Annotated in this window: 98 protein-coding genes and 1 other annotated feature (1 of these 99 running past the window's edge); of the genes, 81 read left to right on the plus strand and 17 right to left on the minus strand. The window is 38.1% G+C overall.

The window, feature by feature from the left end:
• The 14 genes from dnaA to IGL17_RS00070 all read left to right on the plus strand — a co-directional run bounded on the left by dnaA (window position 1) and on the right by IGL17_RS00070 (window position 17,271).
• Window positions 1-1,344 (plus strand): chromosomal replication initiator protein DnaA, encoded by a 1,344-nt coding sequence (dnaA, locus tag IGL17_RS00005; RefSeq protein WP_010707915.1) that lies wholly within the window; start codon window positions 1-3, stop codon window positions 1,342-1,344.
• A 201-nt stretch (window positions 1,345-1,545) separates the two neighbouring features.
• A complete protein-coding gene (gene dnaN / locus IGL17_RS00010; RefSeq protein WP_002356014.1) occupies window positions 1,546-2,676 on the plus strand; it encodes a DNA polymerase III subunit beta in 1,131 nt (376 codons plus the stop codon).
• 579 nt (window positions 2,677-3,255) lie between these two features.
• Window positions 3,256-3,501: a S4 domain-containing protein YaaA gene (gene yaaA / locus IGL17_RS00015; RefSeq protein ID WP_002356015.1), complete on the plus strand. Its 246-nt coding sequence runs from the start codon at window positions 3,256-3,258 to the stop codon at window positions 3,499-3,501.
• Window positions 3,488-4,615, plus strand: coding sequence for a DNA replication/repair protein RecF (recF, locus tag IGL17_RS00020; protein ID WP_002356016.1), 1,128 nt, complete (start codon window positions 3,488-3,490; stop codon window positions 4,613-4,615). The genes yaaA and recF overlap by 14 nt, the downstream gene beginning before the upstream one ends.
• Window positions 4,612-6,561, plus strand: coding sequence for a DNA topoisomerase (ATP-hydrolyzing) subunit B (gene gyrB, locus IGL17_RS00025; protein ID WP_002359210.1), 1,950 nt, complete (start codon window positions 4,612-4,614; stop codon window positions 6,559-6,561). Before recF ends, gyrB begins: the two co-directional genes overlap by 4 nt.
• A 55-nt stretch (window positions 6,562-6,616) precedes the next feature.
• Window positions 6,617-9,118 (plus strand): DNA gyrase subunit A, encoded by a 2,502-nt coding sequence (gene gyrA, locus IGL17_RS00030; protein WP_002361457.1) that lies wholly within the window; start codon window positions 6,617-6,619, stop codon window positions 9,116-9,118.
• Window positions 9,119-9,292: 174 nt separating this feature from the next.
• Window positions 9,293-9,595, plus strand: a complete 303-nt coding sequence (rpsF, locus tag IGL17_RS00035) for a 30S ribosomal protein S6 (protein WP_002356019.1) — start codon at window positions 9,293-9,295, stop codon at window positions 9,593-9,595.
• Between the two features lie 44 nt (window positions 9,596-9,639).
• Window positions 9,640-10,203, plus strand: coding sequence for a single-stranded DNA-binding protein (gene ssb / locus IGL17_RS00040; RefSeq protein WP_002363544.1), 564 nt, complete (start codon window positions 9,640-9,642; stop codon window positions 10,201-10,203).
• A 25-nt stretch (window positions 10,204-10,228) separates the two neighbouring features.
• Window positions 10,229-10,468: a 30S ribosomal protein S18 gene (gene rpsR, locus IGL17_RS00045; protein WP_002356021.1), complete on the plus strand. Its 240-nt coding sequence runs from the start codon at window positions 10,229-10,231 to the stop codon at window positions 10,466-10,468.
• Between the two features lie 156 nt (window positions 10,469-10,624).
• On the plus strand, window positions 10,625-12,649 hold the full coding sequence (locus IGL17_RS00050; protein WP_002363542.1) for a DHH family phosphoesterase: 2,025 nt from the start codon (window positions 10,625-10,627) through the stop codon (window positions 12,647-12,649).
• A gap of 5 nt (window positions 12,650-12,654) precedes the next feature.
• A complete protein-coding gene (gene rplI, locus IGL17_RS00055; RefSeq protein WP_002356023.1) occupies window positions 12,655-13,107 on the plus strand; it encodes a 50S ribosomal protein L9 in 453 nt (150 codons plus the stop codon).
• Window positions 13,108-13,380: 273 nt separating this feature from the next.
• Complete coding sequence (gene dnaB / locus IGL17_RS00060; protein WP_002381331.1) at window positions 13,381-14,748, plus strand: replicative DNA helicase; 1,368 nt, start codon at window positions 13,381-13,383, stop codon at window positions 14,746-14,748.
• Window positions 14,749-14,984: 236 nt separating this feature from the next.
• Window positions 14,985-16,277: an adenylosuccinate synthase gene (locus IGL17_RS00065; RefSeq protein ID WP_002359213.1), complete on the plus strand. Its 1,293-nt coding sequence runs from the start codon at window positions 14,985-14,987 to the stop codon at window positions 16,275-16,277.
• Between the two features lie 124 nt (window positions 16,278-16,401).
• Entirely contained in the window at window positions 16,402-17,271 is an 870-nt protein-coding gene (locus IGL17_RS00070) for a DegV family protein (protein ID WP_002376295.1), read from the plus strand.
• Between the two features lie 39 nt (window positions 17,272-17,310).
• On the opposite strand, the gene IGL17_RS00075 is transcribed toward IGL17_RS00070, so the two are convergent.
• Window positions 17,311-18,942, minus strand: a complete 1,632-nt coding sequence (locus IGL17_RS00075; protein WP_002359215.1) for an ABC-F family ATP-binding cassette domain-containing protein — start codon at window positions 18,940-18,942, stop codon at window positions 17,311-17,313.
• A gap of 252 nt (window positions 18,943-19,194) precedes the next feature.
• On the opposite strand from IGL17_RS00075, the gene IGL17_RS00080 reads away from it, so the two are divergent.
• The 7 genes from IGL17_RS00080 to IGL17_RS00110 all read left to right on the plus strand — a co-directional run bounded on the left by IGL17_RS00080 (window position 19,195) and on the right by IGL17_RS00110 (window position 27,107).
• Entirely contained in the window at window positions 19,195-22,080 is a 2,886-nt protein-coding gene (locus IGL17_RS00080; protein WP_002415226.1) for a sigma 54-interacting transcriptional regulator, read from the plus strand.
• Window positions 22,081-22,281: 201 nt separating this feature from the next.
• Complete coding sequence (locus tag IGL17_RS00085; protein WP_002385473.1) at window positions 22,282-22,794, plus strand: mannose/fructose/sorbose PTS transporter subunit IIB; 513 nt, start codon at window positions 22,282-22,284, stop codon at window positions 22,792-22,794.
• Window positions 22,795-23,028: 234 nt separating this feature from the next.
• On the plus strand, window positions 23,029-24,021 hold the full coding sequence (locus IGL17_RS00090) for a mannose/fructose/sorbose PTS transporter subunit IIA (protein WP_010775468.1): 993 nt from the start codon (window positions 23,029-23,031) through the stop codon (window positions 24,019-24,021).
• 34 nt (window positions 24,022-24,055) lie between these two features.
• Window positions 24,056-24,859 (plus strand): PTS mannose/fructose/sorbose transporter subunit IIC, encoded by an 804-nt coding sequence (locus IGL17_RS00095; protein WP_002356031.1) that lies wholly within the window; start codon window positions 24,056-24,058, stop codon window positions 24,857-24,859.
• Between the two features lie 22 nt (window positions 24,860-24,881).
• On the plus strand, window positions 24,882-25,793 hold the full coding sequence (locus IGL17_RS00100) for a PTS system mannose/fructose/sorbose family transporter subunit IID (protein WP_002356032.1): 912 nt from the start codon (window positions 24,882-24,884) through the stop codon (window positions 25,791-25,793).
• A gap of 161 nt (window positions 25,794-25,954) precedes the next feature.
• Window positions 25,955-26,332: a DUF956 family protein gene (locus IGL17_RS00105; protein ID WP_002356033.1), complete on the plus strand. Its 378-nt coding sequence runs from the start codon at window positions 25,955-25,957 to the stop codon at window positions 26,330-26,332.
• 247 nt (window positions 26,333-26,579) lie between these two features.
• A complete protein-coding gene (locus IGL17_RS00110) occupies window positions 26,580-27,107 on the plus strand; it encodes an HdeD family acid-resistance protein (RefSeq protein ID WP_002356034.1) in 528 nt (175 codons plus the stop codon).
• 44 nt (window positions 27,108-27,151) lie between these two features.
• Here IGL17_RS00110 and IGL17_RS00115 read toward each other — a convergent pair whose 3' ends face one another.
• On the minus strand, window positions 27,152-27,355 hold the full coding sequence (locus tag IGL17_RS00115) for a hypothetical protein (RefSeq protein WP_002383512.1): 204 nt from the start codon (window positions 27,353-27,355) through the stop codon (window positions 27,152-27,154).
• 197 nt (window positions 27,356-27,552) lie between these two features.
• On the opposite strand from IGL17_RS00115, the gene IGL17_RS00120 reads away from it, so the two are divergent.
• The 5 genes from IGL17_RS00120 to mprF all read left to right on the plus strand — a co-directional run bounded on the left by IGL17_RS00120 (window position 27,553) and on the right by mprF (window position 34,533).
• A complete protein-coding gene (locus IGL17_RS00120) occupies window positions 27,553-28,323 on the plus strand; it encodes a MurR/RpiR family transcriptional regulator (RefSeq protein WP_033624281.1) in 771 nt (256 codons plus the stop codon).
• Between the two features lie 148 nt (window positions 28,324-28,471).
• Window positions 28,472-30,040: a maltose/glucose-specific PTS transporter subunit IIBC gene (malX, locus tag IGL17_RS00125; RefSeq protein ID WP_002378674.1), complete on the plus strand. Its 1,569-nt coding sequence runs from the start codon at window positions 28,472-28,474 to the stop codon at window positions 30,038-30,040.
• Window positions 30,041-30,054: 14 nt separating this feature from the next.
• Complete coding sequence (locus tag IGL17_RS00130) at window positions 30,055-31,269, plus strand: MalY/PatB family protein (RefSeq protein ID WP_016618494.1); 1,215 nt, start codon at window positions 30,055-30,057, stop codon at window positions 31,267-31,269.
• Window positions 31,270-31,368: 99 nt separating this feature from the next.
• Entirely contained in the window at window positions 31,369-31,749 is a 381-nt protein-coding gene (locus IGL17_RS00135; RefSeq protein WP_002356039.1) for a RidA family protein, read from the plus strand.
• A gap of 192 nt (window positions 31,750-31,941) precedes the next feature.
• On the plus strand, window positions 31,942-34,533 hold the full coding sequence (mprF, locus tag IGL17_RS00140) for a bifunctional lysylphosphatidylglycerol flippase/synthetase MprF (RefSeq protein ID WP_002407592.1): 2,592 nt from the start codon (window positions 31,942-31,944) through the stop codon (window positions 34,531-34,533).
• Window positions 34,534-34,570: 37 nt separating this feature from the next.
• Here the strand turns inward: mprF and IGL17_RS00145 are convergent, their stop codons facing one another.
• The 3 genes from IGL17_RS00145 to IGL17_RS00155 form a co-directional block, all read right to left on the minus strand.
• Window positions 34,571-37,186, minus strand: coding sequence for a YfhO family protein (locus IGL17_RS00145; RefSeq protein ID WP_016618497.1), 2,616 nt, complete (start codon window positions 37,184-37,186; stop codon window positions 34,571-34,573).
• A 544-nt stretch (window positions 37,187-37,730) separates the two neighbouring features.
• Window positions 37,731-38,240 carry a ClbS/DfsB family four-helix bundle protein gene (locus IGL17_RS00150; protein ID WP_002356044.1) on the minus strand — a complete coding sequence of 170 codons (510 nt, stop codon included), beginning with the start codon at window positions 38,238-38,240 and terminating at the stop codon, window positions 37,731-37,733.
• Between the two features lie 7 nt (window positions 38,241-38,247).
• A complete protein-coding gene (locus tag IGL17_RS00155) occupies window positions 38,248-38,715 on the minus strand; it encodes a VOC family protein (RefSeq protein ID WP_002408153.1) in 468 nt (155 codons plus the stop codon).
• 64 nt (window positions 38,716-38,779) lie between these two features.
• Here IGL17_RS00155 and IGL17_RS00160 point away from each other — a divergent pair, with 64 nt between their 5' ends.
• Window positions 38,780-39,727 carry a helix-turn-helix transcriptional regulator gene (locus tag IGL17_RS00160; RefSeq protein WP_002389777.1) on the plus strand — a complete coding sequence of 316 codons (948 nt, stop codon included), beginning with the start codon at window positions 38,780-38,782 and terminating at the stop codon, window positions 39,725-39,727.
• A 91-nt stretch (window positions 39,728-39,818) separates the two neighbouring features.
• Here IGL17_RS00160 and IGL17_RS00165 read toward each other — a convergent pair whose 3' ends face one another.
• Both IGL17_RS00165 and proB read right to left on the minus strand, forming a co-directional pair.
• Window positions 39,819-41,072, minus strand: a complete 1,254-nt coding sequence (locus tag IGL17_RS00165; RefSeq protein WP_025186428.1) for a glutamate-5-semialdehyde dehydrogenase — start codon at window positions 41,070-41,072, stop codon at window positions 39,819-39,821.
• Window positions 41,059-41,874: a glutamate 5-kinase gene (proB, locus tag IGL17_RS00170; protein ID WP_002389550.1), complete on the minus strand. Its 816-nt coding sequence runs from the start codon at window positions 41,872-41,874 to the stop codon at window positions 41,059-41,061. The genes IGL17_RS00165 and proB overlap by 14 nt, the downstream gene beginning before the upstream one ends.
• A 319-nt stretch (window positions 41,875-42,193) precedes the next feature.
• Between proB and IGL17_RS00175 the strand changes: the two genes are divergently transcribed.
• The 20 genes from IGL17_RS00175 (at window position 42,194) to IGL17_RS00270 (ending at window position 65,165) form a co-directional block, all read left to right on the plus strand.
• Window positions 42,194-42,679 (plus strand): dUTP diphosphatase, encoded by a 486-nt coding sequence (locus tag IGL17_RS00175; RefSeq protein ID WP_002361472.1) that lies wholly within the window; start codon window positions 42,194-42,196, stop codon window positions 42,677-42,679.
• A gap of 78 nt (window positions 42,680-42,757) precedes the next feature.
• A complete protein-coding gene (gene radA, locus IGL17_RS00180; RefSeq protein WP_002356050.1) occupies window positions 42,758-44,128 on the plus strand; it encodes a DNA repair protein RadA in 1,371 nt (456 codons plus the stop codon).
• Window positions 44,129-44,228: 100 nt separating this feature from the next.
• Window positions 44,229-45,374, plus strand: a complete 1,146-nt coding sequence (locus IGL17_RS00185) for a PIN/TRAM domain-containing protein (RefSeq protein WP_002368622.1) — start codon at window positions 44,229-44,231, stop codon at window positions 45,372-45,374.
• Between the two features lie 18 nt (window positions 45,375-45,392).
• Complete coding sequence (gene ispF / locus IGL17_RS00190) at window positions 45,393-45,866, plus strand: 2-C-methyl-D-erythritol 2,4-cyclodiphosphate synthase (protein ID WP_002356052.1); 474 nt, start codon at window positions 45,393-45,395, stop codon at window positions 45,864-45,866.
• Between the two features lie 52 nt (window positions 45,867-45,918).
• Window positions 45,919-47,376: a glutamate--tRNA ligase gene (gene gltX / locus IGL17_RS00195; protein WP_010709111.1), complete on the plus strand. Its 1,458-nt coding sequence runs from the start codon at window positions 45,919-45,921 to the stop codon at window positions 47,374-47,376.
• Window positions 47,375-47,581 (plus strand) — a binding site (T-box leader). (Overlaps the previous gene by 2 nt.)
• A gap of 64 nt (window positions 47,582-47,645) precedes the next feature.
• Complete coding sequence (gene epsC / locus IGL17_RS00200) at window positions 47,646-48,185, plus strand: serine O-acetyltransferase EpsC (RefSeq protein ID WP_002356054.1); 540 nt, start codon at window positions 47,646-47,648, stop codon at window positions 48,183-48,185.
• The gene (gene cysS / locus IGL17_RS00205; RefSeq protein WP_025193379.1) at window positions 48,178-49,590 is read left to right on the plus strand and encodes a cysteine--tRNA ligase; all 1,413 of its coding nucleotides are present in this window, start codon (window positions 48,178-48,180) and stop codon (window positions 49,588-49,590) included. The genes epsC and cysS overlap by 8 nt, the downstream gene beginning before the upstream one ends.
• Window positions 49,587-49,985, plus strand: a complete 399-nt coding sequence (locus IGL17_RS00210) for a Mini-ribonuclease 3 (protein ID WP_002356056.1) — start codon at window positions 49,587-49,589, stop codon at window positions 49,983-49,985. Before cysS ends, IGL17_RS00210 begins: the two co-directional genes overlap by 4 nt.
• Window positions 49,975-50,832, plus strand: coding sequence for a 23S rRNA (guanosine(2251)-2'-O)-methyltransferase RlmB (gene rlmB, locus IGL17_RS00215; RefSeq protein WP_002378685.1), 858 nt, complete (start codon window positions 49,975-49,977; stop codon window positions 50,830-50,832). Before IGL17_RS00210 ends, rlmB begins: the two co-directional genes overlap by 11 nt.
• Window positions 50,833-50,846: 14 nt before the next feature.
• Complete coding sequence (locus tag IGL17_RS00220; RefSeq protein WP_002356058.1) at window positions 50,847-51,377, plus strand: NYN domain-containing protein; 531 nt, start codon at window positions 50,847-50,849, stop codon at window positions 51,375-51,377.
• A gap of 85 nt (window positions 51,378-51,462) precedes the next feature.
• Window positions 51,463-52,029, plus strand: coding sequence for a sigma-70 family RNA polymerase sigma factor (locus tag IGL17_RS00225; RefSeq protein WP_002356059.1), 567 nt, complete (start codon window positions 51,463-51,465; stop codon window positions 52,027-52,029).
• A gap of 57 nt (window positions 52,030-52,086) precedes the next feature.
• Window positions 52,087-52,389: a Veg family protein gene (locus tag IGL17_RS00230; protein WP_016618501.1), complete on the plus strand. Its 303-nt coding sequence runs from the start codon at window positions 52,087-52,089 to the stop codon at window positions 52,387-52,389.
• A gap of 180 nt (window positions 52,390-52,569) precedes the next feature.
• On the plus strand, window positions 52,570-53,421 hold the full coding sequence (gene ispE, locus IGL17_RS00235; protein ID WP_002356061.1) for a 4-(cytidine 5'-diphospho)-2-C-methyl-D-erythritol kinase: 852 nt from the start codon (window positions 52,570-52,572) through the stop codon (window positions 53,419-53,421).
• Between the two features lie 163 nt (window positions 53,422-53,584).
• The gene (locus tag IGL17_RS00240; RefSeq protein ID WP_002367576.1) at window positions 53,585-54,538 is read left to right on the plus strand and encodes a metal ABC transporter substrate-binding protein; all 954 of its coding nucleotides are present in this window, start codon (window positions 53,585-53,587) and stop codon (window positions 54,536-54,538) included.
• Between the two features lie 25 nt (window positions 54,539-54,563).
• Entirely contained in the window at window positions 54,564-55,256 is a 693-nt protein-coding gene (locus IGL17_RS00245) for a metal ABC transporter ATP-binding protein (protein WP_002356064.1), read from the plus strand.
• Window positions 55,257-55,417: 161 nt separating this feature from the next.
• A complete protein-coding gene (locus IGL17_RS00250; RefSeq protein ID WP_002383493.1) occupies window positions 55,418-56,257 on the plus strand; it encodes a metal ABC transporter permease in 840 nt (279 codons plus the stop codon).
• Between the two features lie 143 nt (window positions 56,258-56,400).
• Window positions 56,401-57,222, plus strand: coding sequence for a pur operon repressor (purR, locus tag IGL17_RS00255; RefSeq protein WP_002381336.1), 822 nt, complete (start codon window positions 56,401-56,403; stop codon window positions 57,220-57,222).
• Window positions 57,223-57,423: 201 nt separating this feature from the next.
• Window positions 57,424-58,809 carry a bifunctional UDP-N-acetylglucosamine diphosphorylase/glucosamine-1-phosphate N-acetyltransferase GlmU gene (gene glmU, locus IGL17_RS00260; RefSeq protein ID WP_016618502.1) on the plus strand — a complete coding sequence of 462 codons (1,386 nt, stop codon included), beginning with the start codon at window positions 57,424-57,426 and terminating at the stop codon, window positions 58,807-58,809.
• Window positions 58,810-59,249: 440 nt separating this feature from the next.
• Window positions 59,250-63,350: a 5'-nucleotidase C-terminal domain-containing protein gene (locus tag IGL17_RS00265; protein ID WP_438839728.1), complete on the plus strand. Its 4,101-nt coding sequence runs from the start codon at window positions 59,250-59,252 to the stop codon at window positions 63,348-63,350.
• Between the two features lie 135 nt (window positions 63,351-63,485).
• Window positions 63,486-65,165: a peptide ABC transporter substrate-binding protein gene (locus IGL17_RS00270; RefSeq protein ID WP_002361487.1), complete on the plus strand. Its 1,680-nt coding sequence runs from the start codon at window positions 63,486-63,488 to the stop codon at window positions 65,163-65,165.
• Window positions 65,166-65,211: 46 nt separating this feature from the next.
• Here IGL17_RS00270 and IGL17_RS00275 read toward each other — a convergent pair whose 3' ends face one another.
• The gene (locus IGL17_RS00275) at window positions 65,212-65,436 is read right to left on the minus strand and encodes a DUF896 domain-containing protein (protein ID WP_002373729.1); all 225 of its coding nucleotides are present in this window, start codon (window positions 65,434-65,436) and stop codon (window positions 65,212-65,214) included.
• 14 nt (window positions 65,437-65,450) lie between these two features.
• Window positions 65,451-66,437: an LLM class flavin-dependent oxidoreductase gene (locus tag IGL17_RS00280; RefSeq protein ID WP_002356071.1), complete on the minus strand. Its 987-nt coding sequence runs from the start codon at window positions 66,435-66,437 to the stop codon at window positions 65,451-65,453.
• A gap of 399 nt (window positions 66,438-66,836) precedes the next feature.
• Here IGL17_RS00280 and IGL17_RS00285 point away from each other — a divergent pair, with 399 nt between their 5' ends.
• From IGL17_RS00285 to IGL17_RS00310, 6 genes are all read left to right on the plus strand, one after another.
• A complete protein-coding gene (locus IGL17_RS00285) occupies window positions 66,837-67,811 on the plus strand; it encodes an Abi family protein (RefSeq protein WP_002407578.1) in 975 nt (324 codons plus the stop codon).
• 244 nt (window positions 67,812-68,055) lie between these two features.
• Window positions 68,056-68,670 carry a Holliday junction branch migration protein RuvA gene (ruvA, locus tag IGL17_RS00290; protein ID WP_002359241.1) on the plus strand — a complete coding sequence of 205 codons (615 nt, stop codon included), beginning with the start codon at window positions 68,056-68,058 and terminating at the stop codon, window positions 68,668-68,670.
• 12 nt (window positions 68,671-68,682) lie between these two features.
• The gene (ruvB, locus tag IGL17_RS00295) at window positions 68,683-69,699 is read left to right on the plus strand and encodes a Holliday junction branch migration DNA helicase RuvB (protein WP_002383488.1); all 1,017 of its coding nucleotides are present in this window, start codon (window positions 68,683-68,685) and stop codon (window positions 69,697-69,699) included.
• 141 nt (window positions 69,700-69,840) lie between these two features.
• On the plus strand, window positions 69,841-70,539 hold the full coding sequence (locus IGL17_RS00300) for an N-acetylmannosamine-6-phosphate 2-epimerase (protein WP_002370615.1): 699 nt from the start codon (window positions 69,841-69,843) through the stop codon (window positions 70,537-70,539).
• Window positions 70,540-70,717: 178 nt separating this feature from the next.
• Entirely contained in the window at window positions 70,718-73,057 is a 2,340-nt protein-coding gene (gene ygjK / locus IGL17_RS00305; protein ID WP_016618538.1) for an alpha-glucosidase, read from the plus strand.
• 547 nt (window positions 73,058-73,604) lie between these two features.
• Entirely contained in the window at window positions 73,605-74,522 is a 918-nt protein-coding gene (locus IGL17_RS00310) for a helix-turn-helix domain-containing protein (RefSeq protein ID WP_016618539.1), read from the plus strand.
• Window positions 74,523-74,563: 41 nt separating this feature from the next.
• Here IGL17_RS00310 and IGL17_RS00315 read toward each other — a convergent pair whose 3' ends face one another.
• Window positions 74,564-75,217 (minus strand): Crp/Fnr family transcriptional regulator, encoded by a 654-nt coding sequence (locus IGL17_RS00315; RefSeq protein ID WP_002356081.1) that lies wholly within the window; start codon window positions 75,215-75,217, stop codon window positions 74,564-74,566.
• Window positions 75,218-75,490: 273 nt separating this feature from the next.
• Between IGL17_RS00315 and IGL17_RS00320 the strand changes: the two genes are divergently transcribed.
• From IGL17_RS00320 to IGL17_RS00355, 8 genes are all read left to right on the plus strand, one after another.
• Entirely contained in the window at window positions 75,491-76,384 is an 894-nt protein-coding gene (locus tag IGL17_RS00320) for an SDR family oxidoreductase (RefSeq protein ID WP_010775474.1), read from the plus strand.
• A gap of 12 nt (window positions 76,385-76,396) precedes the next feature.
• Window positions 76,397-76,969 carry an alkaline shock response membrane anchor protein AmaP gene (gene amaP / locus IGL17_RS00325; RefSeq protein ID WP_002381343.1) on the plus strand — a complete coding sequence of 191 codons (573 nt, stop codon included), beginning with the start codon at window positions 76,397-76,399 and terminating at the stop codon, window positions 76,967-76,969.
• A gap of 12 nt (window positions 76,970-76,981) precedes the next feature.
• Window positions 76,982-77,173, plus strand: a complete 192-nt coding sequence (locus IGL17_RS00330) for a DUF2273 domain-containing protein (RefSeq protein WP_002356087.1) — start codon at window positions 76,982-76,984, stop codon at window positions 77,171-77,173.
• 12 nt (window positions 77,174-77,185) lie between these two features.
• Complete coding sequence (locus IGL17_RS00335) at window positions 77,186-77,698, plus strand: Asp23/Gls24 family envelope stress response protein (protein ID WP_016618541.1); 513 nt, start codon at window positions 77,186-77,188, stop codon at window positions 77,696-77,698.
• Window positions 77,699-77,756: 58 nt separating this feature from the next.
• Entirely contained in the window at window positions 77,757-78,317 is a 561-nt protein-coding gene (locus tag IGL17_RS00340) for an Asp23/Gls24 family envelope stress response protein (RefSeq protein ID WP_002356090.1), read from the plus strand.
• 23 nt (window positions 78,318-78,340) lie between these two features.
• Entirely contained in the window at window positions 78,341-78,583 is a 243-nt protein-coding gene (locus IGL17_RS00345; protein ID WP_002356092.1) for a GlsB/YeaQ/YmgE family stress response membrane protein, read from the plus strand.
• A gap of 366 nt (window positions 78,584-78,949) precedes the next feature.
• A complete protein-coding gene (locus IGL17_RS00350) occupies window positions 78,950-80,185 on the plus strand; it encodes an MFS transporter (RefSeq protein WP_002356101.1) in 1,236 nt (411 codons plus the stop codon).
• A 20-nt stretch (window positions 80,186-80,205) separates the two neighbouring features.
• Window positions 80,206-80,385, plus strand: a complete 180-nt coding sequence (locus IGL17_RS00355; RefSeq protein ID WP_002381345.1) for a hypothetical protein — start codon at window positions 80,206-80,208, stop codon at window positions 80,383-80,385.
• 353 nt (window positions 80,386-80,738) lie between these two features.
• On the opposite strand, the gene IGL17_RS00360 is transcribed toward IGL17_RS00355, so the two are convergent.
• Both IGL17_RS00360 and IGL17_RS00365 read right to left on the minus strand, forming a co-directional pair.
• Window positions 80,739-82,223, minus strand: coding sequence for a helix-turn-helix domain-containing protein (locus tag IGL17_RS00360; protein WP_016618543.1), 1,485 nt, complete (start codon window positions 82,221-82,223; stop codon window positions 80,739-80,741).
• A complete protein-coding gene (locus tag IGL17_RS00365; RefSeq protein ID WP_010775476.1) occupies window positions 82,217-83,704 on the minus strand; it encodes a helix-turn-helix domain-containing protein in 1,488 nt (495 codons plus the stop codon). The genes IGL17_RS00360 and IGL17_RS00365 overlap by 7 nt, the downstream gene beginning before the upstream one ends.
• Before the next feature lie 710 nt (window positions 83,705-84,414).
• Here IGL17_RS00365 and fss1 point away from each other — a divergent pair.
• The 7 genes from fss1 (at window position 84,415) to IGL17_RS00400 (ending at window position 98,744) form a co-directional block, all read left to right on the plus strand.
• Window positions 84,415-90,513 carry a fibrinogen-binding MSCRAMM adhesin Fss1 gene (gene fss1, locus IGL17_RS00370; RefSeq protein WP_154212441.1) on the plus strand — a complete coding sequence of 2,033 codons (6,099 nt, stop codon included), beginning with the start codon at window positions 84,415-84,417 and terminating at the stop codon, window positions 90,511-90,513.
• 273 nt (window positions 90,514-90,786) lie between these two features.
• Window positions 90,787-91,701, plus strand: a complete 915-nt coding sequence (locus tag IGL17_RS00375; protein ID WP_016618545.1) for a diacylglycerol/lipid kinase family protein — start codon at window positions 90,787-90,789, stop codon at window positions 91,699-91,701.
• Between the two features lie 82 nt (window positions 91,702-91,783).
• Window positions 91,784-93,289 carry a helix-turn-helix domain-containing protein gene (locus tag IGL17_RS00380; RefSeq protein WP_010707948.1) on the plus strand — a complete coding sequence of 502 codons (1,506 nt, stop codon included), beginning with the start codon at window positions 91,784-91,786 and terminating at the stop codon, window positions 93,287-93,289.
• 343 nt (window positions 93,290-93,632) lie between these two features.
• Window positions 93,633-93,872, plus strand: coding sequence for a hypothetical protein (locus tag IGL17_RS00385; protein ID WP_002356115.1), 240 nt, complete (start codon window positions 93,633-93,635; stop codon window positions 93,870-93,872).
• Window positions 93,869-96,865 (plus strand): LPXTG cell wall anchor domain-containing protein, encoded by a 2,997-nt coding sequence (locus tag IGL17_RS00390; RefSeq protein WP_438760272.1) that lies wholly within the window; start codon window positions 93,869-93,871, stop codon window positions 96,863-96,865. The genes IGL17_RS00385 and IGL17_RS00390 overlap by 4 nt, the downstream gene beginning before the upstream one ends.
• A 176-nt stretch (window positions 96,866-97,041) precedes the next feature.
• Complete coding sequence (locus IGL17_RS00395; RefSeq protein WP_033624284.1) at window positions 97,042-97,803, plus strand: formate/nitrite transporter family protein; 762 nt, start codon at window positions 97,042-97,044, stop codon at window positions 97,801-97,803.
• A 155-nt stretch (window positions 97,804-97,958) separates the two neighbouring features.
• Entirely contained in the window at window positions 97,959-98,744 is a 786-nt protein-coding gene (locus IGL17_RS00400; RefSeq protein ID WP_010713639.1) for a lipoprotein, read from the plus strand.
• Between the two features lie 58 nt (window positions 98,745-98,802).
• Here IGL17_RS00400 and IGL17_RS00405 read toward each other — a convergent pair whose 3' ends face one another.
• A complete protein-coding gene (locus IGL17_RS00405) occupies window positions 98,803-99,423 on the minus strand; it encodes a helix-turn-helix transcriptional regulator (protein WP_002383467.1) in 621 nt (206 codons plus the stop codon).
• Window positions 99,424-99,739: 316 nt separating this feature from the next.
• Here IGL17_RS00405 and IGL17_RS00410 point away from each other — a divergent pair, with 316 nt between their 5' ends.
• Genes IGL17_RS00410 through serS form a run of 4 tightly spaced genes read left to right on the plus strand, consistent with a single transcriptional unit; the run spans window position 99,740 to window position 103,734 of the window.
• Window positions 99,740-100,846, plus strand: a complete 1,107-nt coding sequence (locus IGL17_RS00410) for a PTS sugar transporter subunit IIC (RefSeq protein WP_438839729.1) — start codon at window positions 99,740-99,742, stop codon at window positions 100,844-100,846.
• A complete protein-coding gene (sdaAB, locus tag IGL17_RS00415; RefSeq protein ID WP_002387470.1) occupies window positions 100,833-101,528 on the plus strand; it encodes an L-serine ammonia-lyase, iron-sulfur-dependent subunit beta in 696 nt (231 codons plus the stop codon). The genes IGL17_RS00410 and sdaAB overlap by 14 nt, the downstream gene beginning before the upstream one ends.
• Window positions 101,529-101,542: 14 nt before the next feature.
• Window positions 101,543-102,436: an L-serine ammonia-lyase, iron-sulfur-dependent, subunit alpha gene (sdaAA, locus tag IGL17_RS00420; RefSeq protein WP_002356122.1), complete on the plus strand. Its 894-nt coding sequence runs from the start codon at window positions 101,543-101,545 to the stop codon at window positions 102,434-102,436.
• A 26-nt stretch (window positions 102,437-102,462) separates the two neighbouring features.
• A complete protein-coding gene (gene serS / locus IGL17_RS00425; RefSeq protein ID WP_010775481.1) occupies window positions 102,463-103,734 on the plus strand; it encodes a serine--tRNA ligase in 1,272 nt (423 codons plus the stop codon).
• 36 nt (window positions 103,735-103,770) lie between these two features.
• Here serS and IGL17_RS00430 read toward each other — a convergent pair whose 3' ends face one another.
• Complete coding sequence (locus tag IGL17_RS00430) at window positions 103,771-104,721, minus strand: alpha/beta hydrolase (RefSeq protein ID WP_016618549.1); 951 nt, start codon at window positions 104,719-104,721, stop codon at window positions 103,771-103,773.
• Window positions 104,722-104,850: 129 nt separating this feature from the next.
• Window positions 104,851-105,330: an arginine repressor gene (locus IGL17_RS00435; RefSeq protein ID WP_002356125.1), complete on the minus strand. Its 480-nt coding sequence runs from the start codon at window positions 105,328-105,330 to the stop codon at window positions 104,851-104,853.
• Window positions 105,331-105,548: 218 nt separating this feature from the next.
• Here IGL17_RS00435 and IGL17_RS00440 point away from each other — a divergent pair, with 218 nt between their 5' ends.
• The 8 genes from IGL17_RS00440 (at window position 105,549) to IGL17_RS00475 (ending at window position 113,984) form a co-directional block, all read left to right on the plus strand.
• Complete coding sequence (locus IGL17_RS00440; RefSeq protein WP_016618550.1) at window positions 105,549-106,061, plus strand: arginine repressor; 513 nt, start codon at window positions 105,549-105,551, stop codon at window positions 106,059-106,061.
• A 297-nt stretch (window positions 106,062-106,358) separates the two neighbouring features.
• Window positions 106,359-107,585: an arginine deiminase gene (arcA, locus tag IGL17_RS00445; RefSeq protein WP_002356129.1), complete on the plus strand. Its 1,227-nt coding sequence runs from the start codon at window positions 106,359-106,361 to the stop codon at window positions 107,583-107,585.
• 25 nt (window positions 107,586-107,610) lie between these two features.
• On the plus strand, window positions 107,611-108,633 hold the full coding sequence (gene argF / locus IGL17_RS00450; protein ID WP_160747730.1) for an ornithine carbamoyltransferase: 1,023 nt from the start codon (window positions 107,611-107,613) through the stop codon (window positions 108,631-108,633).
• 105 nt (window positions 108,634-108,738) lie between these two features.
• Entirely contained in the window at window positions 108,739-109,671 is a 933-nt protein-coding gene (arcC, locus tag IGL17_RS00455; RefSeq protein ID WP_002356132.1) for a carbamate kinase, read from the plus strand.
• Window positions 109,672-109,695: 24 nt separating this feature from the next.
• Window positions 109,696-110,388 (plus strand): Crp/Fnr family transcriptional regulator, encoded by a 693-nt coding sequence (locus tag IGL17_RS00460; protein WP_002363490.1) that lies wholly within the window; start codon window positions 109,696-109,698, stop codon window positions 110,386-110,388.
• 47 nt (window positions 110,389-110,435) lie between these two features.
• Window positions 110,436-111,887: a YfcC family protein gene (locus IGL17_RS00465; RefSeq protein WP_002383451.1), complete on the plus strand. Its 1,452-nt coding sequence runs from the start codon at window positions 110,436-110,438 to the stop codon at window positions 111,885-111,887.
• A 497-nt stretch (window positions 111,888-112,384) separates the two neighbouring features.
• Window positions 112,385-113,188: a ParB N-terminal domain-containing protein gene (locus IGL17_RS00470; RefSeq protein WP_016618553.1), complete on the plus strand. Its 804-nt coding sequence runs from the start codon at window positions 112,385-112,387 to the stop codon at window positions 113,186-113,188.
• Window positions 113,181-113,984 carry a hypothetical protein gene (locus IGL17_RS00475; protein WP_016618554.1) on the plus strand — a complete coding sequence of 268 codons (804 nt, stop codon included), beginning with the start codon at window positions 113,181-113,183 and terminating at the stop codon, window positions 113,982-113,984. The genes IGL17_RS00470 and IGL17_RS00475 overlap by 8 nt, the downstream gene beginning before the upstream one ends.
• Before the next feature lie 130 nt (window positions 113,985-114,114).
• On the opposite strand, the gene IGL17_RS00480 is transcribed toward IGL17_RS00475, so the two are convergent.
• Together IGL17_RS00480 and IGL17_RS00485 are read right to left on the minus strand one after the other, a co-directional pair.
• Window positions 114,115-114,795 (minus strand): type 1 glutamine amidotransferase domain-containing protein, encoded by a 681-nt coding sequence (locus tag IGL17_RS00480; protein ID WP_016618555.1) that lies wholly within the window; start codon window positions 114,793-114,795, stop codon window positions 114,115-114,117.
• A complete protein-coding gene (locus IGL17_RS00485) occupies window positions 114,792-115,127 on the minus strand; it encodes an ArsR/SmtB family transcription factor (protein ID WP_002359261.1) in 336 nt (111 codons plus the stop codon). The genes IGL17_RS00480 and IGL17_RS00485 overlap by 4 nt, the downstream gene beginning before the upstream one ends.
• A gap of 179 nt (window positions 115,128-115,306) precedes the next feature.
• Between IGL17_RS00485 and IGL17_RS00490 the strand changes: the two genes are divergently transcribed.
• Window positions 115,307-115,343, plus strand: partial view of an NADP-dependent oxidoreductase gene (locus tag IGL17_RS00490; protein ID WP_016618556.1) — the start only. Its footprint extends 980 nt past the window's final position; the window shows 37 of its 1,017 coding nt (coding positions 1-37); the start codon lies at window positions 115,307-115,309; the stop codon falls past the right edge of the window.

Genomic DNA, 115,343 nt, shown 5'->3' on the forward strand with positions numbered 1-115,343 from the left:
ATGCCCGACGTGGAAAGTTTTTGGCATAGCCTTGAAGAAGCCTATCAAGCGATTTTGTCGGCGCCAAGTTTTGATGCTTGGATTAAAACCACACGCCCTTTGAAATTAGACAACAATCAATTGTGGCTAGAAGTCCCTTCTGCAGTTCATCGTGATTACTGGGAAAAAAATCTTTCGGCAAAAATTGTCGAAACTGGATTTAAATTGACCGGTGCAGAAGTGATGCCCCATTTTGTTGTTGCCGATGAAAAAGACGCAGCACTGGCACAAGAACTCGAAGAACCTGCCGAAGAAGAAATTGTTTTTAGTGAACAAAGTAAAAAAGCAATGCTTAATCCTAAGTACACTTTCGACACCTTCGTTATTGGTAAAGGAAACCAAATGGCGCACGCTGCAGCGCTTGTTGTTGCCGAGGATCCGGGTTCGATTTACAATCCCCTTTTCTTCTATGGTGGTGTAGGGTTAGGGAAAACCCATTTGATGCATGCCATTGGTCATCAAATGTTAGTGAATCAACCAGATGCCAAAGTCAAATATGTTAGTAGCGAAACGTTTACGAATGAATTTATCAACTCAATTCAAACAAAGACATCCGAACAATTTCGGAAAGAATATCGCAATGTTGACTTATTATTAGTCGATGATATTCAATTTTTGGCGGAAAAAGAAGCAACATTGGAAGAATTTTTCCATACCTTCAACGATCTTTACAATGAAAATAAACAAATTGTTTTAACAAGTGATCGCCCGCCGAATGATATTCCAAAATTACCTGAACGATTAGTTTCTCGCTTTGCTTGGGGTTTGTCTGTCGATATCACCCCGCCTGATTTAGAAACACGGATTGCAATTTTGCGCAAAAAAGCAGATGCCGAGCGTTTAGAAATTCCGGATGATACACTAAGTTATATCGCTGGTCAAATTGATTCCAACATCCGTGAATTAGAGGGTGCTTTGGTCCGCGTTCAAGCCTTTGCAACTATTAATGGAGAAGATATTACCACTAGTTTAGCGGCGGACGCCTTGAAATCTCTAAAATCAGTTGGTAGTAAAAATCAATTGTCCATCTTACAAATTCAAGAAGAAGTATCCAAATATTATCATGTGCCTCTTAAAGATTTAAAAGGGAAAAAACGGGTGAAAACAATTGTGGTTCCTCGTCAAATCTCAATGTATCTTGCTAGAGAAATGACCGACAATTCCTTGCCAAAAATTGGTGCCGAATTTGGCGGCAAAGATCATACAACGGTAATTCATGCGCACGAAAAGATTCAGCAATTATTGGAAAAAGATCCAGCGATTCAAAAAGAAGTCAGTGAAATTAAAAATTTATTGAACTCTTAGGATGTGGAAAACTAAACAAAAAAGAACAAAGTTATCCACAACTTATACACAAGTGGATAACTTAGTAAAATCAATGCTCTTTTGACTTTTCCACAGAATCAACATGCCCTATTACTTTTATTATTTATTTATATATAATATACAAAACAGTGGCGTACAAAATTAGAACGTATTGAAAATACTTAAAAAGGAGTTTACATTATGAAATTAACGGTCAAACGAAGTGTCTTTTTACAAGAATTACAAACTGTTCAACGAGCAATTTCTTCTAAAACAACGATTCCAATCTTAACAGGTGTTAAAATTGTGTTATCAGAAGATGGCTTATCACTTACTGGGAGTAACGCGGATATTTCAATTGAAAGTTTTTTAAGTAAAGACGATGAAAAAGCTCAAATGACGATTGAACGCACAGGTAGCATCGTTTTACAATCTCGTTTCTTTGGCGAAATTATTCGTAAATTACCAGAAGATATGTTCACAATGGAAGTTCTAGATAACAATCAAGTTGCAATTACTTCAGGAAAAGCTGATTTTACGGTCAATGGATTAGATGCTGACAATTATCCGCACTTACCAGTAATTGATACTCAAAACCAAATGAAATTACCTGTTCATTTATTGACAAAAATTATTAGTGAAACAGGTTTTGCTGTATCGATGCACGAAAGTCGTCCAATTTTAACTGGGGTTCACTTTATTTTAGAAAATCAAAAATTACTTGCCGTTGCGACAGATTCACATCGTTTAAGTCAACGTGTGATCCCGACAGAACAAGCAGTAGAAGACTTTAACATTGTAATTCCAGGAAAAAGTTTAACTGAACTTTCTCGTTCATTAACCAATGAAGAAGAAATGGTTGAAATCAGCATTATGGAAAATCAAGTGCTATTTAAAACAGAAACAATGTACTTCTATTCTCGTTTGTTAGAAGGAAATTATCCTGATACCAACCGTTTAATTCCAACTAGCCATAACACGCAAATTGAATTTTATGTACCAGAACTGCTTTCAGCAATCGAACGTGCCTCTTTACTTTCTCATGAAGGACGTAACAATATTGTTCGCCTTTCAATTTCACCAGATTCTGTTGTTTTATATGGAAATTCACCTGAAATTGGAAAAGTCGAAGAAGCGTTAAACTATGAAAATGTTTCTGGTGAAGCGTTGGATATTTCTTTCAACCCAGATTATATGAAAGATGCATTGCGAGCGTTTGGCGATATGAATATTACCGTGAAATTCCTTTCTCCAATTCGTCCGTTTACATTGGAGCCAACCGAAACAGAACTAGATTTCATTCAACTAATTACACCGGTTCGTACAAATTAATCATGTTTAAAAAAGACCTTCGGAAAATCACTATGATCGCCGAAGGTTCTTTTTTGTCGTCTGTTTAAAGCCGATAAACGCTGCTAGATAAGCTTTTTAAAACTAGAATAGCTTTTACGCTAATATGATTGTGAATATTTGAACTATCGTTTGACGAATAAATTCTGCCTTTTTTTTCGTGGATAAAGAAAAAAGCCCTTTAATTTTTCGTTTAAGGGCTGTTCATTTTTTTATGAATATTTCCTAGTGAAAGAAGTTTACGTTGCTTAAAACGACGCTCAGACCTCTACAAGCTACTTTTCTTCATTGCGCGCCCTCTTCGTTTGTCTTTGAGTTACCCCTAATTGTTTTTTAGTTAAACGCTACTCGTCATTTCTGCCAAATCAGGCCCCTTTTTTCTCAAGAAAATATCAATTTCCGTTTTAAAATGCTTTTTAAGAGTTTTTTTATCCTAATAATATTTTCGGTCATTTAGAATTAAAATTGCTTAGAATGAAAATTAGACAGATAAATTTGTTTTCTCTTATGAAAAAGGGTATAATATATATGAGAACGTATTAGAAAAAAGAGGGATGCACATTGAAAAAAACGTTTGTTTTAGCAACTGAGTATATAACGCTTGGTCAGTTTCTTAAAGAAATCAACGTCATTGGTAGTGGCGGCCAAGCCAAATGGTATTTGGCAGACAATAGCGTGTTTGTTGATGGCGAGTTGGAAAATCGTCGCGGACGGAAACTTTATGCGGGCATGATGATTGAGATACCTGAAGAAGGTACTTTTTTTATGGTGAAAAACGGAAACGAGTCCGACGATGCGGCTGAATGAGCTGACACTTCAGCATTATCGTAATTATGAAACAGTCAGTTTAGATTTTCCAAAAACGTTAAATCTTTTTTTAGGCGAAAACGCCCAAGGAAAAACCAACTTGTTAGAAAGCATTTATGTTCTAGCAATGACACGAAGTCATCGAACCAGCAATGAAAAAGAATTAATTGGCTGGGAACAAGCAGCAGCTAAAATTAGCGGTGTGGTTGAAAAAAAGACAGGCACCGTGCCGTTGGAAATTTTAATTTCCAACAAAGGACGTAAAACCAAGGTTAATCACATTGAGCAAAAAAGGCTCAGTGCGTACATTGGGCAACTGAATGTTATTTTATTTGCCCCAGAAGATTTATCTTTGGTGAAAGGCTCACCTCAAGTCCGCCGGAAATTTATTGACATGGAACTCGGACAAGTGAGTCCTATTTATCTTTATGATCTTGTCCAATATCAGTCTGTTTTAAAGCAACGGAACCAATACCTAAAACAACTAGCTGAAAAGAAACAAACAGATACTGTTTATCTGGATATTTTGACAGAACAGCTAGCTGAATTTGGCGGGAAAGTTCTATACGCTCGGTTAGGTTTTCTTAAAAAATTAGAACACTGGGCAAACTTACTCCATCAAAAAATTAGTCATGGACGCGAAACGCTCACCATAGACTACGCATCAAGCATCCCAATTGACAACACGGATCTTTCCTTAGAAGCACTTCAAAATCAATTGCTCCAACAATTAATGAACAATCGTAAGCGTGAATTGTTTAAAGCGAATACTTTTTTAGGCCCTCATCGTGACGATTTGCTATTTATTGTCAATGGTCAAAATGTTCAAACGTATGGCTCACAAGGCCAACAGCGGACGACAGCTTTAAGTATTAAATTGGCAGAGATTGATTTGATGCATTCAGAAACAGGAGAATATCCTGTGTTATTACTAGATGATGTCATGAGTGAATTAGATAATGAACGTCAAATTCACTTGTTAGAAACGATTGAAGGCAAAGTTCAAACGTTCTTAACGACAACTAGTTTAGATCACATAAAAGACAAGCTAACAGTTGAACCAGATATTTTTTATGTTCAACAAGGCAAGATAGAAAGGAATTCAGCGACATGACAGAAGAAGAAAAAAACATGAGAGAACGTGCGCAAGAATATGACGCTAGTCAGATTCAAGTTTTGGAGGGCTTAGAAGCTGTCCGGAAACGTCCTGGTATGTACATAGGTTCTACTAGTGGCGAAGGGTTACACCACTTAGTATGGGAAATCGTTGACAACTCTATCGACGAAGCCTTAGCAGGATTTGCTAAATCAATTCAAGTAATTATCGAACCAGACGATAGTATTACTGTTATCGATGATGGTCGTGGAATTCCAGTCGGGATTCAAGCCAAAACAGGTCGCCCAGCTGTGGAAACAGTGTTTACAGTGCTACATGCCGGCGGGAAATTTGGCGGTGGCGGCTATAAAGTATCAGGTGGCTTGCACGGTGTTGGTTCCTCTGTTGTTAATGCTTTATCGACCAGTTTAGATGTTCGTGTTTATAAAGATGGCAAAGTGTATTACCAAGAATATCGTCGTGGTGCGGTTGTTGATGACCTAAAAGTTATCGAAGAAACGGATCGTCACGGAACTACTGTTCACTTTATTCCAGATCCTGAAATTTTTACAGAAACAACCGTTTATGATTTTGATAAATTAGCAACACGGGTTCGTGAATTAGCCTTTTTAAATCGAGGCTTACACATTTCAATTGAAGACCGTCGTGAAGGACAAGAAGATAAAAAAGAGTATCACTATGAAGGCGGGATTAAGAGTTATGTTGAGCATTTAAATGCCAATAAAGACGTTATTTTCCCAGAGCCAATCTTCATTGAGGGAGAGCAACAAGATATTACAGTGGAAGTGTCAATGCAGTATACAGATGGCTACCACTCAAATATTTTAAGTTTTGCCAACAATATTCATACTTATGAAGGCGGAACGCATGAATCTGGTTTTAAAACTTCTTTAACACGTGTGATTAATGACTATGCACGTAAACAAAAATTGATGAAAGAAAACGATGAAAAATTAACTGGGGAAGATGTTCGTGAAGGTTTAACTGCAGTGGTTTCCATCAAACATCCAGATCCTCAATTTGAAGGACAAACGAAAACGAAATTAGGGAACTCAGAAGTACGGACCGTTACGGATCGTTTGTTCTCAGAATACTTTACAAAATTCTTGATGGAAAATCCAACAGTCGGCAAACAAATTGTCGAAAAAGGTATGTTGGCCTCAAAAGCTCGTTTAGCCGCTAAAAGAGCCCGTGAAGTCACCCGTCGTAAAGGCGCTTTAGAAATTAGCAACTTGCCAGGGAAGCTGGCTGATTGCTCAAGTAAAGATCCGGAAAAATGCGAATTATTTATCGTCGAAGGAGACTCGGCCGGCGGTTCAGCAAAACAAGGCCGTAGCCGTGAATTCCAAGCCATTTTACCAATTCGTGGGAAAATCTTGAATGTCGAGAAAGCTAGCATGGATAAAATTTTAGCCAATGAAGAAATTCGGTCATTATTTACAGCTATGGGAACAGGCTTCGGCGAAGATTTCGATGTTTCTAAAGCACGTTATCACAAACTAGTGATTATGACCGATGCCGATGTCGATGGTGCGCATATTCGAACGTTGTTATTAACCTTGTTCTATCGCTTCATGCGGCCAATTGTTGAAGCTGGTTATGTGTATATTGCCCAACCACCACTATATGGTGTGAAACAAGGGAAAAATATCACCTACGTTCAACCGGGCAAACATGCTGAAGAGGAACTAGCAAAAGTGTTAGAAGAATTACCTGCTTCACCAAAACCAAGTGTTCAACGTTACAAAGGTTTGGGTGAAATGGATGATCACCAACTTTGGGAAACAACAATGGACCCAGAAAAACGATTAATGGCGCGAGTGAGTGTCGATGATGCCATTGAAGCTGACCAAATTTTTGAAATGCTAATGGGCGATCGTGTGGAACCACGTCGTGCGTTTATCGAAGAAAATGCCCATTACGTGAAAAACTTGGATATTTAATGTGTCGCAACGTTGTAAGAGACGCTAGAACATATATTTAGAGGGGAAAAAATTCATGAGTGAAGAAATTAAAGAAAACATTCAAGACGTCAATCTGACCAGCGAAATGAAAGAATCTTTCATTGACTACGCAATGAGTGTTATCGTAGCCCGCGCGTTACCTGACGTTCGTGACGGTTTAAAACCTGTTCATCGCCGAATCTTATATGGAATGAACGAATTAGGGGTAACCCCTGATAAACCACACAAAAAATCAGCCCGGATTGTTGGGGATGTTATGGGTAAATATCACCCCCATGGGGACAGTGCGATTTACGAATCAATGGTGCGGATGGCACAACCTTTTAGTTATCGGGCTATGTTAGTTGACGGCCACGGAAACTTCGGTTCTGTCGATGGTGACGGCGCTGCCGCTATGCGTTATACCGAAGCACGTATGAGTAAAATTGCTTTAGAAATGCTACGAGATATTAACAAAAATACAGTCGATTTCCAAGGAAACTATGATGATTCAGAACAAGAACCAGTAGTTTTACCTGCTCGTTTTCCAAACTTACTAGTTAACGGAACAACGGGGATTGCGGTGGGGATGGCAACAAATATTCCACCACACAATTTAAGTGAAGTGATTGATGCAACAAGTTTATTGATGGACAATCCTGATGTAACGACGAATGAATTGATGGAAGTGTTACCTGGACCAGATTTTCCAACAGGCGGTTTAGTGATGGGGAAATCAGGGATTCGCCGAGCATATGAAACAGGGAAAGGTTCGATTACTGTTCGTGCAAAAGTTGAATTGACTGAAATGCCGAATGGAAAAGAACGTATTTTAGTAACTGAATTGCCTTATATGGTGAATAAAGCCAAATTAATCGAACGAATTTCTGAATTACACAGAGATAAACGAATTGAAGGAATTACCGATTTGCGGGATGAATCTTCTCGTGAAGGCATGCGGATTGTCATCGATGTTCGTCGAGATGTGAGTGCCTCTGTTGTGTTAAACAACTTGTACAAAATGACTGCTTTACAAACATCTTTTGGTTTTAACATGTTAGCCATCGAAAAAGGCGTACCGAAAATTTTAAGCTTGAAACGTATTTTAGAAAACTACGTCGAGCATCAAAAAGAAGTCATTACTCGCCGGACGATTTTTGACAAAAACAAAGCAGAAGCACGGGCGCATATTTTAGAAGGTCTACGAATTGCCTTAGATCATATCGATGAAATTATTGCCATTATCCGTGGATCACAATCAGATGACGAAGCAAAAGCAACGTTAATTGAACGCTTTGAATTTTCAGATCGTCAAGCGCAAGCGATTTTAGATATGCGTTTACGCCGTTTAACAGGCTTAGAACGCGACAAAATTGAAAATGAATATCAAGAGCTATTGAAATTCATTGCGGACTTAGAGGACATTTTAGCCCGCCCAGAACGCGTCATTGAAATCATTAAAACAGAGTTAAATGACGTTCGCACAAAATTTGGTGATGCACGACGCACAGAATTATTAGTAGGTGAAGTCCTAAGTCTTGAAGATGAAGATTTAATCGAAGAAGAAGAAGTCGTGATTACATTAACCAATAACGGCTACATTAAGCGGATGGCAAACTCCGAATTCCGGGCGCAACGCCGCGGCGGACGTGGTGTCCAAGGCATGGGCGTTCATGATGATGATTTCGTGAAAAACCTAGTTTCTTGTTCAACACATGACACGTTATTATTCTTTACGAACACTGGGAAAGTTTACCGAGCAAAAGGTTACGAAATCCCTGAATACGGTAGAACAGCAAAAGGAATTCCAGTGATTAACTTACTGGGAATTGATTCTGCAGAAAAAATTCAAGCGATTATTTCTGTTGAGGGCAAAGCGGAAGCAGGTAAATACTTGTTCTTCACAACCTTAAAAGGAACCGTCAAACGGACAGCTGTAACAGCCTTTTCTAATATCCGTAGTAATGGATTAATCGCCATTAGCTTAAAAGAAGATGATGAGTTAGTTAACGTGGTAACGACTAATGGCAATCAGAAGATGATTATCGGAACACATGCAGGATACTCTGTCACATTTGATGAAAATACTGTACGTGATATGGGCCGGACAGCATCAGGCGTTCGGGGAATCCGTCTCCGCGAAAATGATTATGTGGTCGGTGCAGCGATTCTGGATGAAAACAAAGAAGTCCTAGTCATTACTGAAAATGGTTATGGTAAGCGTACAAAAGCTTCTGAATATCCAGTTAAAGGACGTGGCGGTAAAGGGATTAAGACAGCAAATATCACTGAGAAAAATGGTCCATTAGCTGGTTTAACCACGGTCAATGGGGATGAAGATATCTTATTGATTACGAACAAAGGCGTCATTATCCGCTTTAACGTTGATTCTGTTTCTCAAACAGGACGCGCAACATTAGGGGTTCGTTTAATGAGAATGGAAGATGGTGCCAAAGTGGTAACGATGGCTGTTGTAGAACCAGAAGAAGTGGAAGAAGAAATCGTTGAAGTTGTAGAAACAACAGAAAACGAAACAACATCAGAAACAGAAGAATAACATAAAAAAGTTTCGCCAACTGGCGAAACTTTTTTATTGGGGCTTTTCAAAACTATTTCTTGCTTTTGTCCATCAATTAGCATATAATTAGAGATTGTGAACTACCTTTTTAGGTATGTTCTCCTTGCTCTTAGCCAACTAAGAGCCTTGAAGTCCATAGGGAGGTGAAAATCAATGAGTCAAGATACGAAGTACGAAATCATGTACATTATTCGTCCGAACATTGATGAAGAAGCAAAAACTGCTTTAGTAGAACGTTTCGACACAATCTTAAAAGATAACGGAGCAGAAGTTATCGAATCTAAAGATTGGGAAAAACGCCGCTTAGCATATGAAATGAACGGATTCCGTGAAGGCATCTATCATATCGTTAACGTTACTTCTCCATCAACAGCTGGCGCAATCAACGAGTTTGATCGTTTAGCAAAAATCAATGACGATATTATCCGTCATATGATCGTGAAGGTAGAAGCATAATTTGTTTCACATGAAACATTTATTGACGAAAGGAGATGTTTTGAATGATTAATAACGTTGTATTAGTCGGAAGATTGACAAAAGATCCTGACTTACGTTACACCGCTAGTGGTTCAGCTGTTGCGACCTTTACACTTGCTGTAAACCGTAATTTTACGAATCAAAATGGTGACCGTGAAGCAGACTTTATCAACTGTGTGATTTGGCGTAAACCCGCAGAAACAATGGCTAATTATGCCCGTAAAGGTACATTATTAGGTGTTGTCGGAAGAATTCAAACTCGTAATTACGAGAACCAACAAGGTCAACGTGTCTACGTAACTGAAGTGGTTTGTGAAAACTTCCAATTGTTAGAATCTCGTTCTGCTTCAGAACAAAGAGGAACTGGCGGCGGTAGCTTTAATAACAACGAAAATGGTTATCAATCACAAAATCGTAGCTTTGGTAATAACAATGCCGGTTCTGGATTTAATAACAACAATAGTTTCAATCCATCATCTTCTCAGTCGCAAAACAATAACGGTATGCCTGATTTCGATAAAGATTCTGATCCATTTGGTGGCTCAGGTTCATCTATCGACATTTCAGATGATGATTTACCATTCTAAACGAATTTGATAGGAGGGAACAAGAATGGCACAACAAAGAAGAGGCGGACGTAAACGTCGGAAAGTCGACTACATCGCAGCAAACCACATCGAATACATCGATTATAAAGATACTGAATTGTTAAAACGATTCATTTCAGAACGTGGCAAAATTTTACCACGTCGTGTTACAGGTACTGGCGCTAAAAACCAACGTAAATTAACGATTGCTATTAAACGCGCACGTATCATGGGATTATTACCATTCGTTAGTGACGAACAATAATTTTATGACAATTTCCAGAACCAAAGAGCTTGCTCTTTGGTTCTTTTTTATCTTGACTAGTGTTTCACGTGAAACATAACAAGGTTCGCAGAATGAAGTGTTTTGTGATAAAATAAGGGATGAAATAACTAGTGAATCACCAGAGCAATACGCTCGTTGGAACAAGTCGCCTCAAAGGTCTGCAGAAAGATTGGAGGCAAAAAAATGCAAAAGAAGAGAATTCAAAAAAACGGTTTCTTAATTGTTGTGGGTCTTCTCTTAGTAGAATTTCTCCTCTATTTCTTACTAACAAATAAATGGCTGCTATTGGCGGTAATTATCGCATTAGATATCTTTCTCTTAGTGGTTATTCGGCTGTTGATTAGAGATGTAGAAATTACAAACGTAGAAAAGATTCAAGAAGCAAGTTCCATTGCTGAACAATCGTTGGATTATGTTGTAAATGAAGTACCTGTGGGAATTATTACGTATAACGGGGAAACACGCGCGGTAGAATGGCTTAATCCTTATGCTGCTTCTATTTTTAATAAAGATAATCAGCTAACGTTAACCGCTAGCCAAGTTACGTCTTATTTAGAATTAGCAGAACGAAACCAAGATATTTTTACGATTGACGAAAATACCTATCGCTTTAGCGTCAATAAAGAACAACATACAATTACTTTTGAAGATATCACTAAAGAAAGTAATTTGTATCAAGAAAAAGTCGAAATGCAAACGGCTATTGGCATTGTGTCTGTTGATAATTATGATGATGTCACCGATACAATGGATGAGAAAGAAATTTCTTATTTGAATAGTTTCATTACGACGATGGTTTCTGATTGGATGGACCAATACAAAGTTTTTTATAAGCGAATCAACGCAGAACGTTATTTTTTCATTGCCCAATGGGAAGATATTCAAAAAATGATGGACGAAAAATTTTCTATTTTGGATACGATCCGTAAGGAATCAGCTAACCATGAAGTAGCCATTACGTTAAGTATGGGGATTGCTTATGGGGGGCCAACCTTAGATCAAACCGGGACCACGGCTCAAACAAACCTAGATACAGCTTTAGTACGTGGCGGCGATCAAGTGGTTGTAAAAGAAGCCAAAGATGAAGCGAAGCCGTTATTTTTTGGTGGAAAAACGGCAGTAACGACGAAACGTTCCCAAGTACGTTCTCGTGCAATGAGCATGGCAATTAAGGGAATTATTGCGGAATCTGCTGACATCTATATTATGGGCCATCGTTATCCAGATATGGATGCGTTAGGTTCAGCATTTGGTGTTGCTCGTTTAGCTTCGTTTAATAATCGAAAAGCGTGGATTGTTTTAGATGAAAATGAAATCATTCCCGATGTCAAAAGAGTGTTAGAGGCGATTAAAGAGTACCCAGAATTAGAAGAGCGCATTATTAGTCCTAAAGAGGCCATGAAGCGCAAGAAAGAAAGTAGCTTATTAGTTATGGTAGATTACCATAAACCGTCTCTATCGATCTCACAAGAGCTCTATGAGCGTTTTGATAAAGTGGTAATCATTGATCACCATCGACGAGGAGACGAATTTCCAGCAAAACCCTTGCTTTCTTATATTGAATCTTCTGCCTCTTCTGCTTCAGAATTAGTCACAGAATTGATCGAATACCAAAGTAATAGCGCAAATAAACTGCAGGCCTTTGAAGCAACCATGATGTTGGCGGGAATTGTGGTTGATACGAAAAGTTTCAATACACGAACGACGGCGCGAACATTTGATGTGGCTAGTTATTTACGAACTTGTGGAGCAGACTCATCTTTAGTACAATATCTATTAAGTTCTGATCTTACAAGCTATCTGGAAATGAACAATTTAATCTCTAAAAGCGAATATGTCACAAAAGATACCGTCGTTGTTGCCGGGAGTGAAGACAAAGAATATGATAGTGTCACAGCTGCCAAAACAGCGGACACATTACTTTCTATGGCAGGGATTAATGCAGCATTTGTCATTACCAAGCGGACGGATCAACAGATTGGCATTAGTGCTCGGAGTAATGGTTCAATTAATGTCCAAATTATTATGGAAAATTTAGGTGGTGGCGGTCACTTTACTAATGCGGCAGTACAATTATCAAACGTAACAGTAGCAGAAGTAAAAGAGCAACTACTTGATGTAATTCGTCAAAATATTAATGAAATGTATGAACAGGAGTGAAGGAAATGAAAGTCATTTTTTTACAAGACGTTAAAGGAAAAGGAAAAAAAGGGGACGTAAAAGAAGTGCCAACTGGTTACGCCCAAAACTTTTTAATTAAAAATGGTTATGCGAAAGAAGCCAATAAAGGGAGCATGAGTGCGTTAGCGGGTCAAAAGAAAGCCCAAGAAAAACATGAAGCAGAAGTTTTAGCACAAGCAAAAGAAATGCAAGCCTTTTTAGAAGATGAAAAGACTGTTGTAGAGATTAAGGCAAAAGCTGGAGAAGACAGCCGTTTATTTGGCTCAATTCCTTCAAAACAAATTGCAGAAGCCTTAAACAAACAATACAATGTAAAATTGGATAAACGCAAAATCGAATTAGCCAACCCAATTCGTTCTCTAGGTTACACTAACGTACCAGTCAAACTACATCATGAAGTTACAGCGAAAATTAAGGTTCATGTCGTAGCGGAATAATACAATTGATAAAAAAAGAAGCCGATTTCTCCGGCTTCTTTTTTATGCCAAATAAATTACAGTAATTATTTTTATGACGTTTAGAAATCAAATGCACAACATTTTAAATTAATAAAAATATTATATTTTTATTAATTATATATTTTTAAAAATTGGAAAGTGAACTAAAAATAGAGAAATCAGCAGAGAAAAAATGTACTTTTTTTAATGAAATTGTGTTAAAATGGATAGACTAAATGAACCAGAAAGTAAGACATCGTGGGAGAGAACAAAATGAATGAATTATTGCAAGATAGGGTACCGCCACAAAATATTGAAGCGGAACAAGCCGTTTTAGGTTCTATTTTCTTAGATGCAGATGTGCTAATAGAAGCGATGGAATATGTGGAACCTAAAGATTTCTATCGTCGTAGTCATCAGTTGATTTTCCAAACGATGATGACCTTAAGCGACCGAAATGAAGCGATTGATGTGGTAACAATCAAAGATCGCCTAGAACAAGAGAATTTGTTAGAAGATGTTGGCGGACTAAGTTATCTGTCAGATTTAGCTTTAGCTGTACCGACAGCTGCCAATGTCATTTATTATGCAAAAATTGTTGAACAAAAATCGTTGCTGCGCAACTTAATCCAAACCGCTACAGAGATTGTAACTAAAGGCTTTGAGCAAGGTGAAGATGTTGAATCTATTTTGGATGATGCAGAACGAAGCATTTTAGAAGTCTCTGAAAAGCGGAATCGCAGTGGCTTTTTATCAATTTCAGATGTTCTAAATACAACTATTGCGAATATTGACCAATTATACCAAAATGATGAAGAGATTACTGGTTTACCTACAGGCTATCAAGCATTGGATAAAATGACTGCTGGCTTGCAAGCGGAAGAGCTAATCATTCTAGCGGCCCGTCCAGCGGTAGGGAAAACCGCTTTTGCATTAAATATTGCCCAAAATGTCGGCACCAAAACAGATAAAGCTGTCGCTATTTTTAGTTTAGAAATGGGGGCAGAGTCATTAGTGAACCGGATGCTTTGTGCAGAAGGATCCATTGAGGCCAGCCATTTAAGAACAGGGCAATTATCTGAAGAAGAATGGCAAAACTTAATTATTGCGATGGGTAGTTTGTCCCGTGCGAATATCTATATTGATGACACACCAGGGATTAAAATTACCGAAATTCGTGCGAAATGTCGTAAATTAGCACAAGAAAAAGGCAACCTAGGTCTAATTTTGATCGACTACCTACAATTGATTGAAGGAACTGGAAAAGAGAACCGCCAACAGGAGGTTTCTGATATTTCACGTCAATTAAAAAAATTAGCGAAAGAATTAAAAGTCCCGGTTATCGCTTTGTCACAGCTTTCTCGTGGCGTGGAACAACGTCAAGATAAACGTCCTGTGTTAAGTGATATTCGTGAATCAGGTTCCATTGAGCAAGATGCCGATATCGTTGCCTTTCTTTATCGTGATGATTACTATGATCGTGGTGAAGGAGAAGACGGCGATCATGAGCCACCAGAAGTTGACAATGTTGTAGAAGTCATCATTGAGAAAAACCGTAGTGGTGCGCGTGGAACGGTCGAATTACTTTTCATTAAAGAATATAATAAATTTTCTTCGCTTTCGCCGAGGACAGAATTTTAAAAAACGAACTCATTTTTTGAGTTCGTTTTTTTGCTTATTAAGGGATTAAAATCAGAGAGTAAAACACGAACAATATTCGTATATTTTATTATTTTACAAAAACATAACTAAAAATGTTCGTATTTTTGACAGAAACGCTTTTGATTGTGAAAGAATATTCGATTTTTACCCTTGAAAGGGACTGGTTTTACTGGTACAATGATTCAGGACAAAAAAATTATGAACGAGGTGTTCGAATGTCATCAGTAGTAGTTGTTGGAACGCAATGGGGCGACGAAGGTAAAGGAAAAATTACAGACTTTCTAAGTGAAAACGCAGAAGTGATCGCTCGTTACCAAGGCGGAGATAACGCCGGACATACCATTAAATTCGACGGCGTAACGTATAAATTACATTTAATTCCTTCAGGGATTTTCTATAAAGAAAAAATTAGTGTAATTGGTAACGGCGTAGTTGTGAATCCAAAATCTTTAGTAAAAGAATTAGCTTATTTAAAAGAAAATAATGTTGCCACTGATAATTTACGTATTTCAGATCGTGCCCATGTCATCTTGCCGTATCATATTAAATTGGATCAATTGCAAGAAGATGCGAAAGGTGAAAACAAGATTGGGACAACGATTAAAGGAATTGGCCCAGCCTACATGGATAAAGCAGCACGGGTGGGAATCCGTATCGCTGATTTATTGGATAAAGAAATTTTTGCGGAACGTTTGCAAATTAACTTAGAAGAAAAAAATCGTCAATTCGTTAAAATGTTTGATAGCGAAGCCATTGAATTTGATGATATTTTTGAAGAATACTATGAATACGGACAACAAATTAAACAATATGTTACAGATACTTCGGTTATTTTAAATGATGCATTAGATGCTGGAAAACGGGTTTTATTTGAAGGGGCACAAGGTGTCATGTTGGATATCGATCAAGGAACCTATCCATTTGTTACTTCCTCTAATCCAGTAGCTGGTGGCGTAACTATCGGTAGTGGCGTTGGTCCATCAAAAATTAATAAAGTGGTTGGTGTCTGCAAAGCGTACACTTCACGTGTCGGTGACGGCCCATTCCCAACAGAATTATTTGATGAAACAGGAGAAACCATTCGTCGTGTCGGTAAAGAATACGGAACAACAACAGGACGTCCGCGTCGTGTCGGTTGGTTTGATTCAGTAGTTATGCGTCATTCAAAACGTGTATCAGGGATTACAAACTTGTCATTAAACTCGATTGACGTGTTAAGTGGTTTAGAAACGGTGAAAATTTGTACAGCTTATGAACTTGATGGTGAATTAATTTATCATTATCCAGCAAGCTTGAAAGAATTAAGCCGCTGTAAACCAGTTTATGAAGAATTACCAGGTTGGTCTGAAGATATCACTGGTTGCAAAACTTTAGCCGATTTACCAGCTAATGCTCGTAACTACGTGCATCGGATTTCAGAATTAGTTGGTGTGCGCATTTCAACATTCTCTGTAGGTCCAGACCGTAACCAAACGAACGTTTTAGAAAGCGTTTGGGCACAAATTTAAGCAGATTTTTAAGGGAACGTAAAGGATGGCTTATGCCAGTTCAGCCTTTACGTTCTTTTTTAATTTTATATAAAAATGAAAAACTATGGTAAAATAAAAGAAAACATGAAGGGGGCAATTGTCCGTGAATTATCAATTAGTGACAGATTCTTGTTGTGACTTGCCGTATACATACTTAAAAGAAAACCAAGTATCTTTTATTAGCATGAATATTCAAATTGACGGGAAAGAATATCGCGATGATTTAGGTGAAACGTTTGATTATCAGAACTTCTTAACGGCTATTAAAAATGGAAGTATGCCCACTACCTCTCAAGTTAATGTAGGACGCTACAATGAATTTTTCCGTCCTTTTGTGGAGCAAGGGTTACCGGTGATTTATTTAGCTTTTTCATCTGGGTTAAGTGGCTCTTATCAAAGTGCGTTGCAATCAGTAGAGATGTTAAAAGAAGAATATGATAATGTAGAAATTCATATTATTGACACAAAAGCAGCTAGCTTAGGTCAAGGGATGTTAGTCCGAGAAGCCATTCGATTACAAACAGATGGTCATTCATTAGGAGAAGTTGTTGCCTATCTTGAAGAGCAAAAAATGAAACTTCACTCGTGGGTAACGGTAGATGATTTAAAACATTTAGAACGTGGCGGACGGATTTCTAAAACAGCGGCTGCACTTGGTGGCTTAATGAACATTAAACCAATTATTCGCGTGGATGCGGCAGGCAAACTAGCATCCGTTGGTAAAACTCGTGGACGAAACAAGTCCTTGCAAAAGATTGCGCAAGAAACGATTCAAGGCATTGTAGAGCCAATGAAACAAACACTATTGATTGCATATGCAGGAACGAAAGATGACGCGGAAAAAGTCAAAGAATTAATTGAAAAAGAAATAGAAGTTAATGAGATACTGATTTATCCTCTAGGACCCACCATTACTAGTCATACCGGAATAGGTTGTATTGCTGTGTTTTCTTTTGGTGAAAAAAGAAAATAAAAAATAGAGAAGTCATTTTTTAATGACTTCTCTATTTTTTTAATAATCTGAACTGAATAAAACGTCCATTTGTTTTTGAATTTCTGGGTTTTCCAAGAATTCATCATAGGTTGTTTCTGCCCGATCAATAACCCCTTTATCAGAAACAGCAATAATTCGGTTCGCTAATGTTTGGATAAATTGGTGGTCATGTGAAGCAAAAAGAATTGAACCAGTGAAAGCCATCAACCCATCATTTAACGCAGTAATTGATTCTAAGTCTAAGTGGTTCGTTGGATCATCTAAAACTAAGACATTGGCTTTGGAAAGCATTAATTTTGAAAGCATGACACGCACTTTTTCGCCTCCGGAAAGAACATTGACTGGTTTTAGTACCTCTTCACCAGAGAATAACATCCGACCTAAGAAACTACGTAAGAACGTATTGTCATCTTCTTCTTTACCAGCAAATTGACGTAACCAATCTAAAATGGTTAATGGCTCTTCAAAGTCTTTGCTGTTGTCTTTTGGTAAATAAGCTTGGCTAGTTGTAACGCCCCAACGAACAGAACCTGTATCGGGAGTAATTTCGCCCATAATCACTTTGAATAACGTAGTCGTTGTAATATCTGAGTCAGCGATGAATGCCACTTTATCATCTTTTGTTAAGTTGAACGAGATATTATCTAAGATTTTTTTGCCATCAATCGTTACAGAGACATTTTCAACTTGTAATAAGTCATTGCCGATTTCACGTTCTGGTGTAAAACCAACGAATGGATAACGACGAGAGGAAGGTTGAATGTCATCTAAGGTAATTTTATCTAACATTTTTTTACGAGACGTTGCTTGTTTTGATTTTGAGGCATTGGCGCTAAAACGAGCGATAAAGTCTTGTAATTCTTTGATTTGTTCTTCTTTTTTGGCATTAGATTGTGCTTGCAATTTTGTCGCTAGTTGGCTTGATTCCAACCAGAAATCATAGTTACCCACGTAAAGTTTGATTTTACTAAAGTCTAAATCTGCCATGTGGGTGCAGACTTTGTTTAGGAAATGACGGTCATGGGAAACCACGATAACAGTATTTTCAAAGTTGATTAAAAATTCTTCTAACCAATTGATTGAGCGGGTGTCTAAACCATTTGTCGGCTCGTCTAATAGTAAGACATCTGGTTTACCAAAAAGAGATTGAGCTAATAATACTTTGACTTTTTGACCAGCTGTTAATTCGCTCATTTTTTGATCATGTAATTCTTCTGGAATGTTTAGCCCTTGGAGTAAAACAGCTGCTTCAGGTTCTGCTTCCCAACCGTCAAGTTCAGCAAATTCGCCTTCTAGTTCTGCGGCACGAATCCCATCTTCATCTGAAAAATCTTCTTTCATATAGATAGCATCTTTTTCTTTCATTACTTCGTAAAGACGTTTATGTCCCATAATTACAGTTTCTAAAACAGTGTAGTCTTCGTAGTCAAAGTGATTTTGTTTCAGCGTTGCTAGTCGCTCATTAGGACCCATTGAAACCACGCCAGTTGTCGGTTGAATCTCACCTGATAAAATTTTAAGAAACGTTGATTTTCCTGCACCGTTTGCGCCGATTAAGCCGTAACAGTTGCCAGGAGTAAATTTAATATTCACTTCTTCAAAAAGTTTACGATCTGGAAATTGTAAACTTACATCATTAACAGTAATCAATTGTTTTCCTCGCTTTTAATATATTCTTGAACCTCTCTGCATTATATCGGCTACAGAACCTTTTTTCAAGGAGTTTCAATCTTTTTACAGAAACGAATAAAAAGGTGGGTTTTTTATAGAAAAAAGGCGCTTTTTTAAAATGTTTCATGTGAAACAGAATTTTTTTTCATGAAAGGGTTTTTAGTGTATTTTTTTAATGATACACTGTATCATGTAAATTAATTAGTGTATCGATTAAAGGAGCCATCAAAAATGAAGCGGATTGAAAAAATCTATCAATATGTTAAAGAGCAAACGAAGAATTTAACGCCAATGACCTTAACAAGTGATGCGGGAGTCACGACACAAGAAATTTCAGAACGTTTAAACATTCAGCGGACCAATGCTAGTAAAGATTTGAATCAACTGGTTCGTGAAGGGCGCTTGAAAAAATTATCTGGTCGACCAGTAAAATATGTCGCGCAGGTGGCGTTTCAGCATCGACCATTAACCAAGCCAGTTAAAAGTTATCGGGAAAAATCAATGGATCACTCCACAAAAACTTTTATCGAACCATTGGTTGAACCAGTAGTCACGACAAGTAAAACCCCAGAAGTTGAAGATATTTTCAAAAAAATTATCGGTTCAGCTGGAAGCATGAAAACGCCGGTGGAACAAGCCAAAGCAGCGATTTTATATCCGCCAAAAGGCTTGAATTGTTTAATTACTGGACCAACAGGTTCTGGGAAAACTTATTTTGCTCATGCCATGTTTCAATTTGCGAAGCTGAACCAAATTGTGGCCAAAGAAAAAGAGTTTGTGGTGTTTAACTGTGCAGACTATGCGCATAATCCAGAACTTTTGATGTCGCATTTATTTGGGTATGTAGAAGGGGCCTTCACAGGCGCTACGAAAGCAAAAGAAGGGATTATTGATGAAGCAGATGGCAGCATTCTGTTTTTAGATGAAGTACATCGGTTACCACCCGAAGGACAAGAAATGATTTTTTATTTTATGGATCACGGCGTGTACGCGCGTTTAGGTGAAACAGTGAAATCACATCATGCGGATGTTCGGATTATTTGTGCTACGACGGAGAATCCTACTTCTTCTTTATTGAATACTTTTGTGCGACGCATTCCGATTATCATTCAATTACCGAACTTTAGTGACCGTCCTGCGAAAGAAAAAATTGACCTCCTAAAAGTGATGGTTTCAATGGAAGCAGCGCGGATTCAACGGCGAATCTCTTTGTCAGAAGATGTGGTCAAAGCGTTAATTGGAAGTGTTTCTTATGGAAATGTCGGTCAGCTAAAATCGAATGTGCAACTTGTGACTGCGCGAGGGTTCCTTAATCAGATGGAACAAGAGGAATTAATGATTACGATGGACGAATTAACGGACAATATTAAAGAAGGCATTATGCAACTTGCCAGTAATCGAGAAGTATTGTCGGAGTTATCGAAATATCTGGAACCGCAATTAGTGGTATCACCAAATGAATCTTTAGTAGCTATTCAGTCAGATGCCTATGAATTGCCTTACAATCTATATGAGATTATTGGAGATAAAGCGGCTCTCTTAAAAGCAGACGGCTTGGACCAAGAACTAATTAATAATTTTATTACAACGGATATCAATGTTCATTTAAAATCTTTCTACAAAGATTATGGATTCACCTTTGATACAGAAAATAAATTGGCTGAAATTGTTGACCAACGAATTATTGATGTCACTAAGAAAATTTATAATTTTGCAGCGAAGCGGTTATCGTATTCGTTTCAACCCAATTTTATTTATGCAATGAGTTTACACATTAGTTCTTTCTTGAAACGCATCCAATTAGGCAAAGATCCTAAGCATCCTTTAAATGAAAGTATTCGAAATATGGTTTTAGATTATCCAACAGAGTTTGAAACAGCGAAAGAAATTAAAAATATTATTGAAAGTAGTTATCAGATGGAGATTCCTGAATCTGAAAGTTACTATTTAGCTGTTTTGCTCATTTCTTTAAGAGAAAATCCTGAGGCTGGCCGGATTGGCATTGTCGTGGCTGCGCACGGAAATAGTACCGCTAGCAGTATGGTACAAGTGGTTTCTCAATTGTTAAATGTTGATAATTTGAAGGCTGTGGATATGCCGTTAGATATGCCACCGAAAGAAGCTTTGCGTAAAATCGTTGAAGCAGTTGGTGAAGTGAATGAAGAAAATGGCGTACTATTATTAGTGGACATGGGTTCATTAAGTACGTTTTCAGAAGAAATTGTACGCCAGACAGGCATTGATGTGCGGACAGTAGACATGGTGACCACGCCAATTGTGCTTGAAGCGGCCCGCAAAACCGCATTAATTGATACGCAATTGGAAACACTTCACGAGTCTTTAAAAAACTTTCATGGCTATGCCGATATTCGCCAAAGTGAAACGAAACAAATCATTGAAAATTGGAAAACAAGAGCAATTATTGCTATCTGCGCTTCTGGAGAAGGAACTGCGCGCCGAATGAAAGAGCTTATTGAGGAAGCTGTCTTGCCACAAATAGACTGGCATTTAGAAGTGATTCCTTTGTCCATTGTAAATATGAAAGAAGTCTTGCCTAAAATTCAAGAAGACTATGAAATTATTGCGACAACTGGGATTACCAATCCCAAAATTGGTGTTCCTTATATTTCCATGGAAAATTTCTTTTCCGGTGAAGCAGAAAAAATTATTCAGCAATTACTAGCAGAGCGGAAAGAAGAAGTAATGAATAAGCCGTTGGACGAAGCGGCAGCAAAAGAAATTTGTCTAAAATATATGGAGCAAAGTTTCACTTTCATTAATGGAAAAAAAATCATTGAGCTGTTGTGGTCATTCGCTAAAAATATCCAAACCCAATTAACGATGCCAGAAGAGTACACATTTTACATCAATTTGATTATGCACACATCGGGCATGTTGGAGCGTATTTTACGGAATGATACACTGACGGTTTCAGAAAAGGAACTTGGTCGATTGGTTCAAGAACCAATTTATCCAGTGATTGTGGCCTCAATTGAGACTATGGAAGAAGCTCTTAATATGGATGTTCCAGCAGAAGAAGTTTATTTTATCGCACAGTTAGTCAAAAATGCCCAGTGTATCGAAGATAAAATCACCGAAATTGATACACTAGATTAATACAGAAAAATCGATACACTATTTATTAGTGTATCGATTTTTTGATTTTCTTAAAAAAACCTATAATTTTCTAGGTTTCGAACCGATACACTAAAGTTGGCACGAAACTTGCTTATAATAAGGTGTCCCTTTTTACCTAAATTTTTAAGTAAAAAGACAAAGGTCCTAACCTTTAAAAATGAATTTAAAGGAGCATTCCCGATGGTAATGGATATTCGTTTAGCTCGAATTGATGATCGATTAATTCATGGCCAAGTAGCAACTGTTTGGGCAAAATTGACGAACATTAATCGCATTTTAGTGGTTAGTGATTCCGTTGCTCATGACAATTTGAGAAAAGCCTTGTTGGTCCAAGCTGCTCCACCTGGTGTCAAAGTAAATGTCATCACTGTTCAAAAAATGATTGATGTTTACCCTGATCCTCGTTTTGATTCGTTTCGAGCCATGTTGTTATTCACTAATCCTTTGGACGTGAAACGAGTGGTCGAAGGCGGTGTACAACTAACTTCTGTGAATATTGGCGGAATGAGTTTCAGCACAGGCAAGCGAATGATTACGAATGCAGTCGCAGTGGATGCCAACGATTTAAAAGCATTTCTGTTTTTAAATGAACAAGGTATTGAATTGGAAATTCGAAAAGTCGCAGCAGACAGCCAAGTGAATTTGATGGATTTACTGAAAAAAGAGCGTAGCAAAGAAAATAACGCCAGCTGACGTTTATTTTTACAGACGAAAGACATTGAAAGGATGTGGTGGCCTAGGACCAACATCATTGCTTCATGAACTGTATTGATAAAGGCAAGTGCTGATGTTGAAAAAAATCAAGAACTATTGAAATTTTTTCATTTATTTTTGTCAGAATCTGATTTATCTGATTTTTTTCAAAAAGTGAAAGCGTTTAGCAGTACAACCATGAAAAAAAACATCAATTATACAGGAGGTATAAAAATGGTAGGAATTATCCTAGCAAGTCACGGTGAATTTGCTGAAGGGATCTTGCAATCTGGTGCAATGATCTTTGGCGAACAAGAAAATGTAAAAGCAGTTACGTTAATGCCTAGCGAAGGTCCCGATGATGTAAAAGCAAAAATGCAAGAAGCCATTGCATCGTTTGACAATCAAGACGAAGTACTATTTTTAGTTGACCTATGGGGAGGAACACCATTTAACCAAGCGAACTCATTGTTAGAAGATCATAAAGACAAATGGGCAATCGTTGCAGGTATGAACTTACCAATGGTTATTGAAGCATATGCTTCTCGTTTCTCTATGGAATCAGCACAAGAAATTGCGACACACATTCTTGAAACAGCAAAAGATGGTGTCAAAGTTAAACCAGAAGAGTTACAACCAGCAGAAGCACCAAAAGCTGCTACGACAGAAGATGCACAGCCAAAAGGTTCGTTACCACCAGGTACAGTTGTTGGCGATGGCAAAATTAAATTTGTGCTAGCACGTATTGATTCACGTTTATTACATGGTCAAGTAGCAACAGCTTGGACAAAAGCAACACAACCAAACAGAATTATTGTTGTTTCTGATGCCGTTGCAAAAGATGACTTACGTAAGAAATTAATCGAACAAGCAGCTCCTCCAGGAGTAAAAGCCAATGTTATTCCAATCAGTAAAATGATTGAAGTAGCGAAAGATCCACGTTTTGGCAATACAAAAGCATTATTATTATTTGAAAATCCTGAAGACGTCTTAAAAGTGGTTGAAGGCGGCGTAGAAATCCCAGAAGTAAACGTTGGTTCAATGGCTCACTCTGTTGGAAAAGTCGTTGTAAGCAAAGTATTATCAATGGGTCAAGAAGACGTTGATACGTTTGATGAATTAAAAGCCAAAGGCATCAAATTTGATGTGCGTAAAGTGCCAAATGATTCAAAAGCGAATATGGACGAAATTTTGAAAAAAGCAAAAAATGAGTTAGCAAACGCGTAACTCGCCAAATACAAATCAAAATAGGAGGCTTATCATGTCTGTTATATCAATTATTTTAGTTTTACTCGTTGCCTTTCTAGCTGGTATGGAAGGGATTTTGGATGAGTTCCAATTCCACCAACCGTTAGTAGCATGTACATTAATCGGATTAGTTACTGGTAATTTAGAAGCCGGAATTGTTTTAGGTGGTACTTTACAAATGATCGCGTTAGGTTGGGCGAACATCGGGGCTGCCGTTGCACCGGATGCCGCTTTAGCATCTGTTGCCTCAGCAATTATTTTAGTTTTAGGTGGCCAAGGTGTTAAAGGTGTTCCTTCAGCGATTGCCATCGCAGTTCCTTTAGCGGTTGCAGGTTTGTTCTTAACAATGATCGTTCGGACAGTTGCGGTTCCAATCGTTCACATGATGGATGCGGCTGCTGAAAAAGGCAACATTAAACAAGTTGAAATGTTACACATTTTCGCTGTATGTTTACAAGGTATTCGTATTGCGATTCCAGCAGGTGCTTTACTATTCATTCCTGCTGACACTGTTCGTAATTTCTTAGAATCAATGCCAGCTTGGTTAACTGATGGTATGGCTATCGGTGGTGGTATGGTCGTTGCCGTAGGTTATGCATTAGTAATCAACATGATGGCAACAAAAGAAGTATGGCCATTCTTCATTATCGGTTTCGTAGTCGCAGCGATTTCTCAATTAACATTAATCGCATTAGGTGCTTTAGGTGTCGCTTTAGCTCTTATTTACTTGAACTTATCTAAAATGGGCGGTTCTTCTAACTCAAATGGCGGAGGCAACTCTGGCGACCCATTAGGCGATATTTTAAACGACTACTAATTCTGAAGGAGGAGCAAAGAAAATGGCAGAAAAAATTCAATTAACTAAAAAAGATCGTTTAGCTGTAGCTTGGCGTTCAACATTTATCCAAGGTTCTTGGAACTATGAACGTATGCAAAACGGCGGCTGGGCATTCTCAATGATTCCAGCAATCAAAAAATTATATAAAACGAAAGAAGAACGTTCAGCGGCGTTAAAACGTCACTTAGAATTCTTTAATACACACCCATACATTGCCTCACCAATCCTTGGTGTAACATTAGCTTTGGAAGAAGAACGTGCCAATGGCGCACCAGTTGATGACGTAGCGATTCAAGGGGTTAAAGTTGGGATGATGGGTCCTTTAGCCGGTGTCGGTGACCCAGTTTTCTGGTTTACTGTTCGTCCAATGTTAGGAGCTTTAGGTGCTTCCTTAGCAATGGGTGGTAATATCTTAGGCCCAATCTTATTCTTCGTTGCTTGGAACTTAATTCGTTGGTCATTCATGTGGTATACACAAGAGTTTGGTTACAAAGCAGGTTCTAAAATTACTGATGACCTTTCAGGTGGTTTACTACAAGATATTACAAAAGGTGCTTCTATTTTAGGGATGTTCGTACTGGCCGCATTAGTTCAACGTTGGGTATCGATTAAGTTCTTACCAATTGTCTCACAAGTTAAGTTAGACAAAGGTGCTTATATCGAGTGGGATAAACTTCCTGCTGGCGGTGAAGGAATGCATAAAGCCTTTGAACAAGTGAACCAAGGCTTGGCGCTTTCACCAACGAAAGTTACTACTTTACAAGATAACTTAGATCAATTGATTCCAGGTCTAGCACCATTACTACTTACATTCTTATGTATGTGGTTATTGAAGAAAAAAGTTAGCCCAATCGTTATCATTCTTGGTTTATTCGTAGTCGGCGTAGTCGGCCACTTAATCGGCTTATTATAAGAATGACGAGGTAAGTTTATTACTTCTAATCAAAAAAAGCGGAAGAGAAGTCGAGAAACTTTTCTTCCGCTTTTTTAAACAAAGATGTAATTTTGTTTGTTTCGATCAGGAAAGAAACGTATAATAAAGAGGAATTAGTCGAATGAAATGGAGCAGATAACATGGTACAATCATTAAACACAAAAGTTGATTTAGTTATAGATGCGACGGCATTTACAGGATTAACAGATTATGGACAAATTATGATAGGTGACCGCGGGTTTGAATTTTACCATGCCAAAGATCCACGTAAGTTTATCCAAATTCCGTGGGAAGAAGTCGATTACGTGTTGGCTTCAGTAATGTTCAAAGGAAAATGGATTCCTCGTTATGCGATTCAAACCAAGAAAAATGGGACGTATACGTTTGCTTCAAAAGAGCCGAAGCGAGTGTTACGAGCTATTCGTGAATATGTTGACCCAGATCATATGGTCCAATCTTTGAGTTTCTTTGATGTCATAAAAAGAGGGATTCTCTCGATTGGGAAAAAGAAAAAATAATTTATAACTGTTACTTTTTTATAAACTAGATGAAAAAGTAGCGGTTTTTTTGTGGGAAAACGAGGGACTTATTTATACAAAAAAGGCACAATTGTGCACCAAAAAAGAGACAATCAAGTGATACGTTGTTTTTAATGGAGTTATCATTGAAATGGTTTTCAGAAAGCACGATGAAAATATTTGACACCTTGTAAAATAGTAGTAACATAATAAGTGTAATAAATTATTTTATAGAGGAGTGAGTGTCATGGAACAACGACAACATCATGGAATGGACTGGGGTTCATTAGTATTAGGAATTCTATTTGTTCTGACTGCATTAATTTCTTTCCAAAATCCTGCCGGTAATTTAATTGCCATTGTGATGGTTTTTGCGATTTTTGCTATTATTAAAGGGATTTTCGAAATTTTTGTACGTAATCGTATGAAAGAATTACTAGGCTACAAAGCTTATGCACCAATCATCTTAGGGATTATTGATATCCTAATTGGTGTTTACTTATTGTTTAACTTAAATATTGGTGTCGCTGTGTTACCATTTGTTTTTGCAATTTGGTTTTTATTCGACTCAATTTTCGGCTTATTTACTTTAGATTTTGCTAAACGAGTAAGCACAGGTTACTTCTGGTTCACATTAATTGTTGATGTTTTAGGGATTATCTTAGGTGTAATGTTATTATTTAATCCATTGTCTTCAGCATTAACTCTAAGCTTCTTAGTTGGCTTCTACTTTATGATGTTTGGTATTAGTAATATTGTATATGCTTTTAGATAAAAGAAGTAAAAAAACAGGTTTTCCGAAAAGGAAAACCTGTTTTTTTAATAACGACGGTGGCAGTTGCCATTATTTCCCGAAATTGTTCGAACAAGCCACACGATAATCGCTACGGGAACTAAAATTTTTACTGCTAGCCACAATAAGCTTCCCACGATACCGACAACGGCACTAAAGAGTGAACCGACAACTAAAAATAAAAGGACCACTAAAAGAATATTTATAAACATTGGTCGTTGATTATTCATACGTACTACCTCCAAATTTTTCCTGTTTTCTATATACAGAGTATAGCAAGAACGCGCAATAAGTACCTCCATCGGAAGGCTGATTTTTTTCTCTGGCGAATGATGGAGCCGCTGTTGGTTATTTTGGACTTTCTTATTGAAATAATCAGAATATTCTGGTGTATAATTATAAAAAAGGATTTAAAGTGAGGGATTGGATGTCGACTGAGGGATTAATCGCTTTGTTAGAAAAGAAACGAAATGATTTAAGTAAAATTGAAAATCAAGTACTGGATTATATTTTGACGCATATGACGGAAATTAGTTCACAAACCATTTATGAGGTGGCGCAGGCGTTGTTTGTCTCAACAGCCACTATTTCTCGAACAGCAAAACACTTAGGTTATCGAGGCTTCCAAGAATTAAAATACGCGATCGTCCAATCGGTGCAGAGCGAGAGCACAGAAAGCGATAGTCTTAGTTTTCAAGCCATTACACAACAGTTGATCGCCAATGTGCAAGACAGTTTTCAACAAATGGATGAAGCCAAAGTCGCGGAAATGCTTAAAATGATTGAGCGTGCGAATACGATTGAAGTGTTCGGTGTTGGTGGCAGTTTTCCTATTTGTACTGATTTTGCACGAAAGCTAACATTTTTAGGAAAAAAAGCCTATGCACGATCTGATTGGGATGAACAAGCGGCAGCAGTTAAGAATCTGGATGGACAGGATTTAGCCATTTTTGTCAGTTATACAGGAGAAACTAAGGGGATTTTAGCGTATGCACGTGTAGCGCAGGAACAGCAAGTGCCGATGATTAGTTTGATTTCGACTAAAGGAAGCACCTTGGAAAAATTGTCGACGACGACGTTATTTGCCAAAGGGACGACACGTTATCATCAGCGCGTGGATTTAAGTTCAAGAATTGCTGTCATTTGTTTGTTCGATACGGTTTTATTAATGTACGCAGAGGCAAAGCAACCGCGGTAATTTTATGCAACACCATACTAAATGATGTAAGGGGATACAGAAAAAGTGTAGCCTCTTTTTTCTTTGTTTTGGGCTAGTTATAATGAGGGCAATGAATGTAAACGCAATCATTTTTAGTTTTGTAAAGAATGAATGGAGGAGTTAAGAAATGGCAGTAAAGAAAAAGAAAGCGACTTTCTGGGAGTTTTTCCAAGGATTAGGTAAAACGTTTATGTTGCCAGTGGCTTTATTAGCTTTTATGGGGATTTTGTTGGGATTAGGAAGTTCTTTTTCCAGTGAATCCATGATTGAAACGATCCCGTTTTTAGGAAAGCCCGCAGTGAAAATTATTTTCCAATTTATGTCGACAATTGGTGGTTTTGCGTTTGCCTATTTACCTGTCATGTTTGCAATGGCCATTCCGTTGGGGTTAGTTCGGAAAGAAAAAGGAATTGCTGCGTTTTCAGGTTTCGTAGGCTATACGGTGATGAATTTAGCGATTAATTTCTACTTAGTGCAGACGAATCGCCTCGTGGATCCTGAGCAGTTGCGGGAAGCCGGCCAAGGAATGGTTTTTGGGATTCAAACGATTGAAATGGGCGTTCTTGGTGGAATTATCGCTGGGCTTATTGTCTATAAGTTGCATAATCGATTTTACACGGTGCAACTACCAGATAGTTTTGCCTTCTTTTCTGGCGCACGGTTTGTACCAATTATTACTTCATTAGTGATGGCCTTCGTGGGCTTAGTAATTCCGTTAGTTTGGCCACTTTTCGCGCTAATGATTATGGCGATTGGCCAACTTATCCAACGTTCTGGTATTTTTGGGCCTTTTCTGTTTGGGTCAGGGGAACGTCTACTGTTGCCGTTTGGGTTGCATCATATTTTGGTTTCCATGATTCGTTTTACTGAAGCAGGGGGTTCAGCGGTGGTGGCTGGCAAAGAAGTGTTTGGTGCGTTAAATATTTTCTATGCAGAATTGCAAAATAATTTACCGATTTCACCAAGCGCAACAGCTTTCTTGTCACAAGGGAAAATGCCGACCTTTATTTTTGGCTTACCAGCGGCGGCACTTGCGATGTATCATACTGCAGCTCCGGCGAATCGACATAAGATTAAAGGCTTACTCCTTTCGGGTGTAATTGCTACGGCTATCACTGGCATTACAGAACCAATTGAATTTTTATTCTTATTTATTAGTCCATTATTATGGCTGTTTCATGTCATTATGACTGGTCTAGGTTTCATGGTAATGGCTTTATTAGGTGTTGTGATTGGAAACACTGATGGCGGGCTACTAGACTTTGTTATTTTTGGCTTGTTACAAGGAACTTATACAAAATGGTGGTGGGTTCTCATTGTCGGCGCTATCTGGTTTGTTGTTTATTATTTCGTCTTTAAAACAGTCATTGTAACCTTTGATTTAAAAACACCTGGACGAGACAAGGTCTTAGATGAGACTGAATATACCGATCAAGAAGTTCAATATAAGAAAACGGGTGGCTATGATGCGCCTGGGATTTTAGCGGCTTTGGGTGGGCAAGAGAATATTCAAGCTATTGATAATTGCATTACGCGTTTACGTTTAGTGTTAGCAGATGCTAATAAAGTAGATGATGACAAATTAAAGCAATTAGGGGCTTTAGGCGTCGTGCATTTAGATGCGCAGAATGTGCAAGTGATTATCGGAACCAAAGTGACAACGGTCCGTAATCAATTAGAGATGATTTTAGGTTAGAAAAAAGACAGAAGGTGAAGAGTGTGTCGTTTGATAAAGCAATTGATCGACGAGGAACGTATTGTACACAGTGGGATTTTGTAGAAGATCGATTTGGGGAAGCGGACTTGCTTCCCTTCACTATTTCCGATACGGATTTTGCTGTGCCAGAGGCAGTTCTGGCAACATTACAGGAGCGTTTGAAACATCCCGTATTTGGCTATACGAGGTGGAACCATCCACAATTAAAAGAAGCAATTCAAACGTGGTACCAGACAAGATTCCAGACGAAGATTGAAGAACACTGGATTATGTATACCCCGACCGTTATCTATGGGATTTCTGCGTTGATCCAATTATTAACTAATGAAGGGGAGGGCATTATTTTACAAACACCTGCGTATGATGCATTTTTTAAAGTTATTCAGGAAAATAAGCGGCAAGTAGTGGCAAATGAACTGCTTTATCAAGAGAAGCGCTACAGCATTGATTTTATTGATTTAGAAAAAAAACTAGCGCAACCAGAAAATCGCTGTTTGCTTTTATGTTCCCCGCATAATCCAACAGGACGTGTTTGGGAGCAATGGGAATTAGAGAGAATGGTTTCATTGTGCCAACAGTATGATGTGTTTTTACTTTCTGATGAAATTCATATGGATATCGTTAATAAAGGCCAAGTTCATCGACCAATTACGCAATTTGGTTATAAAAAATCTGCCATTATTACCAGTGGCACGAAAACCTTTAATTTTCCAGGGCTGATTTTTGCTTACGCCCTAATTCCAGATAACGAATTACGTGACGCTTTTCAGCTCAAATTAAAAAATGCCGATGGTTTATCATCAACAAGTATTTTGGGAATGCTAGCAACCATGACGGCCTATCAAAAATGTGGTACTTGGGTTGACGAGTTGAATGATTATTTAGCGGAGAACCAACGTTACGTGAAAGATTTTTTACAGACATATTTGCCAAAAATTAAAGTGACGGAGCTGGAAGCCACTTACTTAATGTGGTTGGACGTATCAGCGGCAGTTCCAGATGTGGCCCGCTTACAAGAGGCTTTAGTTTCTGTGGGGAAAGTCGCCATTATGGACGGCTCGATTTATGGCGGTAATGGACAACGATTTTTACGGTTAAATATTGGCTGTTCGCAAGCAAAACTACACGAGGGACTTGAAAGGATGCGCCAAGGTTTTGAAGCTGTTTTACAAAAGGATGGCACAGCATCAGCGCTTGGGAATAATTGAGAAAAGATAGCATTCCGAAAATGGTTGCAGTACAATGGAAAAATAGAAACAAATAAAATAACAAAAAGTAACAACTTGTCATTTACTGGGGGAAAAGAAATGAAAACAATTAAAACAAAGCAAGCACCACAAGCAATTGGACCATATTCACAAGCAAAAATTGTGAATGGTTTATTGATTACTTCTGGTCAGATTCCACTGGATCCTGAAACAGGCAAGGTGGTTGGGACAACGATTAAAGAACAAACCAATCAAGTACTGAAAAATATTCAAGGGATTTTAACAGAAGCTGGTAGTGATTTTGCTCATGTAGTCAAAACGACATGCTATTTACAAAATATGGCGGATTTCACGGCATTCAATGAAGTCTATGCTGAGTATTTTAGTGCGGAATATCCTGCACGCACAACGATTGAAATCTCTAAATTACCGATGGATGTGTTGGTGGAGATTGAGATTATCGCAGAAGTAGTGGCGTAAAAAATACAGTTAAAAGAGTGAGAAAAAAATCGTCTTAGATTTTTTTCTCACTCTTTTTTTTCAATAAAACAATACGATTCAGCCAAAATGTCTAGCCGTGCTGGAAAATTTTCAGCAAATAGGCTACCATGGAAGAAAATCGATAAAACGAAAGTTAAATGAATAGAAAAGAGATATGAAAGAGGCTATAAGATGAAAAAAAATATTAGCCAACTAACGCAGTGGTTGAAAGAACACAGTTTATTATTGAAACTAATTTTTCTTGGTTCTGTATTAGTTTTCGTGGCTAACCAAGTGACACATATCGCTCAAGGCATGACCTGGGCGGATATTTTTTCCACGATGGAACAACAAAGTACGGGGCGTTTAATTGGTATGGTCTTGGCAGGACTATTAGGGGTTATTCCGATGCTCCTTTATGACTATGTAGTCGTTAAATTATTGGAAAAAGAAGGTAAGCCACCAATGAAACGAATGGATTGGTTAACTTCGGCTTGGGTCACCAATACCATTAATAACTTAGCGGGTTTTGGCGGCGTGGTTGGTGCAACGCTACGGATTAATTTTTACGGAAAAGATGTACCGCGGGGCAAGGTTGTAGCAACGGTCTCAAAAGTTGCTCTGTTCTTGATTTCAGGGTTATCTATTTTATCTTTTGTGGCGTTTGTTGATTTATTTTTTATTCGAACCCAAAATGTTTTTCGTGAATATTGGGTTTGGTTATTATTGGGCAGTCTGATTGCGCCAGCGCTCTGGTTTTTCACGTATTTAAAACGGCGAACATTGTTTAAAACATTTTTTCCAAAAGCGGTACTCCTATTATTCGGCGCTTCATTAGGTCAATGGCTAGGGGGGATGTTTGCTTTCTTAATGATAGGTCGCTTGATGCAGGTGCCAGTTTCGATGGTTTCTGTTTACCCAATGTTTGTTATCGCTACGTTAATCGGGATGTTAACTATGGTTCCTGGTGGTATGGGAACGTTTGATGTCTTAATGATTTTGGGCTTATCACAATTAGGGATTGATCGATCACAAGCGGTCGTCTGGTTGTTGTATTATCGTTTGTTTTATTATGTGACGCCTTTTATGACAGGAGTTATTTTGTTCTTGCAACAAGCAGGCATGAAAGTTAATCAATTTTTTGATAATTTACCTCGGTTATTTTCACAAAAAGTGGCGCATTTTATTTTGGTGGCGGCGTTATATTTTGCAGGAATTATGATGGTTCTATTGTCGACTGTGACGAATTTGTCGAATGTCAGTCGTTTATTCCAAGTGTTACTTCCCTTTTCTTTTAATTTTTTAGATCAGACATTGAATTTATTTGTAGGATTCTTGTTATTAGGTTTAGCTCGAGGCATTTCTATGAAAGTGAAAAAAGCTTATTGGCCTACAATTATTTTACTAGGATTTTGTATTGTAAATACGGTGGCACGAACGACTTCGTGGCAGTTGATTACTGTTTATGCTGTTATTTTATTGGCGGTTATTTTGGCTCGTAAAGAATTTTATCGTGAAAAGTTTGTTTATTCATGGGGCGCTTTAACGGTAGATAGTATTTTGTTTGGCTGCTTGTTTATCGGTTATGCGGTTGCTGGCTATTACGCCGCACGACCAGCTGGTGGCAATCAAGTTATCAATCACTTTTTGTTGTTCCCGTCAGATGATGTTTGGTTTAACGGATTGATTGGATTAAGTATTTCCTTGATTGGTTTATTCTTTTTGTATCAATATTTAGCCGAAACAACTGTTACTTTAGGTGAGGGGTTTGAGGAAGCGCGGTTGACACGCTTTTTGGAAAAATTTGGTGGCAACGAAGGCAGTCAATTTTTGTATTTAAAGGATTATGGTCATTTTTATTACCAAGAAGAAGGCGAAGATCAAGTACTTTTTGGGTTTCAAATGAAGTTTAATAAATGCTTTGTCTTGGCGGATCCAATTGGGCAACGAGAGAAATGGACAGCGGCGACACTGGCGTTTATGGATCAAGCTGATTTGTTAGGCTATCAATTAGTTTTTTATCGTATTTCGGAAGAATATGTTATGAATCTTCACGATTGCGGCTTTGAATTTATGAAAGTTGGGGAAGAAGGCTTGATTCAATTTGATGAGCCGTCAACAGTGAATCAAACAGCCTGGACGGAAACAGTGACTGAAAAAATAGCAGCAGAAGCAGCGGATTTTCAGTTTGAATTTTATCCCGAAACGATTAGTGATGCCTTATATCAAGAGTTAGAACGAGTTTCTGCGGACTGGTCACGGAATCAAAAAGAGCGCTACTTTATTGGTGGACGGTTGGATCCCGAGTACTTGAAATGCAGTAGCGTGGGCTTGGTGAGACAGAAACAAACGGTCATTGGTTTTATTACGGGAAAAGAAATGGAAAAAGGCAAAAGTATTTCGTATGATTTGTTACGTATTCGTTCAGAAGCACCTGCTTTTACTAGAGAATATTTGTTCACTCATTTTATTGAAACCTATCAACAGCAGGGCTATCAATTAATTGATATTGGGATGGCGCCGTTGGCTAACGTAGGGGAGAGCAAGTACTCTTTCTTAAAAGAACGCTTTGTTAATATTTTTTACAAGTATAGTTATCAAATTTATGCGTTTCAAGATACACGCAAGCGCAAAGAACAATATGTCACTAGTTGGCAACCACGTTATTTTGCTTATCCTAAGCGGACCAGTGTACTCTTTGCTTTTGTGCAACTTTCCTTGTTGATTACGAAAGGAAGACATCAAAGTGTTTCGCTTGTGGAAGAAGCAATGACTGAAATTTAAAAAAATCACGCGATGACTTAGCCATCGCGTGATTTTTTTATTTGTCTTCTTTTTTACGGTTTCGTCTAGCAGGAATCAAGGTTACGTAGACAACGAAACCACCAGTACATAGAACGAATAACACGATGCCAGGAATCAATCCTTCTGGTAAATAAGAGAACTGAATAGTATGGGTTCCAGCGCTGACAGGAACGCTTAGAAAGGCATCTTTAAAGGCTTTTGGGGTAACTTTTTTGCCATCAATTTTGACACGCCAACCTTTGTCATAAGGAATTGTAGTGACGAGTACTTGATCTTTGTCGGCGGTAAAGGTACCTGAAGCAGAGCGTTTGCCAGTGGTTAAATCAACGCCTTTTTCTTGCACGGCGGAAATGGCTTTTTCAAATGCATTGGTATTTAAGCCAACTACTTGCGGCTGAACAAAACTTACTGCTTTGGTTCCATAAAAACTTACTTTGAAGTTAACGGTTGTATCTTTTGGATAGTAGCCTAAATTATAATATTGGCCAGTAATGCCAATTTGTGATTGCTGACTCGAGCCGTTCACGGTGACCGTCGCAGTGGAACTTTCCAATTGAGCAAAATCCGTTGGGAATAAACTCAAATAAGCTTGCGTATTGGCGGGCACATTGACTGTATAAGAAATCTCTTTGGCTACGTTATGTTGTTTCTCCGTAAAAGTTACGCCAGCTGTATTTTGCGTAATTGTCACGTTATTTTGAAGAGTCATCGTTGGTTGATAAAAGGTAAAATACCGTTCATTAGTATTGGCTAAAGCATTTAGTAAATTTGTTTGACTACCTAAATTATCATTGAGAGGTTGCCGGACATTGTAAATCTCTTTGTTTGCTAAAAATCCTAACGGCAAAGCATTTTCGTTACGATAAAGCTGATATTTACCAGCAGCAGCTTGTCGTTCAAAGCCGAATTTCATTGGATTATTTTCAGCAATATTGTATTTAATGCCCATCAAAGCATCCATTAACAAGGTATTATTTTGGTAACGAATATTTAAATTCGTGCCTCGCGAGCGGAAACCTAAGGCGTTTAGGTATGTTGAAGAATGTCGGTTCCGTACGGAAGAAAACATGCTAATGCCACTGTAGCCATAGTTAATGCCGTCATTGGCCGAAACACCATTTAAATTTTCCAAGCGATAAAAAGTATCATTTTCTTTTTTTGTTTGATCGACTAGATTTTTTAAGTCAGGATAAGGTTCAGAATACAAACTACGTGATGCGTAGTTCCAATCATCTAAAATACCAGTGACCATCGCCCGTGTGTTAATGATTGCTTCACCAGAAACGAGTAGCAATAACAAAATCACTAAGTATTGCATAGGCGCTTTTTTCAATTGATAAAAAGCAATCCCGAAAAAGTATAATAGCAAAAAAGTTGCCGTTAATACGAAAGAGGTTAAAGTCACAAACGTATAACTAGTAGCACCTTTTGTGCCCATTGCAAGAGCAAAAATTGCTAAAAGAATCAAAATCAAGCCGCTTAAGACGCCGAGATCATCCTTTTCAAATTTCTCCCAACCATAACCAGCAAGCAAAATAACTAGGAATGAAAAGAGGAAACTATAGCGGAAAAGAAACATGTTCGGCGCATGCATACCGTGCCAGAATAAATTTAAGGGCGTGATGTAAAAGCTAGCAATCAATAGGACAAACAAACTGCCAAAAAGTAGTTTGTTTTTCAATGGAACTTCTTTCGTAACGAAATAGAAGAGACAAAAAATCAAAGGCAACAACCCAATGTAAATAAAAGGAATGGACCCATATTTGGTTGTATCGTAAACGCCAATCATATTTTTCATAATAATATCTAAAAAGGCAGTCGCTTCTGTTTTAAAGGTTGTAATTTCAGAAAGAGTTTCACCATTGGTTCGTAAATCTAAGACAGCAGGTAAGACCATAATCATAGATGCTCCACCAGCTAAAAGAGAAGTAGTAAAATACGCAACGATTCGAGATTTATATCGTTGCCAGTCTGTAAACGTTCGTGCAAAATAGTACAGGAAGGAAAACAACCCAATCATAAAGCCAAAATAATAATTTGTAATGAAAAGCAAGAAATAACTGACAAACAATAATGTCGGTTTTCGTTGGTCCATTAAACGATGAATTCCTAAAATTACGAGTGGCAGATAAATAAAGGCATCCAGCCACATAATTAATTCTGAATGGGCCACAATGAAGGACATTAGCGCATAAGACACACTTAAAGTCACATGGGACCATTTAGGAATCTTAAAGGTTTGTTTTGCCAAGAACCAAAAACTCAAGCCAGCACTCCCAATTTTCAATAACGTTAGGAAATAGAGCGCATCAGGCATGTTTTGATTGTTAAAGAAAAAGACGAGCGGCGTAAATAAGCCACCAAGATAATAGGAAATTAAGGACAAGTAGTTTAGTCCCAAAGAAGCATTCCACGTATAGAAAAGACTTTGTTTTCCATGAAGAACATTGTTAAAGCTTGCGTGAAAATTTGAAAATTGAGAAAAGGCATCGCTGGCTAAAACACTGCGACTACTTCCTGGATAAATCCCAATACTCAAATAGATAATTGCCATAATTAAAAATGGAATGAAGAAACTGGCTAACATATAAGGCCAGTTGTTTTTTAAAAACTGCCTACTTTTATTTTTCATAAATAACCTCACCTGATTTTTCGAAAGTACCTATAGTTTATCATACTCTTTATTTGATGTACCAATAGAAGAAAAACTTTAAAATTTTATTAGGATCCTAAGGGTGGAGTGAAGAAGAATTAGTAGTAAGAGATTGACATTCAAATGCTAAATCACCAGATTAAAACAACGAATATTCTCCGAAAAATTGCTGAAAACACCCTGTGGATAACTTTGTGCATAACTCTGTTGAAAACCACAAAAAAGCTTTTTATCTCGGTTTATCCACAAGGATAAGTTTTCGAGTTGCTAAAAAAAATAGACGCAAGTTCAGAAGGCCTGCTTGCTAAAAGTAAAGGAATCCCTAAAGTTGAAAGAAGATGAAAACGTTATTAAAACAACGTTTTCATCTTCTTTTTTCTAGAATTTACAAAGATTTAATGTCAAACAAATAAGCATTGTGGAAAAGTTTTTTGGAAAAAACAAGAAATTTCATCCACAAAGTTTTCTGTGGAGAATTTAAAAATGCTTGTCAAGCTTTTTTTGAAAAAATGTGGATAACTTTTTAAAGACAAGCTTTTTTCCATTTGCGAATTTGCGTTCGGAAACTAGTAAAAGGGGCAACGCTATTAATGTGAATCCATTTCCAAAGAGGCCATTGTGCTTTGGTGGTCGCCCAAGCCCGTTGTTGAGGTAAAAATAATTCGTCTTCGGAAAGCGAGTCAATCCAATGAAGTAATTTTTCTAAGGTGTCTTGCAACGCAATCAGCTGACTTTCTAAACTCATTTGTCCATAGGTTTGATAAAATGATTGATAGAGAGCACCCAGTTGATTCCATTTATAACCTTCAGCTGGCGTTTGAACGGTCAGACCACGTTGTTCTTGTTCTTCCCAAGAAAGCAGCAAGTTGAGCCAGCCTAATTGATAGGCTAAGTTCTCTGAAGGTGTTTTAGCTACTGTTTCAATTCGGTGATCTTTAAGTGTTTCAGGAATTTCTGCAAATTCAGCTAAATATTTTTGTGAAGCTATTTGAATGGCCTCAATCAAGGCTTCTTTTGATTCATAGGTTCGCATTCTTCGGCTAACGTCCTTTCTTGGTAGGATCTGCTTGTTTTTCATGAGTAATTTGAGTGACTAAACCAAAAGGATCTTTCACAATCGCATAAAATGTTGCAAATTCATTTTCAATTGGTTCTTGGATAATACAGGATTCGGGATGGCACGTGAGTTTTTCAAAAATTGTTTTGGCAGAGTGACGGCTCTCGACGGTTAAGCTGAGGGTCAATTGTTCTGTGGGCGTGGTATTCATTCCTGCAAACAAAGGATTATCAGCTAGTTGTAATTGAAAAGTGTCCATTTGTAAAATCGAGTGAGAAAGCCAGTGTTCTTCGCCAGCGGGAATGGTCAAAGAAGGATTTAAGCGCTCTTTAAATTCTTGATTAGTAATTTTAAAAAGAATATCACCAGCAAAGGCTTCTTGGTAAAACGTCAAGGCTTCCGTTGCTCGTCCATTTAAGACCATAAAAAGGGCAAATTGTGTGTTTTTCATTGTTTGAACCTCCTAAGATTGATAAGATAAGCATAACAATAAAAGGTGTCAAAAAGTGACACCGATGGAGGGAAAAATGAAAAAATCAGAACGTTTAAATCAGGAACTTTTTTTCTTGAGAACCCATCCTCAGTTTAATTTAAATCAGTTAATGAAAACTTTTGGGATTTCTAAAAGCACAGCTTTGCGGGATATTGAAGCTTTGGAAAATTTAGGCGTGCCGCTATATGTGGAGAATGGTCGTTATGGTGGCTATCGAGTTTTAAACAAACCGTTGTTGCCGCCGATTTATTTTAACGAAAATGAAGTGTTAGCGATCTTTTTTTCGTTACAATTACTGAAATTAGTCGCAGAGTCACCGTTTGGTCATTCCTATCAGCAAATTAAGCAAAAATTATTGCATTCTTTAGATGAACCAACCCAATTTAAAATCAGTCAAATGAGTAAGGTCGTCTATTACGAAGGAATTGAACAAGTAGAAGCACCAGGCAATTTAGAGCAGCTGTTTCATTGTATTTTGGCGCAACAAGTAATTCAGTTTAACTATACCAGATATGAAGCAACAACGAAAAAAATCTTACCAACCCGGTTAACTATTTTAGAAGGGTATTGGTATTGTTCAGGCTATGATGTGACTAAAAAGGCTTGGCGTACTTACCGCTGTGATTTTATGGAGGCTATTCAGCAGTTAAACCAAACACTGGATTTTACGACTGAAGAACTGAAAGAATCGTATCGCCATCAACAAACGACGGCACGTACGATTCCATTTAAAGCAATCATTACAGAAAAAGGCAAAGAATTTTTTTATAAACATCGCTTTGACAATATTCAGTTGGAAGAAACGCCCACGCAGTGTTTTTTAGTTGGACAGATTCATCCAACAGAAACACAATTTTTAGCCAACTATTTTATGGGCTTTGGTGAAGAAGTGACAATTTTAGAGCCAGTCCAAGTGAAACAAGCATATGTAGAAAGTATAATGAGGATTCAAAAAAAATATCAAGAATAGATTGTAGAACTGTGAACAATCTCATGTGTAAAAATGCACATTGGAGAAGAGAAAGAAAAACCCTTGATCTTTAAATCAAGGGTTTTTCTTTCTAAGAACGTGCTTGCCCATTTCCATAAATAACATATTTTGTCGAAGTAAGCTCTGCTAAGCCCATAGGTCCACGGGCATGTAATTTTTGCGTACTAATGCCGATTTCGGCGCCAAATCCAAATTCAAAACCGTCCGTGAAACGAGTTGAAGCATTCGCATAAACAGCGGCTGCATCCACTTGTTGTAAAAATTGTTGTGTGGCAAAGTAATTATCACTAATAATACTTTCAGAATGTTTTGTATTGTAGCGATTAATATGCTGGATGGCTTCGTCTAAAGAATCAACGACTTTCACTGCTAAGATAAAGTCGAGAAATTCCGTTTCCCAATCTTGTTCAGTCGCTGGAATGGCTTCTTCAAAAATTGCTAGCGCACGTTCATCTGCCCGAAGTTCCACGTGAAACTCCTTCAAGGCTTTTTCAATTGTTGGTAAAAAGGCTTCAGCCACCTCTTGATGAATTAATAACGTTTCGGCGGCGTTACAGACAGAAGGACGTTGACATTTAGCATTGACAATAATTTCAGTTGCCATTGTTAACTGGGCGTCTTTGTCCACATAAATATGACAATTGCCCGTGCCCGTTTCAATAACAGGAACAGTGGCTGTTGTCAAAACAGTTTTGATTAAGTTGGCGCCGCCACGCGGAATGAGGACATCCAAGTAGTCATTTAAGCGCATAAGTTGTTGGGCTGTTTCTCTAGAAGTATCATCAACAAATTGAATGAGATGGGGAGAAACGGCTTGTTGTATTAGCGCTTCTTGTAAAATTGTCACCAATATCTGATTGGAGTGAAACGCTTCTTTTCCGCCTCGAAGAATAACAGCATTTCCTGATTTGAAACAAAGGCTAGCGGCATCTGTTGTCACGTTCGGCCGCGATTCATAAATGATTCCAATAACACCTAAAGGCACGCGTTGTTGCCCAATTAACAGCCCCGCTTCATTGCGCCACATTTTATCTACTTCCCCAATTGGATCGGGTAAAGTAGCGACTTGGCGTATGCCCTCGGCCATCGCTGTGATCCGTTCTTCTGTTAAACGTAAGCGGTCTTGCATTGTTTCAGAAATTCCGTGGGTAGCGGCTTGCTCTAAATCTAATGCGTTTGCTTGTAAAATGCGGGGCGCATTGGCTTCAATGGCTGCGGCCATTTTGTTTAACAAAGTATTTTTTTGACGAGTATCCATCAAGCCTAGCGTATAAGAGGCTTCTTTAGCTTGTTGCCCTAGTTGCTTTAAATCAGTCACTTTCATGCCCTCCTTTAATAAATAACGTACCGATATCTTTTCCTTCTAAAATTTCAAAAATGATTTTTGGCTGCTTTCCGTTTGCTAAAATCATCGCCTGTTGATTAGCTAACACACGTTCAGCAGCTTTTAATTTACTAGACATCCCACCAGTGCCAAAGCGGCTCCCCTTACCACCGGCTAATTGGAACAAGTCTTCATTAATTTCATTGATTTCAGAAAATAACGTGGCTTCTTTGTTGACAGTAGGGTTATCTGAAAAGAAACCATCAATATCTGATAACATAACTAACAAGTCAGCTTGAACAATTTGGCAGACAATGGCTGACAATTGATCGTTATCCCCGAACTTGGTTAAGTGATCCAATTCTTCAATTGCGACAGTATCATTTTCATTGACGATAGGAATAATATTCATTTTTAACAGTTGTTCAAAAGTATTGGTAACATTATTGCGACTTTCAGGGTATTCAATAACATCACGTGTTAATAAAACTTGTGCCATTTGTTGGCTATAGGTTGAAAACCGCTGATTATAAATGTTCATTAATTCTGCTTGGCCGACTGCAGCGACTGCCTGTTGTTCGGGAATTGTCGTTGGGCGTACAGATAGATTTAATTTATTCAGTCCGACACCAATTGCGCCAGAAGAAACTAAAATAATTTCTTTGCCTTGGTTGCTTAAATCACTCAAAGTAAAGGCTAATTGATCAATTGCTTTTAAGTTAATATTGCCATTGGGATAAATCAGAGAACTGGTTCCGACTTTGATCACAATTCGTTTGGCCTGTTGGAGTTTGTTTCTCATAAGTGCCTCGTTTCTTTTTACAGTAAAATTTGACACTCATTATAACAAAATCAGCGGCTACTAGAAAGTGCTAAATAATGAATAGTAAAGAAAGTTTAATGAAAGTGTGAACTTTTTGAGGGAATCTTGGGACTTTTTGGGATTTGGTCTGTTTATTTTAAGAGAAGATGATAGACTAAAAGAAGGAAAATAAACAAAAATTCTCCTCTTTTTTGCGTAGTCTAGATTAACTGGGCTTTTAGAAATGAGAAACTTACTAAAAACAACCAGAGTATCAGAGATTATGGTAAAATAGGAGTAGTTTAGACAGTAGGGGAGAATGAATATGAAACAACGTGGTTTTGAGATTATTTCTAAGTATCAAGAAGAGGGCTTGAGTGTCCCACAACGAGCAACAAAAGGTGCCGCGGGGTATGATTTTCAAGCAGCCGAAACGGTCGTTGTACCAAGTCTTTGGAAGTTACAACAAGCTGGAGAAAATCCCAAACCAATTTTAGTTAAAACAGGGATTAAGGCGTATATGCCTGATTCTGAATATTTAGAATTGGTGAGTCGTTCTTCGAACCCGCTAAAACGGTTCCTACTTTTAGCGAATGGTGTCGGAGTCATTGACAGTGATTATTATAATAACGAGAATAACGAAGGACATATCATGTTCCAATTTTTAAACTTTGGATATGAAGATGTTGTCATTGAGAAAGGTGAACGAATTGGCCAAGGGATTTTTAAACCGTTTTTATTAGCGGATGATGACCAAGTCGAGGCAGAAAGAACGGGCGGTTTTGGTTCGTCTGGACAAAAATAAAGCCTATTTTTTCAGTAGGCAACGTTATTCAAACCATTTAATAAATGTTAAAATAAACAACAGATAAGGAGATTCTACATGGCAAAAAAAGCAAAAGTTCAATTTGAATGTCAAAGCTGTGGGTATGTGTCTCCAAAATATCTCGGCCGCTGTCCTAATTGTGGACAATGGAATTCGATGGTGGAAGAGGTTATTCAAGATACTTCTGATCGTCGTGCTAGAGTAAGTTTGACTGGTAAAAAGACACAACCACAACGGCTATCTGAAGTCGTACCTAAAAAAGAGCCTCGTGTAAAAACTGAATTAGTGGAGCTGAATCGGGTTTTAGGTGGTGGCGTTGTTCCAGGTTCGTTAGTTTTAATCGGTGGCGATCCCGGAATAGGTAAGTCAACATTGCTCTTACAAGTATCGCAACAATTAGCAGCCACAGGTGGCACGGTTTTATATGTTTCTGGTGAAGAAAGTGCTGAGCAAATTAAATTGCGAGCGGAGCGTTTAGGCACCGTCAACGAGACATTTTACTTATACGCAGAAACAGATATGCACGAAATATCACGAGCCATTGAAAAATTAGAACCAGACTATGTCATTATTGACTCGATTCAAACAATGACGCAGCCAGATGTTACCAGCGTTGCTGGTAGTGTCAGTCAAGTCCGAGAAACAACTGCCGAATTATTGAAACTGGCAAAAACGAATGGGATTGCCATTTTTATTGTCGGACACGTAACGAAGGAAGGGTCTATCGCAGGGCCACGGATGTTGGAACATATGGTAGATACGGTTCTTTATTTTGAAGGAGATAAGCATCACACCTTTAGAATTTTACGGGCTGTCAAAAATCGGTTTGGCTCAACGAATGAGATTGGTATTTTTGAAATGCAGACACATGGATTGGTTGAAGTTATGAATCCTTCTCAGGTCTTTTTAGAAGAACGTTTAGAAGGAGCCACCGGATCTTCAATTGTGGTAGCAATGGAAGGTTCACGCCCTATTTTGGTGGAAATCCAAGCGTTAGTTACCCCAACGATGTTTGGCAATGCCAAGCGAACGACCACCGGGTTGGACTTTAATCGCGTTTCTTTAATCATGGCGGTTTTAGAAAAACGGGCAGGCCTTTTGTTACAAAACCAGGATGCGTATCTAAAAGCGGCTGGTGGAGTCAAAATTAATGAACCAGCTATTGATTTAGCGTTAGCAATCAGTATTGCTTCTAGCTATAAAGAAAAAGGAACCTCATCTTCGGAATGTTTCATTGGTGAGATTGGTTTAACTGGTGAAATCCGCCGCGTGAATAGTATTGAACAACGAGTGCGTGAAGCGCAAAAACTAGGCTTTACAAAAGTCTATGTCCCTAAAAATAACCTTGGTGGCTGGGAAGCGCCTGAAGGGATTGAAATTATTGGCGTTTCAACAATTGGTGAAACGTTAAGAAAAGTTTTTAAATGATGAAAGTAGAAATAATCCGTTTAGGTTGTTGGTGGCGTATGATTTTTGTACGCCCCACAACGCTAGACGTCTTTATTAAATAAACGAGGAGGATGGCTATATGCAAAAACGAATCATCACGTTGCTGATGATCATTGCTGGTGCAAGTTTAGGAATTTCTCTTTTCCCAATGGCTTGGGAAATGGCTAAGCAAGGCAATAACAGTTGGTTAAACAATAACTTTACGAACGGATTAATCGGTGCAATTATTTTCTTTATTTTATCTTTAGGGTTAGCAAAGTATATTGTTTCCGCTGTCAAAAAAATCGAAGCAGCTTTAAATGAAATGAGTTTAACCTATTTATTATTTGGAAGTATTGGTGCCATCATTGGTTTAACAATTGGCGTCATTATCTCCATTCCAATGTACAACTTACAAATTCCTGTCGTGAATAGTTTACTACCAATTCTAGTTATGATTATTCTGGGTTACTTAGGTTTCCGAATGGGAACAACACGGATTGAGGAGTGGAAAAAAGTTTTCACACCTCGCCAAAAGAAAGCAAATACGGAAGACACCGAAGGACAAATGTTGGAACGTAAAGTGGAAGACAACTTCCATAAATACAAAATTTTAGACACCAGTGTCATCATTGATGGCAGAATCTACGATATCGCTAAAACAGGCTTTTTAGAAGGTGTTTTGCTCATCCCTAACTTTGTTTTATATGAATTACAATACATTGCTGATTCTGGAGACAGTTTAAAACGGGTGAGAGGTCGTCGTGGCTTAGATATTTTAAATGCTTTACAAAAAGAAGAAGGTATCTCTGTTGAGATGTATGACGGAGATTTCGAGGATATCTCTGAAGTAGACAGTAAATTAATCAAATTAGCAAAATTATTAGATGGCGTGGTTGTGACCAATGACTACAACTTAAATAAAGTCTCTGAATTTCAAAATGTGCCTGTTTTAAACATTAATGCTTTAGCTAATGCTGTGAAACCAGTGGTGATTCCAGGTGAAACGATGAATGTGATGGTTGTAAAAGCCGGAACAGAGCGTCAACAAGGGGTCGCTTACTTAGATGATGGCACAATGGTTGTGGTAGAAGATGGCCAGCATTACATGAATGAGCAAATCGAAGTGGTCGTCACAAGTGCTTTACAAACCGCAGCTGGGCGTATGATTTTTGCCAAACCGGCGCATGCGGGTCGCGGAATTAATGATCGCAAGGATAACCATCCTAAAAACGATAAAAATTAAGCAAAGTGAGGACTTAGTATGATTCGAATCGGTCAAGGTTTTGATGTTCATCAATTAGTTCCGCAACGACCTTTAATTATTGGTGGGGTTACTCTTCCTTATGAAAAAGGTCTGTTAGGTCACTCAGATGCTGATGTTTTAACACATGCAATTATTGATGCAATCCTTGGTGCCGCTGGTCTGGGTGATATTGGACAACTGTTCCCCGAAACCGATCCGCAGTTCAAAAATGCGAATTCTGTAAACTTATTAAAAAAAGTAAATGAAAAAGTTGGGCGGTCGGGCTTTACTATTGGCAATATTGATTGTACAATTTTAGCGGAAGAGCCAAAGATGAGCCCATACTTGGCAGAGATGAAAAAGAATCTAGCCGCGAGTTGCCACTTAGCGGTCACACAAGTGAACATTAAGGCAACGACCATGGAAGCGATGGGCTTTGTTGGTAAAAAAGAAGGAATCGGCGCAATTGCCGTTGCTTTATTGGAAAAATAACTGAAAACGACGTTAAACCGTCTGTTTTTAAAAAATGGAAAGAGGAATGAACATGACGAAAGTTCGTGTGCGTTATGCACCAAGTCCAACTGGACACTTGCACATTGGGAATGCAAGAACAGCATTATTTAACTACTTATTTGCCCGCCACAATGACGGAGAATTTATCATTCGTATCGAGGATACCGACCAAAAACGGAACATCGAAGACGGCGAGAAAAGTCAGTTGGAAAACTTAGCATGGTTAGGGATGGAATGGGATGAATCACCTGCTCATCCGGGAGAATATGGTCCATATCGTCAATCAGAACGTAAAGAAATTTACCAACCATTGATTGATCAATTATTAAGTAGCAATCGTGCGTATAAGTGTTATTGTACGCCAGAAGAATTAGAAGCAGAACGTGAAGCACAACAAGCTCGTGGGGAAATGCCTCACTACGCAGGCACTTGTGCGAATTTAACACCTTCTGAACAAGCAGCCAAAGAAGCGGCTGGTCTAGAACCAGTGATTCGCTTCCGTGTGCCACGTAACACAGAATACAAATTTGATGACATCGTGAAAGGTGAAATTACTTTTGAGTCAGATAACATTGGTGGCGATTTTGTCATCCAAAAACGCGATGGGATGCCAACGTATAACTTTGCCGTTGCAGTAGATGATCACTTAATGAAAATTTCTCACGTTTTACGTGGCGATGATCATATTGCTAACACACCAAAACAATTAATGATTTACGAAGCGTTTGAATGGACACCACCTGTCTTTGGCCATATGACCTTAATCATTAATTCAGAAACTGGCAAAAAATTGAGCAAACGTGATGAAACAATTTTACAATTTATTGAACAATACCGTGAATTAGGTTACTTACCAGAAGCCATGTTCAACTTTATTGCTTTACTAGGATGGTCTCCTGTTGGCGAAGAAGAAATCTTCTCACAAGAAGACTTGATTAAATTGTTTGATGAACAACGCTTAAGCAAGTCACCAGCGGCCTTTGATGCGAAAAAATTAGAATGGATTAACAATCAATACATGAAACAAATGGACTTAGGTGAACTAACAGATATGTGTATTCCTTATTTAGTCGCTGACGGTCGTGTTGAAGAAAATCCATCTCCTGAAAAAATCGAATGGTTAAAACAATTAGTTAGCTTGTATCAACCACAAATGAGTTATGCAGCTGAAATTGTGGAACTATCAAACTTGTTCTTTAATGAACATCCAGTTTTAGATGATGCTGCGAAAGAATTCTTGCAAGGAGAAACAGTGCCAACTGTGTTACAGGCGTTTAAAGAACAATTAGAAGCCTTGGACGTTTTCGATGTGCCAAGTATTAAAGCAGCGATTAAAGCCGTCCAAAAAGAAACCGGCGTTAAAGGCAAAAACTTGTTTATGCCAATTCGAATTGCTGTTTCTGGACAAATGCATGGTCCTGAATTAGGCGAAACCATCGAATTATTAGGCAAAGAAAAAGCATTAGATCATTTAAATAAAGTGTTATAAAAACACAAAGAATAGAAGAAGTAGACAAGCAGATGGATTTCAGAGACGCTGTGGGTGGTGAGAACAGCGAGCATCTTTTGTCGAAATGCATCTATGAGTGGCTTTGGTGAAAAAAGTAACCGAAGACGTCGGCAGGCGTTAACTGTATCGAGGCAAGAGCTAGTTCTTGTGAAGAAAAGTGGAACCACGCATGGGCGTCTTTTAAGCAACGTTTTTTTGTTGCTTAAAAGACGTTTTTTATTTTTGTATAGTAGAAAGGAGTTCACCCTATGAGTTGGTTGAAACGTAGCGTCGCAGCTGTTAAAAGAAACGATCCTGCAGCGCGGACCACACTAGAAGTTCTTTTAACGTATCCTGGCTTGCACGCCCTGTTTTGGCATCGCTTGTCTCATTTCTTATATAGGCATCAGTTGTTTTTGTTGGCGAAGATTCATGCACAATTTTGGCGTTTCATAACGGGCGTAGAAATTCATCCCGGAGCCACAATTGGAGCGGGGGTTTTTATCGATCACGGCATGGGCATTGTGATTGGGGAAACCGCGGAAATAGAAGAAGATGTTGTTTTGTTTCACGGAGTGACGTTAGGTGGGACCGGTCGTGATACGGGTAAACGCCATCCAACAGTGAAAAAAGGAGCGATGATTTCGGCACGAGCTCAAATTTTAGGGCCAGTTGTGATTGGTGAACGTTCAAAAATTGGGGCGGGTGCTGTTGTTATTTCAGACATCCCAGCAGATGCTACAGCTGTGGGTGTTCCTGCGAAAGTCGTTCGTCTAAATGGAAGAAAGGTGGAAAAAGGGCATGATTAAAATTTATAATACATTGACCAGAGAAAAAGAAGTATTTACGCCAATTGAGGCGCATAAAGTTCGGATGTATGTCTGCGGACCAACCGTGTATAACTATATCCATATCGGTAATGCGCGCAGTGCGATCGCCTTTGATACAATTCGTCGTTATTTTGAATATCGTGGGTATGAAGTGAATTATGTCTCGAATTTTACAGATGTCGATGATAAAATTATCAAGGCAGCTAAAGAATTGAAAATTACTGCGCCGGAAGTGGCGGAGCGTTTTATCAAAGCCTTTGAAGAAGACACGCAAGCGTTGAATGTCCAGCCAGCAACGCTACATCCCCGGGTGATGGACCACATGCCTGATATCTTAACTTTTATCGACGTTTTAATTGAAAAAGGTTTTGCTTATGAGGTCGCAGGTGATGTGTATTATCGCACCCGTAAATTCCCTAATTATGGTAAATTAAGCCATCAATCGATTGATGAATTAGAAGTGGGGGCAAGTCAACGAACTGGCGTTGAACAACAATTAAAAGAAGACCCATTGGATTTTGCTCTTTGGAAAAGTGCCAAAGAAGATGAAATTTCTTGGGATTCTCCTTGGGGTAAAGGACGTCCCGGCTGGCATATTGAATGCTCTGTCATGGCGACAAAACACTTGGGAGAGACGATTGATATTCATGGCGGTGGACAAGATTTAGAATTTCCACATCATGAGAATGAAATTGCACAGAGCGAAGCCAAAACAGGTCATACCTTTGCCAATTACTGGATGCATAACGGCTATGTCACAATTGGTGAAGATGATGAAAAAATGAGCAAATCCCTAGGTAACTTCATTACTGTTCATGAAATGATTCAAAAAGTGGATCCGCAAATTTTACGTTTCTTTATGTCCACCACCCAGTATCGTCGCCCGATTCGTTATAGCGAAAGCACTCTAAAAGAGGCAGCAGCCAATTATCAAAAATTGAAAAATGCGTTTGAAAATTTACGTTTTAGACAAGCAGATGCGGTCGCAAGTTTGCCAGAGGATGAACACTATTTGGCTCAATTAAACGAATTAGAACAACGTTTTATTACGGAAATGGACGATGATTTCAATGCAGCTAACGGGATTACGGTCGTTTATGAATTAGCGAAGATGATGAATCAGTACAGTGAACAAGCGACAGTTTCGGAACCAGTTCTAGTGGCGATGGATAAGCTTTTCAATGGCTGGTTAGCTATTTTTGGTTTATTCTTTAAAAACGAAGAATTAGTGGATGCACAAGTCGATGCGTTAATTGAAGAACGGAACCAAGCACGGAAAGACCGTGATTTTGCCCGAAGTGATGAAATCCGCGATTTATTAAAAGAACAAGGCATTGTTTTAGAAGATACTCCGCAAGGAACGAGATGGAGAAGAAGTGAATGAGAGATTACAAACAATTAAACGGTTTAGCTTTGGCCTATGTTGGCGATGCGATTTATGAAATTTACATTCGTGATTATTTAGTTTCCTTGGGACAAACGAAACCGAATGTTTTGCATCGCATGGCGACACACTACGTGTCAGCAAAAGCCCAAGCAAGCTTAATGCAAGCGATGTTAGCGGGAGAAATGCTAACGGAGGAAGAAGAAGTGATGTACAAACGCGGTCGGAATGCTAAAAGTCACACCTTTGCCAAAAATGCTGATGTGACGACCTATCGGGTAGCGACCGGTTTCGAATCCTTGATGGGTTATTTACATTTGACACAACAAAAAGAACGTTTAGAAGAATTAATTAACTGGTGTATCAAGAAAGTAGGTGAAACCAATGAAAAATGAAAAATCTCGTCCTTTTAAAAAAGGTAAGAAACGTCCAGAACGTTCAGATAAGCGTTCAAAAGAACGGAACCCACGACCAGCGACAGCAGGTGCTGATGGAACCTCAGAAGAGCTAGCAGATAACTTTGTCTTTGGTTTCCATGCCACTGTTGAGGCGTTGCAGCAAGGACGCGGGAATAAATTGTTTTTACAAGAAGATGCTCGTGGCGAGAAAATTGAGCAATTAAAACAAGCAGCGAAAGAGCAGGCTGTTCCAGTCAAATGGGTGCCTAAAGCAAAATTAGATACGATGAGTGATCACGGCGTGCATCAAGGCATGGTTTTAGCAATCACGGCGTATCAATATTTAACTTTAGAAGAATTATTGGAACAAACAAAAGAAAAGACAGCAACACCATTTTTCCTAATTTTAGACAGTCTAGAGGACCCACATAACTTTGGCTCAATTTTGCGAACAGCTGATGCGACAGGCGTGGACGGTATTATCATTCCGAAACATCGCGCAGTGGGAATTACACCAACCGTAACCAAAGCGTCAACAGGGGCCGTGGAACATATTCCAGTGGCTCGTGTAACGAATCTAGCGCAAAGTATTGCAACGCTAAAAGAGAATCAATTTTGGATTTTTGGTACAGATATGTCTGGGACGGATTATCGTCGCTGGAATACACAAGGCGCAATTGCCTTAATCATCGGAAATGAAGGTCGTGGCATGAGTCAAGGTCTTCATAAAGAAGTGGATGAATTATTAACGATTCCAATGACTGGACACGTTCAAAGCTTAAACGCTGGTGTGGCTGCAGGCTTGCTAATGTATGAAGTCTATCGTGGCCGCAACCCATTATAGAAGCAGGCGATTGTATGAAAAAACAATTGTTAATCGTTGATGGCTATAACATGATTGGTGCTTGGCCAGAATTGGTCCAGTTGAAAAAGCAAGAGCGTTTAGAGGATGCGCGTGAACTGCTTCTTAGTCGTCTGTCCAATTACGCCAAATATGAAGGGTTGGAAATCATTGTGGTCTTTGATGCCCAATTAGTCCCAGGCATTCAGCAAACGTACAAAAAGTACCTTTTGACCGTGGTTTTCACCAAAGAAGATGAAACAGCAGATAGTTATATTGAACGTCTAGCTGGTGAAAAAAATGATCGTTTAACGCAAGTAACAGTCGCAACGAGTGATTTGGCTGAACAATGGGTGGTCTTTTCACAAGGTGCATTGCGGACTTCGGCCAATGAACTTTACAAAGCTGTCCAGAAAACAGAAAAGACGATTGCCATTCATGCAACGGATATCCATTTCCAGCAATTTCGTCGAAATTCTCCATGGAACGTGGAGCAGTTATCAAAACTTTCTGAGAAGCTAGAAGAATTGTCTCAAAAAAAAGATTAAACAAATGTTCGCTTAAGTCATAAATTTCTAACATGCTATGCTCTCCTAAATCATTCGATACGTTTATCGAAAAGGAGGGCTTTTTATGTTAGAACAGATTCAACAAGCATTAGCAGGAGACCAAGAACAATTTCAAGCCTTATATGGGCAATATCAGCCAGTGATTTATAAGTGCATGAAAAAATACTATTTAAAAGATTATGATACTGAAGACTGGCTTCAAGAAGGGCGAATTGTCTTCTTTCGGACGTTAGAACGATTTGATTCAGAAAAACAAGCGTCATTAGGAAAGTTTTTTAAACGAAATTTTGAAAATCACGTACATAGCTTAATTCGCCATCAATGCGCCTATAAGCGGCGAACAGATACCTTGTCTATTTCTCTGGAACAACGATTAGAAAGCGCTGGTGAAGAGTTAGTGGACTATTTAGGGACAGCGGCTACCGACCCATTAGGGCAATTAATGATTCAAGAAAAATTGGCAGCTTTTCCGACACGTCTTTCCTCGTTGGAACAACAAATTTTAAACGCATACTTAAAAGGCTACACGTTAGAAGAAATCGCTAAAGTGCGTGGGGGAACTTTTTCAGCTGTCCGAAGTGCCTATGATCGTGCCAAAGCAAAAATGAAATATACATTAGAAAATGAATAAAAATTCGACAAAACAGCCGGTTTGTCGAGCAAAAGTAGTTGCAAACAGACTTCTAGTATGATAAACTTGAAATTTTTTAAAAAAAGTGGTATAATGTTTCTTGAGGTGAATGCAATGCCAACAACGTTATCGTCAATTAAGAAAGATTTGGAAGGCCGTATCGGCAGTGAAATTATGTTAGTTGCTCAGACTGGAAGAAAGCGCCAAACAGAACGTAAAGGAATCTTAACGGAGACTTATCCATCTGTTTTTGTTGTTGACTTGGATCCAGACGAGAACTCATTTGAACGTGTATCTTATAGCTATTCAGATGTTTTAACACGCACCGTTGAAATCGAATTCATCGGTCAAGCCGTATAATTTAGAAAGTCCGCTTAGGAGTGAAGGAAGAGCCCTTCGTTCCTAAGCTCTTTTTAATTTCAACCATCTGTCGTCAGAGAAAGAGCAATCTTCGGTGTACTTCTTCATGGACATATGATAGAATCTAAAAGATTAAAATGTTGGTAGACAAAAGATTAAGGAAGGTGAATCAGGGAACCGATGGAAATAATCGAACGAGCTCCTGCGAAAATTAATCTTGGGTTAGATGTTCTGCATAAACGTGTGGATGGCTATCATGAAGTTGAATCTATTTTTGCAAGTGTAGATTTAGCCGATCATTTAACTTTTGAAAATCTAGAAGAAGACATCATTCGTATTGAAACGGACAGCTCTTTTTTACCCGTGGATCGACGGAATCATGTCTATCAAGCAGTTGACTTATTAAAGCGTACCTATAATATTCATAAAGGAATTAAAATATATATTGAAAAACGTATCCCCGTGGCAGCTGGTTTAGCAGGGGGGAGCAGTGACTGTGCCGCAGCATTACGAGGCTTGAACAAACTGTGGAATCTGGGGTTGACGATGGACGAACTCTGTGAAATTGGCAGCCAAATTGGTATGGATGTTCCTTATTGTTTAAGGGGCGGAACAGCCTTTGCAAACGGACGTGGGGAGAAAATTGAAGCATTACCGACCATGCCTCAATGTTGGATTGTGTTAGTTAAACCGAGAATTAGTGTATCCACTAGTACCGTTTTTAATGATTTAGCGGTAGATGAATTGCACCATCCAGATATTGCTGGACTAAGAATAGCCATCGAAAATGGTGATTATACTGGGATGACCCAAACGGTTGGCAATGCGTTGGAAAGTGTCACGATTGCCAGACATCCGATCGTGCAACAAATCAAGGATCGCATGCTGAAGTACGGCGCTGATGCAGCGTTGATGAGCGGCAGTGGACCGACAGTCTTTGCTTTATGTGAAAAGAAAACACGAGCACAACGGATTTATAATGGACTTAAAGGCTTTTGCGAAGAAGTTTATTTGGTTCGGACATTGAAATAAAAAACAACAGAGCGTGGAGCAAAAAACCAAAGTGATTTTTGTCCCACGCTCTGTTGTTTTTTTAAATTTATTCCTTGACGTCCCGTGATCCATTTGGTACATTATTCCTGGCAAATCGTAAATATTACGGTTTATAATAGGTAAATCGAAAAGAGGACAGAACATGACGAAAATCTACCGCCGTTTGATAATCGGCGTTACTTTAGCAATCAGTGCTTTTCTTTTAGCTAGCTGTGGGCAAACCACACAATCGCCAAAAGAGAAGAAAGAGCTCACGGTAATGACTACTTTTTATCCGATGTACGACTTCGCAAAACAAGTCGTTGGTGATGAGGGAGAGGTTGAGCTGTTGATTCCAGCTGGAACGGAACCACACGATTATGAACCAAGCGCAAAAGACTTAGCGAAAATTACTGATGCGGATGTCTTTGTTTATAATAGTAAAGAGCTAGAAACTTGGGTTCCGAATGTTATTGAAAACTTGGACACGAAAAAAGTTTCAATCGTGGAAGCCAGTCAATCCATTCAATTGATGCAAGGAACAGAAGAGGAAGAATCTGGCGAAGAAGGTCATGAAGGCCATAACCATTCCCACGAACTGGATCCGCATGTCTGGTTAGATCCCGTGTTAGCGCAAAAAGAAGTGACAGCGATTCGGGATGCGCTTATCAAAAAATATCCTGAGAAAAAAGCCGTATTTGAAAAAAATACCGCTGCTTATTTGGAAAAATTGACTGCGCTAGATAAGGAATACCAAGCTGCGTTTGCAGGCGCTAAAAATCGGACCTTTGTGACGCAACATGCTGCATTTGGCTATTTGGCGAAACAATATGGCTTGACCCAAGAACCGATTGCTGGGATTTCTCCAGACCAAGAACCTTCGCCAAGTCGTTTAGCCGAATTAAAAAAATATATTAAAACAAACAATGTTTCTGTGATCTATTTTGAAGCATCGGCTTCTACAAAAGTAGCCAAAACATTGGCAGACGAGACAGGCGTCGAATTAGCTGTATTGAATCCTTTAGAGAGTTTAACTCAAAAAGAACAAGAAGCAGGCGAGAACTACGTGTCTGTCATGAAAGAAAACCTCGCTGCTTTACAAAAAAGCATTCATTAATCTGGCAACAGAAAGGAGCCAACTTATGCATTATATTGAAGTCGAAAATTTAACCTTCTATTATGATGATGAACCTGTTTTAGAAGATGTTTCTTATTATGTTGATCCAGGGGAATTCGTTATTTTAACAGGAGAAAATGGCGCTGCCAAGTCAACGCTGATCAAAAGTACCTTAGGGTTATTAAAACCAACAAGTGGCAAAATTACGGTCGCTAAAAAAAATAGTGCTGGTGAAAAAATCAGCATTGGCTACATTCCACAACAAGTCGCTTCTTTCAATGCGGGCTTTCCTAGCACCGTCATTGAATTAGTACGTTCAGGTCGCTTTCCCAGAAATCGTTGGTTCAAACCGTTGACGAAAAAAGATCATCTTCATGTGGAAAAAGCTTTGAAATCAGTGGACATGTGGGAAATGCGCCACAAACGAATTGGCGAGCTTTCTGGCGGGCAAAAGCAACGAATTAGTTTAGCACGAGTGTTTGCGACCGATCCAGATTTGTTTATTTTAGATGAGCCAACAACAGGTATGGATGAACAATCGCGAAACGAATTTTATCAATTGTTGCAACACAGTGCGCATGAACATGGAAAAGCTATTTTGATGATTACACATGATCATGAAGATATCAAAACCTATGTGGATCGTCAAATTCGTCTTGTCCGCAAAGAAGATTCGAAATGGCGTTGTTTCCATATGAGTGAAGAATCGTATACGTAAAGTTTCCAATAAAACGTTATCTGGCTCGATCATAACGAAAGCCAAGGAACGGCTTAAAGAAATGTTGGAAAAATTTAAAAAATAAGCAGGAATTAAAAAATTAATTCGCTTAAACGTCGCTACAATGGTAGTGTTCATTTTAGCGGTAAGGAGTGAATCGTATGGCAGAAATGCTTTCTTATGCATTTATGCAAAAGGCCTTTTTAGCAGCACTGTTTATCTCAGTGATTGCCCCAATGCTCGGCGTCTTTCTAGTTATTCGCCGACAATCTTTAATGGCAGATACCCTTTCACATGTGTCATTAGCCGGTGTGGCACTAGGCTTCTTTTTTAATTGGAATCCTAATTTAATGACCTTAATTGTCGTGATTGTGGCTGCAATCATTCTAGAATATTTACGAATGATTTATAGCACCTATTCAGAAATTTCGATTGCTATTTTAATGTCAGGCGGTTTGGCTTTGGCGTTAGTTTTGATGAATTTAACAGGAGGCAATTCAGCTGCTAGTATTCAATCGTATTTATTTGGTTCCATCGTCACGATTACGTGGGATCAAGTGGTTATGTTGGCAATTTTATTCGTAGTTTTAGTTCTATTGTTTATGTTATTTAAACGTCCAATGTATGTTTTAACATTTGATGAAGATACTGCTCATGTTGATGGGCTACCTATTCATTGGATGTCGATGCTTTTTAATGTAATTACTGGCGTGGCGATTGCTGTGATGATTCCGATCGCGGGAGCCTTGTTAATTTCAGCAATTATGGTCTTACCAGCTGCAATAGGTATGCGAATTGGTAAAGGCTTCAACACGGTGATTATCATCAGTGTGTTTATGGGCTTGATTGGCATGCTAACAGGGTTGACTAGCTCGTATTATTTGGAAACACCACCGAGTGCAAGTATTACCCTAATTTTTATTGGTTTATTCTTATTAGTCAATATTTATCGCCGAGTGGTTGTCATGGTCCAACGAAAACAAAAAATGCAAAGAAACTAAGGAGAAAAACGAAAGTTTTTCTCCTTTATTTCTTTTTTTTAAAAGAAATGGCGAACTATTTTCAGTTATTTGAAAAAAATCCTCGAATTTTTCGGTTAAACCCCTTATAATAAGGAACGATAGAATGAAAAGGAGTGACGAATTTGAAAATTCGGAGAAGTGAACGATTAATCGATATGACCCAATATCTTTTAGATCATCCCCATACATTGGTTTCTTTGACATATTTTGCTGACCGATACCAATCTGCCAAGTCTTCCATTAGTGAAGATTTAGCAATTGTTAAAAAAACATTTAAAGAACGTGGAACAGGTATTTTAGAAACGATTCCAGGCGCTGCAGGCGGTGTCCGCTTTATCCCTGAAATTCCTTATGAGGAAGCGGAGCAGTTGATTATGGATTTGTGTGATCGTTTGTCAGAACAAGATCGCTTATTACCTGGGGGTTATGTTTATCTTTCAGATTTACTTGGGGAACCGAATTTATTAAGACAAGTGGGCCGGATTATTGCTTCTAAATATTTAGGCAAACAAATTGATGCGGTAATGACCGTTGCGACTAAAGGAGTGCCAATTGCGCAAGCTGTGTCTTATTACTTAAATGTTCCGTTTGTGATTGTTCGTCGCGATTCTAAGATTACTGAAGGTTCAACGGTGAGCGTGAACTATGTATCAGGGTCTTCAGAACGTATCGAAAAAATGGAACTTTCAAAACGCAGCTTAAAACGCGGATCAAAAGTTTTAGTCGTGGATGACTTCATGAAAGGCGGCGGCACCGTCAATGGTATGAAGAGTATGATTGAAGAATTTGAAGCAGAACTTGTGGGCATTACCGTTTTTGCTGAGTCAAAATTCAATGGTCGTCGTGCAATCGATGACTACACTTCGCTATTATATGTGGAAGATGTGGATACACAAACAAAAACGATTAGCGTAGTCCCAGGAAACTATTTCACAGAGAAATAATTTAAAAAAGAACCTGAAAATGGTCCATTCCATTTTCAGGTTCTTTTTTTCTGTTTTATTCCTTTAAAAAAAGATGAGAAAATAAATTGGTCTACCTTTTAAATGCCTTATTTTGTTGAAAAAGACAAAAGAGTAAGATAAACTAGAAAAGGTATAATGAGGACGATTTAGAAGAAAATCAAACAATTTAGTTAATTTGAGGTGGCAAACGTGGAAAATAGATACGCAATTATTTTAGCAGCTGGTAAAGGAACACGCATGAAATCTAAACTTTATAAAGTATTGCATCCAGTTGCTGGTAAACCAATGGTCGAACATATTTTAGATCAAGTAGAACAAACAGAACCAACAGAAATCGTGACGATCGTTGGACACGGGGCGGAAATGATTAAAAGCCATTTAGGCGAACGTAGTCAATATGCCTTACAAGCTGAACAATTGGGAACTGGGCATGCAGTCATGCAAGCACAAGAGTTATTAGGTGGTAAACAAGGAACAACATTAGTTATTACAGGGGATACGCCGTTATTAACTGCGGAAACCTTGAAAAATTTATTCGATTACCATCAAGGTAAGAATGCAAGTGCGACTATTTTAACAGCGCATGCGGAAGACCCAACAGGCTATGGTCGAATTATTCGTGACCATGTGGGCATTGTTGAACGAATCGTGGAACAAAAAGATGCCAGTGAAGAAGAAGCACGTGTTCAAGAAATTAATACAGGAACCTTCTGTTTTGATAATGAATCATTGTTTGAAGCGTTAGCGAAAACAGATACAAACAATACACAAGGGGAATACTATTTAACAGATATCATTGAAATTTTGAAAAAAGAAGGCAAAGCTGTCGCTGCTTACCAAATGGCAGACTTTGACGAAGCAATGGGTGTAAATGATCGTGTCGCTTTATCCACTGCTAATAAAATTATGCATCGTCGTTTAAATGAAATGCATATGCGAAATGGTGTTACATTTATTGATCCAGACACAACGTATATTGATGAAGGCGTGGTAATTGGTTCAGACACAGTCATTGAAGCGGGAGTCACTATCAAAGGAAAAACAGTGATTGGCGAAGATTGCTTGATTGGCGCACATTCAGAAATCGTTGATAGTCACATCGGCAATCAAGTGGTTGTTAAACAGTCTGTGATTGAAGAAAGTGTGGTTCACGAGGGGGCCGATGTAGGTCCGTATGCACATTTACGTCCTAAAGCAGATGTGGGGGCAAACGTACACATTGGTAACTTCGTGGAAGTAAAAAATGCAACAATCGATGAAGGCACAAAAGTGGGCCATTTAACATACGTTGGTGATGCAACATTAGGCAAAGATATTAATGTCGGTTGCGGCGTTGTTTTTGTTAATTATGATGGCAAAAATAAACACCAAACAGTCGTGGGTGATCACGCGTTTATTGGCTCTGCAACGAACATTGTTGCGCCAGTCACGATTGGTGATCATGCGGTGACTGCTGCTGGTTCAACTATCACAGAAGATGTCCCTTCAGAAGATTTGGCGATTGCCCGGGCACGTCAAGTGAATAAAGAAGGCTATGCTAAAAAGTTACCTTATATGAAGGATTAACCTCAAATAAAAAAGAACGCTCTTTTGCTTAAGCAAAAGAGCGTTCTTTTTCCTCCTTAAAGACTAGACCAATTGCTGCTAATATTTGTTTAGAGGTATTCAAGGACTAGACCAATGCTGTTTATTCGGTATTTTTAGTTATTTTTTTCAAAAAAATAGTTTTTGTTCTGCTTTTCCAATATAAAAAGACTTTCTTTTTTATAAAGTTCGTGTTTTGGTCAAAATTACTATTTTTTTCACAAACAAATCCGCTGTATTGTCCAAAAATAAAAACAATTTACAGGAAAAACATCTTATTTTAACGGAATTTACTGTTTTTTATTTAACGGATATATTATGATAGGAAAAGAAGAGCAGCGTGATGGGGGAAGGCTCTTTTTGTTGTTTGTTACTTTGACAATTGTTTGTTGCAAATGGGTTGAAACACAAGGAGGAAATTTGTGAAAAAGTTGAGCTTTAAAAAAGTGAAGTGGGGCATGCATTTTTTAATGGCTGTTGCGTTGATAGCGCCAAGCGTTACTAGTACGGCATATGCAGTAGAAACAACGAGTCAACAAAGTTCAGAAGCAGTAACAAGTACCACCGATTCAAGTAGAAAACAAGAACCAGTCATTACACAGGAAACAACAGACATCAAACAAGAAGCACCAAATCAGGCTACGAGTGACAGTGTCAAGCAGTCACAAGAAACCACAGCACCAACAGAGACGACGAATTTAGAAACGTCAACCGCTGAAAAAGAAGAAACGAGCACGCCGCAAAAAATAACAATTTTAGGTACGTCAGATGTTCATGGTCAATTATGGAATTGGTCTTATGAAGATGATAAAGAATTACCAGTTGGTTTGTCCCAAGTAAGTACAGTCGTCAACCAAGTCCGGGCACAAAACCCAGCAGGCACCGTTTTAATTGATAATGGCGACAATATTCAAGGCACTATTTTAACAGATGACTTGTATAATAAAGCGCCTTTAGTGAATGAAAAGACCCATCCAATGATTACCGCCATGAATGTGATGAAGTATGATGCAATGGTTTTGGGGAATCATGAGTTTAATTTTGGTTTACCGTTAATCCAAAAAATTCAAAAAGAAGCCACTTTTCCAATCTTGTCTGCGAATACCTACAATAAGGATGGTAGTCGTTTTGTTGAAGGGACTACCACGAAGGAACTTGATCTTAATCAAGATGGGCAGCCAGATTTAAAAGTTGGGATTATCGGCTTAACAATCCCGCACATTCCTTTGTGGGATGGCCCTCGTGTTACTTCGCTTAATTTTTTACCTTTGAAAGAAGAAGCAGAAAAAGCAGTTACTGAGTTGAAAGCTAACGATCAGGCTGACATTATTGTTGCCTCGATTCATGCGGGACAACAAAATAGTGATCCGGCTGCCAGCGCCGACCAAGTAATTGAAAATGTCGCGGGGATTGATGCGTATATTCTAGGTCATGACCACCTTTCTTTTACCAAGCAAGGAGCAGCGCCGAATGGAAAAACTGTACCGGTAGGGGGACCGAAAGATACTGGGACAGAAGTTGTCAAAATTGATCTTTCAGTTGCTAAAAATGCCGATAAGTGGGAAGTGCAAGAAGGTACAGCAACGATTGTACCAACAACGAATGTTCCAGCAGATGAAGCAGTTAAGGCAGCGACAAAAGAATACCATGAGCAAACGCGAGCGTTTATTCAGGAGGAGATCGGCACAGCAACAGCTGATTTTTTACCAAAACAAGAAATTAAAGGAATTCCCGAAGCGCAATTACAACCAACAGCGATGATTTCTTTAATTAATAACGTTCAAAAAGAAGTAACAGGCGCACAATTAAGTGCGGCAGCGCTGTTTAAATACGACAGTAAATTACCTGCGGGGAAGATTTCCTATGCCACGATTTTTGATATCTACAAATACCCGAATACCTTAGTGAGTGTTCCCATTAACGGTGAAAACTTACTGAAGTATTTAGAAAAACAAGGGGCGTACTATAACCAAACACAGCCAGATGATTTGACCATTAGTTTTAATCCAAACATTCGTGTATATAACTATGACATGATTTCTGGAGTGGACTACAAGATTGACATTTCAAAACCAGTGGGTGAACGAATTGTAGATGCGAAAATTGACGGCCAACCGTTGGATCCTGCCAAAGAATATACGATTGCCATGAATAATTATCGTTACGGCGGTTTAGCTAGCCAAGGGATTCAAGTAGGGGAACCTATTGAAAATTCTGATCCAGAAACCTTACGAGGAATGATTGTTGATTATATTAAGAAAAAAGGAACGCTTGATCCAGAACAAGAAATCGAACGAAATTGGTCAATTATTGGGACAAATTTTGATGAAAAATGGCGTACCAAAGCAATCGAATTAGTGAATGACGGCACTCTTCAAATTCCGACTTCTCCTGATGGACGTACACCAAACGCCGCCGCTATTACGAAACAAGATGTCCGTAATGCGGGCTTTGATTTAGATAATGCATATACCATTATGCACACAAATGACGTTCATGGCCGACTAGAAGCAGGGAAAGGCGAATTAGGTATGGCGCGTCTAAAAACCTTTAAAGACCAAGAAAACCCAACCTTGATGGTGGATGCAGGGGATGTTTTCCAAGGATTACCAATCTCCAATTTCTCCAAAGGCGCGGATATGGCCAAAGCCATGAATGAAGTTGGTTATGATGCCATGGCGGTGGGAAATCACGAGTTTGATTTTGGTTTAGAGATTGCACTAGGTTATAAAGACCAACTGAATTTTCCGATTTTATCTAGTAATACGTATTACAAAGATGGCAGTGGACGGGTTTTTGATCCGTATACAATCGTAGAAAAAGCCGGGAAAAAGTTTGCCATTGTAGGTGTGACGACCCCAGAAACAGCAACGAAAACACACCCGAAAAACGTAGAGAAGGTGACATTTAAAGACCCGATTCCAGAAGTAGAAGCGGTGATTAATGAAATTAAAGAGAAGTACGCGGATATTCAAGCTTTCGTGGTTACTGGGCATTTAGGCGTAGATGAAACGACGCCGCATATCTGGCGTGGTGATACGCTAGCAGAAACCCTTAGTCAAACATATCCTGAGTTAGATATCACTGTGATTGATGGACATTCGCATACAGCCGTCGAAAGTGGCAAACGTTATGGCAAAGTGATCTATGCTCAAACAGGTAATTATTTAAATAATGTTGGGATCGTCACAGCACCAGAGAGTGAACCAACTAAGAAAACAGCAAAATTGATTTCAGCAGCAGAGTTGCTAGAATTGCCAGAAAACCCGGCAGTTAAAGCCATCGTTGATGAAGCACGTACGAATTTTAACGCTGAAAATGAAAAAGTAATTGTCGATTATATTCCATTCACATTGGATGGACAACGAGAAAATGTGCGCACACGAGAGACCAACTTAGGGAATTTGATTGGTGATGCGATTATGTCATATGGGCAAGACGCGTTTAGTCAACCTGCTGATTTTGCAGTAACCAATGGTGGCGGCATTCGCGCTGATATTAAACAAGGGCCAATTAAAGTTGGGGATGTCATTGCTGTGTTACCTTTTGGCAATAGCATTGCGCAAATTCAAGTAACCGGCGCTCAAGTTAAAGAAATGTTTGAAATGTCTGTTCGTTCGATTCCACAAAAAGATGAGAATGGCACAATTTTACTAGATGATGCTGGCCAACCAAAACTTGGCGCAAATGGTGGTTTCCTACATGTTTCAAGCTCCATTCGTATCCACTATGATTCCACAAAACCAGGTACTCGCTTGGCTAGTGACGAAGGCAATGAAACAGGACAAACGATTGTTGGTAGTCGCGTATTAGGAATAGAAATTAAAAATCGGCAAACGCAAAAGTTTGAACCATTGGATGAGAAGAAACAATACCGGATGGCTACCAATGATTTCTTAGCTGCTGGTGGTGATGGTTACGATATGCTAGGTGGTGAACGAGAAGAAGGGATTTCACTAGATGCTGTCTTAATTGAATACTTGAAAAGTGCAACCAGCTTGCGGTTGTATCGTGCAGCAACGACGATTGATTTAGCACAATATAAAGAACCATTCCCAGGCGAACGAATTGTTTCTATTTCGGAAGAAGCTTACAAAGAGTTAATCGGTGGAGGAGAGACGCCAAAACCAGATCCAAAACCAGATCCAAAACCAGATCCAAAACCAGATCCAAAACCAGATCCAAAACCAGATCCAAAACCAGATCCAAAACCAGATCCAAAACCAGATCCAAAACCAGATCCAAAACCAGATCCAAAACCAGATCCAAAACCAGATCCAAAACCAGATCCAAAACCAGATCCAAAACCAACACCAACACCAGAAACACCAGTAGCAACCAATAAACAAAACCAAGCGGGAGCAAGACAGAGCAATCCATCCGTAACAGAGAAGAAAAAGTATGGCGGCTTTTTACCTAAAACGGGTACAGAAACAGAAACGCTTGCATTATATGGTTTACTGTTCGTTGGACTTTCTTCTTCTGGCTGGTATATTTATAAACGACGTAACAAAGCTAGTTAGTCATTTTTTAAGAACCGTCCTTCGGGATTGGTTCTTTTTTTATTTTAATGCTTGCCATTTGTTTTTAATTTTAGTATTATAAGAATATTCTAAAAATTAAAAAATGAAGAGTTTTTTCTGTGAAGGGAGAAAGGCATGAAAAGTAAACGTATAAAAGGACTTATCGGGTTAAGTTTAACAACGCTGTTAGTTTTAGCTGCTTGTGGTGGTGATGGGGGAGCTGGCGCCGAAAAAGCAAAGGGCGGATCAGAGAAAACTGCCGCTAAACAAGAATTTAAAGTAGTAGTTCAACAAGAAATGCCTTCTGCAGATTTATCTTTAGGAACAGATACAATTAGTTTTACGGCACTGAATAATGCGTATGAAGGAATTTATCGTTTAGATGATAAAAGCAAGCCGCAACCAGCAGGGGCTAAAGAAAAAGTGCAAGTCAGTGATGATGGTCTGACGTACACAGTGAAACTAAGAGAAGAAGCAAAATGGTCCAATGGTGATCCTGTCACAGCTGCCGATTATGTTTTTAGTTGGCAACGTACAGCAGATCCTCAGACTGGCGCTGAGTATGCTTATTTTCTAGAAATGATTGAAAACGGCGCAGATATTGTAGCTGGTAAGAAACCAGTCTCTGAATTAGGCATTAAAGCAAACGGAGATTACGAGCTAGAAATTAAACTGGCAAAACCAACACCATATTTTGATTATTTACTGGCCTTTCCACTATTTTTCCCGCAACATCAAGCAACCGTAGAGAAATATGGCAAAGATTACGCTGCTTCCAGTGAAAAAGCAGTCTATAATGGTCCGTTTGTCTTAGCTAACTTTGAAGGGGCTGGCTCAGATACCAATTGGACTTTGGAAAAAAATGAAAACTATTGGGATAAAGACAATGTCAAATTAGATAAAATCAATTTTGATGTTGTCAAGGAGGCGCCAACTGCCTTGAACTTATTCCAAGATGGCCAGGCAGACGATGTTATTTTAAGTGGCGAATTGGCCCAGCAAATGGCGAAGGATCCAGAATTGGTTATCGAAAAAGAAGCACGAACCAGCTATTTGGAATTTAATCAGCGAGATAAAAATTCACCGTATAATAATGTGAATTTACGCAAAGCAATTTCAGCAGCGATTGATCGCAACGCATTAGTAGATAAAATTTTAGGCGACGGCTCAGTAGTCGCTACCGGCTTAATTCCAGAAGGGATGTCTTATTCGCCGACAGATGACAAAGATTTTGCTGATGAAAATAAAAAAATTGTTGAATATAGCCCAGAAAAAGCAAAAGAATATTGGGCAAAAGCGAAGAAAGAATTGGGCATAACAACACTCAAAATGGATATTGTTGCCGATGATGTCGATTCTACGAAAAAGTTAGCGGAATATATTCAAGGTACGTTAAAGGATACTTTAGAGGGTATTGATGTAACAGTGAGCCCAGTGCCGTTTTCAGTTCGAATTGATCGAGGTAGTCGCGGCGATTTTGAGACAATCTTAGGTGGTTGGGCTGCGGATTACGCAGATCCAAGTAGTTTCTTAGACCTTTTTGTTACTGGTAATAACTATAATCGCGGGCGTTTTTCAAGTAAAGCCTACGATGAGTTGATTGAGGCTTCAGCTACAAGAGATGCTTCAGATCCTGAAAAACGTTGGGAAGACATGGTTAAGGCTGAGAAGTTATTGATTGGTGAAGAGACCGCTTTGGCACCACTTTATCAAAAGGCGACTGCCCATCTACGCAGTAAAGAAGTGAAAGGCGTCGTTGCCCATGGTGCTGGCGCACAATATGATTATAAGTGGACATATGTAACAGAAGAGTAGTTAAAAAGAGACACAGAATAGTCAAATCGACTGTTCTGTGTCTCTTTTAATCAAAATATTTCTGCTGTTCTTCTTTTAATCTTTCTGGGGTCACATCTTCACCAGTAGGATCATAAATAGTGACGCCCATTAATGTTTTATTGAATTGTTCACGAATGGTCCGCAAATATTCTTGTCGCAAATCGACACGAAGAGCTTGTTCTTCAGATGTTAAGCCTTGTTCACGCTCTTTTTGTGCAAGCGTATTAATTCTTTTTAAAACCTCTAACATTTCTCATTTCCTTTCTATAATAATTCTTTTGCTAGGCGTTCAAATGATTGAAAGCGCGTTTGTTTGTCATAACCTGGGGTGATTAGCATCGCTTCTGTCAACCCTAGTTCTTCTTGTTGGTGAAAAAACTCTGCAACTTCTTGGCTACTGCCAATGACAAAGCGTTGTTTATTTTGTTCTAAAACCAGTTTGTCCATTTCACTGTAAGGGAAAGCTAGTGCTTCTTCTGGCGATAAAAATTTATTTGGAAGCCCATGTTCGGTGGCAAAGATATAATGCTCAAAACTAGCCGCATGGTATTCTGCTTCTTCTTTCGTGTCGGCGGCAAAAGTGAAATACGCAGCGCTCACTTGCGGCTCTTGTTGTTCAGTTACTGGTCGGAAATGCTTGTAATATGCGGACAATACTTCTTTGGGCAAATGTCCATGAATAAACTGCGCAAAGGAAAAATTAATGCCATATTCACCAGCTGAACGTGCGCTTTCTTTGCTAGCACCTAGTAACCAAGGTTGTGGTAATAGAACTTCCCGCGGAACAGCTGAAATTTTAGAATATAAATGATCTTCAGGAAATTCCTCTCTTAAAAAGAGTAAAATTTCAGGTAATTTATCAAATTGATCTAGTTGTGGTGGCTGACCATTATTTAACGCCAACGTAGTTAAAGGGCTGCCACCAGGCGAGCGACCCATGCCTAAATCGATTCGATCAGGATATAAAGCTGCTAATGTTTTAAACGTTTCTGCGACTTTAAATGGCGCATAATGCATGGTCATGATGCCACCCGCGCCAACACGAATTTTTTCGGTGGCACTAGCAATATGTGCAACTAAAATTTCTGGCGTTGCACTGGCAAAGGCGTCTGAACCGTGATGTTCGGCATACCAAATTCTTGTGTAACCAAGTTTTTCCGCTAATTGAGCGAGCTCTTTGGCTTCTTGTAATGTGTCGCTTGCTGATTGATTTTTAGGAACCGTTAATTGATCTAAGATACTTAATTTCATGTATGTAGTCTCCTTTTTGGTTATTTTTTTGAAGCTACCGCTATTATTACGCAAGCATGTCAAAAAAAACAGTACGCACTTTTTAATTCCCTAGTGAGCGAAAAGTAACAAATAGATGTAGCCAAGGTCGATGATAAAAAATTCTCCGCTATGGCTGTGTGCATTTTGATTTTTTGGCCAATGTATAGAAATATACTTAATATTTTTTCTGTTTTTATACAACGTATTGTATTTTTTAGTATAAAAAGCATTTTCTTTAGAAAATTGGGCTATTGACTAGCTACAAAACAAATGATAGCATAGAGATAACCTTAAAGAAGAGCTGCTGTGCGGCTAACCAAGAACGTCTATTAGTTTTTCTAATAGACGTTCTTGTGCTAATTAATAGGAGAACAGTATATGAAGCCTTTTAAAACGTTAGATGAACAATTAGCTATTTTGGAAGCTCGAGGATTGGTTTTCTCGGATAAGGAAAATGCAAAAAAGAAATTATCTTTTTATGGCTATTATGAGATTATCAATGGCTATAAAGACTTCCTTTTGGAAAAAAAGCAAAAAATAACTGACCATCAAGAAGAATGTTTTATAGAAAACAGTACATTTGATCATATTTTTTCTTTATTTATGATGGACAAAACAATAACTTCATCTGTAATTGATGCGACATGTGATGTTGAGATGTATGTAAGAGCAGCTATTTCTTACGTTGTCAGTAAAAATATAGGTGAACAACAAATAGACTATTTGAATAGACGTCATTATCAAAGTGGAAAGAAAAACAAAAACGGACAAGGATATAAAGTTGATCAGCTAATTACAAAGTTTAAAAAGATTATCTACGATGATATAGAACCCATGAAACACTATCGTGGTTATCATGGAAACGTTCCACCTTGGATTATGTTAAAAGGAACAACATTTGGAAACCTGGCTAATTTTTATAAATTACAAAAAAGTGAAAATAAAAAAGAAGTTATAGCGATGATTCTAGGAATACCTAAAGAAATCGTGGATGAAGGGATTACCAATATGTTTACTGACATTATCTTTTTATGTCATAGTTATAGGAATAGAGCTGCACATGGTGGACGAATGTATAACTATCGGTCGGCTAAAGCAGTTATTAGATATAGTGAAAATTTTCATCCCCGAGCAAATATTACTCAGGCAGAGTATAGAAAAGGCAAAGGAATATCCTGTTTAGGTACCCTATTTCATGCATTGACATGGATGGATAATAAAGTAGCTTTAGCAAGGTTACAAGCAGGGGTATCTGTTGCGTTAGATCAGCACTTAAAAGTTTACCCAGAAGATTATGATTTAGTTTTGTCTGAAAGTAATATCAATCCTAAATTTTTACAGCTTTCTAGATAGAATTATTAGACTGAGTTGTACATAAAATTATTGTCTACTAGGGAGAGCGTGTTAATCTGTCTTCTGTTAGTTATTAATTATTGTTTGCTTCATCAATAGAAAGCTGTTTTATAAAGAGTGTTTTCAGGCTATTAGTATAGATTGCTCATAGGAATATTTGCAAACGATGAAGATATCGCTTAAAATAAATGAATCAAGTAAAATGGAACATATGTACGCAATCAGCAATTGGAAAGGTGACAACATGTACGAATATATTATTGGAAAAGTAACGTTTGTTAGCCCATACTATATTGTCGTTGAAACAAATGGCATTGGCTATCAGATTTCAGTCGATAACCCGTATCGCTATTCAGGAAAAATGGATACGGATATTAAACTATATCTTCACCAAGTCGTGCGGGAAGATGCACAACTTTTATTTGGTTTTGGCAGTTTAGAAGAAAAACAATTGTTCTTAAAATTAATCAGTGTCTCTGGAATTGGACCTAAAAGTGGCTTAGCTATCATGGCTTCTGTGGCTGATCATGGTGGTTTAATCAATGCAATTGAAGGGGAAGATGTTACATATTTAACGAAGTTCCCAGGTGTTGGCAAGAAAACAGCCCAACAAATGATTTTAGATTTAAAAGGAAAACTAGGCGAATTAGAGTCTTCCGAAGCAGCGGTGGCGGCCATGACCGCAACCGAAGCGGTGACAACAAGCAATCAAGCATTGGCAGAAGCGTTAGAAGCATTAAGTGCCCTAGGCTACAGTGACCGAGAGATTAAGCGTATCACTAAGCAATTGGAAGCGTTAGGTGAGACAACGACAGATGTTTATTTGAGCAATGCGTTAAAATTCATGATGAAACGCTAAGGAGGAATAACGATGACAGAAGAAGAACGGTTGCTTTCAGCTGCAAGTCAAGAAGCAGAAGCTTCAATTGAAAAATCGTTACGTCCACAATTTTTAGCACAATATATTGGTCAAGATAAAGTAAAACAAGAACTAACGATTTATATTGAAGCGGCGAAAAATCGGAATGAAGCGTTGGATCATACCCTTCTTTATGGTCCGCCAGGTTTAGGGAAAACGACAATGGCGATGGTCATCGCCAATGAAATGAATGTGAACATTCGTACCACAAGTGGACCAGCCATCGAACGGGCGGGAGATTTAGTCGCTATTTTGAACGAATTAGAGCCTGGTGATGTGTTATTTATCGATGAAATTCATCGTTTGCCGCGAGTGGTGGAAGAAATGCTGTATTCCGCAATGGAAGATTTTTACATTGATATCATGGTCGGTCAAGGAACCACGGCACATCCCGTTCATTTTCCGTTACCGCCTTTTACTTTAGTGGGCGCTACCACACGGGCAGGGATGCTTTCAGCGCCATTACGAGATCGTTTTGGGATTATTTCTCACATGGAGTATTATCAAGAGCAGGATTTAAAAGAAATCGTTCTCCGTTCCGCGGATATTTTTCAAACGGAGATTTTTGAGGAAGGTGCCTTTGAAATTGCGCGCCGCTCAAGAGGAACCCCCCGAATTGCTAATCGTTTGTTAAAACGTGTCCGTGATTTTGCCCAAGTCCAATCAGATGGCAAAATCGACCGAGCGATTGCAGACAAAGCGTTAACCTTACTGCAAGTGGACCATCAAGGCTTGGATTATGTCGATCAAAAATTGTTGAAAACAATGATTGATTTATACGGTGGCGGTCCGGTTGGTTTAAGTACCTTGTCTGTAAACATCGGTGAAGAAACCGAAACGGTGGAAGATATGTATGAACCCTATCTTATTCAAAAAGGTTTCATTAAACGAACACCACGAGGACGAATTGCAACGCCATTTGCGTATGCACATTTTGGGTATGATTATTTAGAGGGTCATAAAAATTAAAAATAAGTCAAAAGAAAGCAAGCCTTAACCGCTTGCTTTCTTTTGTTTCACGTGAAACGTTTGTTCTTATTTGGGAGAGTGGCATATTTCAGCTGTTGTAGGTATACTGTGTTTGTAATCGCTTTTAAATTGGAGGGATCAATGTTGAATAAAGAAATCAAAGGGGCATTAATTGTTTCTTGCCAAGCGTTGGCAGACGAACCGTTGCATAGCTCTTTTATCATGTCCAAGATGGCTTTGGCCGCTAAACAAGGAGGGGCTAAAGGCATTCGAGCAAATTCTGTGGTAGACATTCGAGCAATCCGGAAAGAGGTAGATTTACCAATCATTGGGATTATTAAACGAGATTATCCTGACGCAGAAGTATATATTACCGCAACTATGCGTGAGGTAGATGAATTAATGGCTGTTCAGCCAGAAATTATCGCTCTCGATGCAACCCATTCGAAACGACCAAATGGCGAAACGTTAGCCACATTTTTCAAAAGAATAAAAGAAAAGTATCCTAACCAAGAATGGATGGCAGATTGTTCCACGCTGGAAGAGATGATTGAAGCGGCGGAGTTAGGCTTTGATTATATTGGCACAACGTTAGTCGGCTATACGCCGCAAAGTGAAAATCAGCGGATTGAACAAAATGATTTTGAACTGTTAAGAGAAGCAAAGAAGCATTTTACTACACCAATCATTGCAGAAGGAATGATTGATACGCCAGCAAAAGTCCAACGTGTTCTGGAGCTAGGTGCTTATAGCGTGGTGGTGGGATCTGTTATTACACGACCGCAAAAAATTACTGAAAAATTTGTGGAAGCTACGAAAATAAAACAGAATCAAGCATAAACTAAATACACTATCGATACACTTGTTATTTTTTGATCAATACACTTCAATACGGTCGCTTTTTTTCTAGAGAAAGTGGAATCTTTCAATAATGAAAAGGGATACACTCCGTTTGGCATAGTCCTTGCTGATAATAAATCAGTGTATAAAGCGCTATCATTTTTATAGGAGGGGTTTTATGAAGGGTTTATCAAAAAAGAAACGGGTGTCTACTTGGTTAGCGTTAGGAATCACCGTAGTCAGCTGTTTTGCGTTAAGCGGGGAAGTGCAAGCAAGTGTTGAAAGAACAAAAGTTGATGAATTTGCGAATGTTTTAGATGTGAGTGCATCACCAACCGAACGGACGAATGGCGTATACGATACCAATTATTTTAATAATTTTTCTGATTTAGGTGCATGGCATGGCTACTATTTACCTGAAAAAAGCAATAAAGAGCTACTGGGTGGTTTTGCGGGGCCATTGATTATTGCGGAAGAATATCCAGTAAACTTGGCGGCAAGTTTAAACAAATTAACGGTCAAAAATAAAAAAACGGGAGAAACCTATGATTTAAGCCAAAGCAACCGCATGGACCTGTCTTATTATCCTGGGCGCCTAGAGCAAACCTATGAATTAGACGATGTAACGATTCATTTAGCTTTAATTTTTGTCAGCAATCGAACGGCGCTTATCCAAACGACACTTGAAAACACTGGTGAAGATCCCTTGTCACTTGAAGCAAGCTGGACAGGTGCGGTCTTTGACAAAATTCAAGAGGGAACGGAAACCTTAGATATTGGTACTCGTTTAACTGCTAAAGACAATGACATTCAAGTGAATTTTGGTGAAGTCAGAGAAACGTGGAATTATTTTGCTACGAAAGACACAAAATATACGATTCATCATGCGGATAAAGTTTCAACAAAAATTGATAATCGGAATTATACAGCGACCGCTGAACCAATTGAATTGAAGCCTAAACAAACGTACAACACCTATACGACAGAAAGCTATACTTTTACAAAAGAGGAAGAGGCAAAGGAACAACAACAAGCACCCGAATATACCAAAAATGCGGCGCGCTATTTCAAAGAGAATAAGCAAAGATGGCAAGGATATCTAGATAAAACGTTTGATCAAAAGAAAACAGCAGAATTTCCTGAATATCAAAATGCGCTAGTCAAATCGATTGAAACGATTAATACCAATTGGCGAAGTGCGGCAGGTGCCTTTAAGCATGACGGGATTGTTCCGTCCATGTCTTATAAATGGTTTATTGGTATGTGGGCTTGGGATTCGTGGAAAGCGGATGTAGCAACGGCTGATTTTAATCCCGAGTTAGCTAAAAATAATATGCGGGCCTTGTTTGATTATCAAATTCAAAAAGATGATACCGTACGTCCACAAGATGCAGGAGCGATCATTGATGCTGTCTTTTACAATCAAGACAGTGCGCGTGGTGGTGAAGGTGGCAACTGGAATGAACGAAATTCTAAACCACCATTGGCTGCATGGGCAGTTTGGCATATTTATCAAGAAACCAAAGATAAGGAATTTTTAAAAGAAATGTATCCCAAACTTGTGGCTTATCATAATTGGTGGTATACCAACAGAGACCACAATAAAAATGGGATAGCAGAATATGGAAGCATGGTCAGTGATGCTCACTGGCAAAAAGACGACAAGGATCAAATCATTAAAGATAAAAATGGCCAACCTAAAGTGGATGATGATGCTGTTATTGAAGCAGCTGCGTGGGAAAGTGGCATGGATAACGCTACACGGTTTGACAAAGAAGGTGTGGGCAAAGGCGACGTTGGAGTTAAAGTTTTTGAAAACAAAAATAAAGGAAAAGTAGTGGGGTATTCGATTAATCAAGAATCAGTGGATTTGAATGCGTATCTCTACGCTGAAAAGGGCTATTTAGCTTCGATAGCAGAAGAACTAGGCAAAAAAGAGGACTATAAGAACTATCAAAAAGAAGCGAAGAAACTAAAAAAATATATTCAAGAAAATATGTTTGATGAAAAAACGGGCTTCTTCTATGACTTACAAATAAATGAAGACGGCTCGAAAACAAAATTGTTAGTCAATCGTGGCAAAGGAACAGAAGGCTGGTTGCCGCTCTGGGCAAAAGTAGCGACCAAAGAACAGGCGGCGGCAGTTAAGAAAAACATGATGAATCAAGAAATGTTCAATACCTTTATGCCATTCCCAACAGCATCCAAAGACAATGAAAAATTTACTGCAACGAAATATTGGCGGGGACCAGTTTGGCTTGATCAAGCTTTGTTTGGTGTAGAAGCTCTTCAAAACTATGACTATACAAAAGAAGCAAAAGAAATGACACAAAAACTCTTCTTACATGCTGAAGGATTGATGGGAGAAGGCCCTATCCATGAAAATTATGATCCACTGACAGGGAAGGGCCTAAGTACGAAAAACTTTAGTTGGTCAGCGGCAGCGTACTATTTACTGTATAAAAACACCTTATTAAGTAATAACCCCACAACGCAAACCGCTTTTGAAATAAAATAGAAAAACAGCTCTTGAGAAAATATCTCTCAAGAGCTATTTTTTTTCTTCACTTGCTACAACCTGTTTCCCTCTGATTTAATTAAATGTAATTTATTTGTTTAAATAAATATATTTCATTTAATTAAATAAAATATCTAAAAATAAACGATATGTACTTTTATTAAAAATGTTATTTAATAAAAATGAAATAGATATTCAATGGAATTGGTTGTACAATGGTTAGTGAAGAGTGGGTTTAACGGAATAGTGTAATAAGGAATAAGCTGATATCAAAACCAAACATATGCAAAACCTCCTTCTATGTTAGCTATGTTGACTTCTATTATAGAACATTTCTTTTGGTTTTTTCAAGGGAAGTTAAGTATATAAGTTTTTATGGTTATCAAAATATTACAATATTATAATCGTAAAAATAATATAAACAAATATTTCAAAAGAATTATTAATGGTTATGCCAGTTTTTTTAAGCTATATAGACATTTTTTGGATTTTTATGTTAATAAAAAAATAATACTTAATATTAATTTTGTTATAGGAGGAGGATATTATGGATGTACTAGGTGCTCTAAAATATTTTAGAAAAAAGAAAAAAATTGCTCAGAAAGATGTTTTGCCAAAAAAGGGGAAACAAACCTATCGAAGAATCGAAATTGGTGAAGCCAAGCTAAGTTACGAGGATTTAATGACGGCGTTACAGTCATTGGGGATTACTTTTAATGAATTTTTTTTTATGGTATCTGATACGAGAATCATGGCTTCTTCAGAAGTCAAACATCAAATTGAATGTTGTCAAATGGGGTTGAACAATACAAGTGAAAAAAAGAATCTGATTCATTATTTTTATCAATTAGAGCGCAATCCTCATAAAAATGCGTTGGAAATGTCTATTTACACGGATATTAAATTAACGTTTAGTAATGATTGGGAGGAAATTCCAGAATTTGATGAAACCGATCGAATGGTAATTCTCGCGCTTATCTCTAGCAAAAGCTACTATACATACTATGATTATCAAATGGTGACTAATCCTGCCGCCTTGTTTTCTGAAAGTGAAGTCCTTCAGATTCTTGAGCAGATGTTTCCTGTCAAAGATGCTGAATTACGTGATACCCAAACACTAAATGTTGCCTATGGTTTTTACCTGAATATCATTACTGGGGAACTTTATAAGAAAAATTATGCGAAAGCTCGGGAATATTTAGCGCTAGTGAGTGTTACCACGATTCCTGCTGAAATTTACTATATTCATTTTAACTTACGTTACTTAAAAAACCTTACGTATTATCTGTACACTGGCAAAATGAGATACTATAAAGAAGTAATCGCCGTTATTGATATGATTGAAAGTTTTGGCGATGTACGTTTGGCGGAAGGCATGAAAAAAGAAATGCTTCAGCTGACGGCTGGCCGGACATTTAATTTAGAAAAAGGTCAGTTTCCATTGAATATTGTTACTGAAAAATAAAAAGCACCCCCCGCAAGGTCAAACTTGCGGGGGTACTGATGTTAAACAATAATGTTATCTCTAATCATATCTAAATCTTTAATCAAAATTTTGCGGTTACGTAGTTCAATTGCCCCTAACTCTTTTAGTTGCTGCATCATCCGGTTAACGCTACTAGCAGAAGTTATCCCGCAAAAATGCGCAATTTCTTCATTGGTCACCACGAAATCAATTAAAATACCTTCCTCTGTTTCTACGCCAAATGAATCGTACATTTCATAGATTTGTGTACAAACGGCCCCAAATTTGCCATTCATCAACATTTGCTGCATCTTTTTCATGGAATGCATTAAACGGTCCCGATAGTATTCTTTGACATACATTTGCAAGTCTTTACTATTATTGATATCCCGCCAAAATTGAACACGGTCGATTTGGTAAAGTTCTGCTTGTGGAGATTCGATGCGAATATTAAAAGGTGCATCAATAAATTCTGAATATTCATCACGTAGCAATGAAACAATTTCCAAATTGTTGATATAACGTAAATTAAATTCACGACCGTCTTTGGAAATAACGCTAGTTTTGATGATGCCACTTTTTAAAATATAGGCATAACGATCTTGCAGTCCTTCATAAGTTAAATAATTTTTCTTCTTTTTTACAACGACTCGAAAGGAATGTTCATCTAAGTAGTCTTGTAAAACATTTCTCATTGGCGGTAACTCCTCAATTATCTCTAAATATTTTTGTTTTTGCCTGTTGGGCTTCTTTCTTATTTAAGCGAATTGGACATCATATGTCAATAACAAATGTTGATAAAAAAGGTCAATTAAACGCTATTTTGAAAAATAAAATCAACTTTTAGATAATTTTGCCAAAAATTTCGCTTAATGAGTATTAAAAATATTTTTTTTATTTTATGTGCTCAAATATTTTTCAAAAAGAAAAAATTGTATTAAGGTAATAGTAGAAAGGGAGGAGATTTAATGACAGAACCAAACTTAAAAGACCCAAGAAAGTTATTTTATAGTGATGGATTTCCGCAACAAGATCAAGAAACTCCCGCATTACAGGACAAAATGGTCCCTAAACCAGATTGTGGGGAAGACAGCTATGTCGGAAATCACAAATTAGAAAATCGTCGGGTATTAATTACAGGCGGTGATTCTGGGATTGGACGAGCTGCGGCGATTGCTTTTGCTCGCGAAGGCGCAGATATCGCCTTACATTTTTTCCCAGGTGAAGAAAAAGACGCCGAAGAAGTGGCGCACTATATACGAGAAGCTGGCCGAAAAGTCATTCTTTTGCCAGCAGATTTAAGAGATAAACAGGCACCTGAAGAATTGGTTGCACAAGCTCGTGAAGCATTAGGCGGCTTGGATACCCTTGTTTTAAATGCTGCCCAACAAATTTCCTGTGCCGCTATTGAAGAATTACCAATGGAACAAGTGATAGACACTTTCCATGTCAATATTATTGCGATGTTTGGCATTGTCAAAGCAGCAGTGCCTCACTTGCCTGCCGGAAGTAGTATTGTGACAACGACTTCCGTCCAAGCCTTTAATCCCAGTGAGCATTTGTTGGATTATGCAGCAACGAAGGCATCAATTGCCAACTTTACCGTTGGTTTAGCAAAACAACTGGCACCAAAAGGCATTCGGGTAAATGGCGTGGCTCCAGGACCAATCTGGACACCGTTACAGTTAGATCATGGACAACCAATTGAAGAGTTGCCAGAATTTGGGCAACATTCTTTACTGGAACGTGCGGGTCAGCCTGCTGAATTAGCCCCTGTTTATGTTTTCTTGGCGTCCAATGATGCAAGTTATGTTACGGCTCAAGTTTATGGCGTAACTGGTGGAGAAGCAATTAATCTTTAGGAGGGATGTTCCGTGAATAAAGTTGTTAAAATACTTTTGCTTCTAGGTTCACTGATTTTAATGGCATTATTTGGCGCGGTGGCCATTACCACTTGGTCAGCCGATACAGCTTGGCAACCACCAGATAATGTCCAATGGTTCTTGCAAGACAACGAGTACGCACGTCAAGCAATTTTTTGGGTAGCGCTGGTTTTACTAGGAATTATGCTCTTTCTATTTTTATTCATTCTTTTATTCCCAAGAAGAAAAGGCACGTTTGAATTAAAAGAAGAGCAAGGAAAGTTAGTGTTACACCGTAAAGCCATCGAAGGATTTGTACGCTCTAGCTTGCAAGACAGTGACTTTCTGGAAGCACCAACCATTCGTGTAAAGGCGACAAAACGGCGCATTAAGGTCAATGTCAAAGGCACACTGAAACGAACGGCAGATTTAATTGGACAAACAGAAGCTTGGTCAAAAACAATGGAAGAACGGCTTGCTCGTTTGGTGGGGACTGGTCACAAGATTACGATTGATGTTCATTTTGAAGATATTCAATCAATGAAACGACCACAACAACAGCAAACACAAGCACGTGTGGAGTAGGAGGGATGTACAATGGTTGAATGGATAAAACAATATGCCGTTCCGTTAATTGGTGGCCTAGTCGGCTTGGTTTTTGCAATCTTGTTTCTGTCAATCGGCTTCTTTAAAACATTGTTAGTAGTACTCCTGACAGGACTAGGTATTTGGCTAGGTTTGTATTTGGAACAGACAGGCATTGTCAAAAATTATTTTCATCATAAATAGGAGGTTTTGGCTATGGAAAATGCAAATGTATCGATTGTTAAAGGTGAGTTGACGTTTGAGGATAAAGTAATCCAAAAAATTATTGGCATTGCTTTGGAAGAAGTCGACGGTTTGTTAACTGTGGACGGTGGTTTTTTCTCGAATTTACGAGATAAAATGATTAACAGTGAAGATGTTACAACAGGCATTCACACCGAGGTCGGCAAAAAACAAGTCGTAGTGGATATGGACATTGTAGCCGAATATGGGAAAGATATCGAGACCATTTATGATCAAATGAAAGAGGTTATTACTCGTGAAGTCCAACAAATGACTCACTTGGAAGTAATCGAAGTCAATGTCAACGTAGTAGATATCAAAACACAAGCAGAGTACCAAGAAGAAAGTGAAACAGTCCAAGATAAACTTGGCAACGCCGCTGAAGCGACAGGTAGTTTTATGTCAAAACAAACCAATAAAGCCAAACATGCGGTAACTAAAGGCAAGACAAAAGTCAAAGAAAACACGGCACCTCGTGTTCAATAATTGGTTATTATTTTATTAAAAATAAAGCAATAATAGAAGAAACTAGGAGGAATGAACCATGAGTAACGAAAAATTCAATAATGTACCAAAACCAGCAGGAAACGGACCACACACACCAGAAGATCATGCAATCAAAGGTGAATTAACATTTGAAGATAAAGTCGTTCAAAAAATTATCGGTTTAGCCTTAGAAAATGTCGATGGTCTATTAACAGTCGATGGCGGCTTTTTCTCAAATATTGCTGAAAAATTAGTAAACACAGATAACGTCACAGCTGGTATTGATACCGAAGTTGGTAAAAAACAAGTCGCTGTTGATATGGATATCGTGGTAGAATACGGCAAAGATATTCAAGACATTTACGAAAAAATGAAAGAATTAATCAGCCGTGAAGTGAAAAAAATGACCCACTTAGATGTGATTGAAGTGAATGTTAACGTAGTTGATATCAAATCAAAAGAAGAATACGAAGAAGATAGCGAAACGGTTCAAGATAAAGTCACAGGCGCTGCCAAAAGTACCGGTGAATTTGCTTCTGAACAAACAGAAAAAGCAAAAAAAGCTGTGAATAAAGGAACAGAACAAGTCAAAGAAAATATGGAACCACGTGTAGAATAAACGGTTAAAGGGAGGAAACAATCATGGGCTTTATTTGGGCATTAATTGTCGGCGGGGTCATTGGGGCAATCGCTGGAGCAATTACTAAAAAAGGATCATCAATGGGCATTATTGCCAATATCATTGCAGGGTTAGTTGGTTCAACAATTGGTCAAGCCATTTTAGGCACATGGGGACCAAGCTTAGCTGGGATGGCTATTGTGCCATCGATTATCGGGGCAGTGATTTTAGTTGCCATCGTTTCATGGATTTTAGGACGAAAATAGAGAAAGTTTAAAAAAATAGGGCATAAGTCGTTTCGGCTTATGTCCTATTTTTCTTTTTCTATGTATGAGGAAGTTTCGTATGAAAAGTAAATTTTGAGCAAGTAGCCAAGAGCTTATTTTAATTAAAATCATTAGTCATTTTGGCTTTTCAACAAAAATCAACAACATTTGTTGAAGTTATTTGTAGATAACGTTTATCATTCACAAATTTACATTTTTTTGTAACGGATATCTCGTATAGTAATAACTGCAAATGAATTTCAGAAAATTTTTTGATAAGTCATCAAAGTGAGGGGATAGCGGTCTTTTATTGAAAAATAGCAACACAAAATAAACAGAACAAAAGAGAGAGGAATCCAAAGAATTATGACAGAACAAACACCAACAAAGCTTTTGAATAAAGGCTTTATCAGTATTACAGTGATTAATTTCATTGTCTATCTTGTTTATTATTTATTAATGGTTATTATTGCGGTGATTGCGCAAGATAGCTTACACGCTACTTTAGGTCAAGCGGGTTTGGCCTCAGGAATTTACATCATCGGGACATTGCTTGCACGACTTTTCATGGGGAAACTCCTTGAACTGATTGGGCGCAAACAAGTCTTACGTTATGGGGCTTTGTTTTATCTTTTAACGACTGTTGCGTATATGTATATGCCAAGTATGGGCATTCTTTATCTGGTCCGTTTTTTAAATGGGTTTGGTTACGGAACCGTTTCGACAGCGACCAACGCAATTGTTACCGCCTATATCCCTAAAAACAAAAAAGGGGAAGGGATCAATTATTATGGTTTGAGTACTAGTTTGGCAGCCGGCATTGGGCCATTTATTGGGATGTTATTGTTAAATGTTTCCAACTTCCATGTCATTATTAACTTTTCAATTATTTTAATTTTGTTAACAACCATTGCTTGCTTCATTTTCCCAGTGAAAAATATTGAGTTAACACCTGAACATCGTGAAGCTTTATCTAAATGGAATTTTGATAGTTTTGTTGAAAAGAAAGTTTTATTTATTACATTTATCGCCTTTTTAATGGGGCTTGCTTATTCAAGTGTCTTATCTTTCTTATCTTCTTATGTCAAAGTAATCGATTTAGTTGACGTCAGCACCTTCTTCTTTATCGTCTATGCGGTCGTGATTACCTTAACACGTCCATCGACAGGTCGGATTTTCGATGTCAAAGGGGAACGCTACGTCATGTATCCGAGCTACATTTTCTTAACACTAGGCTTGTTCTTATTAAGTATGACTACGTCTGGTTGGATGTTATTAGTTTCAGGTGGGTTAATTGGCTTAGGTTATGGGACTTTCATGTCAAATGGCCAAGCGGTTTGTCTTCAAGAAAGCCCAAGTCCTCACCGTATCGGGATTGCTTTATCGACTTATTTCATTGGTTTAGACCTTGGATTAGGGGTTGGTCCGTACGTTTTAGGTGAATTACGTAACTTTATGTCATTCCAACAAATGTACTTCTTAGCAGGCTGTATCCCAATCGTTTGTACCATTTTATATATGGTCTTCCACAAAGCTAAAAATGATGCCAAAGATTTGTCTCTTGAAACGATTGAAGAGATTGAACACGGCTCAGAACTATAAATGGACAAGGAGTGATTTCAATGCCTAACGATGAACGGATTTTAAACGTTTTACAACAAACACTAACGGAAATTCAACGCATGAACACGCGTTTAGCTAAAATTGAAACAGAGTTAGCCGATGTCGATCAACATCACGCGACTTTGGATCATTACTTGCAAGAGCTAGAATTGGTGACAGAAAATAACAACGTCATGTAAAGTGAGTAGTTAGTAAATGAACGTTCCACGCTTTGTTATCACTGGAGTGGAACATTGAAAAATTTTCGTAACGTCAAAAGGTAGCAGTTTTTCTGCTACCTTTTGACGTTTTTTGTAATTTAAGGGAAATAAGCAAGAAGAGCGTGGGACAAAAATCACTTTGGATTTTTGCTCCATGCTCAAAAACTGATAAACGGCGGGAACAGAAGCGACTCCTTCGGAAATAAGCCGAAATTCTCCAAAAATTAAAGAACAATTTTCGGAAATTCCTTCTTATTTCTCGGAGCTAAACACTTCTGTCCCGACCTCCTCTTGCTTATTTTTATCACTTAAAATGTTTCACGTGAAAACTTTTAAAAGTGGCGTGGACTTTGTTTGGTGACAATTTGTGTATTTAAGTTTTCTAAGCTCTGCGCTAGTTCACCAATGCTAGCGGAAAAGTCAACATAATAAGTAGGAATCGTTGATTTGACACTAATTTCTGAAAAGATATTTGTAATAATTACATCGAAAGGCTTTTCTGGTGAAGCGACAAAAATTAATTTTTTATCCACGGCTTTACTTAGCTTTTCATAAAGGGTATCTAAAATTAAGTTACTTTGGTTGGTCCGTACTAAGACACGAATCGGTGGTAAAGATTTCGTTTTCAGTGTACAGAAAAGAATGAACAAGCAGTCAACTAACAATTTTTCATTGCCCATCAATGTTGGAAGCATTTCAATTGTAAGTCGCTTCACATCTTTGTAGAGACTCGGATTTTTTTGAAGTGCTTCTTTTAAAAAGCTTTCTTGCACAAATGGATTGGCAATCGTAACAAAGGTCTTAAAAAAGACACTTAAATTTTGGATAGAAGTATATAGATAAAGGTACTCGTGAAATGTCAATTTAATTTGATAAAAAGACGTCAGTTGATAAATGATCTCTTTAATGGGTGAGCCTAATAGCTGGACCATATGCATCCGTGCTGCTGGAATTTCCAAGACCTCTTGTGTGGCGTAGCTGACACTAATCGTTAATAAGAAAAAGGCAAAAAGCCCTTCTTTTTGTATAAATTTTGTTGGAACTTGGTGTAAAGCTTCTTCTTTAAAAAATAATTCAAATTCACTCAGATTAACAAAGGGATTAACAATCGCTTCTTCCTCTACGAAAGTTTCTTTGATAAAAAAGCCCTCTTTCCAACGCGCTAAAATCACCGCAGAAAAAATCAAGTCTTTTGTAAAATCTTGTGTTGTATTGAAAGAAACAGAGTGTTTTAAACGTCGAAAGAGACTATGGACTTCTTTTTTAGTAATCGTGTGCAACGGCCAATCCCCTTCAGAGTAATTGTTCCAAAAAAGCATCATAAAGAAAATCCGGATATCTTTTTCTTTGCCCACCAACACATTGGTACGTTTTAAATTGATTTCAATCTGATATTTTTGGAGCCATTGGTTTAATTGTCCAATTTTTCGCGTAAAGGTTGATGAAGAAATTTCTAGGACTTTTTCAAAATGTTTGCTATCAATTGCATTATGGTTAAAGGCATAGGTCAGCACTTGATACGCGAAACTTTTTTTGACAAAGTAGGGCATCAAAAACGACAGTTGGAAATAGGGTGCAAACCAAAATGTGATTTCTTTAGCAGTTGCTGATAAAGAAAATAAGTTCTCCCAGCCGTTTTTTTCAATTTCTGTTTGGAGCAAAGCTACAGATTGTAGAATGGTATTTTGTTGCATTTTTAATTGAGTGGCTAAAGTAGAAATCGCCAATGTTTGCTCTTCTGCTTCACGACGTTCGAGTAATTCTTCTAAAAGAGCAAAACTTTTACGATAAGGTACATCAAGTAATCCTGTTAACATCCGATTCCCTCCAAACTGTTTTCCCCACGTAATTTGGCAAAATAAATTTTGCGGACGACTTGTTTTAAGTTATGGTATTCGTCTAAATAAGGAACGGGATGCCAATAAAAGGTTTTACTGGCGTGAAAAAGCGGATTATTTTTGTCAGTAATGACTAAGTCAGGCACTTCTTGAATATGATTAACAAATTTCAAAGGAACATCGCAATAATTATTGATTTCCTTCGCTAACCAATTTTCTTGTATCTGATTAATAGATGAATGAAGTAAAATTTTAACAGGAATTTGTTTATTTAATAAAACGCTCCGAATAATTAGAAAAATGGTTTCTTTAAATAACGCATCTAGTGGATGTTGTTTGTCAAAAGGCAAACGCTTTAAGAAATAGTTGGTTGTTCGTGAAACATTTGGGTATTGTTTTTCATACAAAGAGACATTAGCAACCTCATAGCTCAATTCCTCTTCCACAGGGAAATGAATCAGTCGTTCACTGGCATTGGATAAATTAACCAACAAAAAGACTACTTCTATTGCGCTTAAATCCAACTGTAATTGCGTACATTTTTCAAAAATCCAGGTGACATGGGGACTTTCATCCATGCCCATAATCGCTAAGTTGGCAAAGTTGACTGTTTCTATTTGTTCAAGTGAATACATCGTTAATGTACTGAAAAAATCATAGTAGAAACGAATTTCAGCCCGCCATGTGTCGGGTTCTTTTTGTTCATTAATAAAACAATCATTCACTAATAATTGAAATTCTGAATAAGGAAAGGCTAAATTGATCGTAGCAATTTCAGGATAATCGCTGATTGTAAAATCAGATTGGTAACGGAGTAAACCTATGGACATAATTAATTTTAATTTGCGTAAATCGGTATATGTAAAGTAAGGATAACGGTTTTTGATGATTTCAATAAAATTCTGCAATTGCGCTTGATTGGTTTTAGATAAAAAAGGAACGAGAGAAGTTCCTGAAATGAAAAATAAGGAGTAAAAGAAACTACGAAAATCTTTCTCTTTGCCACAAATTTTTTCTCGCCTTTTTAAATTTAAATAACAATTAAATCTAGCTAGATAATTGTTTAAACGGTCACTGACTTGTTTGAAAATAGAAAAGTTAATGAAATGCTCTTCACAAAAATCTTTGGCTGAAGTATAGCGTTTTAAAAGTAAATCTAAGGCTAACATATAAGTTAATGACCCGCGAACTACGGCTTCTTTCATTAACTCAATCGGGATATTTTCATCGGCGACTAATTCTATGGACTGTTGATTATTAATAATGCGAATATGTACATTTTCATGTGTATTGACTCGAGAAATTAATAAAGTTAATTGATTCAATAAATTGTTGATATTGTAATGGGAAAATTCATATTTTCGCCGGAGTACTTGCATGGGGACTTTTTCTTTACTGTCATACAAGTATTCAATTAGGGAAAGTAACTGAATTTCCTGTTTGGTTAATAAGTTATGCATAATAACCACCTTTCTAATTGGTTACGCTTGTTTGATTTTTCAGATAATACAGATAAAACATTCTTTTCTAAGCGACATTGACAATTGCCAGTGAAAGAACTAGTTGTTCTTATGCTACTGTATCTATTCTTAAAAATCAAGAAGAACTAAATGTGTTAAATAGAAGAAAATGCGGATAAAAAATGATAGAGCAAAAAATTATTAAGAAAAACAAATGGTTTATATAAAACATTTAAATAACAAAAATGATAATTTGAGTCTATTGATTTTTTAGCTTAAATAGCTTATACAAATAGGCTTTTTTGTCTGGTTAGTTCTTATGAAAAAAAATTAAAAAAACGGTATAGTGGAAGAAGGACTAGTACAAATAAAAAAGGATTAAAGGAGTGTTTTCATAAAGATGAAAAGGGTTTCTGGGATTTCATCAACTTTTTCTATTTGGAGGAGAAGTTGTTGATAATTTTTGCTGAAAAATCTCGTTATACTCTTCTTATTCTTATAGAAGAGTCTATAGGAAAAAGCAGAAAATGAATCCGCATTCGAAGTAAGACTGCGTTTTGAGGAGATAAAAAGAAAAGGTGTGTTGGCTGTCTGTTTTAGCAAGGAAGAAAGACAACAGAAGAGCACTCACTTATTTGGTTTAAAATAAAAAATTGGTACGAAGTGAACGTTCTCTTCTATGTGTCGTTAGTAGAGGAAGGATGAAAGAAATGAGAAAGAATGGTCCAATGGTAAACCGTTGGCTCTACGGGTTGATGTGTTTGTTACTTGTTCTAAATTATGGCACACCACTCATGGCTTTGGCGGAAGAGGTTAACAGCGATGGTCAGTTAACGTTAGGAGAAGTGAAGCAAACCAGCCAGCAAGAAATGACCTTAGCGCTTCAAGGAAAAGCACAACCAGCAACACAAGAGGTTGTAGTGCATTATAGTGCCAATATGTCAATCAAAGCTGCACATTGGGCAGCGCCCAATAATACGCGCAAGATTCAAGTAGATGACCAGAAGAAACAGATTCAAATTGAATTGAATCAGCAAGCGTTAGCAGATACGTTAGTCTTAACGTTGAACCCTAAAGCTACAGAAGATGTGACGTTTTCTTATGGACAACAACAACGAGCGTTGACGTTAAATACTGGTACTGATCCGACAGAATCAACGGTAATCACGAGTTCGCCAGCCGCAACAGCGAATGAAGGTTCAACAGAAGAAGCATCTACAAAATCCTCTGTTCCTCGTTCGTCCAAAGAAACTGTCGCCAGCACGACGAAAGCGGTAGAAAGTAAAACAACCGAGTCTACGACTGTCAAACCGCGCGTAGCAGGACCAACAAATATCAGTAACTATTTTACAGGTGATGAAACAACGATTATCGATAATTTTGAAGATCCGATTTATTTAAATCCTGATGGCACACCAGCAACACCGCCGTATAAAGAAGATGTGACCATTCATTGGAACTTTAACTGGTCGATTCCAGAAGATGTACGAGAACAAATGAAAGCAGGCGATTACTTCGAGTTTCAATTACCTGGCAATTTGAAACCTAATAAACCAGGTTCAGGTGATTTAGTTGATGCGGAAGGCAATGTCTATGGAACCTACACAATTAGTGAAGATGGTACGGTTCGTTTTACCTTTAATGAGCGAATCACGTCTGAAAGTGACATTCACGGGGACTTTTCTTTAGATACTCATTTGAATGATTCAGATGGGCGGGGCCCAGGAGATTGGGTGATTGATATTCCTACACAAGAAGATTTGCCGCCTGTAGTGATTCCGATTGTCCCAGATACCGAACAACAAATTGATAAACAAGGCCATTTTGATCGAACGCCCAATCCTAGTGCGATTACTTGGACGGTAGATATCAATCAAGCGATGAAAGATCAAACAAATCCAACTGTGACGGAAACATGGCCAACAGGGAATACCTTTAAGTCCGTGAAAGTCTATGAGTTAGTGATGAATCTTGATGGAACAATTAAAGAAGTGGGTCGTGAACTTAGTCCAGATGAATATACCGTTGATAAAAATGGCAATGTGACGATTAAAGGTGACACCAACAAAGCGTATCGTCTTGAGTACCAAACGACGATTGACGAGGCGGTTATTCCAGATGGCGGCGGCGACGTGCCTTTTAAAAATCACGCGACGTTAACAAGTGATAATAATCCAAATGGGTTAGATGCTGAAGCAACTGTGACGGCAACCTATGGCAAAATGTTAGACAAGCGCAATATAGATTACGATGAAACCAATCAAGAATTCACTTGGGAAATTAACTACAACTATGGTGAACAAACCATTCCAAAAGACCAAGCAGTCATTACAGACACAATGGGGGATAATTTAACGTTTGAACCAGATTCTTTACATTTATATTCAGTGACGTTTGATGACAAAGGAAATGAAGTCGTTGGAGCAGAACTTGTGGAAGGAAAAGATTACAAAGTGGTAATCAACGGAGACGGTTCCTTTGCAATTGACTTTTTACATGATGTGAATGGCGCAGTCAAGATTGATTATAAAACCAAAGTTGATGGAATTGTCGAAGGCGATGTTGCCGTGAATAATCGTGTGGATGTCGGCACTGGTCAGCATTCAGAAGGTGATGGCACAGCCAGTCAACAAAATATTATTAAAAACACTGGTGCAGTTGATTATCAAAATTCAACGATTGGCTGGACGTTAGCTGTGAATCAAAATAATTATTTGATGGAAAACGCCGTGATTACGGATACGTACGAACCAGTTCCTGGCTTAACTATGGTACCCAATTCGTTGGTTGTTAAAGATACAACCACTGGTGCTCAGTTGACGTTAGGCAAGGATTTCATGGTAGAAATAACTCGTAATGCAGATGGTGAAACAGGCTTTAAGGTAAGTTTTATAGGGGCGTATGCCAAAACAAGTGATGCTTTCCACATAACCTATACTACCTTTTTCGATGTTACCGAGTTAGACGCTAATGATCCCGCGTTGGACCATTACCGAAATACTGCTGCCATTGATTGGACGGATGAAGCAGGAAACAATCATCATTCAGAAGATAGTAAACCGTTTAAACCTTTACCTGCTTTTGATTTAAATGCGCAAAAAAGCGGTGTTTACAATGCCGTCACCAAAGAAATCACTTGGACGCTTGCGGTGAATTTAAGTAATAATCGTTTAGTCGACGCCTTTTTGACGGATCCAATTTTAGCCAATCAAACCTATTTGGCTGGGAGCTTGAAAGTCTATGAAGGCAATACAAAGCCAGATGGTTCGGTTGAAAAAGTGAAACCAACGCAACCGTTGACGGATATCACAATGGAAGAACCAAGCGAGAAAAACCAAAATACTTGGCGTGTTGATTTTCCTAATGATAGTCGTACGTATGTGATTGAATTTAAGACGTCTGTTGATGAAAAAGTTATCGAAGGTTCGGCTAGTTATGACAATACCGCATCTTATACAAACCAAGGTTCTTCACGTGATGTGACAGGAAAAGTTTCTATTCAACATGGTGGCGAATCAGTGAAAAAAGGTGGCGAATACCACAAAGATGATCCAGATCATGTGTACTGGCATGTAATGATCAATGGCGCCCAATCGGTTTTAGACGATGTGGTTATTACTGATACACCCTCACCAAACCAAGTGCTAGATCCCGAATCATTGGTGATTTACGGTACCAACGTAACAGAAGACGGAACGATTACGCCAGATAAATCTGTTATTTTAGAAGAAGGAAAAGATTACACACTGGAAGTTACCACCGATAATGAAACAGGACAACAAAAAATTGTCGTTAAAATGGCTCATATTGAAGCACCTTATTATATGGAATATCGTAGTTTAGTGACTTCTTCAGCGGCGGGGAGTACAGACACGGTATCCAACCAAGTGTCAATTACTGGAAATGGTTCAGAAGTCGTTCATGGGGATGACAATGGCGATGTGGTCGTTGACATTGATCACAGTGGCGGGCATGCTACAGGAACCAAAGGCAAAATTCAGCTGAAGAAAACAGCCATGGATGGGACGACTATTTTAGCAGGCGCCCATTTCCAAATTTGGGACCAAGCTAAAACACAAGTCCTACGTGAAGGTACAGTAGACGCCACTGGGGTTATCACATTTGGTGGGTTGCCGCAAGGGCAATACATTTTGGTGGAGACAAAAGCACCAGAAGGCTATACAGTTTCGGACGAATTAGCTAAAGGCCGAGTCATTACTATTGATGAAGAAACTTCAGCCGAAGGAGCACAACCAACCATTATTAAAAACGATGTCAATAAAGTATTTTTAGAAAAAATGGATGAGAAGGGTAAAAAGTTAGTCAATGCTCGCTTTAAATTAGAGCATGCCGTAACCACGCCGTTTACTCATTGGGAAGAAGTTCCCCTTGCGCCGGATCGAACCAACGAGAATGGCCAGTTAGAGGTGGATAGTTTAAAACCAGGGCTTTATCAGTTCACAGAAATCGAAGCACCGACAGGCTATCTTTTAGATACTAGGCCAAAACGATTCATTGTGACACAAAGTATGAGTGGGCAAATTCGTGACGTTCACGTTAAAATGCTGAATTACCAAGGTTCTGCTGAGCTAATTAAAAAAGACCAAGCAGGCAATCCATTAGCAGGTGCTGAATTTTCAGTCCTTGATGCCACAGGACAAGCGGTTCGAGAACACGTAGTTTCGGATGCAAACGGAAAAGTCACAGTGACGGATTTAGCCCCAGGAAAATATCAATTTGTGGAAACTAAAGCGCCAGCAGGGTACCTTTTAAACACTGAACCAAGTGCTTTCACGATTGCAGCAAGCGATCGGGGCAAACCAGCAACAGTTATAGCAACGGCTAACTTTGTTAACTATCAAGGCGCAGCTAAATTAATCAAAAAAGATGTGAATGGACACTTATTAAGTGGTGCGACATTTAAAGTGCTTGATGCGAAGGGACAAACGATTCAAACAGGCTTGACGACAAATAATCAAGGGGAAATTATTGCAGAGCACTTAGCCCCAGGTAAATATCGCTTTGTAGAAACCAAAGCACCAACAGGCTATTTATTAAATACCACGCCAGTCCCATTTGAAATTGCTGAGAAAAATGCTGGTAAACCAGCGGTCGTGGTTGCTAGTGACAACTTTGTGAATTACAAAGGGGCTTTCCAAATCGTGAAAACGAATAGCGCAGACCAACCATTAGCAGGTGCTATTTTTGAATTATATGATCACAATAAACAATCATTAGGGATTACAGCAACGAGTGGCAAAGATGGCAAAATTATCTTTAGAGACTTGGCGCCAGGTACCTATTATTACAAAGAAATCAAAGCACCAAAATTACCAGATGGCGCAGATTATATTATTTATCCTGAATTAGTAAAAGTAGAAATTCGTGGTGATTTCAAAGGTGATCCGGAGATCTTCCAATTAGGGGCCTTCGCCAATTTCAAAGGACGCGCCGTCTTTAAGAAAATTGATGCCAATGCGAACCCACTTCCAGGAACAATTTTTAAATTGTATCGAATCGAAAACGGGGAAAAAATCTTTGAAAGAGAAGTAACTGCTGAAAAAGATGGTTCATTGGCTATGGAGGATTTAGGCGCTGGTAGCTATGAATTAGATGAACTGGATGCAACGGATGGCTATATCGTCAATAAACAACCCATTTATTTTGTAGTGAAGAAGAATTCAAATGATAAACAACCACTAGATGAGTTAGAATTTGTGAATTATCAAGCGGAAGTAACGGGACGTAAAGTCACTGAGCAAGGTCAAACCTTAGCGGGTGCAGTTTTTGCAATTTACAATGCCGATGAGCAGAATCAGCCCCAAGGTTCACCGATAACATTCTTGAATCGTGCAGGAGAAAAAGTTTCTGAAATAACAACGGATAAGACTGGCGAAATTTACGCTAAAGGGCTAAATGAAGGGCATTACGTTTTAGTGGAAACGAAAGCACCAACAGGCTATCTGTTAGACACAACGCCACATCCATTTGATGTAACCGCCCAATTAGGAAAAGAGCAGCCAATTGCTTTAGGCGATCTTATCAATTATCAAGGAACTGCTCAATTAACCAAAGAAAACGAAACAGGTGAAGCATTGGCAGGTGCGGTGTTTAAGGTCATTGATGAAACAGGGCAAACCGTGGCTGGACAAACTAATCTGATGTCTGACAAGCAAGGCAAAGTCATTGCGAAAAATTTAGCACCGGGAACGTATCGTTTTGTGGAGACACAAGCGCCAACTGGCTATCTTCTTAATGAAACGCCAAGCGCAAGCTTTACGATTGCCAAAGACAACCAGGGCAAACCAGCCACTGTGGTACTTAAAGCACCTTTTATTAATTACCAAGGTGCTGCCAAGCTGGTGAAAATTGATCAGCAAAAGAATGCCTTAGCAGGTGCTGAATTTAAAGTGACAGATGCAGAGACAGGGCAAACTGTCGCTCGTTCATTACGTTCTGACAGCCAAGGGTTAGTTCAAGTGAACCACTTACAACCAGGAAAATATACCTTTGTGGAAACAAAAGCACCGGATGGTTACCAACTGTCTAAGCAAGCTGTCGCATTCACTATTGCGGCAACAGCGAAAGACAAACCTGAACTCGTGGATGCGGGCACGTTTGTTAACGAGAAACAACCTGTATCCAAAAAAACAAAACCAAATCAGCCAACAACGAAACAAGTAGCTAGAGAGACAGGTTGGCTTGGTTTACCGAAAACCAACACACAAGTCAATTACTTCTTTGTCTTTATCGGCCTCCTGTTGGTCAGTTTGGCATGTTGGCTCTTCTATAAAAAGAGCAAGAAATAAGCAAAAGCTATAAAAAAACAGGCCATCCGTCCTTTCGACGGATGGCCTGTTTTTTCATCTTAAGCTAATCAACTGAACAAAAGTAGCTCCTTCTTATTGACATTCTCAGGTAAGCCTTCATCGCAGTTTAGCCTTTGAACAGAACTTACTGAGTTCTTGGAGCAAATCGCTTGTGCCTCAGCCTTTGTTTTTCGATGCTATCTTTAGGTATTTTGGCTAAAATATTGTACACTTTACATGTGCAAGAAATTTAGTTAGAGATATGAGGATAGAATGATGAAAAAGATGATGGTTTTATACAACGAAACTTCAGGAAGTAGTGAAAGTAAAGAGATTGCAGAACGCTTTAAAAAAACTGCAGAAGCGAAAGGGGAAGCGGTTATTTTGCAACCTTCCAATCCAGACATTGATCCTGAAGAAATGCGGAAAAATGCCAAAGAAAATCAAGTGGGTGTCTTGGTCGTTATTGGTGGTGACGGGACCATTCATCATGCCGTTCAAAATTTTAAAGACACCATTCGTGACTATCAAATAGGGATTATTCCAGGTGGAACAGTCAATAATTTTGCGCGTGTGTTAAGTATTCCTTTGAAAGAAGAAGACGCCTTTGAGACCATTTTGGCAGGACAGACCACGCCAGTTGACTTTGGAATGGTAAATCAAGATGTGATGATTTCGACCTTAACGATTGGACTATTAGCAGATACAGCAGCAAATGTGACCCAACAGGAGAAACAAAAATATGGTCCTTTAGCCTTTACAAAGCAATTTTTCCGCTTATTAATGAAAAAGAAAAAGTACAAACTAAAAATTGATGGCGATGAAAGACGTTGGCATGGCAAAGCCCAATTATTAACGATGACCATGACGAATTCTGCTGGCGGCTTTACCAATTTCGATGCCAATGCCACGCCAGATGACGGCGAAGTGCACATTATCATTTTGCCTAAGTTAGTTTTTTACAAGTTTGTCTATTATTTACCTAAAATTATCAGAGGACAATTAAATGAAATTCCTGGTGTCGTGTATTTCTCTGGAAGTCAATTTAAAATTAGTGGCGAAAAAGACAAGAAAGTCCAAACACGAACAGATGGCGACCCTACTGATGATTTACCGATTAAAGTAACGGTGGAAGCTGGGGGACTCAACGTGTTTGTTCCTGAAACGTCCACATCTACGAAAGAATAAAAGAAACAACTGTTATTTTTTTCGTGGAATAGATTTCTCATTTTGTGTACAATAGAACAGAAGAGAGGCAGTTGAGTGAACAGTGAAATGGGATGAATATGTTGATATATTCGATACAGATGTCGTTTCTAAAATTATTATTTTAAGAAACTTGCCAATTAATGAAGGCTGGATTGACATCAATGAGTTAGCAGAAGAATTACAATTAAACAAAAAATCAGTCAAAAAATACGTAGAGCTTCTAAAAGATGACATTACGTATTATGCTGTGGATAATGATGCTTCTTTGGCTTTTGAAAAGGGGCATGGTTATCGCTTGAACTTGGCGTCTAGCCAAGCGTTCCAGAAACTTTATACAGCAATTTTTCGGGATAGTTTAACTTATCAAGTAATGGAAGATTTATTCTGGGGTCGATTTAATGGGATTGTGCCAGCGACAGCAAAATATCATACCAGTGATGCCACGATTCGGCGCTTGCTCAAAGGGTTTACAGAAATTTTAGCACCATTGGGTTTAGTAATTAATAAAAGTACTTGGAAAATTGAAGGCAATGAAGCGTATTTGCGCCATTTTGCTTACACTATTTTTATGGACTTAATCCGTGATACGTGGCCTTTTGACTATATACAAGAAACGGAAGTCGCACAAACTGTCCAAAAAATGATGGCTTTTTTCAACGTAGAAGTTGCGGAAACGGTGATACGCCGAGTTAAATATATGGTCGCTATCTCAAAAGTCCGTAGTGCGCAAGGCGCCGAATATCGACCTTCAGCCGAGCAAGAAACTTATTTAGAAGGTAATAAACATTACCAAGCCTTTATAGAAGAGATGACAGCTACAACCCTTTTCCTTAACAAAAACGATTTAACTTTTGTGTACTTTTTCTTGTTAGCCAATGACCAATTTTATCAAGATGAAGCCACTGCACAAGCAATTTTAGCGCATTTTGATGAGTCTGAAGCGCCTGTTTATATGTTGACTCATTTAGTCCAACATTTCTTATTAGAAGAAATACAAATGACGCCGCAATTGGAAAAAATTCGTCCGCAAATTTTTTATTATTTGTTTGCTACACATTTATTTGCCGAACTTTACTATGTCCAAAATGTGAAAATGTATAATGTCTTTTGGAATAAAGTCAAAGAAAAATATCCGGTTCTTTTAGAAGAATTAAGCCAAGGCTTAAATCAACTTTACGAACAAACAGGCAATGAATTATTTACAAATAAAGAATTTTTGGCTTTGCGTTATTCTAGTGTTTTGGCGCTTTCTAATGATTTAATTCATCGTGAACAAAAAATTGTTTTAGGGTTAAAATCAGGCTTGCCAGTACTGGAAGAAGAACGGGTGAAACTTTCGATTGAAAATAATTTTCGTCGGTTTTATGCATTGGAAGTTTTACGATACAGTGAAGCAAGCAAAGAAGAATGGCAAAATATTGATTTACTATTAGTGACTTCTTTGGCAGATGTAGAAACGGGCCATCCAGAGATCTTTTTACTTTCAAGTGAGTTAACGTTTGAGCAATATAATCGTTTGAACCAAAAAATAGTAAAAATTAACGAGAAAAGAACCACGTCACTTTAATAAAAAATCAAAAAATGGGCTTTTTTGATGCATATGTCCGATAAATTGTAAAAAAATTTTTCTAAAAAGTAAAAAAAGACAAGAAGAAAACGTCAATAAGTAGGTGTTGATTACCTACTTATTGACGTTTTCTCGTTGTTTTTTAATAAATACTGCGTCAATTCGTCTGAAAATTATGTCAAAAAGGTACTTTTTTTGCTTTTTTTATCGTAAATAATAGATGGTTAGCTATTGATAGCAAAGGAACTACTACTTTTTTTAACAGTCAGTTAAAAAATATTGAGGGTTCTCACAAGAATTTTTCTATATAATAGAAAGAGCAAGGGAAGGAAGGCGGGATGAGATGAAAAAACGAATGGAACAAATTGAAGAAATTTTAAGTTGTGAAGAAAATAGTGCCGGTGTTCGCTTAAAGGAATTGGTTGAGGCTTTAGAATTAGAAGTCACAAATCAAAACTTGTTAAAGGTAACAAGTATCTTACATATGAATCCAAAATTTAAAAAAATTTATGCATACGAAGACAGTCGTGTTATTACGCTGTATCAACTTTTACAAAATAAGCCGTTGGAAGTAACGGAATGAAAAGTGGGAAACACATGAAGAAAACAATGCTCATTCTTCTATTTGGTTTATTGACAGTGGTGGGTCTACCAATGGTGACTGAAGCGGTTGAACCAGTTAACGCAACAGATACAACGATTTTTGGTGCGCAAGCGATGGTGCCTAATAGCACAGAGGATCAAACAGAGAAGTTACAGACGTTGCTGAGTCAGACAGCAAGGGAAGGACGGGCATTATTTTTACCACAGGGAAGTTATGCTCTGTCAAAAGATATTGTGATTTCTTCAAATTATCAATTAATTGGCGATACAACAGGAGCCACTATTTTACATAACGTTACAGGTACACCGATTCAGCTGACAGACACCACATACGGAACGAAAACCAATGTACGACTTCAGAATATTGCTTTTGACGGCATCAATGTGACCTTGAAATTGACGAATCAATTAACGCTAGCAAACAATATTTTTTATAATCCCTTAAAAGGATTCGTAGTCAATTTAAATGCAGATATTGGCGTTAAAATTTCAGGTAATATTTTTATGCGAGACACAGCACATATGCAGCCAGGAATTGATTTTAACCGAGCGATTTATATTGGTGGCTATTCAACGCCAAGTCGCTTCCAGTATATGTCAGATGTAGACATCGTGGACAATTTATTTGGGTTAAAAGTGACAGAATTAGATGCGATTAAAAGTACCAGTCGTTCAGACTTAGCAGCGACTATTACACGTTTGCAAACAGCCATTGAAGCCGGTGCTATTTCAGTACCTAATGAACAAAATTATCTATCCACCGGGGTTAATTCTTTTAATATGCTGAAGGATGTAACTGTCCAACATAATTTTTTCTATTCAACCTATGATAATGAAAACTTGAATGGTCTAGTGGGAGATCATGCGATTTATTTCCGTGGTGCCCAAAATATCACGGTGGTGGGGAATCACTTACGTGGACTACAAAATGGTCCAGCTGGCGGATTTAAGTTTAAATCAGGTCGTAATATTACGATTATGAATAATTATTTGCGAAATACAGGCCTCATTATGTATGGAACACCAGAGATTGGTTTGGCAGAAACGCAAGCAGAGGGAGCTATTTCAGAATTATCCAACTGGCTAGTGGCTAATAACATTTTTGATTGGAAGTATTGGGACAATCAATATGCAATTGGGATGGAATACAATCGACATACAGGAAATAACAATGTGTTCAATGGCGTATTTATCAACAATCAGTTTGTTAACTACCATAATATTCCGCAAAATCGACGTCGGGAATTGTTAATCGCTAGTGGCGGTGGTTTCCGACCAGAAACGAGTTTTGTGAAAGACAATACTCGAGATGATGGCCTTAAAAACGGCCAATTATTGGTAGAAAATTGGACAGAGGCGGACTATCGCTTAATGCCAGCAACATGGGAATCATTAATTTCACCAACACTTTACGAGCAATATAAAAATACGCCAATTCCGGTTAGAAATACTTTAGCAACCCCTGTGGCTACAACGATTGTGCAAGGACAATCAATCGATCCGCAGCAACTGGTTGCTAATACAAATGACGCGGATGAAGCAGTCCCAGCCGCTAAAATCGTCAATCCAGAGGTCTTAAATGAAATCGGCCAACAAAAAGTGACTGTTCAATTAACTTATGAAACAGGTTCATTGGTAACAGTGAACGTACCGGTGACGGTAGAGGCTCCGGCAAAAAAGCTTGATTTGTCCCAGCTACAAACCGTTTATGCTTCGATTGGTGAAGCAAACCAATATACAGTTTACTCTTGGCAGCTATTCACTGCCATTGGGCCTAAAACAATTGTTCCTTCCTATTATCAGCAGGCGACACAATTGTTAGCAGAAGGTCAGGAGAGTCAGGACAAAACCCAAGAGCAAGTGGATCAGTTAACAAGTAATTTGCAATCTGCAATGAAAGTATTAGTCAAAAAAGCCGATATCACGCTAGAGCGTACAGAAGCAGAAAATGAACTTGCAAGCGTTCATAAATTAGACGAATCTGTATATACCAAAGACTCTTGGCAAGCCATGCAAAAAGCCTTAATAGATACAACAACTGGCGAAGGAAGCTCTAAGCAGTTACAACAACTGCTTGCTTGGTCAGATGAAGAATTATTAGAGCCAACACTTGGTGGCTTTAAAACGCCCGTAGATGCACAAAAGCGTATTAACCAATTAACACAAACCATAAAAACGGCGTTACTTCTGTTAGTTGAAAAATCAACAGAGACAACTAGTAACACAAGCGAAAACAGTACCTCAAGCACAACCAGTGAAACCAGTAATACCAGCGAAAGCAGCACGCCAAGCACGACAAATGAAAGCAGTAGTACCAGCGAAAGCAGCACGCCAAGCACAACCAGCGAAACCAGTAATACCAGCGAAAGCAGCACCTCAAGCACGACAAGTGAAAGCAGTAGTACCAGCGAAAGCAGCACGCCAAGTGAGAGCAGTAGTACGAGTGAAAGCAGCACGCCAAGCACAACCAGCGAAACCAGTAATACAAGTGAAAGCAGCACCTCAAGTACGACAAGTGAAACAAGCAATACAAATGAAAGCAACACACCAAGTACAACCAGTAAAACAAGTAGTACCAGCGAAAGTAGTGCTTCAAGTACGACCAGCGCAACCAACAGTACAAGTGAGAGTAGCACCCCAAGCACTGTAAACGAAAGCAGCCAAAACAAAGGCCAGAATTCTGTCATTTACGCGGTAGAGTCTAATCAAGATCCTAATGACGCTCAAAGTAATTCCAAGCCCTCTGCCAAGGCTAGTCAAACAAATGAATCAGTAGCAGAAAACCAAGCAACTAAACAGATACAGACGAATCAAGAATCGTCAGGAACAGTCAAAAAAGCGGATAATACGACCAAAATTGCCAAGAAAAAATTCCCCAAAACAGGGGAACAATCTTCAGCAGTTGGGAGCTTCCTAGGCCTGAGCTTGTTATCGTTAACTGCAGCAACCTATTGTTTTAAAGTGAAAAGATAACTCTTTAAAAACGGATAAGTAAACATCCTGAAACAAGAAATAGGACTTGTTTCAGGATGTTTTCATATAAAATTAAAAGAACTACAGTTTTTAGTGAAAAAATACACAAAAGTACTTGAATTTCTGTGATATAAGGGTAAAGTAAAGGAGGACAAAAAACAAAGGAAGTGAAATGTTTGTATACACCAGATGAAATTTTAAGTATTAGTATTGAAAATGGTCAGAAAAAAATTCAAAAGCCTTTGGTAGCAAAACTCATTTTAGGATTTATCGGCGGGGCTATGATTTCCCTCGGCTATTTAGCTTATGTGCGTGTTTCCGCCTCTATTCCAGCAGATTTAGCCAGTGTTCAAGCTTTAGTGGGAGCTGCGGTTTTCCCAATTGGTCTAATTGTTATTTTAATGGCTGGTGGTGAGTTAATCACAGGAAATATGATGGCGGTGAGTACGGCTTGGTTTGCTAAAAAGGTCTCTTTCAGAGAATTACTCGTGAACTGGGTCACAATTACATTGGCAAATATGGTTGGCGCCCTATTTGTTGCCTATTTTTTTGGCCATTATTTAGGTTTAACCAGTAGCGGCGCCTATTTAAATCAGGTTCTTTCTCTTGCAGAACATAAAGTTGCAGCAACTTGGCTTCAAGCAATTATTTCAGGTATTGGCTGTAACTGGTTCGTAGGTCTGGCCTTATGGATTTGTTATGGTGCGAAAGATGCAGCGGGGAAACTATTAGGCATCTGGTTTCCAGTAATGATTTTTGTTGCAATTGGCTTTCAGCATAGTGTGGCGAATGCATTCATCATTCCAGCCGCAATTTTTGAAGGCGGCGTTCAGTGGGGGGATTTTTTCCGTAATTTTATTTTTGTTTATTTAGGTAATATCATTGGTGGTGCCATTTTTGTTTCTGGCTTTTACTATTTAAGCTATCGCAAACATTAAATCCATTTAGCAGATAAAAACCTACACAAAGGCTAAATGCCTTTGTGCAGGTTTTTTCTTTTTAAACAAAAAGGAAAACGGTTGAAAAATTATTGCTAGATTTTTAAAACAATGTTACATTAATGTTACAAAAAGATTTCTGGAGGTAACGAAAAATGAAAAAAATTGCTTTGTTCAGTATGTTAACGTTCAGTGTATTGTCTTTAAGTCTAGCAGGATGTGGAAACAAAAAAACAGCAAGCACAAATGATTCTAAGCCAAAGCAAGAAACAAAGAAAGCCACGCAGAAATCCTCTAGTCAACAAGAAATGAAAAGTAGTCATTCGTCTGTCACGGGTCAAAATTCTAATGTGACAGGGGAAAATCCGTCAGAAAATGCCACGCAGCCTTCTGCAGGAACTGATGGAACGAATGAAGTCCCTCAAAACCAAGCACCTGATACAAACATTACAATTACCAATGTTGTTTTCAATCCTGAAAGAAATGAAATTAATGGTACTACATTACCTAATGCAACCATTACAGCAACGGTAGTCGGTGATGCTTCTGCACAAGCAGGTGTTTTTTATGCGGATGCCAATGGCAATTTTACAGTAATTAGTCCCAGAGCGGGAGCGACTACTCAATTAATCGCAACCGTTGATCAACGGAATAGTGCACCTGTCCAAATTGACATTCCAAGTTCAGGACAAGAAGCAGCGCTTTCTTTTAGCAATATTACGATTGATCCGAAACAAGGAACAATTTCTGGTAAAACAGCACCGAATGCAACTATTTTAGTGTCACGTGCAGATGATGCGCGGGTGATTTTAGCAAGTTTTACTGCGGATGCCCAAGGGAATTTCACAGCCAGTAATTTAGTTCCCGGCACAAAAAATCGCTTAGATGTTACGTTAAATGGAGAAATAGGGACACCTTACTTGTTTGATTTACCAAATTAAAATAGAAGAGAAGTGATCAAAGCCACCAACGCTAGTTAGCGTTGGTGGCTTTGATGTTTTAAGCTTCTTCTTTTTTATGATTGCGGATATGTAAATAGATGGTATTTTTTGAAATACCTAATCGATCGGCAATCTTTATGACAGAATCTTTGAGATTAAAAATTCCTTGATCATATAAACGAATAACAATTTCTTTATTTTGATTCAAATGTGATACATTTGGATCGCTTTCTACTGCTTGTTTTACTTTTGTCAGTGAAGTAGTGATTAATTCGTCAATATTGTCAGAAAAATGTTCAGAATTTTTAAGCTCTTGGGACATATCATTTTGTTGTCCTGAAGGTAATAAGTCTTGCAAGTAATCAATTAATGGCATTTCTAAATGCATATTGATACAGATCAATCCAATAATACGATCATTTTCACCGATAACTGGAATGGTGGAAGATTTTAAAATAACCCCTTTTTGATTTTTATTGTAGTAGGGTTTCACAGCGTAATCATGTTCCGACTCTACTTGACTTAACATTTTTAACGCCATATCAGTAATGGGGGCACCTTCCTTGCGGTTACTGAAATGGCCATTGATGACTTTGATAGCTGAACTTTCCAAATTTTCTAAACTATGAAGAATGACTTCATGGGTACTACCAAAGAAGTTCCCTAATCCATCAAGCATTAAGGCATGTGAATGTAAGATTTGTTTATCTACTTCACTTAAACGTAAATATGACTCCAAGTGATATCCTCCCCTACACTGAAATTAATTTTAGTGTAATACTTTTTTAATGGAAAAGCAATAAGATTCTTTACGTTAAAAAAATACATTGACTAAACTTTTGTTTAGTCGTATACTCTGAATGTGGAATGAAATTTTTGTTACTCATTGTACTTTAGTTCATCGAAATGTTCGCTCATTCTTTCACTTGTTGAGCAATAAAAATTTTATTCAGGAGTACCATCCGTTATAAAAAAATATAGTTGGAGGCAAAGAAATGAAAACGTCATCAGGAATCTTGATGTTAGTCTTAGTTTTATGTGGCATGTCCCTATTCTCTTTTAAAGCACCGCGAGGGAAAAAATCTTTAAGTGCTTTGTCTGGTGCAGCTTGTGCCACCTTTCTACCAGAGGCATTTTTGCGGTATGCAGTAGGCGGCGTTTTTCATTTAGATTATGTGTCGCAAATTGGTGAAACTATGGGTAGTCTAGGTGGTTTAGCAGCTGGAGCTCTTGTGCCGCTGGCTTTCGGGATTAGTCCAGTTTTTTCAATTATTTTAGGTCTGTCATTGATTAAAGTCAGCTTGTTACCAGCTTTTATTACCGCGTATCTTTTATCTTTTGTTGTTGAGCAGATGCAAAAACGTATTCCAGAAGGGATTGACTTATTAGTCGTTATTTTAGTCATTCCAGTCGCTGCTTCGTTAGTTGCTGGTTTTATTCAACCCGTTGTATTAGGTGTCCTAGAAGTTATTGGGGGCACGATTTTAAGTGCAGTAGATGGCAATCCATATGTGATGGGCGCAATTTTAGGTGCTATTATCCCGATTGTTGGTATGACACCGTTAAGTTCAATGGTTTTAACTGCCTTGATTGGTTTGACTGGTGTACCAATGGCTGTCGGTGCGTTGACTTGTTACGGCAGTTCCATTGTCAATGCGGCGCTATTTAAAAAGTTAAAACTAGGCACAGCTTCAACTCCGTTAGCTGTGGCAATTGAGCCATTAACACAAGTCGATATCATCAGCTCCAATCCAATACCTATTTACGCAACGAATTTATTTTCAGGAATGGTTAGTGGTATTGTAGTGACTTTCTTTGGCTTAAAAGTACCTGTGACAGGAATGGCAACACCGTGGGCTGGTTTACTTGTGACATTAGGTAACAATGCCATTCAAACGACTTTACTAGCAGTAGCGATTATCACAGTGGTCAGTCTGATGTTTGGATTTTTAGGTGCGCTGGTCTTTAAACGTTACAGAATTGAAGCGGTGGATAATACACCAGAATTTGAAGGAACGACGGAAGTAACCAGTGAAAAAGAAAAAGAAGCAGTAAAAACCAAAGGAGGAGTTACGTATGAACACAGCTATGGCCATCAATAAACCTAAAAAAGTGAACAAAGTAATGAACTACAAAAGTTGTTTTGACATTATCGGTCCTATTATGATTGGTCCTTCTAGTTCGCATACAGCTGGGGCCTTAGCAATTGGCTTAGCGGCAAGAAAGTTATTCGGCGGAACGCCAGAAAAAATTGTGATTAAATACTATGAATCTTTTGCAGACACGCATAAAGGACATGGGACTGATTTTGCAATTATTGGTGGAATTCTTGGACTAGCAGCAGATGATGCCAACGTAACACAATCCATTGAACTTGCGGAAGAACAAGGAATCGAGATTCAATTTTTAGAAATGAGTGAAGAAAGTCCAGTGAAGCATGCTAATACAGCATGTGTGACACTCAGTGATGCAACGCACGAAATCCATTTAACAGGAATTTCTGTAGGTGGCGGTACTATCGAGGTGAAATACATTGAATTAGACGGTTTCAATGTACAACTACATGGTCCTTTACCTATTTTGTTAGTCATTAATCAAGAAGAGCAGGCGATGCAAGCTTTTAAAGATACGTTACAAAAAAATAATATTCAAGTGAATGCGGTGTCTCGTTATGTGGAAGGGAATCAAATTTTATTCATCTTTGACTTAGATTCGGCACCAATTTCCTCGGTGAAAGAACAACTGTTTTCACTAGATGACACATCGAAAATAATCTTATTATGATAGGAGTTTGACATATGTACCTTTCGATTGAAGAATTTATCGATAAAGCTGAAAAAACAGGAAAAAAAATCTCTGATTTGATGATTGAGCAAGAAATGGAGCGTAGCCAAAAAAGCTATGAAGAAATTTGGACACAGATGGGTCAAAATTTGGATGTCATGGATGCTGCTGTCAAACGCTCGCAAGAAGGAGCAGGCGTTTTTTCTCCTACTGGGTTAACGGGCGGTGATGCGGCACGTTTAAAAAAATACCGCGCAGCTGGCAAAACGTTATCAGGTGATTTAATGATGTCTGCAGTTCAAGCCGCACTAGGTACTAATGAAGTCAATGCAGCAATGGGCGTTGTTTGCGCAACGCCAACCGCTGGTGCAAGTGGCACCTTACCAGGGGTTTTAACAGCGATTAAAAATACCTTGAATTTAACGCGTGATCAACAAATTCGTTTCTTATTTACCAGTTCTTTATTTGGAATGGTCACAGCCAACAATGCGATGATTGCTGGTGCTGTTGGTGGATGTCAAGCCGAAGTAGGCAGTGCTTCAGCGATGGCCGCCGCTGCAGCTGTTGAAGCGGCTGGCGGAACACCACGCCAATCTTCTGAAGCTTTTGCTATGGCTTTAGGGAATTTATTAGGTTTAGTTTGTGACCCAGTGGCTGGGTTAGTCGAAATTCCTTGTGTCAAACGAAATACAGTAGGTGCAGGCAATGCGTTAATCGCTGCAGATATGGCTTTAGCTGGAATTGTAAATAAAATACCAGCAGATGAAGTGGTGGAAGCCATGAATAAAGTCGGCCGTCAATTACCACGAGAATTGAGAGAAACGGGTTTAGGTGGCTTAGCTGGCACAGCGACTGGCCAACGAATGAAGAATGAAATTTTTGAAAAAGTAAAATTCACCATTGTTTAAAATTTAATCATGAAGAGGGAAATAAGATGCTGGATATGAAAAAAATTCGCCAAAATGTAGAAGTGGTACAGAAAAAGTTAAAAACACGTGGTGTGGACGAGGAAGTTTTATTACGCTTTTTGGCTTTAGATGAAGAACGGAGAGCGTTACTTGTTAAAGTTGAAGAACTGAAAAAACACCGTAATCAGGTATCAGGAGAAATTGCACAATTAAAGCGTGCACAAAAAGATGCTTCACAACAATTGCTAAATATGCAAGAAGTTAGCGAGCAAATTAAAGTTTTAGACCAAGAAGTTGTTCATTTGCAAGAACAATGCACAGCCATTGCAGAACGTCTGCCTAACTTACCTCATGGGAGCGTGCCTGTTGGCGCAGATGAAGCCGCCAACGTAGAAGTTCGGCGGTGGAGTACGCCGAAAACTTTTTCATTTGAACCGAAACCACATTGGGAAATCGGTGAAGCCTTAGGAATTTTAGATTTTGAAAGAGGCGCGAAAGTATCTGGTAGCCGTTTTCTTTATTACAAAGGCTTAGGGGCTCGTTTAGAACGAGCGGTCTATAATTTTATGTTAGATCAACATGTTAATGAACATGGTTATACCGAGGTGATTCCTCCTTATTTGGTCAATAGCAAAGCAATGTTTGGCACCGGTCAGTTTCCTAAGTTCAAAGAAGATGTTTTCCAAGTTGCAGAAAGTGATTTGACGCTGATCCCCACAGCGGAAGTCCCATTAACTAACTACTATAATAATGAAATTTTAGAGGCGCAAGAGTTACCGATTTATTTTACTGCTTTAAGTCCTTCTTTTCGTTCGGAAGCGGGTAGCGCAGGCCGTGATACCCGAGGATTAATTCGTTTACACCAGTTCCATAAAGTAGAAATGGTTAAATTTAGTGATGCAGAACACTCCTATGAAGAATTAGAAAAAATGACCAACAATGCTGGAGACATTTTAGAAAAATTGGGCCTCCCTTATCGAGTGATTACTCTTTCGACAGGTGACATGGGCTTCTCGGCAGCGAAAACCTATGATTTAGAAGTTTGGATTCCGGCACAGAAAACGTACCGAGAAATTAGTTCTTGTTCAAACTGTGAAGACTTCCAAGCACGTCGGGCGTTGATTCGTTATCGTGATAAAACGGGTCAAGTTCAATATGCCCATACTCTTAATGGGTCAGGACTTGCTGTTGGTCGAACAGTGGCGGCCATTTTGGAAAATTATCAAAATGAAGATGGCACCGTAACGATTCCAGAAGTTCTACGTCCTTATATGGGCGGTTTAACGAAAATAGATTAAAAAAGAAGGTTGATGTTGTGACATCAACCTTCTTTTTTAATTCGTTAAATCCGTTAACCAATGCCCAATTTCTTGAAAAACTGTTGCTTTTTCCATTTCTAATAAAATTTCATGACGCAATGTGGGAAATAGTCGTAACGTCACGTGCTGAAAACCTGCATGCTTTAATTGCTTTTGAATTTTCGCTGGCCCCTTGCTGAAATCACCAACTGGGTCTTCAGCGCCACTAATGATTAAAATAGGCAATTCTTTTGGGATCGCTTGGTACCAATTCCTTTGATTTGCTCGTTTAACAAGTGAAAAAAGGGTAGCAAAACCATTGTTGGTAAATACGAAGCCCATTAATGGGTCATTTTCATAGTCAGCCACATTGGCTTGATTTTTAGAAAGCCAATTAAAGGAACTTGCTTCAGGAAATTTTTTGCTAAAAGAACCAAATGCCAGCTTATCAATGAACGGAGCTGGTTTTTTCGGCTGTTTCTCGGCCATTTTTTTAATAAAAGGCAATGCGGCGGTTAAAGGTAACGGACTTGTTCCAGTGCCCATGAAAATGACTCCTTGCATAGTCACAGGATAGTCTTGCAGATAGTTGCGCAAGGCGAAAGACCCCATGCTGTGACCCATCATAAAATAGGGCAATTGTGGATAGTGATTCATAGCCCATTGTTTCACTTGATGAATATCTGTAACGACATTTTCAGGCCCTTGTTCTCCAAAAAAACCATAGATCGGTGCGCTTGGTTGTACAGATTCGCCATGACCTAGATGATCATGCCCAATTACGGCAAACCCTAATTGATTTAAAAAACGAGCAAATTCATCATAACGTTGGATATGCTCTGCCATGCCGTGAATCAATTGAACTACGGCTTTGGGTGAAGGACAGGGCCAATGACGTACATTGAGCTGAGTTTGTTGATCGTTTGAAGTGAGTATGAATTGTTCAGTCATAAGAAACCCTTTCTTTGCTTTTTGATTATTATACAAAAAAAAGACGGTGTTCAAAAGAAAAATTCATGAGAAAACGCCTCAGCTTTCACTGAGACGCCTTCTTTTATTTATCTTTAATAAAATAGCAATGATGTCAAAAAATAGTCGATTTTACTAAGTGATGAATTATGGGTGGTACAAATACTGCTGGAAATAGTTGTTAACTTCAAGGGCATCTTCTTTATTTTTTGAAAGAATTAAGATGGTATCATCCCCAGCGATGCAGCCCAAGATATGAGGGTTGTGGATACGTATGCGATCAATTAAAACCCCAATGGCTTGCCCGTTGCCAGGTAAGACGGTTAAAAGATTTGTGAACTCTATTTGTGTTAAAGAAACACCAGTTTCAATAATAATGTCAACAAGACGTTCTTCATCTGTTTTATATTTTGGACGAAGGGCAGAATTATTCAAGATACGATAATAGGCTTCTCCTTGACCATTGTCTACTTTGTTTAAATTCAGCTCACGAATGTCACGAGAAATAGTTGCTTGTGTGGTGTGAATATTTTCTTTTTCCAATAATGCTAGTAATTCACTTTGTGTATGGATTTCATTTTCTGTGACCAATCGCTTAATCATCGTTTGGCGTTTTAATCGGTTCATTACTTTCCTCCAGTTCAGTTAATCATGCAAAAAAACATCATTGCTGTTATTTAAAACGGTGCCAGTAATTCCCTAAAATCACTGTACAACGTTTTACTAAATTGTGCAAGTCTCACTTTTTTGAATGCGAAATATCCGACAAAATCAATGAGAACCTTTTAGCTAAACGACCCTTTTTCTATTCTAATTAGAGAGATTCTGCTAGTATTGCTTTGTAAATGTCTGGAGGAAGGGTGTTATTTGTGAATAAGCAAACACGCCAAAGTTTGATTAAAGAAATCATTCAAACAACTGTAATTCATAGTCAAAATGAGTTGTTAAGAGAATTAAAAAAGCGCGAGATAAATGTCGCACAAGCAACGATTTCACGGGATTTATGGGAATTAAAAGTCGTCAAAGCATTAGATGATTCTGGCGAGATCCGTTTAACGATTTTTGAACAATTCACTTCTTTAGAAGAACGAAAAAAAGAACAGTTGATACAAGCAATTCGTGAGGTAGTGACCAAGGTTGAACGTGTCGCCTTTTTACTAGTGGTTCATACATTACCAGACAACGCAACATTGTTTTCAGCTGTACTTGATGAAGTGTCTTTGTGTGAAAAGAAATGTTCTGTCGCTGGCTTCGACACTGTTATTATTGTTTCATCATCCGAGGAAAAAGCACAAGAACTAGAGCAGTATTTTCAACAATTTATTCAGCCAACACCTTTGTCAAAAAGTAACGCATAAAAGGAAGGGAGCCAGAAGTCGTTTTGACTTCTGGCTCCCTTCCTTTTACCTCTATAAGATTATAACTTTATTATGTGTATGGAGAAATAATTTTTTTTTGAATAAATGCATTTTTTTTTATTTAATTATGCATTATTTTTTTAGAATATCTATGAAAGCGCATTCTTTTAGGTTGAAAATATGCATAAGAAAGAATACCGTTGTATATTTGGTATTTTGTTTGGCAAATGGCTCACGTCCTAGGTTAATCAGGTCTGTTATTCTGTGTTTGTAATTAAGTTGAGGAGGTTATTTCACATGAGTCATCCAATTAATGTATTTTCTGAAATCGGGAAATTGAAAACAGTGATGTTACATCGTCCAGGTAAGGAATTAGAAAATTTAATGCCAGATTATCTGGAGAGATTGTTGTTTGATGATATTCCGTTTTTAGAAAAAGCACAAGCAGAACATGATGCATTTGCAGAGTTGTTACGATCAAAAGATATCGAAGTGGTCTATTTAGAGGACTTAGCTGCTGAAGCGTTGATTAATGAAGAGGTCCGCCGACAATTTATTGACCAATTCTTAGAAGAAGCCAATATTCGCAGCGAATCAGCAAAAGAAAAAGTTAGAGAGTTAATGTTAGAAATTGACGACAACGAAGAACTTATTCAAAAAGCGATTGCTGGCATTCAAAAACAAGAATTACCTAAATATGAGCAAGAATTTTTAACAGATATGGTTGAAGCGGATTATCCATTCATTATTGATCCAATGCCTAACTTATACTTCACGCGTGATAACTTTGCGACAATGGGGCACGGGATTTCTTTAAATCATATGTATTCAGTAACTCGACAACGGGAAACCATTTTTGGGCAATACATTTTTGATTATCATCCTCGTTTTGCTGGAAAAGAGGTTCCTAGAGTCTATGATCGTTCAGAATCAACCAGAATTGAAGGTGGCGATGAATTAATTCTTTCAAAAGAAGTAGTGGCCATTGGGATTTCTCAAAGAACGGATGCCGCGTCAATTGAAAAAATTGCGAGAAATATTTTTGAACAAAAATTAGGGTTTAAAAATATCTTGGCTTTTGATATCGGTGAACATCGTAAATTCATGCATTTAGATACCGTTTTTACCATGATTGACTATGATAAATTTACGATTCATCCAGAAATCGAAGGTGGTTTGGTTGTTTACTCGATCACTGAAAAAGCAGATGGAGACATCCAAATTACAAAAGAAAAAGATACATTAGATAACATTTTATGCAAATACTTGCATTTAGACAATGTTCAATTAATCCGTTGCGGTGCTGGAAATTTAACCGCAGCAGCCCGTGAACAATGGAACGACGGTTCAAATACATTAGCAATTGCCCCTGGGGAAGTTGTTGTTTATGATCGGAATACGATTACGAATAAAGCGCTAGAAGAAGCAGGCGTGAAATTGAATTACATTCCAGGAAGTGAACTAGTACGTGGCCGTGGTGGCCCTCGTTGTATGAGTATGCCACTTTACCGTGAAGATCTTTAAAAAACACCCAAAAATAGGAGGAATCATCATGAATTCAGTATTTCAAGGACGTAGTTTATTAGCAGAAAAAGATTTTACAAGAGCAGAATTAGAGTATTTGGTAGACTTCAGTATTCACTTAAAAGAATTGAAGAAAAAAGGGATTCCACATCACTATTTAGAAGGAAAAAATATCGCTCTTTTATTTGAAAAAACTTCGACACGGACACGCTCTGCATTCACGACAGCAGCGATTGATTTAGGGGCACATCCTGAGTATTTAGGCGCCAACGATATTCAATTAGGTAAAAAAGAATCTGTTGAAGATACAGCGATTGTTTTAGGTAGTATGTTTGACGGGATTGAGTTCCGTGGGTTTAGTCAAGAAGTAGTGGAAGATTTAGCGAAATATTCTGGTGTTCCTGTTTGGAATGGTTTAACGGATCAATGGCACCCAACACAAATGATTGCGGACTTTATGACAGTGAAAGAAAACTTTGGTCGTTTAGAAGGAATCACTTTAGTATATGTCGGCGATGGCCGTAACAACATGGCAAACAGCTTGTTAGTGACAGGTGCTATTTTAGGCGTAAATGTTCGCATTTGTGCACCAAAAGAATTGTTCCCTTCTGATGAAGTCGTTAATTATGCAAAAGAATTTGCGAAAGAATCTGGTGCAGAATTAATGATTACAGACGACGTTGCTAAAGGTGTTAAAGGAGCCAACGTGTTATATACAGACGTTTGGGTGTCCATGGGTGAAGAAGATAAATTTGAAGAACGTGTCAATCTGTTGAAACCTTATCAAATTAATATGGCTATGTTAGAAAAAACCGAAAACATGGATGGCGATTTAATCGTATTACACTGTTTACCAGCCTTTCATGATACGAAAACACAATACGGAGAAATGGTTGCTGAAAAATTCGGCATTACTGAAATGGAAATCACGGATGAAGTCTTCCGCAGTAAATATGGTCGTCAATTTGAAGAAGCAGAAAACAGAATGCATTCTATTAAAGCGATCATGGCAGCTACTTTAGGCAACTTATTCATTCCTCGTGTGTAGGAAGCAACTGAAAAAACATTGAAAAAAGAATAGTCGTTTCGCCCTTTAAGAGATTCTTTTGAAGGGCGGCCTATTCTTTATTATGATAGGAAAGAAGGATTTGTAATGGGGAAAAAAATGGTCGTTGCACTAGGCGGAAATGCCATCCTTTCAAATGATGCTAGCGCACACGCACAACAGCAAGCATTAGTTCAAACATCTGCCTATTTAGTTCATTTAATTAAACAAGGGCATCGGTTGATTGTTTCACATGGCAATGGTCCACAAGTCGGTAATCTATTATTGCAACAACAAGCAGCTGATTCTGAAAAAAATCCAGCGATGCCGCTAGATACGTGTGTTGCTATGACACAAGGAAGTATCGGCTACTGGTTGTCCAATGCGCTTAATCAAGAATTAAACAAAGCAGGAATCAAGAAACAAGTGGCTACTGTTTTAACACAGGTGGTCGTAGATCCAGCAGATGAGGCATTCAAAAATCCAACAAAACCGATCGGTCCATTTTTAACAGAAGCTGAAGCCAAAGAAGCAATGCAAGCAGGTGCTATTTTTAAAGAAGATGCAGGACGTGGCTGGCGCAAAGTCGTTCCAAGTCCTAAGCCAATTGACATCCACGAGGCTGAGACTATTAATACCTTAATAAAAAATGATATAATTACCATTTCATGTGGTGGTGGTGGCATCCCTGTCGTAGGACAAGAATTAAAAGGTGTCGAAGCAGTAATCGATAAAGATTTTGCTTCTGAAAAACTGGCAGAATTAGTGGATGCGGATGCACTAGTTATTTTAACTGGCGTGGATTATGTGTGTATTAATTATGGCAAACCAGATGAAAAACAATTAACCAATGTCACTGTAGCAGAGTTGGAAGAATACAAACAAGCGGGTCATTTTGCACCAGGTAGTATGTTACCGAAAATTGAAGCCGCCATTCAGTTTGTAGAAAGCCAACCCAATAAACAAGCAATTATCACTTCTTTGGAAAACTTAGGAAGTATGAGCGGCGATGAAATCGTAGGAACGGTTGTGACAAAATAAAGTATAGTATTTAGGAGAATTAAGATGATGATAGAGAAAATAATCACTAAAAATAATCAAGATTTTCAATACTTTTCTGAATCAGAACTAACAGAATTGCGCAACGAGAGTTTCGTTCGCTCCTATAAAAAAGGCCAAGTCCTTTTTTATCCAGGTGATCCGAGAAATCATTTGATTTTATTGGTTTCGGGTGTCATTAAAATTGAAAAAAATGATCGCAGTGGTAATTTTTCCTATCTGCATTTTATGAAAAAGCAGGCTCTTTTTCCGAGAATCGGACTGTTTCAAGATGAGGTTCATTACGACTCCGCGATTGCCTATACGGATATTGAGGTTGTGTTTGTGCCAGTTAAACTGTTTGAGCGTTTTCTCCAAAATAATCCCCAGCAATTGATTCATTGGATTCAAGAACAATCGGTCCTTTTAAAAGAAAGTATGATCAAAATCCAAAAAGGAACAACCAATGATGCATGTGAACGGATTGTGACATCACTGGCGATGTTATTAAATGATTTAGGAGAACGAATTGACAACAGGGAACGCGTTGCAATTGCTTGTCCAATTACCATTAATGACATTGCACGAATGAGTGGAACCACGCGGGAAACAGCAAGCAGTGTTATGAAAAAATTAGTCCAAATGAACCGTATTAGCTACAGTCATAAATTCTTAACTTTTCTAGATACGCCATTCTTTATTGATCGATTGAGTAATTAATCATAGAGAAGGGAGATACAGGAAAGTAGGTTCCTGTATAAAAGGATATGGCAGAAAAAAAGAAGAAAAACAAAAAACAGCTTTCGTCTTTTAGTATTTTATTTATTATTTTAATTGTTTTAGGTATCGTAACGGTCTTGCTAAATGGCCAGCCATTTACCCCAAGAGAAATTGATGGCAAAATGGTTGATCACGTGGTAGGGGCCAAATTATCGGATATTATCATGGCTCCATTCAATGGGTTTAAAGATGCCATTGAAATTAATATTTTTATTTTAGTACTCGGTGGCTTTTTAAATATTGTGACGCAAACTGGGGCTCTTGAAGCAGGGATTCAATCAGTCGTTAAAAAGTTAAAAGGGAACGAATTGAAAATCATTCCGATTTTAATGATTTTATTTTCTATTGGTGGTTCGACTTATGGAATGGCAGAAGAAACAATTCCTTTTTATGGTTTATTGAGTGCCACCATGGTCGCCGCTGGTTTTGATACGTTTGTCGCAGTGGGTACTGTGCTATTGGGTGCAGGATCAGGTGTTATCGGTTCAACGGTTAACCCTTTCTCCACAGGGGTAGCGATGGATGCGTTGCGAGGTATTGGCATTCAGCCGAATACAGGAATTATTTTAATTGTCGGTGCTATTTTGTGGGCGGCCTCTACCAGCTATTCTATTTTCATTGTGATGCGTTATGCGAAAAAAGTGAAGGCTGACAAAGGTTCAACAATTTTATCTTTACAAGAACAAGAGGATATGGAAAAAACGTATGGACAAGCAGCGTCGAAAGAAATGCCATTTACGAATCGTCATAAAAAAATCTTAATGGTATTCGCTTTCTGTTTTGTCGTTATGATTGTTTCCTTAATTCCATGGAACGACTTTGGAGTGACGATTTTCAAAGGCTGGACGTCTGTTTTAACAGGCAACAGTTTCGGTGACTGGTACTTTGGCGACTTAGCGATGTGGTTCTTCCTTTTAGGGATCATTGCTGCCTTGATTGGTCGCTTTACTGAAAAAGAAACCATTGAAGCATTTATCGACGGTGCCAAAGATATGTTATCCGTTGTTTTAATCATTGTAGTTGCTCGCGGGGCATCTGTTTTGATGTCTAAAACGTATTTAGATTCATTTATCCTTGATAAAGCGGCAGGCTTATTACAAGGACTCTCCCCAGTTTTATTTGTCATCGGTGCCTTTGTTTTATACTTAGGTTTATCTTTCCTAATTCCTTCAACTTCTGGTTTAGCGTACGTTTCTATTCCTGTAATGGGTGCGTTAGCTAAAAACATTGGTTTAAGTCCAGAAGTGATGGTTATGATTTTTGCTTCAGGTTGTGGCTTGATTAATTTGATCACGCCAACATCTGGTGTCGTAATGGGTGGTTTGGAAATTTCCAAAGTTCAATATGCCACTTGGACAAAATTCATGGCCAAACCAATGATTGTCTTAGGCTTAATTAACCTAATTATCTTAATTGGCGCGATGTTACTCTTTAGCTAATCAAAAATTTTTTATGTTAGGGCTTCGGCTTTCGGAAAAAAGAAGAAGCAATGAAACAACAGCGACTACTTTTAGGTAGTCGCTGTTGTTTCATTGTACTTCTTTGGAAAATAACATAAATGATAGTTTTTTGGTTACTTGTATAATCAACTCAATCCAAATAGTTATTTTGTACTTGATAAATATGGAGCTCCTAAACATATACCTGAAAGTAATGAATTTGAAAAAATTTTTATTTGTATGGTTAAAAAACTTAAATATTACATGTTATTTTAAGGAGGTTAAAAAATTAGAGCAGAATTTTTTAGTTATTTTAAACAAAATAATCATTGGTATAAAAAAGTTTTTTTTAGAAAGATGTTTTTTTTAGATAAACGCGAGTCCTTACTTGTTATTAATTGTAATTATTTAAATTTATTATTGAAATAATTCGAAGCGCGTTGTAATATAAACCTGAAAAAGTAGTTTAAAAATATTTTTAAAAGGAGAATACGGAGATGGGTGAATCGATTGGGAAAATCTATGAAACAGATGAATATGAAAAATTCAGTTTTTTAAAAGGAAACAGAATAGTTAAAAAAAAAGAAAGCTTAGAAAGTTCAATCAGAGAAGAAGGTATACAGGTTCCTTTAATTGTTAATGAAAACTTTGAAATAATAAATGGTCAAAATAGATACATATTAGCAAAAAAATATAAAAAATTAATTCCATATATAGTGATAGAAGGATTGAAAATAGAGGATGTTATTGAACTTAACTCAACTACAAAACCGTGGGTAATTACAGACTATATAAATAAGTATTATATTGATGGGAATAAAGAATATGGCAAGTTACTCTTGCTTTTAGAAGAGTATAGAATGATTCCGCCTACCTCATTAATTTCATTAGCAATGGGCTATAAAAAGTATAGTTCATTAGCACCAGAATTAACTAGAAGAGGTTTATTTAAGTTTTATAATTATCCAGAGCTTATTGTATTTTTAAAACAATACAAATCATTTTGTGAGTATGTGAGCATAAATAGTATACAGTACACGTTTTTTTCATATTTAGAACTATATATATCAAAAGAATTTTCAGAAAAGCAGTTAGTTGATGGAATTATAAAGAAAGGAAAGTATGAGATCGATGGAATTTCTCATCAAGGAGTGGTATTAGAATTTTTTATAAAAGCACATAATTTTGGAGAAAAGGTTAATTCTTCTAAGGCGATTAAGTATAAGATAAAAAATGACGGTAGTCCTGTAATTACTTCTCCACAGAGTTTTTTTATCATCAAGGAGGCAGACAATGGATAGAGTAATTGGCGAAATCTATGTGACGAAAAATTATGATATGTTTAGTTTTATGGAATCCAATCGTTCGATTATTACAAATAAAAAGTTAGAAGAATCTGTACTGAGAGGAAGTATTATTATGCCTATCATGGTAAACTCTAATTTGCAAATAATTGATGGGCAACATAGATTGATGTTGGCAAAAAAACACAACCTGGACGTTCCTTATTTCATCACAATAAATAAACAAATGTCAGATGTAGTTGTTATAAATAATACCACTCAGAAATGGAAAGTTTTAGATTTTATTAACAGACATGCTGAAACAGGAAATTTAGAATATAAGCGATTGAAGAAAATTATCAATCGACATCCAGCCATTCCGCTTGTTGAATTGATTTCGGTAAGTATGGGTTCTTGGAATAAATCACAAAAGTTAGTAAACCAAACTAAAGAAGGAAAATTCAAATTTTATAATTACGAAGAATTTCTTCTTTTTATAGAGGAATATGAACAATTGAAAAAAGATACTAAAATAAAAGATTCTGGTGCTTTATTTCAGGCATATTTTAATTTATGTTGTATAAAGATATATGATTATAAGACTTTTTTTAAAAAAGTTAATGAGTTAGAGATAGAAAGAAAAATTTTAGGGATTAGACAAACGGAACGTATCTTGAAAATATTTATTGAAACATATCACCATAATTTAGGAATTAACTCTAAAAAGCGTATTTCGTATGACTTAGATTTAAAACGTTATCCAGTAATCAAAGGAGAAATTAATTATACTCGAGTGGATCCTAGAACAAAATAAGAAAATAAGCCTATCTAAAAGATCAGAGCTGCTCTAATCTCTTAGATAGGTATTTACTAGGGTAGATATTTCAATCTATTTTCTCTAACAAAAAATATATCATAAGTTAAGGTGTATATTGGGATTTTTTTCATGTTGATAGTTGTTGAATTAACAATCTTGCGACAGCGCGGACAGAAAAAGGATTTTGCCCAGTGATTATACGGCCATCTTGATACGCAAATTCTTTATAGGGACGCTTTTTCGCAAAAGTAGCACCATGTTCTTTGGCAATTGTTTCGTTTAAGAAAGGAACAACTGCTTTTTTCATGGCTAAAATTTCTTCTGCAGTAGTGAAGCCAGTAATGGTTTTATCTGCAATCAAATAATTTCCTGACGCATCTTTGACATTTAAAAGGCCAGCAATTCCGTGACAAACAGAAGTTAGGTACTTGCCCTGTTCGTAAAGGCTACGAGTGATTGCTTGCAACTGAGGATTATCAGGAAAGTCCCACATAACGCCATGGCCTCCTGTAAAGTAAATTGCTGCGTATTCGTCTGGCTCAATTTCTTCAAGAGAGAGGGAATGCGCTAGCGCTCGTTCTTGAAAATCAGCACTTTCATAAACTGCCATAATGGATGAATCTACATATTTCATACTCCGGGGATCCAAAGGGACATAGCCTCCTTGGGGACTAACATAGTCAACTGAAAATCCTGCTTTGGTTACTTCTTCCACGAACTCCGTGGCTTCACCTAGCCAGAGGCCCGTTGGTTCTTCGGTGCCGTGATAACGGGAAACGTTTGTGAGGACCACGAGAATTTTTTTCATGCTTGCTTCCTCCCTGGCATAATCGACGTAATGTGGGTCAATAGTTGTTGGAGTTGCTCAATTTTGGTGGTATCGTGAGAAAGTGAGTAATAATTTTTAGTTCCTTCACTGCGACAATCAATTAATTTGGCTTGTTTCAAAATTTTTAAGTGGTGAGAAACAGCGGGGCGTGAGAGTTGTGTCGCCTCTGTTAACTCAGTGACACGACGGCCAACACAGGCCTGGTCTTCTAGCAGTGCAATAATAATTGCTTGGCGTTTTTCATCACCCAATGCGATTAAAAAATCACTAAGCGCAGTAAATTCTGTTTGAATTCCTTCTAATTCTTTCATATTTTTTCGCCTCTTTGGTTCGTATTTTTAAACGATTAAACCATTTTTCGTGTTTTTTGTCAATGAAATACGTTAAGGGCTGAAACTTGACGTGGATCCCATTCTTCGTTAAGATACTAATTGATTAAAGGTTTAAACTTTTAAACCAATAAAAGGGATAGAAAGAGAGGAAAGATTCAATGATGAAAGCCGCTTTAATTCATAAATACGGACAAA

The sequence above is a fragment of the Enterococcus sp. AZ088 genome (genome assembly GCF_051714845.1).
Taxonomy (GTDB): domain Bacteria; phylum Bacillota; class Bacilli; order Lactobacillales; family Enterococcaceae; genus Enterococcus; species Enterococcus faecalis.

Bases quoted from the DNA above. Each gene is read 5' to 3' on its own strand.
- dnaA (WP_010707915.1), top strand. From the start codon at position 1: ATGCCCGACGTGGAAAGTTTTTGGCATAGCCTTGAAGAAGCCTATCAA.
- dnaN (WP_002356014.1), top strand. From the start codon at position 1,546: ATGAAATTAACGGTCAAACGAAGTGTCTTTTTACAAGAATTACAAACT.
- recF (WP_002356016.1), top strand. From the start codon at position 3,488: ATGCGGCTGAATGAGCTGACACTTCAGCATTATCGTAATTATGAAACA.
- gyrB (WP_002359210.1), top strand. From the start codon at position 4,612: ATGACAGAAGAAGAAAAAAACATGAGAGAACGTGCGCAAGAATATGAC.
- gyrA (WP_002361457.1), top strand. From the start codon at position 6,617: ATGAGTGAAGAAATTAAAGAAAACATTCAAGACGTCAATCTGACCAGC.
- rpsF (WP_002356019.1), top strand. From the start codon at position 9,293: ATGAGTCAAGATACGAAGTACGAAATCATGTACATTATTCGTCCGAAC.
- ssb (WP_002363544.1), top strand. From the start codon at position 9,640: ATGATTAATAACGTTGTATTAGTCGGAAGATTGACAAAAGATCCTGAC.
- rpsR (WP_002356021.1), top strand. From the start codon at position 10,229: ATGGCACAACAAAGAAGAGGCGGACGTAAACGTCGGAAAGTCGACTAC.
- rplI (WP_002356023.1), top strand. From the start codon at position 12,655: ATGAAAGTCATTTTTTTACAAGACGTTAAAGGAAAAGGAAAAAAAGGG.
- dnaB (WP_002381331.1), top strand. From the start codon at position 13,381: ATGAATGAATTATTGCAAGATAGGGTACCGCCACAAAATATTGAAGCG.
- IGL17_RS00065 (WP_002359213.1), top strand. From the start codon at position 14,985: ATGTCATCAGTAGTAGTTGTTGGAACGCAATGGGGCGACGAAGGTAAA.
- IGL17_RS00080 (WP_002415226.1), top strand. From the start codon at position 19,195: ATGAAGCGGATTGAAAAAATCTATCAATATGTTAAAGAGCAAACGAAG.
- IGL17_RS00085 (WP_002385473.1), top strand. From the start codon at position 22,282: ATGGTAATGGATATTCGTTTAGCTCGAATTGATGATCGATTAATTCAT.
- IGL17_RS00090 (WP_010775468.1), top strand. From the start codon at position 23,029: ATGGTAGGAATTATCCTAGCAAGTCACGGTGAATTTGCTGAAGGGATC.
- IGL17_RS00095 (WP_002356031.1), top strand. From the start codon at position 24,056: ATGTCTGTTATATCAATTATTTTAGTTTTACTCGTTGCCTTTCTAGCT.
- IGL17_RS00100 (WP_002356032.1), top strand. From the start codon at position 24,882: ATGGCAGAAAAAATTCAATTAACTAAAAAAGATCGTTTAGCTGTAGCT.
- IGL17_RS00105 (WP_002356033.1), top strand. From the start codon at position 25,955: ATGGTACAATCATTAAACACAAAAGTTGATTTAGTTATAGATGCGACG.
- IGL17_RS00110 (WP_002356034.1), top strand. From the start codon at position 26,580: ATGGAACAACGACAACATCATGGAATGGACTGGGGTTCATTAGTATTA.
- IGL17_RS00115 (WP_002383512.1), bottom strand. From the start codon at position 27,355: ATGAATAATCAACGACCAATGTTTATAAATATTCTTTTAGTGGTCCTT.
- IGL17_RS00120 (WP_033624281.1), top strand. From the start codon at position 27,553: ATGTCGACTGAGGGATTAATCGCTTTGTTAGAAAAGAAACGAAATGAT.
- malX (WP_002378674.1), top strand. From the start codon at position 28,472: ATGGCAGTAAAGAAAAAGAAAGCGACTTTCTGGGAGTTTTTCCAAGGA.
- IGL17_RS00135 (WP_002356039.1), top strand. From the start codon at position 31,369: ATGAAAACAATTAAAACAAAGCAAGCACCACAAGCAATTGGACCATAT.
- mprF (WP_002407592.1), top strand. From the start codon at position 31,942: ATGAAAAAAAATATTAGCCAACTAACGCAGTGGTTGAAAGAACACAGT.
- IGL17_RS00145 (WP_016618497.1), bottom strand. From the start codon at position 37,186: ATGAAAAATAAAAGTAGGCAGTTTTTAAAAAACAACTGGCCTTATATG.
- IGL17_RS00150 (WP_002356044.1), bottom strand. From the start codon at position 38,240: ATGCGAACCTATGAATCAAAAGAAGCCTTGATTGAGGCCATTCAAATA.
- IGL17_RS00155 (WP_002408153.1), bottom strand. From the start codon at position 38,715: ATGAAAAACACACAATTTGCCCTTTTTATGGTCTTAAATGGACGAGCA.
- IGL17_RS00160 (WP_002389777.1), top strand. From the start codon at position 38,780: ATGGAGGGAAAAATGAAAAAATCAGAACGTTTAAATCAGGAACTTTTT.
- IGL17_RS00165 (WP_025186428.1), bottom strand. From the start codon at position 41,072: ATGAAAGTGACTGATTTAAAGCAACTAGGGCAACAAGCTAAAGAAGCC.
- proB (WP_002389550.1), bottom strand. From the start codon at position 41,874: ATGAGAAACAAACTCCAACAGGCCAAACGAATTGTGATCAAAGTCGGA.
- IGL17_RS00175 (WP_002361472.1), top strand. From the start codon at position 42,194: ATGAATATGAAACAACGTGGTTTTGAGATTATTTCTAAGTATCAAGAA.
- radA (WP_002356050.1), top strand. From the start codon at position 42,758: ATGGCAAAAAAAGCAAAAGTTCAATTTGAATGTCAAAGCTGTGGGTAT.
- IGL17_RS00185 (WP_002368622.1), top strand. From the start codon at position 44,229: ATGCAAAAACGAATCATCACGTTGCTGATGATCATTGCTGGTGCAAGT.
- ispF (WP_002356052.1), top strand. From the start codon at position 45,393: ATGATTCGAATCGGTCAAGGTTTTGATGTTCATCAATTAGTTCCGCAA.
- gltX (WP_010709111.1), top strand. From the start codon at position 45,919: ATGACGAAAGTTCGTGTGCGTTATGCACCAAGTCCAACTGGACACTTG.
- epsC (WP_002356054.1), top strand. From the start codon at position 47,646: ATGAGTTGGTTGAAACGTAGCGTCGCAGCTGTTAAAAGAAACGATCCT.
- cysS (WP_025193379.1), top strand. From the start codon at position 48,178: ATGATTAAAATTTATAATACATTGACCAGAGAAAAAGAAGTATTTACG.
- IGL17_RS00210 (WP_002356056.1), top strand. From the start codon at position 49,587: ATGAGAGATTACAAACAATTAAACGGTTTAGCTTTGGCCTATGTTGGC.
- rlmB (WP_002378685.1), top strand. From the start codon at position 49,975: ATGAAAAATGAAAAATCTCGTCCTTTTAAAAAAGGTAAGAAACGTCCA.
- IGL17_RS00220 (WP_002356058.1), top strand. From the start codon at position 50,847: ATGAAAAAACAATTGTTAATCGTTGATGGCTATAACATGATTGGTGCT.
- IGL17_RS00225 (WP_002356059.1), top strand. From the start codon at position 51,463: ATGTTAGAACAGATTCAACAAGCATTAGCAGGAGACCAAGAACAATTT.
- IGL17_RS00230 (WP_016618501.1), top strand. From the start codon at position 52,087: ATGATAAACTTGAAATTTTTTAAAAAAAGTGGTATAATGTTTCTTGAG.
- ispE (WP_002356061.1), top strand. From the start codon at position 52,570: ATGGAAATAATCGAACGAGCTCCTGCGAAAATTAATCTTGGGTTAGAT.
- IGL17_RS00240 (WP_002367576.1), top strand. From the start codon at position 53,585: ATGACGAAAATCTACCGCCGTTTGATAATCGGCGTTACTTTAGCAATC.
- IGL17_RS00245 (WP_002356064.1), top strand. From the start codon at position 54,564: ATGCATTATATTGAAGTCGAAAATTTAACCTTCTATTATGATGATGAA.
- IGL17_RS00250 (WP_002383493.1), top strand. From the start codon at position 55,418: ATGGCAGAAATGCTTTCTTATGCATTTATGCAAAAGGCCTTTTTAGCA.
- IGL17_RS00270 (WP_002361487.1), top strand. From the start codon at position 63,486: ATGAAAAGTAAACGTATAAAAGGACTTATCGGGTTAAGTTTAACAACG.
- IGL17_RS00275 (WP_002373729.1), bottom strand. From the start codon at position 65,436: ATGTTAGAGGTTTTAAAAAGAATTAATACGCTTGCACAAAAAGAGCGT.
- IGL17_RS00280 (WP_002356071.1), bottom strand. From the start codon at position 66,437: ATGAAATTAAGTATCTTAGATCAATTAACGGTTCCTAAAAATCAATCA.
- IGL17_RS00285 (WP_002407578.1), top strand. From the start codon at position 66,837: ATGAAGCCTTTTAAAACGTTAGATGAACAATTAGCTATTTTGGAAGCT.
- ruvA (WP_002359241.1), top strand. From the start codon at position 68,056: ATGTACGAATATATTATTGGAAAAGTAACGTTTGTTAGCCCATACTAT.
- ruvB (WP_002383488.1), top strand. From the start codon at position 68,683: ATGACAGAAGAAGAACGGTTGCTTTCAGCTGCAAGTCAAGAAGCAGAA.
- IGL17_RS00300 (WP_002370615.1), top strand. From the start codon at position 69,841: ATGTTGAATAAAGAAATCAAAGGGGCATTAATTGTTTCTTGCCAAGCG.
- ygjK (WP_016618538.1), top strand. From the start codon at position 70,718: ATGAAGGGTTTATCAAAAAAGAAACGGGTGTCTACTTGGTTAGCGTTA.
- IGL17_RS00310 (WP_016618539.1), top strand. From the start codon at position 73,605: ATGGATGTACTAGGTGCTCTAAAATATTTTAGAAAAAAGAAAAAAATT.
- IGL17_RS00315 (WP_002356081.1), bottom strand. From the start codon at position 75,217: ATGAGAAATGTTTTACAAGACTACTTAGATGAACATTCCTTTCGAGTC.
- IGL17_RS00320 (WP_010775474.1), top strand. From the start codon at position 75,491: ATGACAGAACCAAACTTAAAAGACCCAAGAAAGTTATTTTATAGTGAT.
- IGL17_RS00330 (WP_002356087.1), top strand. From the start codon at position 76,982: ATGGTTGAATGGATAAAACAATATGCCGTTCCGTTAATTGGTGGCCTA.
- IGL17_RS00335 (WP_016618541.1), top strand. From the start codon at position 77,186: ATGGAAAATGCAAATGTATCGATTGTTAAAGGTGAGTTGACGTTTGAG.
- IGL17_RS00340 (WP_002356090.1), top strand. From the start codon at position 77,757: ATGAGTAACGAAAAATTCAATAATGTACCAAAACCAGCAGGAAACGGA.
- IGL17_RS00345 (WP_002356092.1), top strand. From the start codon at position 78,341: ATGGGCTTTATTTGGGCATTAATTGTCGGCGGGGTCATTGGGGCAATC.
- IGL17_RS00350 (WP_002356101.1), top strand. From the start codon at position 78,950: ATGACAGAACAAACACCAACAAAGCTTTTGAATAAAGGCTTTATCAGT.
- IGL17_RS00355 (WP_002381345.1), top strand. From the start codon at position 80,206: ATGCCTAACGATGAACGGATTTTAAACGTTTTACAACAAACACTAACG.
- IGL17_RS00360 (WP_016618543.1), bottom strand. From the start codon at position 82,223: ATGTTAACAGGATTACTTGATGTACCTTATCGTAAAAGTTTTGCTCTT.
- IGL17_RS00365 (WP_010775476.1), bottom strand. From the start codon at position 83,704: ATGCATAACTTATTAACCAAACAGGAAATTCAGTTACTTTCCCTAATT.
- fss1 (WP_154212441.1), top strand. From the start codon at position 84,415: ATGAGAAAGAATGGTCCAATGGTAAACCGTTGGCTCTACGGGTTGATG.
- IGL17_RS00375 (WP_016618545.1), top strand. From the start codon at position 90,787: ATGATGAAAAAGATGATGGTTTTATACAACGAAACTTCAGGAAGTAGT.
- IGL17_RS00385 (WP_002356115.1), top strand. From the start codon at position 93,633: ATGAAAAAACGAATGGAACAAATTGAAGAAATTTTAAGTTGTGAAGAA.
- IGL17_RS00390 (WP_438760272.1), top strand. From the start codon at position 93,869: ATGAAAAGTGGGAAACACATGAAGAAAACAATGCTCATTCTTCTATTT.
- IGL17_RS00400 (WP_010713639.1), top strand. From the start codon at position 97,959: ATGAAAAAAATTGCTTTGTTCAGTATGTTAACGTTCAGTGTATTGTCT.
- IGL17_RS00405 (WP_002383467.1), bottom strand. From the start codon at position 99,423: ATGCTTGATGGATTAGGGAACTTCTTTGGTAGTACCCATGAAGTCATT.
- IGL17_RS00410 (WP_438839729.1), top strand. From the start codon at position 99,740: ATGAAAACGTCATCAGGAATCTTGATGTTAGTCTTAGTTTTATGTGGC.
- sdaAB (WP_002387470.1), top strand. From the start codon at position 100,833: ATGGCCATCAATAAACCTAAAAAAGTGAACAAAGTAATGAACTACAAA.
- sdaAA (WP_002356122.1), top strand. From the start codon at position 101,543: ATGTACCTTTCGATTGAAGAATTTATCGATAAAGCTGAAAAAACAGGA.
- serS (WP_010775481.1), top strand. From the start codon at position 102,463: ATGCTGGATATGAAAAAAATTCGCCAAAATGTAGAAGTGGTACAGAAA.
- IGL17_RS00435 (WP_002356125.1), bottom strand. From the start codon at position 105,330: ATGAACCGATTAAAACGCCAAACGATGATTAAGCGATTGGTCACAGAA.
- IGL17_RS00440 (WP_016618550.1), top strand. From the start codon at position 105,549: ATGTCTGGAGGAAGGGTGTTATTTGTGAATAAGCAAACACGCCAAAGT.
- arcA (WP_002356129.1), top strand. From the start codon at position 106,359: ATGAGTCATCCAATTAATGTATTTTCTGAAATCGGGAAATTGAAAACA.
- arcC (WP_002356132.1), top strand. From the start codon at position 108,739: ATGGGGAAAAAAATGGTCGTTGCACTAGGCGGAAATGCCATCCTTTCA.
- IGL17_RS00460 (WP_002363490.1), top strand. From the start codon at position 109,696: ATGATGATAGAGAAAATAATCACTAAAAATAATCAAGATTTTCAATAC.
- IGL17_RS00465 (WP_002383451.1), top strand. From the start codon at position 110,436: ATGGCAGAAAAAAAGAAGAAAAACAAAAAACAGCTTTCGTCTTTTAGT.
- IGL17_RS00470 (WP_016618553.1), top strand. From the start codon at position 112,385: ATGGGTGAATCGATTGGGAAAATCTATGAAACAGATGAATATGAAAAA.
- IGL17_RS00475 (WP_016618554.1), top strand. From the start codon at position 113,181: ATGGATAGAGTAATTGGCGAAATCTATGTGACGAAAAATTATGATATG.
- IGL17_RS00480 (WP_016618555.1), bottom strand. From the start codon at position 114,795: ATGAAAAAAATTCTCGTGGTCCTCACAAACGTTTCCCGTTATCACGGC.
- IGL17_RS00485 (WP_002359261.1), bottom strand. From the start codon at position 115,127: ATGAAAGAATTAGAAGGAATTCAAACAGAATTTACTGCGCTTAGTGAT.